The following is a 115,343-nucleotide window of genomic DNA, read 5'->3' as shown; positions in this document are numbered from 1 at the left end:
CGTTCTCAAACCCGATCCTGGTCTTGCCGCCTCGCCGGACCGCCTCAACCAGACAGTCCGTCTCCCGGTGCCCGAAGGCGCAGACCGCCCAGTCCAGCCCCTGCCTGCTGCCGCGTTCCGCGAGCTTGTCCAGAAACGGCACCAGATCTTCCGGTGCACTTTCCTGGCCGGCCGCGTAGCGCCCCAGAACGAACAGCAGCTGATGACTGTCCCCTGTCAGGGTGCCGGCTGCCACCAGATTGAAAAACCGGTCCAGATCGTCTGCGCTGTAGACGATGTGCTGGACCGCACATTCATGGCTAAAAGCCCATTCGTAAAAAGCCCTTGCCTGATCCTCGCCGCCATCGGGAACCATTTCCCGAACCGCGACGGAGACCAATGCCGGCTGGACGTTATATACCAGTTCGCGTTGCTGTTCCGGGGTGTATTTTCCAACAGCTTCTGTCGTGATTTGAACCTGCATTTGCGGCACCGCAACACGCATTTCCGACAAGAGCTCCCGATAAAGCCCTGCATCGAGCACATGGGCACCGGCTGTGTCACGCACATGGGCATGCAGTGCGCCGGCGCCGGCTTGGAAACAGGCCTTTGCCGCCGCGACCGTCTCACTGATGGTCATCGGCAGGGAAGGGTGGTCGGATTTGGTCCGGCGTGCGCCGTTGGGGGCCGCCATGATCAATGGCAGCGGCGGAGGAACGAAGTGGGCGGCCATGGTCAGAAGACCGCCTTGAAGGCTTGAGCGAGCTTGTCGGTGATCTCGCCGATGTGGCGGTCTTCCAGAATGAACGGCGGCGCCAGCAGAATGTGGTCGCCCTGCACCCCATCGATTGTCCCGCCCATCGGGTAACAGATGAGCCCTGCCTCGAAGGCCGCTTTCTTGAGGGCCTTGCTGATGCCCCTCTTGGGGTCGAACGGGACCTTGGACGCCCGGTCTTCCACCAGTTCGATGCCCCGGAAAAGCCCGCGCCCGCGAATGTCGCCGACGTGGGGATGCTGACCAAAGGCATCGGTGAGGGCAGCGTCAAGTTTTTCGCCCATCGGCATCACCCGGTCGGCGACGCCGCCGGTCAGCTTTTTGAACACGGCCAGCGCCGCGGCACAGGCGACAGGATGACCGATGTAGGTGTGGCCGTGCTGAAAAAAGCCCGAGCCGGTCTCGATGGCTTCATAAATGGCGGCGGTACACAACATGGCGCCAACTGGTTGATAGCCGGCGCCGAGGCCTTTCGCGATGCAGAGAATATCCGGGGCGACGCCATCCTGCTCGCAGGCGAATAGCGTTCCGGTGCGGCCCATGCCGCACATCACCTCATCCAGGATCAGAAGCACGCCGTAGCTGTCGCAGATCTCGCGGATCCGCTTGAAATAGCCCTCGACAGGCGGCAAGGCGCCCGCCGTCGCGCCGACAACCGGTTCGGCGACGAAGGCCATGACGTTTTCCGGCCCGAGCCGCAGGATCTCCGCTTCCAGTTCGTTGGCGACCCGTTGGCCGTAGTCGAAGGCGGTTTCCCCCTCGTGGCGGTTCCGGTACTCGTAGCAGGGGGCGATGTGGGTGGTGTCGATCATCAGCGGCGCGAAAGGTTCCCGCCGCCACTGGTTGCCGCCCGCCGCCAGCGCGCCCAGCGTATTGCCGTGATAACTCTGCCTGCGGGCGATCACCCTGTGCCGGGACACTTCGCCCTTTTCCAGAAAATACTGCCGCGCCAGCTTCAGCGCCGCTTCCATGGCTTCCGAACCGCCTGAGACGAAATAGACACGGTCCAGATTGCCGGGCGCCTTTTCGATCAGGAGATCCGCCAGCTCCTCGGCCGGTTCGCTGGTGAAGAAACCGGTGTGGGCAAAGGCGATCCTGTCGACCTGAGCCTTGATGGCGGCGGTCACATCCGGGTCACTGTGGCCGAGACAGGAGACCGCGGCTCCGCCGGACCCGTCGAAATAACTCTTTCCGGACCGGTCGAGAATGTAGCACCCGTCGCCGGTTACTGCGACGGGAAGATCGGCTTTGGTGTGGCGGGGGAAGACATGAGACATGGCAGATTTTCCGGCGAATGACGGCTGTGCCCGGACCAGGCTGGCGCATTTGTATCAGAAAATAACATCTTCTGAAACATTTGTTTCGCCGCAGCATTAACCATGTTTTTCATTAGAATTTTAATAAAATTCAATCAGCCTGCGCGCGGGGGACGAGATTGTAATTAAGTAACCAAAGGCTGCCCGTCATGCGTCAGCGCCTCATCGCCTGGATCGTATTCCTAGGATTGACCGCCACACTTGCCGGCTGCGGAACCGTCGCCGGCGTTACCGGCATGGGCTGGATGACGGCATCCCACAATTCAATCGACTATAACGACAGCTCGTGGTGCGTCCCGCGCAAATTGAAAAAGGTGCTGAACCGGGTCGCGGCCAGGTATGGCAAGGTGACCGTCAGCTCCACCAAGCGCTGGTGGCTTGAAAACTGGTGGAAGGGCGGCGCAAAGGATTCCTACCATCTCAACTGCCGCGCGGTCGATTTCTCCGTCCGCGGCAACCCGTCGTCGGTCATCGCCTTTTTGAAGGCGCAGCCGGAAGTGGGCGGATACAAGCACTATTCTTCCGGCCACTATCACATCGACACCGGTCCGCGCCGGACCTGGTAGGAACTGACCCTGATTAACACTGGCTCGGCAAAAACTGGCCCCGGCATGTGGCGGGGCCCGCTCACCCGCAAAGAAGGTGTGCGTTATTTCAGTTCGCCCAGCTCCAGGGCCATTTCCCAGGCAACAGGGTCGAAGCCAACGAAGTTCTTGGTTTCGCCCGCGACGATCGGTCGTTTGATCACCGACGGGTTCTCGATCATCACATCCAGTGCGCTTTTGGCGTCGACGACACTGTCCTGGGTCGCCTCGTCGAGACGCCGCCACGTGGTGCCGCGTTTGTTCAGGATCGTTTCCCAGCCGAATTCGCCGACGAAGCCGGCCAGCCTGTCGGCATCGACACCATCCTTCTTGTAGTCGTGGAACTCATAAGGCACTCCGGCCTCTTCCAGAAACTTCCTCGCCTTCTTGACGGTGTCGCAATTCTTGATGCCGTAGACCTTCATCGCCTCTTCCCGGTTACTGGTTACTGGTTGTTTGGCCCGGAATGTGCCGACTGGAGCCGGGGATGCAAGGCCGCAGTGGGAGAAAACCCGGAAATTTGAGAAAAACAACATCGCAAGGGCTTTCCGATCGGGAGTTTTCCACGTTGCAAACACCTTCACGGGCAGTTCACCGCATTTTCCTTTTGTCTTCTTGACCTCAGCTTCCGCCCGCGCTTGAAGTGGCACCTGAAAGGGCGGACCGGCAACAAACCGGTGCAGCAAGACCGGAGACAGAAAATTAATGCAGGAAGAGGCTCCCGGCACAGTCCGGCCCCAACCGCCCGAGACGGCCGCCAAATCTTCTGAAAGAGCCGGGCCGGCTCTGAAAACGGTCAAGAGATCCGGCGATGTCATGGTTGGACGAGGCAACTGGCGTCAGCGGCTCCGGCTGTGGAGCGGCCTGATCCTGTTCACCTTCTGCCTCAGCCATTTTTCAAACCACGCGCTCGGCATCATTTCCTTTGAGGCCATGGACCAGGCTTCGATCTGGCACTACTGGGTCTGGCGAAGCCCGCTCGGAGAGACTGTTCTGATCCTGGCCGCGCTGACCCACGTGCTGCTGGCCCTGTGGCGGACAAGCAAGCGCCGGACGCTGAAGATCTCCCGCTGGGAGTTTCTGCAGCTTGCCCTCGGTCTCTACATTCCGTGGCTTTTGATCCCGCATGTCACCACGACCATGGGCGTCGCCAAGGAGTTCGGCTTTCTGCCGGTCTACGAGCAGATGCTCACGCTGCTTTGGCCGAATGCGGCAGTCAACCAGTCGATTCTGCTGCTGGTGGTGTGGACGCATGCCATGATCGGCCTGCATTTTTTCCTGCGTCTTTATCCGGTGTATCAGCGGCTTAAACCGCTGGCGGCGGGTTTCGCATTCGCCATGCCGGTTCTGGCGATCTGGGGCTGGATCGAAGGGGCGCGCAGGCTCGCCCTCAGCCGGGAGGTCACCCTCCGGATCACCCCGGAGCAGCAGTTGTGGGCAAGCGACGTCGTCGTCCAGTTCCGTGCGGTGGTGTTCGGCTTCATTGCCGTCAGTCTCCTGGCAATTTTGATCCGGTATCTGCTTGGGCTGAAAGCGCGCAGCCTCACCGTTGTCTATCCGGGTGGACTGACGGTGAAGGCGCATCCGGGGGCAACCCTTCTGGAAATCAGTCGCATGAACGACGTACCGGTTGCATCGGTCTGCGGCGGTCGTGCCAGATGCTCCACCTGCCGCGTGAAGATGATTTCCGGCGGCGAAAGCCTGCCGAAACCCGGGCCTGCCGAATCCGCCGTGCTGACACGGATCGGTGCGGGCAAGAACATTCGCCTAGCCTGCCAGGTGCGGCCGGAAAACAATGTGGAAGTGCAGCCACTGGTGCCGGTAAAGGCGAGCGCCATTCTCAGTGAGCACCTGAAAGACGCCTATTATTGGGGTGTCGAGCAGGATGTGGTGGTCATGTTCGTGGATCTGCGCAACTTCACCGGCATTACCGAAAGCCAGCTCGCCTATGACGTCGTTTACCTGCTCAACAGCTATCTGGACCAGGCCTCCACCGCGATCGGCGACGAGGGCGGCTATGTCGACAAGTTCATCGGCGATGGCATCATGGCCATCTTCGGCATGGAAAGCAGCGTGGAAATCGGTGCCCGGCAGGCGCTTGCCGCCTGTCGCCGCATCGAAATGGTGATGAAGACGCTCGACAAGGAAAAAGGTCCGCAGTTCCGGGATCCGATTCGCCTCGGCATCGGCCTGCATCTCGGGTCGGCTATCCTTGGCCGGATCGGTGCTGCCGGCGCACAGGGCAAGCGCGACAGCCTGACCGCGCTTGGCGATGTGGTTAACACCGCCAGCCGACTGGAAACCGAAAACAAGAATCACGGCAGTTTCCTTGTCGTTTCCAAGGAAGTGGTTGATGCGGCAGGCGCACGAATTGACGATGCGGAAGAGGCCGAAATCAAGGTTCGCGGCAAGGAAATCCCCTTGCAAATCCTCGCGGTGAAAAGCTTAGATGGTCTTCACCTGGGCGATGCCGTTTCCGCCTGAAACAATTCCTCCGTTGAAACCCGACACTGGAGACCACGTGAGCCGGACCTATACGCCGCGGGAAATGCTGGAGAAACTGATCTCCTTCAACACCGTTTCGGATCAAAGCAACCTCGACCTCATCGCCTTCGTTGAAGATTATCTCGGCCAATGGGGCGTCGCGTGCGGGCGGGCACTGGACGAAACCGGCCAGAAGGCCGCCCTTTATGCCCGTATCGGCCCGGACGTGGATGGCGGGACAGTGCTGTCCGCCCACACCGATGTGGTTCCGGTCGCCGGCCAGAGCTGGTCGCGCGACCCGTTTTGCGCCTGGGTGGAAAACGGCCGCCTTTACGGGCGCGGCGCGGCGGACATGAAGGGCTTTGCGGCGACGGTGCTGGCCAAGGTGCCGAACTTCCTCAACGCGCCTCTCAGACGCCCGATCCACATTGCCCTCTCCTATGACGAGGAAACCGGCTGTGACGGGGTCAGGGTGCTTATCCCTGAAATGCTGGCCAATGGACCACGCCCTTCGCTCGTGATCGTGGGGGAACCGACCAGCATGAAGGTCGTCACCGGCCACAAGGGCATCACGGTGCTGAAAACGCGCATCGAGGGACACCCGGTCCATTCCAGCCAGCTGCACCGGGGTGTGTCTGCGATTTCGGTCGCCGCCAGGCTGATCGGATGGCTGGATGCCAGAACTGCGGAAAACCGGGCGAAGGCTGATCCGGACAGCCCCTTCGACCCGCCTTACACCACCTTGCATTGCGGCACCATTTCCGGTGGACAGGCGCATAACATCACCGCCCAGCACTGCGAATTCGTGACCGACATTCGACTGCTGCCCGGCGAACGCGCGCAAGACTGGGTCGCGGCCTACAGGGCCTTTATCGAAAATGAAGTCTTGCCTGGCATGCAGGCCATCTCGCCCGACTGCCGCGTCGAGGTGAGTGAACTGGCCTATGTGCCCGGGCTTTCCGAAGAACCGGACGGACTGGCGGAGACGACCGCAAGACGCCTGACAGGCGACAACAGCCGCAACGTCGTGGTCTATGCCACCGAGGGCGGGATCTTCCAGGACCACGGTCTTTCCACCGTGGTCTGCGGCCCCGGATCCATCGATCAGGCCCATCAGCCGGACGAATTTATTGCCCTGTCCGAACTCGACCGCTGCGCCGCCTTCCTGGACAAACTGATTGATAGAATGTCGCAATTTGACAGCTAAACAGGTTTGAACACAGAAGTTTACAGTGTCATAGTTGTTTTAGACAACGTTGGCGCGTGGTCCTGGCAGGGATGCGTCACGAAAAATGCCGAAACCGGAAAACGAGGGGATTATGAACAAGAGAACAGTTTTCATCGCCGCAGCGATGCTTGCGGCGGGAACGGGGTCTGCTGTTCAGGCAGAAACACTGAAATTTGCCTTTCAGGGTGCGCTGAACGCGCTTGACCCGTACAGTCTCAACGAGACTTTCACCCTGTCGTCGCTCGGCAACACCTATGAGGGCCTGACCCGCCGCGGCGCAGATCTGGCAATCGAGCCGGCCCTGGCCGAGAGCTGGGAAATCGTCGAACCGAATCGCTGGCGTTTCCACCTGCGCAAGGGCGTAAAGTTCCACAACGGCAACGACTTCACCGCCGAGGACGTTGCCTTTTCCGTTGATCGTGTCCGCTCTGAAGGCTCCGATCTGACCACGCGCGTTCCGGCCGATGCCAAGGTCGAGATTGTCGACGACTACACGGTCGATTTCGTTCTGACCGGTCCGAACCCGATCCTGCATTACGAGTGGGATACGTTCTACATCATGGACAAGGAGTGGACGACGGAGAACGACGCGGTGAAAGTCACCTCCGCCTCCGACACCTCCGCGAATTATGCCGCCTTGCACGCCAATGGAACCGGGCCATTCAAGATCGCCAGCCACGAAGCCGGCGTGAAGACCGTCTATGAAAAATTCGACGGCTGGTGGGATGAAGCCAAGCACAATCTCGATACGGTGGAATTCACACCGATCGGTTCGGATGCAACGCGCGTTGCCGCGCTTCTGTCCGGCGAGATGGACATGGTCTATCCGATCCCGGTGCAGGACATCAAACGCATCAACGACAATGCGGGAACCAAGGCGCTGACCGGTCCGGAATTGCGCACGATCTTCCTGGGCATGGACCAGATGCGCGACGAGCTGCTCTATTCCGACGTGAAGGGCAAGAACCCGCTGAAGGATGCCCGCGTGCGCAAGGCATTCTACCAGGCGATCGATATCGAAGGCATCAAGAAGAAGGTCATGCGGGACCTGTCTACTCCGTCTGCCCTCATGATCTCTCCGCTGCTCTTCTCCAAGTCGGACGAGTTCGAGCGTTACCCCTATGACCCGGAAGCCGCCAAGGCGCTGCTGGCCGAAGCCGGCTATGCGGACGGATTTTCCATCGGCATGGACTGCCCGAACGACCGCTATGTCAACGACGAGGCGATCTGCCAGGCCGTTGCATCCATGCTGGCCCGCATCGGCGTGAAGGTGGACCTCAACGCCCAGCCGAAGGCCAAATACTTCGCCAAGATCCTGGCGTCCGGCGGTTTCGACACATCGTTCTATCTGCTCGGCTGGACCCCCGGTTCTTTTGACAGCTGGAACGTTCTGGACAACCTGATGAACTGCCGCGATGAATCCGGCAAGGGTTCGCCGTTCAACAACGGCGGCTTCTGCGACGAGAAGATCGACCAGCTGAGCGACGAAATTCTGGTCGAGATCGATCCGGAAAAGCGTGACAACCTGATCGCCGAAGCGTTCCGCATCAGCCACGAAAACGCCTATTACATCCCGCTGCACCAGCAGAGCCTGGCTTGGGGTGTTTCCGACAAGCTGGACCTCGTCCAGCGCGCCGACAACCAGTTCCAGTTCCGTTTTGTGACCAAGAACTGATCCTGAGACACCGCAATTGACGCTCCCGGCAACCGCCGGGGGCGTATTTTCATGACGAAAGCATTCAAAGAGCCGAAATGATTGGATTTGCAACGCGCCGCATCGTGCAGGCGATGATTGTCATGCTGGTGGTCGCTCTCCTCGCGTTCACAATGTTCCGCTTTGTCGGCGATCCCATCAACCAGATGGTCGGCATTGAAACCTCGATCGAGGACCGGGAAGCCCTGCGTGAGCGCCTTGGCCTGAACGACCCGGTGCCCGTCCAGTTCTTCCGCTTCATCACCAAGGCCGCGCAGTTCGACTTCGGCACGTCCTATCAGTTCCGCCAGCCGGTGTCCGAGCTCTTCGCCAAGCGCATACCCGCGACCTTGGAACTCAGTTTCGCTTCGGCCGTGTTTGCACTGGTTGTCGGCATTCCCATGGGCATCTATGCCGGGCTCAACCGGGAATCGCCCATTTCCAAGATGTTCCTGTCGGTCTCGCTGATCGGCATTTCGCTGCCGACGTTCTTTATCGGCATCCTGCTGATCTTCCTGTTTTCCGTCACGCTGCAATGGCTACCCAGCTTTGGACGGGGTGAGACCGTGCAGATCGGCTCCTGGTGGACGACCGGCTTTCTGACGATTTCCGGATTGAAGGCGCTGATCCTGCCCTCGATCACCCTCGGTCTCTATCAGATGACGCTGATCATGCGCCTGATCCGCGCGGAGATGCTTGAGGTCATCCGGACCGACTACATCAAGTTTGCCCGGGCCCGCGGCCTGCCGGACCGGCTGGTGAACTTCCGGCACGCCCTGAAGAACACGCTGGTTCCGGTTATCACCATCACCGGGCTGCAGCTTGGTGCGATCATCGCCTTCGCGACCATCACGGAGACTGTCTTTCAGTGGCCAGGTATGGGGCTGATGTTCCTGCAGGCCGTGCAGAACGTCGATATTCCCATCATGTCCGCCTACCTGATGCTGACGGCGTTCCTGTTCGTGACGATCAATTTCATCGTCGACATCCTTTACTTCTTCATCGACCCGCGCCTGCGCGTCGGCCGGCCATAAGGGAGACCGACGTCATGCCTTTCATCACCAACGAAGACCCAAAATCCGCCGTCCCGGACAGCGCGGCACCGGTCAAAGAACCAGGGCGGATCGCCCGGCTCCTCGACAGCGATATCTTTCACTCGTTCCTGAAATCGAAGGTCACCGTTGTGGCAGCCACCGGGACGGCAATCCTGTTTCTGCTGGCATTCCTGGCCCCATGGATCGCACCGCATGACCCGTTCGACCTGGCGTCGATCTCGATCATGGATGCCCGCGTTCCTCCGTTCTGGATGGAATATGCCGACCCTCGGTTCCTGCTGGGGACGGACGATCAGGGCCGCGACATGCTGTCGGCCATCTTTTATGGCATGCGGATTTCGTTGATCGTCGGCTTCTGTTCCGTCATCGCCGCCGCCGTTATCGGCATTTCGCTGGGGCTGGTCGCAGGGTATATGGGCGGCCGCGTGGACGCCATCATCATGCGGATCGCGGACGTTCAGCTCACCTTCCCGGCTATCCTGATCGCCCTTCTGATCGATGGTGTCGCCCATGGTATCTTCGGCTCGATCGACCGGGAGATCTTCGCCTTTTACATCCTGATCGTATCCCTGGCGCTGTCCTTCTGGGTGCAATATGCCCGCACGGTGCGCGGCTCCACCATGGTGGAGAAGAACAAGGAATATGTGCAGGCCGCCCGCGTGATCGGGATTCCCTCGGTCATGATCATGGTGCGCCATATCCTGCCGAACGTCACCGGACCGGTGCTGGTGATCGCGACCATCAACCTGGCGCTCGCGATCGTCACGGAAGCAACGCTCTCGTTCCTGGGGGTCGGCATGCCGCCCACCCAACCGTCGCTCGGCACTCTGATCGCTATCGGCAACGATTTTCTCTACTCGGGCGAATGGTGGATCGCGATTTTCCCGGGTCTCGCGCTGGCGCTGCTGGTGCTGAACGTCAACCTTCTGGGCGACTGGCTGCGCGACGCCCTCAACCCGAAACTCAGGTGAGGCCGGTATGAGCGTTCTCGATATCAAGGATCTGAGGGTCGAGTTTCCGGGCCGAAAATCCGTCTTCGTCGCCGTTGATGACGTCACTTTGAGCGTCGATGCCGGCAAGGTGCTTGGTGTGGTCGGGGAATCGGGTGCCGGCAAGTCGACCGTCGGCAACGCGGTGATCGGCCTGTTGCAGGAGCCGGGGCATATTGCGGGTGGTGAAGTCTATCTTCACGGCAAGCGTATCGACCAGTTGCCCTACAAGGAAAAGCGCCGTCTGCGCGGCCGCAAGATCGGCATGATCTTTCAGGACCCGCTGACGTCTCTCGATCCGCTGCAAACGGTGGAAAGCCAGCTTCTGGAGACGATCCGCACCCATCTGCCGCTTTCCCGGTCGCAGGCCCGCCAGCGGGCGATCGAACTGATCGAAGCCGTCGGCATTCCCGATGCGCCGGAACGCATCAAGCAGTATCCGCATCAGTTCTCCGGCGGCATGCGCCAACGGGTGGTGATTGCGCTTGCGCTGTGCGCGGAACCGGAACTGGTGATCGCGGACGAGCCGACAACGGCGCTCGATGTATCGATCCAGGCGCAAATCCTGGACCTGATGAAGGAGCTGTGCCGGGAGCGGAACGTCGCGATGCTGGTGATCACGCACGACATGGGCGTGATTGCCGACATAACCGACCATGTGGCGGTGATGTATCACGGTGAACTGGTGGAGTATGGCGAGACGACCCAGGTGCTGGGTGCTCCGGAACATCCCTATACCCAGAGCCTGATTTCGGCCGTGCCGCGCCCGGACATCAAGGTCGAGCGGTTTCCGGTGGTCAACTACATCGAGAAGGCCGGAACCCCGCAAAAGCAGATCGACATCGCCACGCATTGGCTCGGCAAGGCACGCGACTACGAGAAAGTGTCCGGCCCGCTGGTCCAGATCAAGGATCTCGACATGCAGTTCGAGACCCGGGGTTCGATTTTGCCCTCCAGGCGCAAGTATTTCAAGGCCGTCAAGAAGGTCAGTTTCGATATCAATGAAGGCGAGACCTTTGGCCTTGTCGGTGAAAGCGGGTCCGGAAAATCGACCATCGCACGTCTGGTCACCGGCCTATATCAGCCGACCGGAGGATCGATCCGGTTCGGCAAGACCGAGCTGACGTCACTCAAGAACCGCAAGGACGTTCTGGCGATGCGCCGCCAGATGCAGATGATCTTTCAGGACCCCTATTCCTCGCTGAACGCCCGCATGCGCGTCAGCGACATCATCGGGGAGCCGATCAAGTTCCACCGTCTGGCCTCAAGCAATGCTGAGGTGCGCCAGATCGTCGATGACCTGCTGGACCACGTTGGCCTTGGCGCAGCTGCCGGCAAGAAATTTCCGCATGAGTTTTCCGGCGGTCAGCGCCAGCGCATCTCAATAGCACGGGCGCTCGCCACGCGGCCGCGCTTCCTTATCTGCGATGAGCCGACTTCGGCCCTCGACGTGTCGATCCAGGCGCAGATCCTGAACCTGCTGAAAGATCTTCAGCAGGAACTCGGCCTGACCATGCTATTCATCAGCCACGACCTGGCCGTGATCCGGCAGATGTGCAACCGCATCGGCGTCATGCGCAATGGCGAATTGTGCGAGGTGGCAGACTGCGACCAGCTTTTCGAAGCGCCGCAGCACCCCTATACGCGCGAACTTCTGAACCTGATGCCTTCGCTGGAGTTGCTGTCGAGGGCCAACCTCGCGACGGCCTGACGGGCCCGGCGGCGCTGCCGCCGGCCTCTTCAAGCCTTTGAAGATGAGTCTGTTTTCAGATTTGGCCGAGTCGCCGGCTTGACTCGCAGGCGCTCCCCGATTCTACGAGATTGGCAGAGCGATAACCACAATCCAATGCAGACCGGGCAGTTTTTGCCGCCTTGGCCCACGTGGCTACCGCCGCCCAAATAGAACCGTCCTGATTAACGCCAAATCCCGTTCGTTAATAAATATTAACCATGTTTTTCCGGGGCCCTCAAACGTAAAAGGGAGAGTCTTTCGACCCTCCCATTAATATACCACACCCCGAAATAATTTTTGCCCAAAGGACTATGAAATACGGGCCAACAATACTTACAGGCCGTTTAAAAAATTACTCCCTGATACTACCCGCAATTCAGTTTCGCTCAAGTTCCAGCCTGCACAAATGGTCGGCACCGCTGCCAGTGCACTGCGTCCGGGACAGGCACCAGGCCTGTTGTTTTGCCTAAACGGCATTGCCTGTCTGCTGCCGCTCCCGCATTTTCGAACTGTCCCCAGGGCGTGCCGAAAATGTCTCCAGTTGGCTCACGACCCGGTTCCAGCACAAGAATTCCAGATATGAGAGCCGACCGGCGATGCCGAAAACGTCATTTATTTCAATTCTTTGGTCCTTGTTTCTTGCACTCGCGGCAGTGTGCCTTGCGCTCGCTCTGGCGACGGCCGACGGTGAACTGACTGACACCGCTGCGTCATTTGAGGTATTCGGCTCCCGCAGCGCCTTAATTTTCAGCATGTTTTCTGCGATTTTTTCGCTTCTTGGCCTCTCGTTTTCGCTGAATACGTCGGTTGGCCGGCCCCTGTCGCTGGTCACGGCGCTGACCAGCACCGGGCTGCTTGCCGTTTCCACCGTCCTGCTTCTGTCCGGCCCAGCTTCCCCCGAAGCCAATGCCCCTGCGCTCGCCGCGGCCTTCCTGATGGTGCTGCGGGCGCTCGGTGTGGTTCTGCTGCCGCCAAGGGGTGATATCAGCGGCGTGCCGCAAGCGGGCTGCTCAGTCCTGCTGGCGTTTCTGGCGGCAGGTGCCTGGTGGTGGATCTTCGACAGAGCTCAGGCTCCGGTGGCGCTGGCTTCCGCCCTGCTGTTGTCCTGGCCTCAGCTCATCGACGGCATCAACGCCTTTGCCGACAAGGTCTTTCACAAGGCAGCGCTTGCGGCAGGTGCCCGCGATATCGCCCCTGGCACCTTCACCAAGGTCGCCCAAGCGCGCGATATCCTGATAGACAAAGCCGCCGTGATGTCCGGACCGAACCTGATGGTCACCAATGTCATGGCATTCAACAACGAACCCAAGACGCTTCTGGCGGTCGCCGCTTCGGCTGAAGCAGGATCCTCCCATCCGGTCGCCCTTGCATTGCGTGAACTTGCCAGCCAGTGGCAGGTTGCCCTCAAGATGCCGGACAGGTTCGAACCGACACCGGGGCTCGGCGTTGTCGCGCTGCTCGGCGGGCAGACGGTGGTAATCGGCACGACCGATCTTTTGAAGCGGCTCAAGATCGACAGTTTCACGGCAGATGCCATCGCCCGGTCGCTGGAAGCGGATGGCAAGACGGTGCTGCGTGTCGCCGTCGGAGGGCGCGTCGTTGGTGTGCTGGGGCTGGAAGGCACTTTGCGACAGGACGCGGGCGTCGCCGGCATGGCGCTGCGCAGGGAGGGCCTCGTGCCGTGGTTGTTCAGTGGTGACAACCCCAACACCCGAAGCGCGCTGGCCGGCATGCTTGGCCTGGAACTGACCGGCGATCCGAAACCGGGAGAAACAGCCCAGGAAGCGGCCTGCCGCTGCTTTCCGGATACGGCGCCTCTGGTGTTGACCCTGTCCCAGGATCGCATGGCGCTGGAGTTGCGTCAGGGTGCCGCGCCCGATACAGACGGCCCCATTAACAGCCCCGGTGACGGGATCATGCCCCTTGCGGTCAGCAACACGGATGACATCGGCGCCTTTCCCGCATTGAAGGCGCTGGCGATGCGCCGAAACCTTCTTGCCGTCCACGCCCGCCGGGTTCTGTCAGGCCTCTGGCTTTGCGCTGGCCTTTGCGGTGCGTCCGCCGTCTTGCCCCTGTCCGCTGCACCCATTGTATTCGGCGTCTGCCTGGCGGTGCTGTGGACGTTTGCCCGGTTTTCCGTTGCAGATACGCTGCGCCGGAACGCGTGACCAAGGCATTCTCGAAATGTGGAACCAAAATCGCGATTGAGCGCCTTTACAGCCTTCTGGAGCTGGTGTTTATCGGCTTTTGACACTTTGTGAGTGCATTGAGGGATGAGGCGACATGAGCGACACCAAAACACCGAAACTGCGGTCCACCGCCTGGTTCGACAATCCCGACAATCCGGGCATGACGGCACTCTATATCGAGCGTTATCTGAACTTCGGCCTCACACGCGAGGAACTGCAGTCCGGCAAACCGATCATCGGCATCGCCCAGACCGGCTCGGACCTTTCGCCCTGCAACCGCCACCATCTTGAGCTTGCCAAGCGCGTACGCGAAGGTATTCGCGACGCCGGCGGCATCGCCTTTGAATTTCCGGTGCACCCTATCCAGGAAACCGGCAAGCGACCGACCGCGACGCTCGACCGGAACCTGGCCTATCTCGGTCTCGTCGAACTGCTGTACGGCTATCCCATTGACGGCGTCGTGCTGACCATCGGCTGCGACAAGACCACCCCTGCCTGCCTGATGGCCGCGGCGACGGTGAACATTCCAGCCATTGCACTGTCCGTCGGGCCGATGCTCAACGGCTGGTACAAGGGCGAGCGTACGGGCTCCGGTACCATCGTCTGGAAGGCGCGCCAGATGCTTGCCGCGGGCGAGATCGACTACAAGGGCTTCATGGACCTTGTCGCCTCCTCCGCTCCCTCTGTCGGCTATTGCAACACCATGGGCACGGCGACGACCATGAATTCGCTGGCCGAGGCCCTTGGCATGCAGCTTCCGGGTGCCGCTGCCATTCCGGCGCCCTATCGGGAGCGCGGTGCAATTTCCTATGAGACCGGCAAGCGCATTGTCGACATGGTGCATGAGGACCTGAAACCCTCCGACATCATGACCCGCGAGGCCTTCGAGAATGCGATTGTCGTCAACTCGGCCATCGGCGGCTCGACAAACGCCCCGATCCACCTGAACGGCATCGCCCGCCATCTGGGTGTCGAGCTGGACAACGACGACTGGCAGGAAATCGGCCATGACGTTCCGCTGCTGGTCAACCTGCAGCCGGCCGGAGAATATCTCGGCGAAGATTATTTCCATGCCGGCGGTGTGCCCGCTGTCGTGGCGGAGCTGATGCGAAACGGCAAGCTGCCGCATCCGGGCGCGCTCACCGTCAACGGCAAGGGCATCGGCGCCAATTGCGACGGCGTCGTTACCGATCTGCCGGACGTCATCAAGCCGTTCAACACGCCGATGAAGGAAAAGGCGGGCTTCATCAACCTGAAGGGCAATCTGTTCGACAGCGCCATCATGAAGACCAGCGTGATCTCGGAAGAATTCCGCGACCGGTACCTGTCCAATCCGGACGATCCGGAAGCGTTCGAAGGCCGCGCCGTGGTTTTCGAAGGGCCGGAGGATTACCACGACAATATCGACAATCCGGACCTTCAGATCGACGAGCACTGCATGCTGTTCATCCGCGGCACCGGCCCGATCGGTTATCCCGGTGGTGCGGAAGTGGTCAACATGCAGCCGCCCACAGCCCTGATCAAACGGGGGATCACATCCCTGCCCTGCATCGGCGACGGCCGCCAGTCGGGGACTTCCGGCTCACCCTCCATCCTGAACGCTTCCCCGGAGGCTGCCGCCATGGGTGGGCTTGCTCTCCTGAAAACCGGCGACCAGGTGCGTATCGACCTGAGAAAGGGCACCGCTGACATTCTCATTTCCGATGAAGAGCTCGCACAGCGCCGTGCGGACCTGGAAGCGGCCGGCGGTTTCAAGGTCGCGGAAAGCCAGACCCCCTGGCAGGAAATCCAGCGCGCCATGATCGGACAGTTCGACAAAGGCATGGTGCTGGAGCCAGCGGTTAAATATCAGGACGTCGCACACACCAGGGGGCTGCCACGGGACAACCACTGACCGCCAGACCGCAAACGCGTCTCGCGCTTGCCGATACCAAGGCGAGGATGGAGAGAATTCGACGGACGAAAAACAAACACCAAGGTTTGCCATCGCTACCGTCAGGTTCTTCGACCCCTTCGCGCGGGATCGCATTTTGCTTGTGTTGATGGTCTTCGGCGCTTTGGTGGCATGACAAATGGCCGTTGCGCCATTTCTTTCTTGACGGTTACGTAAACGTCATGCTTCAAGGGGGCAAAGACAGGCTTGGGCCTACCTCATACGGGAGAAAACGACATGTCCTTGGAACAACTTACTGAAGGTGTCCGCGCGAAAGTTGCCGATGGCGGCATTGAAGAATCCGTCAAGTTCGATCTTGGTGAGACCGGCGTCATCTTCCTGCAGGGCTCGACTGTTTCCAACGAAGACGCCGAAGCAGACTGCACCATCAAGATGTCTGCAGAAGACCTCAGCGATCTTCTCTCGGGCGACCTGAACCCGACAGCGGCTTTCATGGGCGGCAAGATGCAGGTGGAAGGCGACATGAGTGTCGCCATGAAGCTCGGCAGCATCGTCTAGGCGACTTTTTGCAGAATAACCTCTCCAGCCGGCCCATCGGGGCCGGCTTTTTTGTTCAGCGATCATCACTCATCTCCCTAATCTCCACCACCTCATCCTGAGGAGCACGGCATGGCCGGGCGTCTCGAGCTTCCTCAGGATGAGGCTGATGGGGATGACAGGTTGCGGGAGACGCTGGGGGAGAGTGAGACCAGTGGAGTGCCGTAACAAAAAACGGCGGGCAATGCCCGCCGTTCGAGTGTCTGGATGGTTCGTATCGTTACCGGTTTGTGATGATTTCCGGTCCCATCAGGCTGTAGGGCAGCCAGGTGGACAGGGCCGGCACGTAGGTGACGAGGATGAGGAACATGAGCAGGATGAGCACGAACGGCGCTGCCGCCTTGACCACCTGCACCAGACTCATTCCCGTTATCCCTGATGTCACGAACAGATTGAGCCCGATTGGCGGTGTGATCATGCCGATTTCCATGTTCACGACCATGATGATGCCGAGGTGAACCGGATCGACCCCGAGTTCCATGCCGATCGGGAACACGACCGGTGCCACGATCAGGAGCAGGCCGGACGGTTCCATGAACTGGCCACCCAGCAGAAGCAGCAGGTTGACCGCGATCAGGAAGGTGAACCAGTTGAAGCCGGCTCCGACCATCCAGTCGGTGATCGCCTGCGGAATCCGCTCCGATGTCAGCACGTGGGCAAACAGCAGGGCGTTGACGATGATGAACATCAGCATGATGGTCGTCTTCGCCGCATCCACCATCACCTTCTTGGTGTCCTTGTGGAACATGGCCGGGAGGAACTTCCAGATGATCAGTCCGATGTTCCGGCCCCAGATCTTCGCACCCACACCGTAGATCGACGGCAGTTCGGCAGGGCTGACGCGGCCGCGCAGAAGCGGATAGCCGATCAGTGCAGCCAGCAGCACGATGGCACTGTCGATGCCGAAAAAGCCCTGTCTGTCCGTGACCATGCCGGCAATGCCCGACCAGGCGAACATTGCGGTAAAGCCGTAGGTGATGGTCTTGAACCCGGCCAGACCCAGCGGGCCGTCCTCTTCCTGCACCCAGCGAATGCCGCTGAGCGGGCCCATGTCGCGATAGACGAAGAGCGCAACGAGGCAGGCATAAACGGCAGCCACAGCCGCAGCTTCCGTCGGCGTGAAGATACCGCCGTAGATGCCGCCCAGAATGATGACCATCAGGAACAGGCCGACGGCCGCTTCCATCATGGCGTGCCAGATTTCCTTGAAGCCCGGCCACGGCTGGGCCGGCAGGTTCTTGACGCGCGCCATCACGTAGATGGCGATCATCAGCATCAGACCGGCGATCAGACCCGGCACGACACCGGCCAGGAACATGCGACCGACGGAAACGTTGGTTGCGGCCGCATAGACCACCATGACGATGGACGGCGGGATCAGGATGCCGAGCGTGCCGGCGTTGGCGATGACACCCGCGGCAAACTCTTTCGTGTAGCCTGCCTGACGCATGCCGGCGATGGCGATGGTTCCGATGGCAACCACGGTTGCGGGCGAGGAGCCTGACAGCGCAGCGAACAGCATGCAGGCGAAGACGCCGGCAATCGCCAGACCGCCCCGGATCGCCCCGACGGATGCAATGGAGAAGCGGATGATGCGCTTGGCAACGCCACCAGTCGACATGAAGGCCGAGGCCAGGATGAAGAAGGGAATCGCCAGGAGCGTGTAGTTCTGCGACGCCGTGAACAGCTGCAAAGCCACCGACGAGATGGAATCGTTGGAGAAGATGGCAATCGCCAGAACGCTGGACAGGCCAAGCGAAATGGAGATCGGAACGCCCAGGAACAAGAAGCCCAGGACGAGAATGAAGAGAATTGCTGCTTCCATTGCCCCGGCCTCAGTCCTTCAAGACGTCTTTGTTTTCAGCGACGAGGTCTTCCGCCTCATGCGCGGCGATCATCATTTCGCGCTCGCCGGTGATAATCTGCCAGGCCGCCTGAATGCAGCGGAACATGAACAGGAACAGGCCGATGGGCAGGATCAGATAGGCGATCCAGCGCTGAACGCGCTCTTTCGTGCCGAAGGTTTCGATGATGGCGTCGGGATAGCGCAGGTCATCCAGGCCGATACCGATCTTGTACATCTTCGACCAGTAGTCGATGGCGCCGCCCCGGGTATCCAGACCGAAGATATGCAGCCATTCCGACCAGAGCAGGGTAAGCGCATAGACAACGCCGCACAGCGCGCCGAATACGGCAACGGCTCGGAACACAGGCTTTGGAAACAGGCGAATGACCGCATCGACACCCAGATGCGAGCCGATTTTCACGCCATAGCTCATGCCAAACAGGATCAGCCAGGCGAACAGGATACGTGTGAATTCCAGGGCTCCGGTCCAGCCGGAATTAAAGCCGTATCGCGCCACCACCTGGGTGAAGGATACGATGGTCATTGCGGCCAGAAGAAAGGCGAGTACACCTTCCTCGAAGCGCGTGACCCAATTGTCGACGCGTTGCATGCGTTTCCCCCGAATTGGCCTCTTGGTTTTTAAGCGTGTCCGCCGGCATGGTTGCGCGGGCGGTCGTAGGACCTTGGCAGAAGGGCCGGACAATCCGGCCCTTCCAGGAGTCAGGTCAAGTCAGCCTTAGCTGGCATTGTTGGACGCGACGGCAGCGTCGATCAGGTCCTTGCCGATGTCGCCTTCAAACTTTTCCCAAACCGGCTTCATGGCTTCGACCCAGGCCTTGCGCTGTTCCGGGGTCAGTTCACGAATGGTGGAACCGGCATCCAGAATGTTCTGGCGGTTCTTGGCTTCCGCGGCTGCAACATTGCCGTTTGCGGTTGCGGTGACTTCTTCCACGATGGTCAGGAACTGGTCACGCACTTCCGGATCAAGGCTGTTCAGCCACTCGTCAGAGGTGACGAGCAGGTAGGCCAGAAGCTGGTGGTTGGTTTCGGTGATACCGTCCTGCACTTCGAAGAACTTCTGGGTGTAGATGTTGGACCAGGAGTTTTCCTGACCGTCCACAACACCGGTCTGCAGTGCGCCATAGACTTCCTTGAAGGCCAGTTTCTGGGCGTTGGCGCCCATGGCTTCGATCATGGCTACGGCCACGTCGGAGGTTTGCACGCGGAACTTCAGGCCCTTCGCGTCGTCCGGAAAAAGCAGCGGCTTGTTGGCGGAAAATTGCTTCAGGCCGGAGCTCCAGTAACCGAGGCCCTGAAAGCCGTAGTCGGTCATGGAGTTCAGAAGCTCCTTGCCATGTTCACCGGTGCCGAAGCGCTCGACCGCATCCAGGTCCTGGAACAGGAACGGCAGGTCGAACAGGCGGAATTTCAGCGTGTAGGCTTCGAACTTGGAAAGCGACGGGGCAGCAAGCTGAACGTCGCCGAGCAGCAGGGCTTCCATGACCTTGTCGTCGTCGAAGAGTTGAGAGTTCGCGAACACCTGCATACAGGCCTTGCCGTTCATCTCGTCGTTGACGCGTTCCGCCAGCAGCGTGGCGGCGTCGCCTTTCGGGTGGCCGGTTGCAGCAACCACGTGGCTGAACTTGATGACGATTTCACCGTCATCACAAGCATCGGCCGCATAGGCGTTTGCGGACAGGGCCAGGGACGCCGCGGTTGCTGCGGCGAGAGCGAATTTTTTCATCGGATGTCCTCCCAGACATTTCAATATGACGGCCATTCGGGCCGGACAGCGCAGTGGCTGGTCGGTTCCTTAATGGCAATCTCCGTGCCAACTGCCGCAGTGGCTTCAAAAAGCGCCGGTTTCTGCCGGTTATCAAATTTTCTGAAAATAAACTGACCCTGCGACACGCGCGAGTATGGGTCGAGTCAGACACATGGCACAGAAGCGGATGTGTCGAAACCGACACATTTTCCGCCTGCTACATCATATTTTGAGATGTTGAGCGCCGCAAATCAGTGCCAGATCGCGCCTGAGGAGCGGTCATGGCGCAGCTTTACCTTCAGCCGTGACAGCTTGTCCGGATTGCGCATGTTGTAGATGTGCTCCAGTTGGCCATCAGCGTCATAACCGAACATGACAGCCGTCACGATCTCTTCGCCGTGGAACAGAACGAGGCCGCGCGTGCCGTTCAGATCCAGAATCTCGATCTGACACGGCTTCCAAAGACGGCCCAGAATGAGAACGACGTAGCGGGCAACCTCGTCGGCGCCAACCAGAATGCGGCTCATGGCCGTTGCCTTGCCGCCGCCGTCGGACTGAAGCTGCACGGTTTCGGCAAGAAGACCCGTCAGGCGATCGGTTGAGCCCGTCTCAATCGCCGTCAGAAAGGCGGACAGGATCCGGTCCTGATGAGCGGCCGAGGGAACGAAACGGGAGGCAGGTTTCTGGACATGCCGGCTCGCCCGTGAAACGAGCTGACGGCAGGCCTGTTCCGTGACCCCCAGTGTTTTGGCAACTTCCTCATAGGGCTGCGCGAAGATCTCGCGCAGCAGGTAAGCGGCGCGCTCCCTGGGGCTCAGGCGTTCCAACAGCAGGAGGAATGCCGTCGTCAGGGATTGCGCCCGGTCAAGGTCGGTCTCCGGATCCGAGCCGGTGTCGAACTGCAGCGGTTCCGGAATCCACGGGCCCACATAGTCGACCCGTTTCCGGTGAGCGGCCTTGAGAGCATCCAGGCAACAATTGGTGCAGACCGTGGTGAGGAATGCCTCCGGATTCGCGATGTCCGCGCGGTCCGTGGTTTGCCATTTCAGGTATGTGTCCTGCACCGCATCCTCGGCATCCGCCATGGAGCCGAGCATGCGGTAAGCCAACCCCATCAGCTTCGGGCGGACCGTCTCGAAAACATCGATGCCTGGGGCGTCACTCATCTCAGTGGTTCGATACCTGTACCCGGTTCCACAGATTGATCATCGCGACAGCAGCGGTGATCGCACTGATTTCGGCATCTTCGAAATGACGGCGCAACTCGCCGCGCAGGGCCTCATAGTTCGTGTCGATGTCGAGGCTGGTCAAGGCTTCCGTCCAGGCGAGGGCCGCCTTTTCCGCCGGCGAATAGTCATCGACGTGCCGCCAGACCGTAAGCCGCTGCAGGCGCTCCTGGGTTTCGCCGGCATCAAGCGCTTCCTGTGTGTGCATCTTGACGCAAAAGGCGCATTGGTTGATCTGCGAGGCACGCAGGTCAATCAGATGCCGCAGTTTCGGCTCCAGCCCCGCCTTGCCGATTTCGCCGCTGGCGGCTACAAACCGCTTCACGATATCGGGGACATTTTCATAATGGTTGATGGCAGTCGAGGTCGTCATTGACGTGTCTTCCATTCAAGTTTCAGGGTGTGACACTGAGTTGACGACCGGGTGCAGCGATTTGTGACACAGGCGTGGAAATTTTTCCGCAGCCTTGCAGTTTTCTTCCCGATGCCATCCTTGACCGCAGGAAGCAGACATCCACGACGTTCGGGAAGAATTGTTCTTGCTAAAACTCATTCCGGTTCCCGGCTCCCCCATTCGCGGGGATGACATCAAGGGAACCGGAAACTCTCAGTCTGCAAATCTCAGCCGAGAGCCGTTTCTTCCTTGCCGAGACCGTATTTGCGCATCTTCTCGTAGAGCGCTTTTCTGGAAAGTCCGAGATTTTCGTAAGTCGGCTTGATGGCGCCGTCGTTGCGCTTGAGTTCGGCGACAATCAGCGCACGTTCATAGGCCGCGACCTGATCGAACAAGGTCGATCCGGCACCATTGCTGGGTGCCTTGACCAGTTCAACACCGAGCACGAACCTGTCGGCGACATTGCGCAATTCGCGGACATTGCCTGGCCAGTCCCGTGCCATCAGTTCGGCGAGATACTCCTCGTTGATGTCGGGGATCTCGCGCCGGTAGCGCGCCCGGGCTTCCACCGCCAGGTGACGGAACAAGAGGGGAATATCCTCCAGTCGGTCCCGCAGGGGCGGAATGACGACATTGACCACGTTGAGCCGGTAGAACAGGTCCAGCCGGAACCGGCCTTCCTTGCCGGCGGCCTCCAGGTCCTCCTTGGTGGCGGCTATGAAGCGCACATCCAGTTCGATCGCCTTGTTGGAGCCGAGACGCTCGATGGTCCGGGTCTCGATCACGCGCAAGAGCTTGACCTGCAGCTCCAGCGGCATCGATTCGATTTCATCCAGAAACACGGTACCGCCGTGGGCGTGTTCCAGCTTGCCGATGCGCTGTCCGCTGGCGCCGGTGAAGGCGCCTTTCTCGTGACCGAAGAGTTCAGATTCGATGATTTCGGCAGGAAGTGCGCCGCAATTGAGCGCAACGAAAGGCTTTTCCTTGCGGGGGCCTTCGTCGTGCAGAGCACGGGCCACCACCTCCTTGCCGGAGCCGGTTTCGCCCAGGATCAGCACATCGGCGTCGGTTGCCGCCAGGGCCGTGACGTTGCGGCGAAGCAGCTCCATGGCGGAGGTGCGGCCCACAAGGCGGCTTTCCAGGCCTGTCCGGTCCGCCAGTTCCTCGCGCAGCTTGCGGTTTTCCAGAACCAGCCGGCGCTTGTCGAGCGCGCGTTCAACGACAGAAGCGAGGCGTGAAACGGAGAAAGGCTTTTCCATGAAATCGTAGGCACCGGCGCGCATGGCCTCGACCGCCAGCGGCACGTCGCCATGACCGGTGATCAGCACCACAGGCAGGGCGGGATCGATCTCGAAGGCCCGCTTCATGACCTGGAACCCGTCCGTGCCGGGCATGCGGATGTCGGTGACGAGGACGCCGTAGAAACCACGGTTGATCCGTTCCAGGGCTTCTTCCGGCTCTCCGGTTGCAAACACTGCCTGGCCGGACAATTCCAGCCCCTGGCTCAGGGAGCCGCGCAGGTCCGCTTCATCGTCAATCAGTAGGACGGTTGCCTGATCCATTACCACCTATCTCATTTCATTCCGCTGCAAGAACATCCTCGTCGGCCACCGGCAGGCGCATGGTGAAAACCGCGCCGCCACCGTCGCGATTCGCTGCCTTCAGCGATCCGGAAAAGTCATGAACGATCTTGTAGGCAATCGACAAGCCCAGCCCCAGCCCGGCACCGACGTCCTTGGTGGTAAAGAAGGGGTCGAAAATCTGCGGCAAGACATCGGCATCGATGCCCGGGCCGTTGTCGCTGACAGTCAGCACTGCTTCTCCACCCTCCTGCCGCAGCTCCAGCCGCACCTCGGGGCCTATGAGCGACACCGCATTGCCGCTGACAGCGTCCAGCGCATTGGACAGGAGATTGATGACCACCTGTTCCAGACGGATGCGCCCGCCCTTGACGATGATATCCTCCGCCGGCAGAGCCAGCTCGAGGCGCACCTTGCTCTGCTTGATGTGCGGCTGAAGCAACAGCGTTGCCTCGTCGATCACCTGGCGCAGGGACACCGGCTTGATGTCTGTGCCGGATTTGCGCGTGAACCCCTTCAGCGTCTTGGCGATTTCCGCCATGCGGCTGACCATGCCTTCGATCCGCGAAAGATTGCCGAGGGCCTCGTCCGCCCGTCCCCGCTCGATCAGCATGCCAGCCACTTCCGCATCGGAGCGAATGGCCGCCAGAGGCTGGTTGTATTCGTGACTGAGCGCCGCCGACATCCGGCCGAGCGTTGCCAGCTTGGCCGCCTGCACGAGTTCGGCCTGGGCCAGACGTAAATCGGCTTCCGCCTGCTCGCGTTCGCGCACTTCCTGTTCCAGCAGAACGTTGGTATGGCGCAGATCGGATGTCCGCGATTGCACGCGGCGCTCCAGGCGCAGCGCACTTGCCCGATTACGCCGTTCCTGGCGCACGAATTCTTCCCGGCGGACAATCAGGATGGCGATCCCCCCGGCCGCGATCACACAGACCAGCAGCGCGACCAGCATCGCCCAGCCGGATTGCATGCGCGCCTCCTCGACTGTCACCAGGGTTCTGACCTTCCAGCCCAGAACAGCAAGGTTCTCAGTCAGTTGCAGATAATAATCTGAGGTCTGGGCTACCGGTAGCAGCACCTCTATGCGCTCCGCCATCGGCATGTCGGCAATATCACGGCCGACAGAGAGTTCATCCATGTGCTTGCCGCGCCATGCCGGAACATTGGTAACGACGATACGGCCGCTACCATCCAGCGCGACCAGCGGTTCCTTGCTGAGGGCCCAGGCCTGCTCGACATCTTCCAGAGAGACCCGAACCGCGAGCACGCCCACAACGGCGCCGTTCCTGCGCATGGGCGAAGCGAACACGTAGTTCGAGACCGCCCCGGGGGTGCCGGGAATAAGCTGCCGGCCAAGCTGGCCTTGCAGCGCCTGCTCGAAAGCCTGTCCGATCCGTTCAGCCCCGCCGAACGAACCGACCGGGACGCCATCCTGGCTTGAGATCACGACCTTGCCCTGCCGGTCCATCAGCCAGATTTCTTCCGCCCCCGACATGCCGGCGGCAATTGCGGCGATGCCGGGATCTTCCGGTGCGCCGGATTTCATCAGCAATTGTCCAATATCCGGACTTCGTGCCAACAGCGGCGACAGCAGACGGAACTTGTCGAGAAGTCTTTCCAGAACGGCCGTCTGAACCGCAAGATTCGCCCGTGCACCGGTTTCCACTTCTGCAAGCGAGATCCGCAAGCTGGCAAGCCCTGTCAGCCACATCATGGCGAGCGTCGACAGGATCGCCGCTGCTCCGATACCGATCTTCAGCCTGCGCCAGGTCCGGCGCTTGTTCTTGCGCAACATCGCGTCAGTATAAACAAGCCGCGCGCCGCGTGAAGCGGGGGCCTTATCCAGCGGAGGTCCCCCCAGTGGCGGCATCTGTCAGCGCCGGGGCACGCTGGCGCCGGTCGATGGCAACGCTCTTGATCAGAACCGTCACGTCCTTGCCTGTGTGAAGATCCAGATCGGCGACGGAAGCGCGGGTAATGCGGGCGCGCAGCACCTGACCGCTGGCGGAACACAGGATTTCCGCATAGGGACCTTTTTCGCTGGAGATACTGCGGATCGTCGCCGGGAAGGCGTTTCGGATAGACAAGCCTTCCGGCGGCACGACCGCCAGAGCGACGTCTCTGGCCCGGATGCGCAAGCGCACCGCATCGCCTGGCTCGGCGACCATATCCGGGATCTGAAGGATGGCTCCGCCGATATCGACATCGGTCAGCCCCCAGTCCGGGTCGCATCTGGTAACCGTGCCTTCCAGCAGCGCGCTGGCCTCGTGACGTCCGGTTGCCCGGCCAAGGTCTGTCCGGGCGAGCATGTCGGCCACGGGCCCGAAAGCCGGCGTGCGACCATCGGAGAGGATCACGAGCGTGTTCGACAGGCGCGCCACTTCCTCGATGGAATGGCTGACGTAGAGAATCGGGATCCCAGCCTCCACGCACAGGCGGTCCAGATAGGGCAGAATGTCGTTTCGCCGCGCCTGATCGAGATTGGCCAGCGGCTCGTCCATGATCAGCAGCCGCGGATCTGACAGAAGAGCCCGGCCGATGGCCACCCTCTGCTTCTCGCCGCCAGAAAGGGTTCCGGGTTTGCGCTCCAGAAGGTTGCCCAGCCCCAGCAGGTCGACCACCTCTGCCATGTCCCGGGTACCCGGTCTGCGGCCCGCCCAGCGCGCATAGGTCAGGTTCGAGGCGACGCTCAGATGCGGAAACAGCCGGGCATCCTGAAAGACGTGGCCGATCCTGCGCGCCTGAACCGAAAGGTTGATGCCCTTTTGTGCGTCGAACAGCGTCGTGCCGTTGACGGCAATATGACCGCTGAGCGGCTTGATCAGACCGGCGAGCATGTTGGTGAGTGTCGTCTTGCCGGCGCCCGACTGGCCAAAGAGCGATGTCACCCCGCCGCCGCTTTCGAAACGGGCTTCAAGATCCAGCTGACCGACGCGGCCTTTAATGTCGACATCAAGCATGACCGCCCCCCATACGTGCGCGCAATCGGCGCGCCAGTGCTTCAGAGGCGATCAGCGCTGCGAAGGCGACGAAGGCGGCGATCAATGTCAGGCGGAAAGCGGCCAGCTCCCCCCCAGGGGTCTGGGTGGCGGTATAAAGCGCCAGCGACAGGGTTCTCGTTTCTCCCGGGATGTTGGAAACGAAGGTGATGGTCGCTCCGAATTCGCCCATGGCCTTGGCAAAACCCAGGATCGCGCCGCCGAGAATGCCCGGCAAGGCAAGAGGCAGGGTGACCGTCAGAAAGGCCGTCAGGCGATGAGCACCAAGAGACTTCGCCGCCTCCTCCAGTTTTGGGTCCACGGCTTCGAAGGAAAGGCGGATTGGCCGAACCATCAAGGGAAAGGCCATGACACCGGCAGCGAGCGCCGCCCCGGTCCAGTTGAAGGCAAAGGTGACGCCGAAAACGCTGTCCAGAAATGAGCCGACCGGCCCCTTGCGGCCAAAGGTCAGCAGCAGCACGTAGCCCGTGACCACCGGTGGCAGGACCAATGGCAAATGCACCAGCGCGTTGACGGCGCCATGGCCGGTGAACCTGTAGCGGGCAAGCACGAAGGCCATCAGAACAGCAAGTGGCAGCGCAACAGCGAGGGCGGCAGAAGCGACCTTGAGGGTCAAGAGAAGGGCCTGCCATTCCGCTGGCTGAAGATTGAAAAAATCCACGGCTGCTCAGTCTGTTCGTTCCGGTACGCGGCCGATTATCCTCAGCCACCTGCCGTTATCGGTTAGAACACCGAAGGAACGCAAGAAATCCTTTGCCTCCAGGCGTGGATGCAAGGCCACGGACCTGGGTTCAATAGTCCGTGTATGCTGCCCGTTTCGCATCGTAGATGGCCCCGAGCCTTGCCTTCCGCCTCCACGGCCGGGCCTTCTTCAAGGCGATCTCGTAAGCCGGGTCTTCCTTGTCCAGAGTAGCGATAGCAAGCCCCGCTTCCTTATCGACGGCAGCTTCAGCGAGCGTGTTGCCTTCCGGTCCACAAACGAATGCTGGCCCCTTGTGCGCCTTCTGGGCAGGCGTTGCGGCCGCAATCCAGAGGCAATTGGTAAAGGCGGATGCCTGTAACGCCAGCCTGAATTGCGGCTTGATGCCGTAGGAGGCGAACAGAACCGCATCCACGTCCAGGCGCTCATAGTCTGAAAAAACTTCGGGAAAGGCGGCCTCGATACAGATGGCAAAGCCGAACCGGTATCCGTCGATATCGACCGTGAGCGGTTCACTGCCCGGTGTATACCAGTCGCCGACCTCACTGTTCGAAAGAAACCGCTTGTCATAACGGCCTATGACCTTTCCTTCGTCCGACACTACGTAGAGGCTGTTGTAAGGATGTTTCCTTTCGGACACGGGACGTGCTGAGCCGAAAACGGCATAGATGCCGAGTTCCCGGCACAGGGTGCCAATCCGATTGATTTCAACCTCAAGCAGCGACCAGTCGAAGCTGTGCCAGTCTTCTGGTGAAGTGATTTGCGCTTTTGAATAGCCCGACAGTGCCCCCTCACAGAACACTACCAGCCGAACGTTTTCCTCTGCAGCCATGCGAAGCATCCTGCGAATAGCGTCGCCGTTTTCGGAAATATCCGGCGTTACGATTGTCTGGGCGGCGGCAATTCTTATCGTCACGTTGGTCTCCCTGTTAGAGTCATGGAGACATGACCGCGATTACCGGTCAATCGGCTTGCCGACCTGTACTCTGAACATGGCGGTGGCGAGCAGCAATGCGATCGGCTAGGGTCACCTTCCCGCCTGTTTGCAGCCGATTCCAGGACCCTGCATGACAATCACGCTGAAAACCCAGATCCCTGATGTCGAGACCTATCTGCGCCTGCGGATCGAGTCCGGATTGAGCGGCTACGGCCGGGAAGCCGCGGAAATCGGCCTGAAGAACAGTCTTTTTTGCGTGATGCTTTATGACGGTGATGAAGCAATCGGCATGGGCCGCCTCATCGGTGATGGCGGCTGTTTTGTCCAGGTGACCGATATCGCGGTCTTGCCGGCCTATCAGGGGCAGGGCCTCGGCAAGCGCATCATGGCATCTCTGACCGACCATATCGAAAGCGCGTTTCCGCCGTCCACCTATGTCAGCCTGATAGCCGATGTTCCGGCAAATGCGCTTTATGCCCAGTTCGGCTTTGAGGAAACCGCACCGCGATCCCTCGGAATGGCGCGCCGTGCGGGGCGTAAAGGCACCGCCTGACAGAGTGTGGCCAATAATTTTTCTGCGCTCGCAAATCGGGTCGTTTCAGATTTTCCGGATGCCTAGGGTCTTCTCACAACAGTTGAGGAGACAACACCATGTTTCAGATCGAGCCGCTTCCTGCTTCCGAATTCACACACTTGAGCAGCCTGAGCGACGCAGAGCTTGCGCAGAAAGGCATTCAGGTGCACGTTTCGGACGGCGCATTTCCCTGCCGGGTGTCGCTTGCCGACGCCGCTGAAGGCACACGGGTTTATCTTCTGAATTTCGAACATCAGCCGGGTGATACACCCTACCGTTCCCGGCACGCGATCTTTGTTGCCGAGGGCGCGGAAGAATACCGTCCGGAGCCGGACACGGTTCCGGATGCCGTGGCAAATCGCCTGCTTTCCGTGCGTGCATTCAACCGCGCCCACGAGATCATTGACGCCGAAGTCGTCGAAGGCCGCGAGCTGAAAGGTGTCATCGCGTCCTTCTTCGACAATCCGGATGTGGACTACATTCACCTGCATTTTGCCCGCCGCGGCTGTTACGCGGCAAAGGTCACACGCACTGCGTGGACCTGATCAATAGAGCCTGAGCAAGCCTTCGGAGGTGGCTTCTTCCAGAAGCGCTTCCGGAGTTTGTTTCAGGTTGCCATGTCGGATCATCGCATCGCCGATGTCGCCGAGATCGTCAGCATTCCGCCAGCTTTCCGATTGCCAGATCTTCGACCGGATCATCGCCTTCGGGCAATGCATGAATGCCCGGGTGACTTGCACTGCCAGCGCCATTGCAGGCCGCTTGCCCTCCACCTGCATCCGCTCCAAGAGCCAGGCATCGCGAACGATGCGAGCCTCCCCGGAAACCCTCAAGGTCTCGCCCTTGCCGGGGATCAGAAAAATCAGCCCGACGCGCGGGTCCTTCAGAAGATTGTGGTAGCTGTCGAGGCGGCGGTTTCCCGGTCGGTCGGGGATGGCCAGCAGCGTGTCGCTCAAGACGGTGACAAAACCGGCCGGATCTCCCTTGGGGCTGACATCGATCACGCCCTGCGGATCGACTGTCGCGATCAGGCAGAAAGGGGATCGCGCGATGAACTGCCGGCAGAGGTCGTCCAGTGCCGTGATCTCCTTTACCTTCACCTTTTCGGGGGCGGTTCCGGCATGGGCCTCGAGCTGGTCGAGCGTTGTTATCAGGTCGTTGAAATCTGCAAGAGTCTCGGGATCTTCCGGCATGGCAACCTCCCTGGATCTGCCCGCTGGCGTGCTCACCATCAAACGGCGCCGCTTATGCAAAGGCAAGGCGCTTCATGGAATCACCCTTTTTCCGAACTGGCGCCCCGATTCCGGCTAAACTGGATCTTACCTGCGCACCATTGCACCCATCATAAAGGGATCGCATTGCCGACTTAAACTTTAACGGTAAACATTGCGAAAATACACCCAAAGGGAGATCCGGTCATGCCGACCGCAGCCAAACGCCGTGCCGCCTTCAAAGCTCTTCACGAAAAAGGACGGGCCTTCCTGATGCCGAATCCCTTCGACATCGGCACGGCCCGCATCCTGGATGGATTGCGGTTCGACGCGGTGGCCACGTCCAGCGCGGGCTACGCCTGGACGCAAGGCGTGAAGGACGCCGAAGGACTTGTCACGCGGGACGATGCGCTCAGTCATGCGGCCGATATCATTGCCGCCACCAGCATTCCGGTAAACGGGGACCTGGAAAACGGGTTTGGCGACAGTCCGGACGATGTGGTGGCAACGGTCAAGGGCGCGATCGAGGTTGGCCTGGCGGGTTGCTCCATCGAGGATTACTCCACCGATCCGAAGCACCCCTACTACGATCTGGAACTGGCGGTCGAACGGATCAAGGCGGCTGTGGACGTGAAGAACCGGCTAGCGCCGGATTTCGTCCTGACCGCGCGCAGCGAGGGGCCCGTGCAGACCCCGTATGAGCTTGAAGAAACCATCAAGCGGCTCAACGCTTTTGCGCAAGCGGGCGCTGATTGCGTCTATGCACCGGAGCTGAAGGACAAGGAACAGATCGCTTCGGTACTGGCCAGGGTCAGTGCGCCGATGAACATCCTGGCCGGCCGCAAGAACTTTCACCTGACCCGCAAGGAACTGGGCGACATGGGCGTTGCGCGCGTCTCCATCGGAGCGGGTCTGGCGCGTCTTGCCTATCGCGCCTTCATTGCTGCTGCCGAGGACATGAAGGACGGCGGGACGTTCGGCTGTTTCGACAGGACCGAAACCATGCCGGAGGAGATTCCCGATTTTGAATCCTTCATGAAGACGAGGCCCTGACACTGCATGAGCGTTCCAGGTATCGCTGAAGTTTTCGACATGGCTACCCCTGATGATGCGGATGCGATGGCGGAACTCGCCCGGTGGGCCTATGCGCATTACATCCCGGTCATCAACGCCGTGCCCGTTCCGATGACCGCCGATTACGCCGCCCACATCCGCGACGACGACGTTTGGGTGCTCCGCTCCGGCACCAGCCTTGCCGCGAGCCTTGTGTTGATCCGGCACCCCGGCCATCTCCTGATCGAAAGCATCGCCGTCGATCCGCAAGAGCAGGGCAAGGGCCGTGGCAGACAACTGCTCGACTGGACGCGGCACCGGGCAACGGACTTCGGGCTGAGCGAAATCCGGCTCTATACCAACGTTCTGATGACAAAGAACCGGGCCTGGTATCAACGGGCGGGGTTCACTGAAACCCATGAGGAACAGCGCGGCGACAAGCGGATCGTCCATATGCGGTTGCAGCTGTGACCGAGAAGCTCCGTTGGGGCTGTCGCACAGAAAGACAGTCATTCAGGGCCGGGTTCCACCCGGCCCTGAATTTCATGATCTTGCCTGCGCTGTGGGCGTCCCGGGCGGCTATTCCGGGCCCCAGGTTTTCTGCTTCTTCTGTTTCATGACACCGCGCACCATCTTGCCGAAAGCCCGGTCTTTCGACCTGCGCTCTGCCAGGCTGGCGGAGTTGAAGGCTTCTTCCGCCTTCAGCTTGCGCCATCTCGTCAACCTTCCGGCTTCCAGGCTGCCATCCTCGAGTGCCGATCGAACCGCACAGCCGGGCTCCGTTTCGTGCCGGCAGTCCGAAAAGCGGCACTGGGAGGCAAGGCCGGACACATCGAAAAACAGATCATCGATCCCCGCAGCCGCATCGGTAAGCTGAAGTTCCCGCATGCCCGGCGTATCCAGCACCAGACAACCACCCGGCACCGCGTGAAGCTGCCGGTGGGTCGTCGTGTGACGGCCCTTCGCGTCGTCTTCGCGAATCGCCTGCGTGGCGATGTCTTCCGAGCCGGAAAGCGCATTTGTCAGCGTCGACTTGCCGACGCCGGACGAGCCCAGGAAAGCGACTGTCTTGCCCGGTTTGCACCAGTCAGCCAGTTTCATGCCCGGCTCTTCTCCGCGCGCGTCCAGCGTCACGACCGGAACCGCGTTCGAAATCGCCTGAGCCTGGTCGACATAGCTTTCCGGATCGGTTGCCAGATCGGATTTGGTCAGAACGATCACCGGGGCAATGCCGGCTTCGAAAGCAAGCGCGATGTAGCGCTCGATACGGGCGATGTTGAAATCCTGATTGCAGGAGGACACGACAAACACCGTATCGATGTTGGCGGCGATGAGCTGGATCTGCCGATCCGTTCCAGGTGCGCGGCGCTTGAGCAGGCTAAGCCGTTCGAGCACCCGGCTTGATGCCGGATGGGTTCGCTCCAGCAGAAGCCAGTCGCCCACCGTGGCGTCCTTTACGGGCAGGATCGTCTCGTCGATGCCCTCGCCCACCACATGAAACGCGTTGCGATGAACCTCGACCACGCGAACGGGCGGTGTTGCCGTCAATTCGTCGGAGCTGATCTGTTGCGCAAAAAAGGGTTGCCAGCCGAGCGCCTGAAGTGGCGAAGGGTGCTTGTCCGGCCCTTCGGTTGTCGGGCGCGAGGGAAAGAAGGCGGAATAGTTCCGTACCATGAGATTGTCTCGTGAATTAAACACACGTCATCGGGCGCCCGTTGGGGCACCGGTTCATGTATTCAAGGCTCTCTGATCTTCAGAGAGCCTGCTCACGCAATCTCTGACATCCAATCTCCATGGGTCGCGCCTTGTCAGGCGCTCTTTCCAGATAAGCGCAAACACGGGTCGATACAAGCGGCCCGCCACAGCAAGCTGGCCTATTCGGGGCGTTCGCCGACGTAGGCGGCCCGTGGCCGGATCTGCTCCGGCGCGGCGTATTGCTCCAGCGCATGTGCGATCCAGCCTGTCATGCGCGCCGCACAGAAGATGATCTTTCCGGCGTCCTTGGGCAGGCCATAGGTTTTTTGCGTGGCGGCCAGGGCAAGGTCGATGTTCGGCGCTTCGCCGAACAGATCATGGGCAACCGTGATCAAACCCGGCAGCCGCTGGACGAAAGGATGCGCGGGCTCGCTGCGATAGAGGACGTCGAGCAGGCACGCGGCCCGTGGGTCAGGTCCCCGGTAGATTGTATGACCGAAGCCGGGCAGGGGCTCGCCCCGGCTCAACCGGTCAGAGAGCATGGTTTCGATGTCAGTGTCAGGGCCGACCTCCGATAGCCAGGCTGTCGTCCTGTCGGAGGCCGCCCCGTGACGCGGACCGGCAAAGGCCCCGAGGCCCGAAATCAGGGCTGCGTGCAGGGGTGCGCGGGTGGAAGCGGCGCAGCGGGTTGCAAAGGCGCTGGTGTTGAGTTCGTGGTCCGCGCACAGGATCAGCGCTGCCCGGATCACGTTCTTTGCCGAAGACGACACGCCATAGGCATTGGCGATCTGCGTGTGGATCGGGACGTCGACCGGATCTGCGTTGAGAAGCGCGGCGACCGCATAGCGCAGCAGGGCCGCGCCTTTGACCTGCAAAAGCTTGGGCGCCTGGGTGTAGGCGGCCTTGTCCTGCAGCGGCCAGGCGGCCAGCGCAACCATCAGCCTGTCCAGTGGTGCAAGACCTTTCGGCAGATCCGGCGGGGGCAGTGGTGCGCTTTCGGCAAACGGGTCTTCCTGCGAAGCCCACAGCAGTGTTGCCACGGTTTCCAGCGTCGAGGTTTGCGCGAGTTCGACCGCCGGGCGGCCGCGATAGACCGGCCCGGTTTCCGAAATCAGTGTCAATTCGGTTTCCAGCACCGGGTCGCCGGTCAGGGGGCGCGCGCCGGAATAATCATCTGCGGCCTTGCGGCCTTTCATGCGGCGCACGTCAGCCGCGTCGTAACGGCGCTGCTTGCCTGGACCGGCAACGGAGGCGATCAGCCCCCGACTGACATAGGCGTAGAGCGTGGCGGGCTGCACACCGAGTTCGGCAGCAGCTTCACGGGCGGAAAGGTAGATGGGTTTGGCCATGTATTGATTTTAATTATCAACATTGATCAACGCAATCGGTTCTTTCTATCTGAAAGTGAAAGAAAAGGAGATTGCCATGACAGAAGCGCCGAATCCCGCCCGGATGACACCGGACCCGATTGCCGGTCTGGAGGGCGTCGTAGCCGCCACCACAATGCTCAGCCATGTCGACGGCCAAAAGGGCGTCCTGATCCTCTATGGCCGCCATATCGAAGACCTGGCCGGAAAACTGAGCTTCGAGGACGCCGTCCGCCACCTGTGGCAGGAATTCGACCTGCCTCAGGCCTCTGACCTGCGCGCAGCCTTCGGGAAAGCCCGGCGAGCCGCCTTTGCCGTGATGCCGGTTCTGGAAGCCGCTCCATCCAACCTTGGCGTTTACGAGCGCATGCAGCTTGGTCTGGCCGCCTTGCCCCTGACAACCGACCTTCCCGACGCAATTGCCATCAGCGGTGCATTGCCCGTCTTCCTAGCGGCGTCTCGCCGGCTTGCTGAGGGCCTGAGCCCGATCGCACCGGACAGCACGCTGGAAACCGCAACGGACCTCTTGCGCATGCTGAGCGGAGAAATGCCCCCTGCCGCCCATGCCGCGGCGCTCAACCGCTATCTGGTGACCATCCTCGACCACGGCCTGAATGCCTCCACCTTCACGGCGCGTGTGATCGGCTCGACCCAGGCGAACCTGAAACAGGCCGTGCTGGGCGCAATGGGTGCCCTCAGCGGGCCGCTCCATGGCGGTGCGCCAGGACCGGTTCTGGACATGATCGACGCCATCGGCAGCCCGGAGTACGCCGCCGCCTGGATCGGCGAGGCACTGGCGCGCAAGGAGCGGCTGATGGGCTTTGGTCACCGGATCTACAGGACACGGGATCCGCGGGCGGATGTTCTGAAGGCTGGCCTGCGCCTGCTTGGGCCCGACAATCCGAAAGTGCGTCTGGCTGAAGAAATCGAGCAGGCGGCCCTTGCCGCCCTGAAAGCTGCCAAGCCGGACCGCCCGCTGGAAACCAATGTGGAGTTCTACACCGCGGTTCTGCTGGATGCGATCGGCATCGACCGCACCCTGTTCACGCCGCTGTTTGCCGTCGGCCGAACCCCGGGCTGGTGCGCCCATGTTCTGGAACAGCAGGAAACCGGCAAGTTGATCCGGCCGTCGTCGCATTATGTCGGGCCGATGCCTGCCTGATCGGCAGCGGCGGGGTGACTGTCACTTCGAAGCCGCGTGCCTGGAAGCCGGATCGGCCGTCTTCCGGGCACGCGCGTTCAGCCGGTACACCATCTCGCGCACCCACAGATGCAGCGGCGCACGGTGGTTGAGCGTCGTCCAGACGAGGCTGATCGTCACCGAGGTATGAACCGGGCAGGGAACCACACGAAGCCCTTCCGCAACGGACATGGACAGCCGTTCCGGCACGGTGGCGACGAGATTCGATCCCGCGACCAGACGCTCAAGTCCTGCCGGGCTCGGCACGCGCAGGGCGACTTTCAAGTCCTTGTTCATACGCTCAAGCTCGATGATGTAGCGCGACCGCCACTGACCACCGTAGGTGACAAGCACATGATCGAGATCCAGATAATCCTCCAGGCTCAGTGATGACCCGGCCTTCGGGTGTTCCGGATCGAGCAGGCAGACGTAGCGATCCTGATAGAGGTCGCGCCTGTAGAAATGCGGGTCCGAGCGCTCGAACGGACCGATCAGGAGGTCCGCCTCGTTGCGCAGCAGACGCTCATGGCCGATGCCCGACGCGTCGATGATTTCCAGATCCAGGTTCGGCGCTTCGCGTTTCAGAAAATGGACGATCTCCGGAATGATCAGCACGCGTTCATAGAAATTGCAGGCAATGGTGAAGGTCTGCGAGGCCGTTTGCGGATCAAAGTCCGGCGGAGCGGCCAGTTGCCGGAATTCCGCGGTTAGTCGCTTGGCCTGGAGAACGATGTCCTCGCAGCGCTGCGTCGGGTGCAGTCGGCGCGCCTGCCGCACGAACAGCGGATCCTGGAACACGTCCCGCAGCTTGTTGATGGTGTAGCTGACTGCCGACTGGTTGATGCCGAGCTCTTCCGCGGCCCTGGTAAACGAGCGAAGCTGATGCACCCAGACCAGTACCTGCAGGGCCCGAAAATCGACATCCAACGGATCGGCCGGCATCTGCAACTTCCCCCAGGGTTCGCAATCGCATTTCAAATCGAGGTAAAATCAAAAAATTCGATGACAACTATAAAGTCAATCGTATTGCTTGATTTTAAGCCGCCCGATTAACTTGGTGAATTGCCGGATTTGGGAGGAGATGGCAGATGGCGGTCGCACCTGTCGACGAAACGCTGACGCTTGCCGAACTGACACGCGATCCATATCCGATCTACAAGCGGATGCGGGCGGAAACGCCGATCGTGCAGGTTCCGGCGGCAAACCGTATTTTTCTCACCAAGGCCAAACACACCAAGATGGTGAAGGATGACCCCGAGCTCTACAGTTCGGACGATCCTGTCACGCCGATGCGGCGCGCCTTTCTTGCCCACACGCTGATGCGCAAGGACGGCGAGGAACACCGGCGCGAGCGCATGGCCATGCAGCCTGCCTTCTCGCCAAAGGTGATCAAGACCGACTGGGCCGATCTATACCGAAAGATTGCCGCCGAGTATCTCGACCGGCTGCCAAGAGGCGAAACGGTGGACCTTTTCACCGACCTGTGCGGACCGGTGGCAGCCCGCATCCTGGCCCATATTCTGGGCCTTGATGAAGTCAGCGACGCCGACATGCAACGCTGGTCGCAAGTGCTTATCGACGGTGCCGGCAACTTCGGCTTCGCGGACGAACCCTTCGCCCGGTCGGACGCGGCCAATGCCGAAATGGATGCGGTGTTCGACAGCCTGATCCCCCGGCACATGGCGGAACCCAACAATTCCGCCTTCTCCGTCATGCTGAACGCAAAGGATCCGATCCCCAAGAGCCAGATCTACGCCAACATCAAGATTGCCATCGGCGGCGGGATCAACGAGCCGCGCGACGCGCTGGCAACCATTATCTATGGGCTGCTGACCAACCCGGACCAGTTGGAAGAGGTCAAGCGACAGGAAGCCTGGGCCGATGCTTTCGAAGAGGGCGTCCGCTGGGTGGCACCCATCCAGGCGTCGTCCCGCCGTGCAACACGGGACCTGCAGATTGACGGTATCGACATTCCCGAAGGTGTCACGCTGATGACCATCCAGGCCTCCGCCAACCGTGACGAGGACCTTTACGAGGACGGCGAGGCCTTCAACGTGTTCCGCAAGAAGGCCCCACACCAGGCTTTCGGCAGCGGTCCGCATCATTGTGCCGGGGCGCATATCTCGCGCCGGACCGTTGGTGAAATCATGCTGCCGATGCTGTTCGAGCGCTTTCCGGGCATCGAGCTGGACCGGCCTGAAGACGTGGTCTGGAGCGGCTTCGGTTTCCGCGGTCCCTTGAACCTGCCCGTCAAACTGACCTGAGCGAACGAAACAAACCGAGCGGGACAGAACCCGCCGAAAGGGAGAACCGCATGGTGCAGATCACCTTCGTCCAGCCAGACGGCAGCCGGACGACCATCGATGCCAATGAAGGCGCCAGCGTGATGGAAGCGGCCGTCAGCAACGGGATCGACGGCATTTTTGCCGAATGCGGCGGCGCCATGATGTGCGCCACCTGCCACTGTTACGTGGATGACGAGTGGCGCGACAAGACAGGCGACCGCGCGGACGGTGAAGACATCATGCTGGAATGCGCGGCAGCCGAATTGCGCGAGACGTCGCGCCTGTCCTGCCAGATCAGGCTTGCCGGTGCCCTCGACGGGCTGGTGGTGCATCTGCCGGACGAGCAGGCCTGAGGGAACCATTTCGATCAAGGGAGGAAGTCATGTCTAAATACCGGACCATAAGGTCGATGGCCGCAGGCGCGGTCACCGTTGGTGCACTTGCCGTCACGGCGCTGTCGCTGACGGTCAGTGCCGGCCCTGCCGCGGCGGCGGAGGTCACACTGCGGCTGCACCAGATGCTGCCGGCGCAAGCCAGCGTGCCAAAGAACATCCTCGAACCGTGGATGGCCAAGATCGAGGAAGAATCGAACGGGCGGATTGAGTTTCAGCATTTCCCGGCCATGCAGCTTGGCGGCAAGCCGCCAGAACTGGTCGATCAGGCCATTGACGGCATTGCGGACATCGTCTGGACCTTGCCGGGGTACACGCCGGGCCGCTTTCCGAGAACGGAAGTCTTCGAGCTTCCCTTCGTCATGACCAATGCCGAAGCCGTGTCGCGCGCCTTCTGGCAACTGGCGGAAGAAACCATGCTGGACCAGGACTTCAAGGACATGAAGGTTTTGGGGCTCTGGGTGCATGGGCCCGGGCTGATCCATTCCAAGGATCCGATCGATTCCCTCGACGATCTGAACGGTGTGAAGTTGCGGGCACCGACGCGCGTGACCAACGAAATGTTCAGCTCACTCGGCGCGACACCTGTCGGCATGCCTGTTCCGGCGGTTCCCGAAGCGCTGTCCAAGGGCGTTATCGACGCCACCGTGGTGCCGTGGGAGGTCACCGGCGCGCTCAAGATCAACGAGCTTGTCAACAATCACACCGATTTCGGGGATGACTCGCTTTATACGGCAACCTTCGTGCTGGGCATGAACAAAGCTGCCTACGACGGGCTTCCCGACGACCTGAAGGCGATCATCGACAAGAACTCCGGTCTGGAACTCTCCGGCTTTGCCGGTGGTCAGATGCAGCGAGACGACGCCAAGCCCCGCGATGACGCCATCGAGAAAGGGGCGAACATCATCGTTCTTTCTCCGGAAGAAGTGGCCCGCTGGAAGGAAGCCTCGGCGCCGACGATTGAAAAATGGGTTGCCGAGATGGACGAAAAAGGCATGGACGGCACCGGTCTTTACAAGCGCGCCGTCGAGCTGATCGAAGAAAACACAGGAAAATAGCCGGTCCGGGAGGCGCGCGGCCTCCCCACAAGGCTGCGTGTTTTCTGGCTCGTACCATCAATGCATCCTCAAGGACTGCAAGGTATTTGCCGGTTATTCAGGGCGTCCCGTGACCAAAGATCCCGGGACGCCCTATTTGATTATCCACCGTGGTGCCGGTCAGCCCGCCATCTGCGCTTCACGAACGGCATATTCGATTTCCTCGACCAGGCCGTCTTCCAGGTCAAGCCGGGCTGCAAGCATCTGCAGATAAGCCTTTTCAGCCGGATGATCCGGATCGATGGCCAGACGCGAGGCGGCATAGATTTCAGCCGCGGTCTCCGGGCAGGTTGCACCGGCAACCACCTTGTCCAGATCGAGCGGTGAGCGCAGCTCGTCCATCAGAAAGGCTTTCGCCTCGCTGTCCAGTCCGGCCTCGTCGATCTTTTCGAATATCCGGTCCTGTTCGTCCCGGTCGATATGACCGTCAGCCTTTGCGGCGGAGATCATTGCCGTCAGGAGTGTCACAGCCGCCTGATTTTCGCCGCCCGGCTGCTCGCGCGGATCAAAAGCCGTGCCGCGCGGGGCCTCCAACGGGATCGGCTCATCGGCCGGATACTGCGGGCGCGGTGCGTTCTGCTGATTGGCCTTGTGACCCTGGTAGGCCTTGTAGGCAAGGCCGGCAACCAGGGCCAGACCGCCATAGGTCACAGCCTTCTTGCCCAGTTTGCGGCCGCTTTTGCTGCCGAGCATGAGGCCGGCCAGGCTGCCGAGCGCCAGTCCACCTCCCTGGGACGACAGAAAATCCTTGCCCTGGGAGAGAAGGTCACCCGACCCGCCTTTCCCGGCGGCACCGCGTTGTCCGGACTGGCCACCGCTCTGGGTGCCCAGAAACTGATCCAGCAAGGATTTTGCATCGAACATTTTCGGCTCCTTAAAATTGCCGCGTGGAGCGGCTTAAATCACATTCGCCTTATCAAATGGGATTTTCTGCAAGGGACGCAAGTTTGCGTTACACTCCGTCACACTTCTCCGATCCGCAACGCTTTTCATCCTGGCAACAGCGAGGAAAATCTTGAACTTCCTCACCTCAATCCGCAGTCTTTCCCTGCTATGCTGCTTCATCGCCGGGACGCTGGGGAGCGGCGCAGCGCACGCCCTGTCGCTGAATGACGAGGCCGATACCTACCGCAAGATCTGGCAGGACGATCTGCTGAAGGCTTATTCGCGCGCACTGGGCGATGCCGGCGAAAGCACGACCGGCAATCTTTATGCCTTCAACATCAAGGGCTGTTCGCGCGAGGACACTCCCGGAACGCTGCTTTATATCCACGCCGTCCAGGACCGTGGCCAGCCGCGCGGCAACGAGTTTCCGACCTATGTCTTCACATCCGGAACACGGCAGGACAAACCGGACCTGGCATTCAAGACCTATGCCGGTAAGCGCATTTACCTGTCCGACACGATCACCTGCGAGCCCGAACAATGCCTGTTATCCGGCAAGACCGGGTTTTCCGATGTCTGCCTGGCGGACCCTTACGGCAACCCGGCACCGGACCTCAAAGGCCTGCGCAAGGATTTCTGGACCGATCTCATGGGCTGGCTCGGGCTTTAGCCGGTCACTTCAGCGGCAGCAGATTGTCGTCTTTCAGCGTTTCCATGGCGATTGAAGAACGCACATGATGAACCGCCTCCTGGGGCAGCAGTTCGTCGTTGATGATGTGGCTGAGCGCCTTCAGGTCCGGCACCACGATCTTCAGCATGTAATCGACGTCGCCGGTCAGCGTGTGGGCCTCCTGCACTTCCGGCATGGCTGTCACCATGTTGCGGAACTTGCGGGCGTTTTCCCTGGAATGCGCGCCAAGGGTCACGCCGACATAGGCCGTCACCATCAACCCCAGGGCTTCCGGGTCCAGTGCCGCCCGGTAGCGGCGGATGATACCCGCTTCTTCCAGCTTCTGCCGGCGCCGTGAGACCTGGCTTGCAGACAGGCCGATTACCTCGCCCAGCTCGGCATTGGTCAGGGCGGCGTTGTTCTGCAAAGCGGCGAGCAGCTTCACATCAAAGCCATCCAGTGCATTTGTCATGCGCCTCTCCAAATTATCTCGCATGTTTCGTGCATCATCTTACGCGAAAACACCTGGTTTGCACACACACTGCGCAAGCTCCACGGCATTCTGAAGGCAATGACCCGTTCAGCCGAGGAGGACACTCATGGGACCGTTCCCGCACGACGCGCCACCTGCACAAATCACGTCTGACAACCCGGCCGGCACCGATGGCTTCGAATTTGTCGAATTCGCCCATCCGGAGCCGGAAAAGCTGGACGAATTGTTCCGCAAGATGGGCTACCTGCCGGTCGCAAAGCACAAGAGCAAAAACATCACGCTCTATCGCCAGGGCGATGTCACCTATGTGCTGAATGCCGAACCGGGCAGTTTCGGCATGACGTTCGTCGATACGCATGGCCCCTGCGCTCCGGCCATGGCCTGGCGCGTCGTTGACGCGCAAAAGGCGTTCGATCATGCGGTTGCCAAAGGCGCGACACCTTATGAAGGCGACGACAAGACCCTGGACGTTCCGGCAATCGTTGGCATCGGCGGCTCGCTGCTTTACTTCGTCGACACCTATGGCGACAAAGGCTCGGCCTATTCAGACGAGTTCAACTGGCTGGGCGAGGTCGATCCGAAGCCGCAGGGCGTCGGCTTCTATTATCTCGACCACCTGACCCACAACGTCTATCGCGGCAACATGGACAAGTGGTGGGATTTCTACCGCGACCTGTTCAACTTCAAGCAGATCCACTTCTTCGACATCGACGGCCGGATCACCGGCCTTGTCAGCCGCGCGATTACCAGTCCCTGCGGCAAGATCCGCATTCCACTGAACGAGTCCAAGGACGACACCAGCCAGATCGAAGAATATCTGAAGAAGTACAACGGCGAAGGCATCCAGCACATCGCGGTCGGCACCGACAATATCTACGAGAGCACGGATCTTCTGGCAGACAACGGTCTGAAGTTCATGCCCGGCCCGCCGGAGACCTATTACGAGATGTCCTACGACCGGGTGAACGGCCACGACGAGCCGATCGAACGGATGAAACGTCACGGTATCCTGATCGACGGGGAAGGTGTCATCGACGGCGGCATGACCAAGATCCTGCTGCAGATTTTCTCGAAGACCGTCATCGGTCCGATCTTTTTCGAATTCATCCAGCGCAAGGGTGACGAGGGCTTCGGTGAAGGCAACTTCCGAGCCCTGTTCGAGTCTATCGAGGAAGATCAGATCCGCCGCGGAGTCATCAAGACCGAAGCTGCAGAATAGCCTCCCTTTCAGGTTGCACTAGACTGGCCGCGGTCTTTCGGGAGCGCGGCCTTTTTCTTGCGCGATTGCCGCTAGGTCACTTGCTTGACCCCCCCCATTTGGGGGCCTTTCCGGGCTTGCCATTGCCGCGCAATTGAACCCGGTCGCCAGCTTATGGAACGATATCTCCTTGAACGGGCTCAAAAATTCGTCTCGTGGATTCTGCCGTTGGCTCGCGAAAAATATCGATCCTTCCAATATTTTTTCATAAAAAATTTTAAGGCCACCAGCCGGAATTAACTATTTTATTTCAAAGCGATAACGACACTCTAAAGTAGAAGCTCGAAAAAATATTCAAGCAAAATGCACTTTCATCAGGAACGATTCTATAGGGGACGGGTTCTACTTACAGAGGCTGCCGAGTAGGCCCTCTGTTGCATTGTCTAAGCACGAACTCTTTATACCTCCGCACCCCCATGCGGAGGTTTTTTTTGCCCGCTCGCAGGCAACAGGCGTGTGCTCCGCCCTTTGGTTTCCCGCTCGCGCCTGTCCGGCATCAGACTGCGTTCATGTTCGCCATGTCGGCTTTCGCACCGATTTGCTGCAGGAAGGCCTGCGGGTCGAATGCCGACTTGCGATATTCATCCGCTATCCGGGCCTTCGCCGCCAGAAAAACCTCTTCGCTCTGCCATTCGACAAAGGTGACGAATGTTGCCGTCCCTTCTCGGCAAGGCTGCTCAAGCACGAGGTTCTGGCGGCAGCCTTCGATGTTCTGCAACAGTCCACGAATGACATTGAGCCGTTCCAGCAAAACGTCTCGCGCCTCAAGCGGCACTTCAAAGCGATCAACGCGGTATATGGGCCGGGAGTCCGTGTCTGATGTCATGCTGTTTCTCCTTGAGATCTGAAAGGAGAAACAGCTCTACAACCTCAACTTAAATTGAGGTCAAGCGGATATTCAGGCACGGCTTGTGGCACGGGCTGTCAGCCCTTCACCTTCGCTTCCAGCACGTCCCAGACCATGCCTGCCACGTCAGGGCCGCCGAGATTGCGGATGGCGCGAATGCCCGTGGGGGCGGTGACGTTGATTTCCGTCAGGTTGCCGTCGATGACGTCGATCCCGACCAGGATCAGGCCCTTTTCCTTGAGCGACGGTCCGAGACGGGCGCAGATTTCGCGTTCGCGCTCGGTCAGCTCACTGTCGGTCGGCGCGCCGCCGCGCACCATGTTGGAACGCAGGTCGCCAGCGGCGGGAACACGGTTGACCGCACCGGCGAACTGGCCGTCGACCAGCAGGATGCGCTTGTCGCCGTGCTTCACATTGGGCAGGAACTGCTGGATGACCCAGGGCTCGCGGAAGGTCGCGGCAAAGAAATCATATAGAGAACCGTAGTTGAGATCGTCCTGGGTGATACGGAAGACGGCCGCGCCGCCATGGCCGAACAGCGGCTTCATGACGATGTCGCCGTATTCCTTCCGGAACAGATCGATCTCCGACTTGTCTTTTGTGATCAGGGTCGGCGGCATCAGGTCGGCAAATTCGGTCACGAACAGCTTTTCGGGTGCGTTGCGCACCGCTGCCGGGTCGTTGACCACCAATGTGTCCGGATGGATCTTTTCCAGAATGTGGGTCGCGGCAATGTACGAGAGGTCGAACGGCGGATCCTGGCGCATCAGCACCACGTCCATCTCGCGCATGTTGAAGCGGCTCTTTTCGCCCAACGTGAAGTGATCGCCCTTCACATCGCGCACTTCAATCGGCTCCAGCGCGCAGAACACCTCGTCGCCGCGCATCGCCAGGCGGTCGGGCGTGTAGTGATAGAGTTCATGTCCGCGAGACTGCGCTTCCAGCATCATTGCGAAGGCGCTGTCGCCGGCAATGTTGATGGACGAAACATGGTCCATCTGGACCGCAACTTTCAAAGCCATGAGGCAACTCCCGGCGGGCGGCGCTGCTCCAGCGCCTTTGGGATTTCAGAACGATTGGTCCAGATATGCGGTGCGAGGTCGGCTTTGTCCAGAGGGGGCGGGCAGAAGGGTTCGGAGATCGTTTCACCTTCATTCCCCAGGCAAATGTAAATGGCCAAGTTTCTCAATAAAACCCGGCGTCACCTCGGGCGAGCGACGGTAGACCCCGAGCGACACCGAATGTGACGGTACGAACAGTCGCCAACACAGCGCGCGTTGCCGGGTTCCGATACTCCAGCCATTACTCAACGCATTCCTGGGACCAACGCTCCAAACTATTCCCAGGCGTGAAACGCGTTCACGATGCGCTCCGGCAAGGCGCGGGGCCGGACGACGATGATATCGAAGCGCAGGGTGTAAAAGCCAGCCTTGGGGTGTTCCGCAACGAAGATCTTCGCGGCTCGGGTGATGCGTTTCTGGCTGGCGGGCGTAACGGCTTCCAGCGCGGCCTGCCGAGACTTGCGGGCTTTCACCTCGATGAAGGCGACCGTCTTGCGGCGTTTGGCGATGAGATCGATCTCGCCGGCCTTTGTCTTGTAGCGACGCTTGAGAATGCGCCAGCCGGTGAGGCGCAGGTACCAGGCGGCAAGAGTCTCGGCGGAAAGGCCCAAAGCGTGCGCCCGGCGGCGCCGGTCCGTTTCTGCAGGCAACTTTTCGGAACCGCCCGGGGCGCGTGCCATCAGGCTTCTTCCGCTTTCAGTTCGAGCGCGCGCTTGTAAACCTCGTTGCGGTCAAGCCCCGTCGCCTTGGAGATCTTTTTCGCAGCGGCACTGACTGGCATCTCGGTGAGGGCCTCGCTCAACAAGGCGTCCAGATCGTCCGCCTCGGCCTCGGGCCTGTCTTCCGGCGGGCCGACCAGAATGACGATCTCGCCCTTGACCTGCTGGCCGTCAAAGCGGGCACTCAGCTCTTCCAGCGTGCCACGCTCGAAGGTCTCGAAACGCTTGGTCAGCTCCCGCGCGACGACGGCTTCCCGGTCGGCTCCGAGCAGCTCGGCCATCAGCGCCAAGGTGGCGGCGGTGCGGTGGGGAGATTCAAAGAAAACCAGTGTTGCCGGCACCTTGGCCAGGTCTTGCAGCCGCCGGGACTTCGGCCCACCCTTTTGCGGCAGAAAGCCAGCAAAGAGCACCGTGTCGCTCGGCAGGCCTGCCGCCACAAGCCCGGCCAGAGGCGCCGAAGCGCCGGGGATCGGGATGACCTTATAGCCTTCTGCGACCACATTACGCACCAGCCGGTATCCCGGGTCGGAGACCAGCGGCGTTCCCGCGTCGGACACCAGCGCCACGGCACGGCCATCGGCCAGGGCTTCCAGGATCTTCGGCCGCTGCTTGTCGGCGTTGTGCTCGTGATAGGGAAGAAGAGGCGTTTTGAGTGAAAACCGCTGGGTGAGCGTTGCCGTGACCCGTGTATCCTCGCAAGCGATAACGCTTGCCGCTGCAAGGGTTTCCAGCGCCCGGACGGTGATGTCGCCGAGATTGCCGATGGGCGTCGAGACGATATAAAGTGCCGGCTCCAGATTGGGCGCGGTGAAGACATGTTCGGAGAGGCTGTAGCGGTTCCTGTCCGCAGCCGGCCCGGCTGTTTCCTTGACCATGTCGCCTTCCCTTTTGTCTGCCGCGAATTGCCGTTTCGGTCCCGCTTACGCCCTTGCGCTAGCCTTTCAGTACAACCGATGCAAGGCAAATCCACCGTTGATCGGGCTGATATGCCATTGAAAGGCCACTAAATCTTTACAGGCCTGTAGCGAATACGTAAGTCTTTCCCAAAGGGTGAACCAACAAATATGGCAAGTGCAAGACGGGGCGACATCGTGCAACAGCACAGACGTGTTTTCTTGAAAACGGCGCTGGCTGGAGCCAGCACGATGCTGCTGGGCGGCTGCATGGGGTCCACACTCGGCTCGCTTCCGGGTGATCAGATCCAGCCCACGCCCCAGCCGCAACCGACCGGCGAAATCATCGGCACGGGCGGGGTCCGCATCGGACTGCTGCTGCCGCTGGCAAGCTCAGGCGGCAATGCATCCATCGGCACGGTTTTCAAGAATTCCGCCTCACTGGCCCTGCAGAACTTCCCGAGCGCGGATGTGCAATTGCTGGTGAAGGATACCGGCGGCACGGCCGAAGGTGGACGCGCGGCAGCGCAGGCGGCCATTTCGGAAGGCGCGGAACTGATCCTGGGTCCCGTGTTCTCCCCCGCAGTCTCCGGCGCGGCCCAGGCCGCGCGAGCCACAGGCGTTCCCGTCATCGCGTTTTCGACAGACACATCTGTTGCGTCCCGGGGCGTTTATCTGCTCAGCTTCCTGCCTGAAAGCGACGTGAAACGGGTTGTCGGCTATGCCAACAGCCAGAAGAGACATTCCTACACGGCGCTGATCCCCGAAGGCTCCTACGGCGCCATCGTCGAGGCCGCGTTCCGCCAGGAAGTCGGCCGGGGCGGCGGCCGGATCGCGTCGATCCAGCGCTATTCCATGAACGGTTCGGACACGTCCGATCTCGTCGCCAAGACAGCCGCACTCAAATCCGTGCTGAACAATGCCGACGCCCTGTTCGTTCCGGCTGGTGGCGCCGTGCCTGCGGCGGTCGTGCAGACCCTGGTCAGCCAGGGCGCCAATATGGGCAATGTGAAACTGCTTGGCACCGGACAGTGGGATTCACCCCAGGTGAAGAACAACCCGGTGCTTGCCGGTGCCTGGTTTGCCGGACCGGAAGACAAAGGCTTTCTGGCGTTCGCCCAACGGTACCAGAGCACATACGGCGCCGTGCCGCCGCGCAACGCCAGCCTGGTGTATGACGGCGTCACCCTGGCTGCCGGCCTGATCCGCTCCGCCGGGCAGCAGCGGTTCCAGCAGAGCATCATCACCAATCGTGACGGCTTCATCGGCATTGACGGATTGTTCCGCTTCCAATCCAATGGCCTCAACCAGCGGGGCCTTGCCGTCTATCAGATTACCGGGCAGGGCACACAGGTGATTTCTCCGGCGCCGCGGGATTTCCGCACCGGATTCTGATCTTTTCCGCCGACACCCTAGGAGTGCTGAGTTAAGATGCTGAGCGGCAAACAGATCGTCCTGATCATCAGTGGCGGCATCGCCGCCTACAAGTCTCTCGACCTGATCCGGAGGCTGAAGGAACGCGGCGCACGGGTGATCCCGGTGATGACCAAGGGCGCGCAGGAATTCATCACGCCGTTGGCTGCCGGTGCCCTGGCGGCGGAACCCGTCTTCACCGATCTGTTCGACCGGCAGGCCGAACACGATGTCGGCCACATCCGCCTGGCCCGCGACCACGACCTGATCCTGATTGCCCCCGCCACTGCCGATCTGATGGCCAAGATGGCCCACGGCATCGCTGACGACCTGGCGACCGCCGTGCTTCTGGCAACCGACAAGCCCGTGCTGATTGCTCCTGCCATGAACCCGAAGATGTGGCAGCACGAGGCCACGAAGCGCAACCGGACAATTCTCAAGGCGCGCGGCATTGCCTTTTGCGGCCCGGCAGCCGGCGAGATGGCGGAAAAGGGCGAGGCCGGTACCGGCCGGATGAGCGAACCGCAGGAGATCGTTGCCGCCGCCGAGGCGGTGCTGCGGGATGAGGCGATCAAGGCGGGCAGCCTGCCGCTTGCCGGAAAGCATGTTCTGATCACTTCCGGCCCGACCCATGAGCCGATTGACCCCGTCCGCTATATCGCCAACCGGTCTTCCGGAAAGCAGGGCCACGCGCTGGCAAGGGCCGCCTATGAGGCCGGGGCGCGTGTGACGCTGGTGTCCGGCCCGGTGACCCTGCCGGACCCGGCCAATGTCACCGTCATCCACGTCGAATCAGCGTCCGCGATGCTGAAGGCGGTTGAAAGCAACCTGCCGGCGGATATCGCCATCATGGCAGCGGCCGTCGCCGACTGGCGTGTTGCCTGCGAGGGTGCCCAGAAGATCAAGAAGGACGGCAGTGGCAAGCCGCCCGCGCTGGAGCTGACGGAGAACCCGGACATTCTGGCAACCGTCGGCCATCACGCTGAGCTGAGACCGACGTTGCTGATCGGCTTTGCCGCCGAAACGCAGAACCTGATCGACAACGCCCGTGGCAAGCTGGAACGCAAGAAGGCGGACTGGATCATCGCGAACGACGTCAGCCCGCAGACCGGTATTATGGGCGGCGACGCCAACACCATCCGCGTCGTCAGCCGTGACGGCGTCGAAGACTGGCCGGAACTGGACAAGGGCGAGGTTGCCCGCCGGATCATCGCCCGCGCAGCCGAGACGCTCGGCTCGGACTGACCCGGTTCAGACAATTCAACAAAAGAGCCAGGGTGAAGGACCGGTGCTTTTGCCCGGCAGACTTTCTGCTTTGCTTCACCGAAAGCGTTCTGCAGGCCTTAGCCCCTGCCAGAACAGGGGCGGTCGATAGGCATTGTCAGGCCGCGAAGCGGAAGTAGCTCATGCTGAGGGAGCCATACTCGTAGCTTCTATGGAGAAGCTGGGCCTTTGCGTCCATTCCACCGGCACCAAAGGCAAAGAACAGTGGCAGAAGGTGCTCGTCCGTCGGGTGGTTGCGGCGAAAATTGGGAGCGCTCCCGATATCGTTGAAATATCCGATCGATCCGGACTCCAGTCCGGTATCCAACCATCGGTCGAAATCCACGGCCCAATCCGGCGTTACTGAGCCCTGCGGTCCGATTTCACGCAGGTTATGCGTGGTGCTGCCGGAGCCTGCCAGCAACACACCCTTGTCCTTGAGCGGCGCTAGTGCCTGGCCGAGGGCATAAACGGATGCAGGCGTGCTGCCATCGGGCAGCGACATGGCGATCACCGGAATGTCCGCATCCGGATAGGCGAGCGACAGCGGCACCCAGGCACCGTGATCCAGCCCCCAGTGGCTGTCGAGTTCCACATCGTATCCGGCAGCTTCCAGGAGGCGCGCGGCTTCGTCGACGTGATCCACATCGGCGTTTGCGGGATAGGAGATTTCATAGAGAGGACGCGGGAAGCCGCGGAAGTCATGATAGGTCCGCAGCGGCCCTGGGGCCGAGAGTTTCAGACCATCAGTTTCCCAATGCGCGGAGAGGATCAGGATTGCCTTCGGGCGCGGCTGGCTGGCGGCAAAACTTTTCAAAAACCGGCTGGCAGCCGTGTCTTCCAGTGCCAGGGTTGGCGCGCCATGGGCGAAGAAGACAGGCGAGATGCTGCTTGGCGTAGCCGTCATGGGAGCACTCCTCGGTAGGATTGGTTGTCCCTTGGAGGATAAGCCTTTCGGCCAGAAGGATTAGACCAGAAACAAAAGAAGGCTCGTTCAACTCATGTAAACAATCCGCTTTTCCGGATCCAACTGTTCAGGCATGCCGCTTCCGCGAAGGGAAGCGGCATGCCTGTTTCCGGTCCGGCTTTGAGGCAGGTTTCAAGCAAGCTTTGAGGTCACTTCTGAACCCGCCTGCTGGCCGGTTACCTGTAACCCAGGTTGATGAGCTGGACGCGGCGGTTGACGGCTGCATCCGGATTGGACGGATCGCGCAGCTGCTCCTCACCGAGACCGACGGCAAAAAGATATTCACCCGGAACGCGGAAGGTGGTCACCAGCGCCTCACGCACGGCCTGTGCCCGCTTCAGCGAGAGTTCCAGATTGTATTCACGCGCACCCTTGGCGTCCGTATGACCGACGATGAAGAAGGTCTGACCCTGCAGATAAGGGGTGTGCAGGGCGTCCGCGATCAGGCCCACGGTCTCATAGGATTCCGGACGAATGCGGGCGCTGTCGAAATCGAAGGTGATTTCCACGTTGAACTGGCGCAGGGAGGCCAGCTTGTCAGCAAGCGGCAGGGTGTTGGGCGCATTCGCGCCCGGATATTTCTGGATGTTCTCCAGCGCGGCCTGCTGCAGTTCATCGGCCGTCAGGTCAACCTTCTGCTGCGCCCCTTGCAGGGAGTTGATGATTTCATTGCGGCTCAGCTTGGTCTGGGCGGCAAGGCCAGAAGCGGACACCGCAAGAAAGGCAGCCGATAAACCGGCCAGAAGCAACTTGTTCATGAAAATATCTCCCGGTGCCGAGTTAGCGGTATCCGGCCAGGTCGATGGCCGTGTTGCATTTTTCGCTGACGGAGGGTTGGGCCTTGAGCAGGCAGCGCAGCAGGTGACCGGCGCCGGCCTTGACGCCCTTGCAATATTGCGCGGCGTCCCGCTGGCACAGTTTGGGCGCTTCCGCCTGAGCAGCCAGCCGAGCCTGAATCAGTGAAATCACGACCAGACGGTCCGAATTGCATTTTGCCGAAAGCTTGGACTGGTTCTTTTCAAGACACTGGGTGATGCCGTTGTTCGCGAGTGTCGCGGACTTGCAATAGGATTCGATGTCCTTGCCACAGCTTGCAGCCAGGATCTTGATGGCGTCGGCATAGCCGACCGTCTGGGCGAAGGCTGCCGGTGCCGCAACCAGCATCAGTCCGGTGGTAAATGCAAAAATCAATCGTCTCATGTTGCCACTCTCCCAATCGCTGGCAAGTTACGATGCGTTAGAGTGTTTCAGTTGCGGATTACGACTGCAAGTAGATATCTGATTTTTATGCGAAGTTCCGTGTCCGCTCGCCAGCCTTGACAGGGACCGGCGAATATCGTCACTCGCCAGCAACACTCACTGCCGGACACTTTCGATGCCTGTTACCCTGCAACTGAAGCGACTGGAGCATGGTCGCGATCTGCCACTGCCCACCTATCAGTCGGTCCTGGCCGCCGGGCTTGATCTTCTGGCCGCCGTCGACGGCCCGATAACCCTCGCACCCGGTGCCCGCGCCCTGGTGCCGACAGGTCTCGCCATGGCCCTGCCCGCTGGCTATGAAGCCCAGGTCCGCCCGCGTTCCGGCCTTGCCGCCAAGCACGGTGTCACCGTTCTGAACACGCCCGGCACAATCGATGCGGACTACCGGGGTGAGGTGAAGGTGATCCTGATCAACCTCGGCGAGGACCCTTTTAAGATTTCACGCGGAGACCGGATCGCCCAGATGGTGATTGCACCCGTGCTGCAAGCGGACCTCGTTGAAGTCGAGGTTCTCCCGGAAACCGAACGCGGCACCGGCGGCTTCGGTTCGACGGGCCGCTCATGATGATGAGCCTCGTCATATTCGATTGCGACGGCGTGCTTGTCGACACCGAACGCGTGACCAACGCCAATATGGCCGCGATCGTTACCGAACTTGGCGTTCCGATGACCGGGCCGGACTGCCAGCGCCGGTTCATGGGCCGGACACTGGAAGACGTCCAGTCAATGATCGAGGACTTGACCGGCAAGGTGCTGCCTGCTGACTGGCCAGACCAGGTGCGGCTGCGCGACCTTGAGAGCTTCAAGGCCGGTGTTCCGGCGATTGAAGGCGTTGCCGATGTGCTGGATGACCTTGACCGGCGCGGCGTTGCCTATTGCGTCGGCTCTTCCGGCAAATACCAGAAGATGCGCACGACGCTCGGCAGCTCCGGTCTGCTGCCCCGGCTGGAAGGCCGGCTCTTTTCCGCGCAGGACTGCGAGCGTGGCAAACCTGCGCCGGACGTGTTTCTGCTGGCGGCGCGCACCATGGGCCACGCACCGGAAGCCTGTACTGTGATCGAAGACAGCCTGCCCGGCGTTCTGGCGGCCCGGGCAGCCGGCATGCGCGTTTATGCCTTTGTCGAGGATCCGACCTGCGACCGCAAGGCGATGCAGGATGCGGGGGCTATCCTGTTCGAGGCGATGGCGGATCTGCCGGACATGCTCTTTTCCAAGAGCTGAAGCTTTTCTGGAAAAAGGTTCTACCGGCAGGTTCGCAAAGGCGCTTTCGGACCCTTATAACTTGTCGGAACCCGTACTATCTTATCGCAAGAATAGTGGAACGATGCCGGCGGAAGAAGATCCGGCCAACCTGGGAGACCTGCCATGACGATCAAGACCAGCGGTCGCGGAAAAATCTATTCCTCCATCACCGAGACCATCGGCGATACACCGATCGTCCGGCTGGACCGGCTGGCGAAGGCGCATGGGGTCAAGGGCAATCTCCTGGCGAAGCTGGAATTCTTCAACCCGATTTCCAGCGTCAAGGACCGGATCGGTGTTGCCATGATCGAGGCAATGGAAAAGGCTGGCCAGATCGTGCCGGGCAAGACAACGCTTGTTGAGCCGACCTCCGGCAACACCGGCATTGCGCTGGCGTTTGTCGCCGCCGCCAAGGGCTACCGGCTTATTCTGGTGATGCCGGAAACCATGTCCGTGGAACGCCGCAAGATGTTCAAGATCCTGGGTGCGGAACTGGAACTGACCGAAGGGCCGAAAGGCATGAAGGGCGCCATCGCCCGCGCCGAGGAACTGATCAGCGAAATCGACGGTGCGGTGATGCCGCAGCAGTTTGAAAACGCAGCCAACCCGGAAATTCACCGCAACACCACCGCCGAAGAAATCTGGAACGACACCGATGGCGCCGTGGACGTGTTCGTCTCCGGCATCGGCACCGGCGGCACCATCACCGGTGTTTCCCAGGTGCTCAAAGACCGCAAGCCTGGCATTCATGTGGTTGCCGTAGAACCGGCCGACAGCCCGATCCTGTCTGGTGGAGAGCCCGGCCCGCACAAGATCCAGGGCATCGGCGCGGGTTTCGTGCCGGGCGTGCTGGACACCTCCGTCTACGATGAAGTTCAGACGGTCGCCAACGAAGACGCCTTTGCCATGGCGCGCGAAGTGGCCAAGACGGAAGGCGTGCCGGTGGGCATTTCCTCCGGCGCCGCACTCACGGCCGCTATCCGCGTCGGTCAGCGCGAAGGCATGGAAGGCAAGAACATCGTGGTGATCATCCCGTCCTTTGCCGAGCGTTACCTCTCCACTGCGCTGTTCGAAGGCCTCTGAGCGCCCTATCCCGCATTTTCACCCCGCCGGCTGCAGCAAACCCGCCGGCGGGGTTTTTCATGCCTTGCGGTGATGCAGGACCCTGCCGATGGTGTTCATCAGAACCTGTGCGGCGAGAATGCTTGTGGAGCCCGTCGGGTCGTAGTCCGGCGCGACCTCCACCAGATCGATGCCGACGATGTCCCCCTGCCTTGCCAGACCATCGAGCAGCTCCAGCACTTCATAATAGAGAAATCCGCCGTGACTTGGCGTGCCCGTGCCCGGTGCGATGGACGGGTCGAAAGCGTCGATATCAAGTGTCAGGTAATAGCGTTTACCAGCCGGTATCCGCGCCAGAAGGGCCTCGGTGCCAAGCTTGCGGGCGTGGCGCACGGACAGAATGTCCGAGCCCATCCGGCGGGCGTCTTCATAGCCATCGCGCGAGGTGGAGGACACATTCCGGATGCCGATCTGGGTCAGGCCGGTGACATAAGGCTTTTCCGCCGCGCGGCGCATCGGGTTGCCATGGCCGTAGCGAACGCCATGACGTTCGTCGACGAAATCCAGATGCGCATCGATCTGAACAACGTGGATCGGGTCCTGGCCGTCAAAGGCGTTGATGCAGGGAATGTTGACCGAATGATCGCCGCCCAGCACCACAGGCAAGGCGCCAGCCTCCAGGATCTTGCGCACGCCATATTCGATACGCTTATGGCTTTCGATCGTATCCGTATGCACGATATCGGCATCGCCCAGATCGACAATGCGGGTCGTTTCCGCCGGCAGATAGGTGATGTCGTCCTCGAAATCATAAGCACCCGCATGGCCAAAGGAAAACAGCGTCGAAGCCTCCCGGATCGCGCGCGGGCCCATGCGTGCGCCCGACCGCCACTGGGTACCGAAATCGAACGGCGCGCCCAGAACAGCGACATCCGCATCGATGGCGTCCCAGTCCGGCTGATAGGGAGACTTACCGAAAGTGCAGATGCCGACAAAGGGCAGGTTCAACCGCCCGCTTTCATAACCGTGTGAGGACATTCAAAGGCTCCTGTTGGGGTCCGGCCGACTAGAGCATCATTGTGGGAGAGGGGAAAGAGCGGGTTGAGGCTAACAAATAAAACGACTGCCTCTCTTGTGGAGCCAAGACATCTGCGGAACGCCCTGGTGTCACCCCGTGCGAACGAAGTGAGACCCGGGGCCTGCTCATGCCCGGAGCGCGGAGTTCGAAGCACTCGCCTTGCCAAATCATCCCGGCGTCAGCACGCGGTTGCGCGCGTGGACCCCGGACCTGCGCTTCGCTAGTCCGGGGTGACACTGTGCGGATCTGGCTCTGAACCTGGCTGAACTGCCTAAACCTGCTTCTCCATGCGTGTCGCGGAGGAAAAGCCGAACAGGAGTTCAAGAAACCCTGTCTTTTCCTCTCCAACCGCCGTGAAGCCCGAGCGCTCGTAAAGAGCCTTTGCCCTGGGGTTGGTATCAATCACGTCCAGTCGCACGCGGGAGAGCGACCGCCTGCGCGCTTCTTCGGCGATGGCGTTCAGCAAGGTGCCGCCGATACCTCGGCCGCGGGCGCTTTCGGCAACAAAGATACCGTCCATCAGCAGGCAGTCCGGCTCGATCTTTCGTTCCAGAACCTCCACAAAGACACCGCGGAGCAGGCCGCCGCACTGGCCGTAGACAGCCGTCATGTCGTCAAGGTTGCCGGCGGCAAACGAACCGTCGGCAGTCTTGTAGCCGGCCAGACCCAGAAGCTGGCCTTCCCGGTCGAGGGCGCTGATGGCAAAGGCCGGATCGAGAATGCGCTCGATCAGCCGGAGCGCCTTTTCCTTCGGAGCCAGCACTTTGCCGAGCTTGCCGGAAAAGGCTTCCCAGAACAGGCGGGCAGCAGCCGGCCGCTGGTCCTCCGGGAACCCGGAAGAGATGAGAATGTCGGGCGGCATGGCAGGATCAGCGGATGAAGACTGCGGTCCCGGTGGCGCTGACCATCAGCATGGAGCCGTTCTGACCGACGGTTTCATAGTCGAGATCGACGCCGATCACAGCATTGGCGCCCATGCCCTGAGCCTGCTGGCACATTTCGTCGATGGCAATCTTGCGCGCCTTGCCGAGTTCTTCCTCGTAAGCGCCGGAGCGGCCACCGACAATGTCGCGAATGCCGGCAAAGAAGTCCTTGAAGATGTTCGCGCCGAGGATCGCCTCGCCCGTCACCAGACCCTTGTAGTCCAGATCCCTGCCCTGAATGGTGTTGGTAGTGGTGACCAGCATGCGGTGTCTCCCTTTTGAACCGATGTTCGAGACATGGGTTCGTCCTCGTGGATTTGCAAGAAACAGCGGGACTGGAAGCTTTTAGCCGGCAACAAGCCTTGCCATCACCCGCAGCAGCGCCTCGCCTTCTTCTTCCGTACCGACGGAAATGCGCAGCCAGTTGTCGATGCGGTCCTTGTTGAAGTGGCGGACCAGAATGCCTTCGTCCCTGAGCCCGGTCAGGAGCTCCCGCGCGGCGCGTGTTTCGTGCGACACGAACAGGAAGTTGGCCGCCGAAGGCAACACCTTGAAGCCGAGAGAACGTAGCCCGTCCGCCATCCTCTGCCGCTCCGCGATCACCAGGCGCCGAGTTTCCTCGAACCAGTCCGTGTCCTGCCAGGACGCTTCGGCACCGGCAAGCGCCAGACGGTCGAGCGGGTAGGAATTGAAGCTGTCCTTGATCCGCTGCAGGGCTTCGATCAGGTGCGGCTGGCCAAGAGCGAACCCGACGCGCAGCCCTGCAAGGCCGCGCGATTTGGAAAAGGTCTGGACCACCAGAAGATTGTCGAATTCGGAAACCAGACCAGCGGCACTCTCGGCGCCGAAATCGACATAGGCTTCGTCGACCAGCACGACTACATCCGGATTTTGTTCCAGAACGCTCCGCACCGTCGCAAGATCAAGGGCAATACCGGTCGGCGCGTTCGGATTGGCAAGCACGATGCCGCCGCAAGGCCCGCAGAGGCTGGCCGGATCGATCCGGAAATAGCCGTCGAGCGCAACAGTCCGGTGAGAAATGCCGAAAAGCGCGCAATAGGTCTTGTAGAAACTGTAGGTGATATCGGGGAACAGCAGCTCGTCCTTGCCGCTGAAAAAGCCATGGAAGGCATGAGCCAGGATTTCGTCCGAGCCATTCCCGGCAAAGACATGATCCGAGCTCAAGCCGAAGCTGGCGGCGATCGTTGCCCGCAAGGCAGCGGCGGTGGGATCCGGATAAAGCCTCAGGCTGTCTTCTGTTGCCGCACGGATGGCCCCGAGCGCAATCGGCGAGGGGCCGAAGGGGTGCTCGTTGGTGTTCAGCTTGATAAAGCTGCGGTCCTTCGGCTGCTCGCCCGGCGTATAGGGCACCAGTTTGCTGACGATGGGGCTCCAGAACCTGCTCATGGACCGTATCCTGACGGAAATTGCTGCGATTTTTCGCACAATAGGCGCCAGGCCTCTCCGGTCAAAGGGATTTTGGCATTGCTCCTGTCCGGTGTTGCCGATGTTCTGAGACGCACAAAGACCGGTCCACATGGGGCAGGAAAGTTTCAGGCTTTCGGTGGGGCAGGGAGGGCGCTGTTCCAGGGGCTCTCCGTGCAAAGGGAATGGTGGCCGCTTTCAAAGCAATTCTGTCACCAACATCACCATCCTCACCAATGTCATCCCGGCCAAGCGAAGCGCGAGCTGGGATCGGGGGGCCGGAACGTCTCGATATGAACGCCAACCTGTTGCAGCCACCCGTTGGCGGTTCCCCGGTCCCGGATCTTCGCTGCGCTACGTCCGGGATGACGATGGTGAGGGGGTGGTGAAGACGGAAAAAGCCGGGGAGACATTTTCCTCGGCTCTTCCATTTGGTCAGGTCCTGTCCGCGTTTCCGGTCAGGACAGGTGATGCACCTGCTGAAGGCCGTAGACCGGCGTCGGCAAGCCTTCCATCCGCGCTTTCAACTGAAGTGCCAGATACTGGGAATAGTGGCGGGACTGGTGCAGGTTGCCGCCGTGAAACCAGAGCGCTTCCTGCTGGGTCGGCTTCCACATGTTGCGCTGTTCGCCTTCCCAGGGGCCGGGGTCCTTGGTGGTGTCCGAGCCAAGCCCCCAGACCTTGCCGACCTTGTCGGCCATCTCCTGACCCATCAGATCGGCGACCCAGCCGTTCATCGACCCATAGCCGGTGGCATAGACGATCAGATCCGCTTCCAGCTTCGTGCCATCGTCCAGAATGACGCCGTCTTCAACGATTTCAGACACCTGACCGCGCTTCAGCTTGACCTCGCCGTCGATGATCAACTGGCTCGCACCGATATCAATGTAGTAGCCGGAGCCCCTGCGCAGATATTTCATGAAGAGGCCGCTTTCATCGTCGCCCCAGTCCAGCCAGAACCCGGCTTTCTCCAGCCCTTCATAGAAGTCCGCATCGCGCTTTTTCATCTCCGCGTAAGCGGGGATCTGGAACTCATGCATGATCCTGTAGGGCAGCGAGGCGAAGATGAGATCCGCCTTTTCCGTCGTCACGCCGGAGCGAACCGCCTCTTCGGAATAAAGCGCGCCGAGGCCGACGTCCATCAAGGTGTCGGAGCGCACGATATGGGTGGAGGACCGCTGCACCATGGTGACGTCGACGTCGTTTTCCCAAAGCGCCGCGCAGATGTCGTGTGCCGAATTGTTGGACCCGACCACAACCGCCTTCTTGCCGCGATACCTGTCCGGCCCCGGATGTTTGGACGAATGGTGCTGATCGCCCTTGAAGGTGTCCATGCCCGGGAAGTTCGGCACATTCGCCTTGCCCGACATGCCGGTTGCCATGACAAGCTGTTTCGGCTTCAGCACCACTTCTTCGCCGTCGCGATCCACGACGACGGTCCATTCCTTCTTCGCCTCATCATAGGTGGCCGATTTGGCGACGGTGTTGGTCCAGTAGTTCAGCTCCATCACCTTCGTGTACATCTCCAGCCAGTCGCCGATCTTGTCCTTGGGGCTGAAGATGGGCCAGTTTTCCGGAAACTTGATGTATGGCAGGTGGTCGTACCAGACGGGATCATGCAGGCAGAGGGACTTGTAGCGGTTGCGCCAGCTGTCGCCGGGCCGCGCGTTCTTTTCCACGATGATGGTCGGCACGCCGAGTTGCCGCAGGCGCGCGCCAAGCGCGATGCCGCCCTGTCCGCCACCGATGATCAGGCAATAGGGCTGGGTCTTGTAACCGAGTTCCGCAAGTTCGCGCTCGCGCTCCTCCTTCCAGCTGGTGCGGTGCTTGCTGGCACCGTGCTTGGCCCCCAGCGGCCGGTTGAACCCCTTCGGCTCCTCATGGCCTTTGAGCTCCGACATGGTGGTCAGCAGGGTCCAGATCTTGCCGCCCTTCAGCCGGATCAGGCCGAAGCAGCGAGCCCGTTCCGTATCGAACTGGATCCAGGCGGTGACGACATCACCCTCCTTCGTCGGGATCTCGCCTTCAGCGATCCGCCAGTTGCCAGGCCCGGTAGACGCCAGCTGTTTCTCCAGCATGTCGCGGACCTGATCCTTGCCCTCGACGGTCTTGATGTTCCAGGTAAAGGCTATCAGGTCGCGCCAGTAGCAGTCGTCCAGAAACATGTCTGTTGCCGCATCGATCTTGCCGTCTTCCAGCGCCTTGCCGAAGGTGTTGAGAAAAGTCTCGGTCTCGTGGACCAATGGTTTGTCGAGCATTCCAGTTCCTCCCTGTTTATGGAGGAAACAATGCAGAGCGACCCTGCGTTTTTCCATGGAACGCGCATCAATTGAGCACGCAACCGGGCAGAAACTTCGTTTCCTGTTGCGCACGCAACAGAACGCAACACGTGATCATGCGCGCAGCTTGGGCTGCGGCTCCAGACCGAGTGAGCGCATCCGCCGCAACACCGTCGACCGGTTGACGCCAAGCCTTCGGGCCGCCTGGGACATGTTCCAGCCACAGGCGTCCAGAAGCGCTTCCAGATCCTGTTTCGGGTCAGTTTCGACACGTCCGGACAGCGTCGCCGGCGGCAGATCGGGAAGATCGATCACATCGGTTTCGGCAAGCGCGGTCGCGACATCCAGCAAGGTGGCAAGTTCGCGGATGTTGCCCGGCCAGTGCCGGCTGCCAAGTTCGGCCCGTGCTGCGGGTGACAGGCGTAGGTCCCGCGGAGAGCGCCGCAGCAAGCGGTCGACCAGCCAGTCGAAATCCTGCCGGTGCCGCAGTGGCGGGATCCGCAGGACCGAACCGGCAACTCTGAAATAGAGTTCGGGCCGCAACGCGCGGATGCTTGTGGACCCCGCCGGGTCCTGACGCGTCGTTGCCACAACGCGAAGATCGGTGCGGTGTTCCAGCAGGGCGAGCAAGGCGGCTTGACCGGCCTTGTCGAGGTCTTCTATCCCGCGCAGAAACAACGTCCCGGCGGCGGCATCAAACAGCGCGCCGACCTTTTCCGGCTTCAAGGCCGAGCAGCACAGCGCGTGGAACGGACGGTCGGCAGGGCCGAGGACGTGAATGGCCCTTGCCAGATATTCCTTTCCCGTTCCGGTTTCACCTGACAGGAGGATCGGAACCTGTGTGGGTGCGAGCCGGGAAACTTTCGACACCACCTGCAACAGCGCCGCGTCCTGTCCGCAGATCCCACGCAACGGCGTGGGCAAAGCACCGGAGACAGGGGTGCGGGCCATGCGGGCTGCCTGCGGCGCAATGGCATGGCCATATAGCCCGCCGCCGTCGCGCCGGCGCAGAACCCGGTCTTCCGCAGGGCGGCCGCGCATCAGCGACGGCAGATCGTCAACATCGAGATCCAGATAACTGTCGATCCGGCTGCCGATCAGGTCGGCAGAGCCGGAAGGGGCGAGACACGCGAGCGCCCCGTGCGTCATGCCCGTTATCCGTCCGCTATCATCCAGGGCGATGGCGGCTTCCGGATCGACTTCCAGAAACTCCGGTGACGTTGAAAACCGCAGGACCCATTCCTTGCGCGTGGTCGCCATGAGGTTGGCCATCTCGACCCGGCGAGTGGAGGCCTTCACCAGGTTCATCGCCAGGTTCTGGCTCGATTTCGGGCTCGGTGACCGCAGCAGGGAAATATCCAGAACCGCCGCCAGCTTGCCGCAAGTGTCGTAGATCGGCGCAGCCGTGCAGGAGAGCGGCGTGTGCGACAGCCCGAAGTGGTCGCTCTGGTGGATCGTCACGGCCTCCCCCGTCACGATACAGGAGCCAACGCCGCAGGTTCCGGCCAGATCCTCCGACCAGTCGGAGCCGAGATAAAGCCCCGCCTGCCGAAGATCGTCCTCGAACCGCGGATCGCCGAAGAAATCGACACACACGCCTTTGGCATCGGCCAGCAGCAACACATAGTTCTGCCCGGCAACCTGCTTGAACAGGGTGCGCAGTCCGGAGCGGGCTGTCGCGATCAACCGTTCGGATTGTTCCTGATGTTCGCGCAACTGCTGTTCGGTGACGATATGAGCCGGTTCCGGCCGCGTCGGGTCCATGCCGTACGTCTGGACACAACGCCGCCAGCTTTCCGAAACCAGCCCATCCCTGCCGGTCTCGTACCCCTTCAATACGCGGTCTATTTCACTCACATGTTCAAGGTCGCGCATGCCATCCTCCCTTGACATAAGCGCTTCACGATAGCCTTTCGGGCCGGCTTTGCAAATTTTGCCGGTTCAACTTTGCCGCCGGATCCTTTCAAGAAAACAATCCCTGACGAGACGTCAGTCTGGCCAGGGCAACAGCGTGTCCTTGTCGATGGTGAAATTCGCCTTCGGTTTCATGGCGTTGGCGGCAACGTTGAGGTCAACGATATCCTGGAACGTCGATGTCGCCGCGATTTCCGCCATTCCGTAGTCGGTGAAGACACCGGGACCGAAGACGTTCTTGGCCAGAAGCGGATTGGTGAGCGCCTGGGAGAAGGCGTCGGACCCGACCATGGCCAGAAGCAGGGGTGGCAGGGGCCGCGTCCGCATCTGGTCTTCGGCCAGAAGCCCGATGGGCAGATCCACCCGGTCGATGCCGCGCACGCCGTTCCAGTCCGGATAAAGCGCTTCCAGTTCTCCCGCAAGACGGGTGTCGCCGCCCGTCAGTTCCAGGAAACTGTCATAGGGGCGCAGTTTCCAGGAGGCGCGGTAAGCGTTGAAGGGTGCGAGACGGAACCTGCGGGCAAACTCCAGCGTGCGCTCTTCCGCGCCCTGAAGGAAGAACGGCGTGTTGTGCAAGGTCAACTTGCCGGCCCGCTGGCGCGCCGCCGCATCAATGACCGTCTCGACGCCATGTTTTTCGATGATCGTGTTGTTGAAGCGGAATTCCTCGTTTTCCAGCTTCCTGCCGTGAAACAGAAACTGGTCCGGCACCATGGGGTGCCAGCGATAGAGCAGGTCAAACTCCAGCGCGATGCGGTTGGTGCGATACCAGAGGCGCTTGTCCGCATCGCCCGGCTCCACGAATATCCTGAACGGCGAATTGGCCAGGTGGTTGATATAGTCCTCGATGATGACCTTGAGCAGCTTGACGATGTTGATGTTGCGGGCAGTTTCGAACACCCTGTCCGGACCGAAATGCGGGTTCCTTTTGCCGATCTCGTGAGCAAGTCGATTGTGCTCGCGCAGGAAAATCGTGTTGAGCGCGCTGTAGAGGATGGTTGAATTGGCCCGTTCCAGACCGGCGGCATAGTGGCACTTCCAGCGCTCGGGCACGACGGCCCAATCACCTATGCCGGCCAGAAGGTACCGGAGTTTTTTTGCCGTTCCCCATTCGGGATCCGGTCCGAGAAAGGTCGTCGCCCACATGGGCATGAAGTGAATTCCGGCAAATTCGCTTTTTACTTCCAGGTCCGGGCCAACAAGCAGTGGTGGCAGCTCGCCGACCGGCGTCTGCCGAGATTTGAGAAAGGCGCCCTGCCGCAGGAAAAAGGTGGTCTGCTCGCCCAGGCCATAGATCTGGCAGAGATCGATTTCGTGATTGGAGGTGTTCATCCGCTTGTTCAGCGGATGGGTGCGCAGGAAGCTGTCGGTGAACCACTGGGCGAAAAAGCAGAACAACGCACTGGTGTCGCTTTCGACCATCGTGGTGCGCTTGTAAAGTTCCGCCACCTTCGGCACGTCCGGAAGGGCGTCGACGAACGCCTGATCGACCGGGGGCAGATGACGGCCGGTGTAGCGGCGATCGACCAGACCGGGCCAGCTTGCAAAGGTGCTGGTGGTCTTTTCCGGATCAATTGGTCCCGCAACACTTTCAACATGCGTTTCGGAATCGTAAGGCGTCCAGAGGGAAAGCGGCAGCGGACGGCCGGGAGGAGCGCTTGATATGCCGTTGATCACGAGCCGGTTGAGAGCCCGGCTGAGCGGACCGCAGCGTTTGACCAGGCGGACGAGCGCCGGAAAGGCCTCCGCCAGTTTCAGCGCCTGCGCGCCGATGAAACCGAGGATCCGCTTGTGCAGCGGCGGGTCCCGCAGGACGTCGCGTTCGGAGCGGGCTCCGAGCTGATCCAGAAACGGCACGAACACGAGGGCATAGACGATGTGCGGCCAGACGTGGTGATGCCAGACATCCTGCAGCACGAAGATGAAGATCACGGCCACGACCACATTGCCGCCGATGAAGATCCAGTAACCGATGCGCAGCCGCCGGTACATCAGCCAGTTGGCATAGGCACCGGCCCCGAGGGCGAGCCCCAGCACCATGTGTACGGGATCGAAATCGTAGCGGAAGAATTCCTCGAAGCCGCGATAGGCCATGATCGTCCCGACAAGCAGGCAGATGATGTCGAGAAACGTTCCCTTGAAGGATGCACTGAGCCTCATGACCGCCCCGGATATTGCTTGGATTTGAGATATTCGATCAGCGCTGATGTCTCGCCGTCCGGCAGACCGGTGCCATAGAGATGCCCGCCGTTGCCATTGCCGGTCAGCCGCGTGTCGAACAGGAAGCCGTCGTCGCAGGCAAAGCCAACGTTCACCGGATCGAAATCCGTGCAGCCGCGATAGAAGGTTTCCGGGCGGTCTTCGGGCGGTGACAGCAGCGCCCGCAGCGTCGGCACGGAGCCGTTGTGCAGATACGGCCCGCGCGCCCAGATGCCGTCCAGCGGCGTGTTGGCATAGCCGTCCGTAGCCCGGTAATGCGAAAACCGCCAAGTGTACCCCTTGCCGACATCGCCGAACCGGCTGACGAAGGCTTCGTCGAAGAGGTCGGCGCGCTCAGGATCTGTCTGAAGCTCTGAAAGCGGCGTGACCTGCCCGAAGCTCTCGCCTCCCGGGTCATGACATGTGCCGCAGCCTTCCCGCTGGTAAATATCGGCGCCTTCCGCCGCCATGTCCGCGTCGACTGGCAAGGGATACGCAGGCGGCGGCAGGTCGTGCAGCCATTCCGCCTGAGCATCGATCAGGCCGCGTTGCAGCAGCCATTCCTTTGCGCCGCCCGCAAGGGCTGCGGAATAGTTGCGCTCGATCAGCGAGTTGTTGTTGCCGTCCCAATGGAACCAGCCCCCCTCGCGGATGCCCTGGTTCCAGACGGCTGGAAAATCGACCGTTCCGACCGCATCATCCTTTTCCGGGCCATAACCCCAGCGTGCGCGCCAGCTATTGCCCGCATCCGTGCGCCCGGGCCCGTGCTGCGGCTTGACTTTCATCCAGTTGAAGGCCGTTGCCAAACCGTCGGACTGGTCCTTGATGCCGGGCACCAGAATGGTGCGCACAAGCAACCGGTCAATGGGCCCGAGCGGCCGCCCTGCCTGGGCTGCGCTTTCGATCACCGCGTCGGCGGTCAACTTGTCGCTGGCGGCGACATAGCCCAGGAAGAGGATGTAGGACTGGACATCGAGTTGTTCGGCAGGCGCGCCCAGCACCAACATGGTGTTGCCGCCCGCGGTGACTTCCGCGCTGTGGCAGGTCGCGCAATTGAAGCCGACCCTCGGCACACCGACCCGCCGGACGCTGAAACCGACCGGCAGTTTCTGTCCCGGCTCTTCGATGAATCCGAAGGTGCGCCAACCGCGCGGCAACTCGTCCTTGAAGATCGTCGGCAGTTCACGCCAGATCATATAGGGAAAACCGTCCCATTCGGCGCCGATGGAGCCGTATTTGAATTCTGCAACCGGATTGGCGAAAGCTTTCGGTGGGCCGGGTTTGATGGTCAGCCGTTTGCCTTCCAGAACCAGACAGGTTGCCAGAAGCAGTCCGGCGACAACAGCCAGCCAGAGCGGCATGCCGCTTTTTTCGGGCAAGACCGATGGTTGATGCGTCTTGTAGCTTTCCGGAATACCGGCGGTGACGGGCGGGACGACACCATTAACCTCGTGCCGCTTGCGCGCGGCGCTCTCGTAGGTTCGGCGCCTCGCAAGGTTGATGGCGCCCACGGGCTCATGCGCCGGCAGGCTGTTCCAGGGGGAAAAGGCGATGTTTTCAGGAAGCGGCGCGTGTTGGTCGACGTCCTGCTGCAGGATCTCCAGCGTTGCCAGCGTTTCGTGCCGCGCACCGGGCGCCTTTGACCAGGCAACTGAAGGATCCTCCAACGGCTGCGCGGCCGGATCCGTCTGCACATCGACACCGAATTCAAAGGTGACCGGGCAGCGGATCAGCGTTTCCCTGAGTGCGACCGCCAACTGATCAACATCGGGATCGGTGTCAGGCGGGTCCACAGGCACGGGCCGGGGCTTTGCCGTATATTTCACCAGCCGGTCCCCCAAGCGGTAGGGGGTGGTGCTGAAATATCGGCTTGAAAGCGGAGACTTCGGCCGTTGGGAAACAAAGTCGCGCATTCTGCTGGAGAGATTGAAACCGGTGAGCAGCAGCCGCGGCAGGTGCTTCAGCCGGGCAAGACCGTGCCCCAGCAGGAGGGTGTTGATGTCGTCGTAGTCGCCAAGGTCACCGGTGAAAAAGGTTTCATGGTCGACAAGAATGAAGTCCTGCACTTGGCCGTCCGGGTTTTCAGCCGACAGCCATTCCCTGTCGATACCCAGCACCTTGATGGCCATGCCGTGGGCGTCGCGCTTGCGGTCATCCAGTTTGCGGCCATTGGAAAACCGTACAAGGGCGTCGTAGGTGCCCGGCAGCGCAAACAGACCGTGACGCAGGTCTTCTGGCACTTCGCCAACGACGAAACGGGCATGGACACAGCCGTGATGCTTGGGATGCTGCGGACGGCGGGCCTGACCGGGAACCGTGGAAATGCACTCCACGTTGGCTCGCGCAATGCTGTCGATCAGCTCCGCGTCGCTACCGCTTTCCGTTCTGCCCGGCCGTGCCGGTTCTCTCTCGGCCATTCAGCGCGCCCTCTCGCGTTGGGGGATCGAACGCGATGACCAGCCGTTCAACAGCCAGGCGCGTTAGATTACCTAACGGAAGGCTAGCTCTTATTGACTGGGAAAGAAAGGTTGACGGCCCTTGCCCGTGACGATTGTGTGACGGCATCCTTTTGAAATACAACTTGTTTTAATAACCTGGTTGTATTGTTACATTTCAGCAATCTCGTTTAGCCTCCCCCCAGGCCCACGGTACCGGAGAGGCGGTCCGGCTCAACGGGATGAGCCGGACCGCAATCGGCAAGACGGATTACTCAGAGCTGAAGTCGACATCAACCCCGTAGATCCCCGCGATGTCCTGAAGCATGGCACGGGCTGCGAGAATGCCCTGCGACGTTGCCCACACTCCATCATCGACCTTGTGGGCTCTGCCTGACCTGACGACGACCAGGTTGGCCCACAAAGGGTCGTTCAGCGTTTCGCTCTCCAGGGCCGTTCCCTCACCATTGCCGGTGTCATACGTGAGATAGAACATGCGATCCGCTTCCATGTTCGGGATGCTTTCCTTGCCGACAGCCAGAGACAAACCGTCCTGCGCCTGAACCTCTGGCCGCTTGAAGCCGATGTCGTCCAGGACGACGCCGGAAAAGCTGTCGTGGCGATAGACGTAAAGCTGGCCGGGCACGAAACGGACCACGGAAACCGTGTCATCTGCGTTTTCACCGAGGGCCGAATGCAAGCGGGCCACATCGGCGTCATAGGCAGAAACAAGCGCTTCGCCTTCCGCCTCCACGCCGACTGAGCGGGCATAGAGCTTCATGTTGTCCTTGAAGTCCGTGGCGTTGACGACAAACACAGTCGGCGCGATGGCGGAGAGCTGCGGATAGATTTCCTCCTGCCGTTTCTTGCTGCCGAGGATCAGATCCGGTTCCAGCATGGCAACCCGCTCCAGGTTGACCGCAAGTTCCGTCCCCACAACCTCGACACCGGCCATCCGGTCGCCCAGATGCGGATACCAGGGATCGCCGTACCAGGATGAGACAGCGCCGACGGGGGTCTTGCCCAGCATGAGCAGCGCTTCGGTGCCTTCATTGGTGAGAACGACGATCCGCTTCGGATTGTCCGGCACCTCGGTGGTGCCCATGACATGGGTGATTTCGGCAGCGGACAGGGCGCCGGGCAGGACACCGGCAAACAGGGCGGCGCAGACACTGAGAAAGGAAAGAAAACGCAAGGGGGATCTCCGGCATAACAGGTTATCTGGCTTGCCGAACCCCGACTGGCTTGAGAGGTTTTTCCTGGAAAACGCGTTCTTTGTCAAATGAAGAAGATCAGTCGGGCAGAAGCCGTGCCGGTGCCAGTTGCTCCAGAGCAATGCCGGATGCAGAGAGATTGCCGGGCAGATCCCGGCCCTGGACCACAGCGGCCAGGGCCTGGCCCATGGCCGGGGACGTCAGAACCCCGCATCCGCCCTGACCAGCGCTGACGAAATAACCCGGATAACCAGGAACTCCGCCGCAGACCGGATTTCGGTCAGGTGCAAAGGTGCGCAGGCCCGCCCAGCTTGCAGACGGGCGCGGCACCGCCAGATCGGTATCAACCCCGATGTGGTGGATGGCCTCCGCGAGGCGCAGGTCGTCCGCATAAACCTCTCCCGGGGAAGCAGGATCGGCCTCTGCCGGAGACGCGGTAAAGCCGTGGGGTTGCGGGTGGACGTACCAGGTGTAATCGGCCGTCGTAACGTGTGGCCAGGCACCTGCTTCTGGCCGGTGGAGCGGAAATGTGAAGGCCGACCGGCGAAAGGCCTTGAGGCCAAGCGCCGAGACGCCGGCAAGATCCGCAACCCGGTCTGCCCAGGCCCCGGCCGCATTGACCAGAACAGGTGCGGACACCGTCAGATCTCCGGCTGTCACCTGCCATGTGTCGGAAATCCGCCGGATGGCAGTGACCTCCGCCTTGCAGACAAAGCGGGCACCGTTTGCAGACGCCGCCTTGCGGTAGGATTGCAGCAGCAGATCGACATCAATGTCCATCGCATCTGCTTCGAAAACACCTGAATAAACCTGCTCCGGCCTCAGTGCCGGAAACAGGGCCAACGCCTCTTGCCGGTCGACAAACCGGTAGTCTGCCCCCGCCTCCTGAAGCCGGGCCATCAGCCTGTCCAGAACCGGCCGGTGCTCTTCCCGCCCGACTGTCAGGCAGCCCCGGGGTGCGACAAGCGTCTGTTCGCAAAAGCCGGGTGGTGGTGCCTGGAAGAACGAGCGGCTCGCCGCCGCCATCGCCCGCATGGTGCCGGCGGAAATACCCGCCGTGAACTGACCTGCCGTGCGGGCTGAGGACTGCGTTGCCAGCGCAGGCTCACGCTCCAGAAGTGTCACTTGCGCGAATTCGGACAGAAAGCAGGCCGCACTCAGCCCGGCCACGCCGCCGCCAATGATGAGGACGTCTGGTGTCATAGTCTCAAGAAAGTCCTTAGGTGTTCGCCGTCAACGCCCTCACGCCGCCTTGCGGGACATGTCTTCGCCGCGATAGCTGAGCGCTTCGGCCAGATGAATGCGGCCGACCTGATCCGCACCGTCCAGATCGGCCAGTGTGCGGGCAAGTTTGAGGACGCGGTGGTATCCGCGTGCGCTCAGGGCGAGACGTTCGGCAACATCGCGCAGGAAGGCCAGGCCCTTGTCGTCCGGCCGCGTCATGGTTTCCACAATCGATGCAGGTGCCTGAGCGTTTGTGCGGCAGGCAAGGCCGAGTTCCAGGAAACGCTCTGCCTGGATCCTGCGCGCTTCGGCTACACGCGCCGCCACGACGGCAGACGGCTCGCTGGCCGCAGGGCCGATCAGGTCGGCCGCCGTAACGGCTGGAACCTCGATCCTGACATCGATCCGGTCAAGCAGCGGGCCGGACACACGGGCCTGATAGTCGGTGACACACCTCTCGCCCCGGCGGCACTGGTGGCCCGGCTCGCCCGCGTGGCCGCATCGGCAGGGGTTCATGGCCGCCACCAGCTGGATGCGGGCCGGATAGGTGACCCGGTGATTGGCGCGGGCGATCACCGCCTCGCCCGATTCCAACGGCTGTCGCAGGCTGTCGAGAACCTGCGGATTGAACTCCGGCAGTTCGTCCAGGAATAACACACCGTTATGGGCGAGCGAGACCTCGCCCGGCCGGGCCCGCATTCCGCCGCCAACCAGAGCCGCCATGGAGGCGGAATGATGGGGCGCGCGGAAGGGCCGGCGGTCCGTCAATTTGCCTTCGGCAAGTTCGCCCGCAAGCGAGGCGATCATCGAGACTTCCAGCAGCTCGCGCGGGGTGAGGGCCGGCAGGATCGACGGCAGGCGCTGCGCCAGCATCGATTTGCCGGAGCCGGGAGGCCCGGTCATCAGAAGGTTGTGGCCGCCAGCGGCCGCGATCTCCAACGCCCGCCGCGCGCTTTCCTGACCCTTGACCTCGGCAAGGTCCGGCAGTGCGCCGGCGTTGCCGCGCAGCCGGGCCACCGGGCGCGAGAGAACCTGTGTTCCCTTGAAGTGATTGGCGAGCTGGATCAGCGAGCGGGGCGCAAGAATATCCATGTCCGCATCGGCCCAGGCGGCCTCGCCGCCGCTGGCTTCCGGGCAGATCAGCCCCTTGCCGATGCCGTTGGCACCCATGGCGGCCGGCAGAACACCGGCAACAGGCGCAAGGGTCCCGTCGAGGCCGAGCTCGCCCAGGACGACATATTTTTCCAGAAATTCAGCGGGAATGGCGCCGATAGCGGCCATCACGCCCAGCGCGATCGGCAGGTCGTAATGCGAGCCTTCCTTGGGCAGGTCGGCAGGGGCAAGATTGACTGTGACGCGCTTGGCAGGAAGGGCCAGACCAGAGGCGGCAAGTGCCGCGCGAACACGTTCACGGCTTTCTGCAACGGCCTTGTCGGGCAGGCCGACAATAGTGAAGGCAACCATGCCCGGCCCGACATGCACCTGCACGTCCACCGGAACTGCCTCGATGCCCCGAAACGCGACCGTCGTGATCCGGCTGACCATTTTCACCTCTACTTACAGATGCAGGTCAACGAAGCATATGTCGTGAAAAGACGCAAGAACAAATATGGAACAGATGGGACAAGTCCGGTCAGGACATCAGCACGCGCAGCTTGCTTGCGCTGGGAACGGTAACGGTGCCATGGGTCAGGACGGCATTCAGATAGTCCGGCACCTCGAAGTCCTCACTCGGCTGCAGTCCGTTGGTTTCCAGCCAGTCGGACACAAGCTGAAGGAGCCGGTCAGGGTCTTTTTCGTATAGGGCGCGGCAAAGCTCCATATCGAGCTTGGCCCCGGCGGTGTTGGCGGCGGTAAGTATCATCGATCCAATCGCATTTTGTTCATCAATCATAGCGTGCCGCCACCATGCTTACAATTTTCAGGAAATGCCAGCACATAGCGGTTATGCGGGCAATGCCCATCATAACCCGCTGTTATGGTCTGGCGGGTTCGATCTCTTTTCCGGCCGCAAAACCCGCCAGTGCGCAGCACAGGAGCCCGGCTGCAAAGAACAGCGCAGAGTGGCCGGTTACCGGAATGAGAAAGCCGCTCAGCACCGGCCCCACTCCCTGGCCAAGGGAAATCAGGAAAAACGTGAATCCGAAGCCGATGGACGGTGCCTGCCGGAAGAGCCTCATGCTCCACATGCCGAAAAGAGCCGTCATCACGATGAAACCTACTCCAAAACAGGCCGCCGACAGATAGATCCCGAGCCTGGTTTCCACCAGAAGGGGCAGTGTGCCGACCGAGGTTCCGACCAGCAGCGCCAAACCGCGATAGGCGGTTCCCAGTCCCCAGCGGTTGACGACCCCGCCCGCGAAGCAGCCGGTGACACCGGAAATGCCCAGGACGATCCAGAACAGGATCGCATCGCGCGGATTGCCCGTCAGCATGGTCAGGAGTTCGACCGCGTAGGTCCAGTAGACGGCGGTGACGGTGCCGAAAAGAAAGGAGGCCACAAACAGTCTGCGCGCCGTCCGGTCCAGGAGGATCCAGGGAGAAACCCTTGTGCGGGTGTGTTCCATATAGGCGCTGCGCCTTGGCAGGGTAGCCGCGTTCCAGACTGTCACAGCAAGGGCAATGGCCGCGAAGACCAGCCAGGCCAGACGCCAGTCGCCTCCGGCAAAGAGGGCAAGCGGCCCCGCAAAGGCGACGCCAAAGCCGGTGCCGGAGTTGATCCAGGCATAGACACCGTTCTGCCGGCTGAGTTCGGTGTGACGGACGATGACATCGGAAAAAGGCGGGTACGAAAGACCAGGGCTGGCACCGGCCACGAACACGCCCAGCGCCAGCACGAACGGCGTCTGCGCCAGGGCGATGGTGGTCATGCCCGTTGTCGCGGCAAGCCCCCCGAGCAGGATCGGCAGGCGAGGTTCAAAGACCGTCGACAGCCAGGAGCCGAGGAAGGTCGCCGCGAGATATCCCAGATAGGACAGACCGGCGATCAGGCCGACGGTTTCCGGCGTCAATGCAAATTCCTGGCGGATTTCCGGCAGGAACAGGCCGAAACAGTAGCGGGCCAGCCCGTAGGTGACGGCGACGATGGCCAGACCCGCAGCCGTAAGACCGCGGGTCTGTGCCAAGGTCATCTCAAACCCGGCGGGAGAGCTGGAAGTGAAGTGTTTGGTCATCCGTGAAGCTCTCGCCGAAGATTTCGAAATGGCCACCCTCCTCCCGGTACGAGCGATACTGATCCCGCGTAAGTTTCAGGCAGAAGTTGGAAACATGCAAGTTTCTTCCATTGATTGCATGGGCGAATTCTTCGGCCAAAATGGCCACTTGCGCGCTTTGGCCATCGTCGAACACGACCGGCAGCAAAAAGAAGCGGTTCAATGTCGGCAGATTACGGTCGACGGCCCTCTCGAAAGCGATCCGCGAAAAGCGTTGCATCGCCGGATGAGCGTAAAAGCCGGAGATCTTGTCCGTCTGTTCGATCGTGTATAGCTGGCTTTCCGACAACAGCAGATCTCCTGGCCGGGTGATGTTCCGCAGCCAGCCGTTGACCACCAGCGGATCGTCATTGCCTTCCTGAAATCCGAGCATGGTCACCAGCGCTGGCGGGGCATCGCTGCCGATCATGTCTTCCAGGCGGCAGGCCTCGAAGGGGGCCGTGACAAATTCGAGCGGTGTTTGCGGCAGGACCGCCGCAAGGGCCGCGCGCATCGGCGCGGCGGACATCGGGTTGATGTCGACGGCTATATAACGATCTATGATAACGCCCAATTTCTGCAGGGTCTTGAGAATGAACCCGGTCTTGACCGGCTCCGGCCCGAGTTCGACATACACCAGCTGCTTACCTGCAAAGGCGCTGGCGATCCGCCGGCAGCTTTCCTCCAATGCGGTCCGGAACGATCTGCCATTCTCGTGCGTCCGGCCAAGCGTATCCGACGCGATCCCCGCCTCGTTAAGCTGACGCATGAGCTGAAACACTTCGTCCAGCGGTCCTGTCGCCGTCTGCGAACTGCCTTCGTTGGTGTATTTTACCCGGTTGTCCTGGGTCAGGATGGTGTCGAGACTGAATTCGGTATGGCAGGCAATTGCCCTGTGAACTCTTTGTTGCAGCGAAAGGGGGCCGGTCGAGTGGTGATCTGGCCCATGCTCCGGCTGGCCATAGGAAAGCGCTAAAGTCATGGCGGATACCTGTTTTGACAAAAGAGACTCTCGGATTACGGGATTTTTTACTACCTCCTAAATTTATAATTGAATCGCCCCATAATAGAACGTTATGCTTGCGTGGCGCTGGACCCGCGGAAAACCGTGTCGGTCGTCTTGCGTTAAAACGGAGGCAGAGACGTGACTATCGGCCGTTTTAATATCGAACTTCTGGAAGCCTTTGTTGCTGTCGCGGAAGCAGGCAACGTCACCCATGCTGGATCACGGCTGAACCGCACGCAACCCTGCGTCAGCACACAGCTTCGGCGCCTGGAGGAACGGGTCGGCAAGCCGCTGATCGAACGCAGCGCGCGCACCATGAATCTCACGCCAGCGGGCCGGATTCTCTATCAGCATGCCACCGAAATCCTGAGGTCGCACGAGGAAGCCAGGTTGCGCCTGTCCGCACCTGAGCTGACCGGCACGGTGCATGTCGGCCTGCCCGAATGGTATGCAACCGGACAGTTGCAATCGATCTTCTGCAATTTCGTTCGTATTCACCCAAACGTGAAGCTTGAGATGACGGTGGCCGACAGTGCCACGCTGCACGAAATGCTGTCCAACAACGAAATCAACCTGGCGATTGCTCTTGTCTCGCAGACCAAGCAGAAGCCAGTCGAGATATTTGAGGAACCGCTGCACTGGGCCGTCGGCGACAATTGTCCACTAACCGATCCCCTGCCGCTGATCATGTTCCCGGAACCCTGCCCTTTCCGCGAAATTTCCTTCGGTTCGCTCGCCCGTGCCGGCCGGCAGTGGTACGAGCGCATCACCACCACCAGTGTCGCAGCCGCCCAGGTGGCCGTGCTGTCGGGAGCGGGTCTTTGCTGCCTGCCATCGGGCGCCATTCTGGAAGGCTTCAAGATCCTGAAAGAGCAGGACGGGTTTCCGAAGCTTCCGGCAACGCAGCTCGCGATTTACACCCAGTCGACGACGCAGTCGCCCATCGTCGATTATCTGGAAGAACACCTCAACGACCTGTTGCAGAACGCCATCGCTCCGCGCTCGGCTCTGGCCGGCAAGATACAGCCGGATTTGCGGGTGGTCTGACGGGCTGAGCGTTCAGGCCGGTTCTGCAGGAGATCCATCAGTCTTCTGTGCGCTTCGCGCCGTCTTGTCATCGATGCGCCGGACCAACCGCTCGCTGAAGGCGGATACAGCCATGAAGCGGGTGGCGTCGACGGGGCCGGCGCCGAAGGCCCCATTGATTGTCTGGTCCCACACTTTGGACAGCCATTCCGCAGTCGGTCCTGTTCTCAGGGACAGCAGTGCGGCACTGCTGCTGGCCGCAGCCAGCAGCACCAATGCACCGGCCCTTTCCGGGCTTGCGAAGTGCGGCAAATTGTATGCAGGTTGTGATAGGTTCCGCCGGCCAAAACGGAGGCCTCTTCTTTCAAGCCCTTGAGATACCTTTATTTATCGTCGCCAATTACTTTTGCCCTTCGCCCGTTTCGCTGCAGCGGGGACATCTGGTTACAATTTACAGTCCACACAGCCCGCGGTTGCCTTTGACCTTACGAGCACTTCGGCCTACGCCTTTAAAGGCCGGGATAGGAGGGACCGGTAACCGTCACATCGGGTCTGAAAAAGGCAGTTGTACCATGTCTTTCAAACGTATCGTTTTCTGGGCGCATCTCGTCGTCGGGGTCGCCTTCGGTCTGATTATCCTCCTGATGTCGGCAACCGGCGTGCTGCTGACTTACGAACGCCAGATCATCTCCTTTGCTGAAAACCGCGCGGTCGAACGACCTGTCGACGGGCAGTTGATGACGGCCGACGAACTGGCAAGCGTGGCGCTGGCAAATGGCGCCCAAGCCGGCAATTCGCTGGTCCTGCCCAGGCAGGAAGGCGCGCCAGTGACGCTTTCGGTCAGCCGCCGCGAAAATTACCTCCTCAATCCCTACACCGGCGAGCGGATCGACAAGGCCGCTGAAGGCACGAAGTCCTTTTTCGGCACAGTGACCGCGCTCCACCGCTGGTTTTCCCTTTCCGGTGACAACCGGACTATCGGCCGCGCCGTGACAGGCGCCGCCAATCTCGGCTTCCTGTTCATCCTCGTTTCGGGATTTTATCTCTGGTGGCCGAAGAAATGGACCTGGCGGATTGTGAAACTGAACGTTCTTTTCCGCAAAAACCTGCCAACCTCAAAGGCGCGTGATTACAACTGGCACCATGTTTTCGGCATCTGGGCGCTGGTGCCGCTGTTTGCGGTGGTACTTTCCGGCGTTGTCATTTCCTATCCCTGGGCCAGCGACATGGTGGCCGCCGTCTTCGGACCCGTGTCCCCCGCGCAATCCGGACTGGCGGCAAGCGCAGCGCCGCAAGGGCAGAACCGGGCGCAGGGCGAGCCTGTCAGCCTGCAGGCAATTGCCGACGAGCTGAAACAGACAGAACCGGACTGGCGGACCCTTTCGATCAAATTGCCGAACGGACAGGCCGCGCGCGTGATGGTGACAGTGGATACCGGCAACGGCACCCAGCTTTCCCGCCAGACGACCTACACGGTCTCCAGGGTTTCGGGAGACGTGCTGGGCGTCAGCGGCGCCGAAGACCAACCCGCTGGCCGGCGCGCCCGGATGTTTCTGAGGTTCCTGCACACCGGCGAGGTCTACGGCCTTGTCGGCCAGACCCTCGCCGGGCTGGCCTCGCTGGCGTCGGTGTTTCTTTTCTACACGGGCTTCGCACTCGCCTACCGCCGGCTAATCCAGCCGTTGTTCCGGCGCCGGGCCCAGCAGGCCTGAGGTCTGCTGGCCAGTAGAGATTGAAACGCCTGGAGCAAACCGCGTTATTTCGGCATCGCTTTTCGCTGTCTGACATCAGAGCTTTCAACGCAAAAGCGATGCAGGATTTACCCGGTTAAACGCGACACGCGTTAGTGTGCCTCGTCCCAGTTGTCGGCAGCGCGGGCATCGACCTGTAGCGGCACGGAGAGTTTCAGTGCCGGATCGCAGGCGTTTTCCATGACGTCCTTGATCAACGGGATTGTGGTTTCCACCTGCGCATCCGGTACTTCGAAGATCAGTTCGTCGTGCACCTGAAGCAGCATCTGTGCATCCAGCTTTGAGCCTTCCAGCCGGTTTTCCATGCGCACCATCGCCCGGCGCAGGATATCTGCTGCGGACCCCTGGATCGGGGCGTTGATGGCGGCGCGCTCATAGAAGGCGCGCATGTTCGGGTTCTTGGTGTTCACTTCCGGATAATGGGCCTTGCGGCCAAAGATCGTGGTCACGTAGCCATTTGCATGAACCTGCTTCTTGGTCGCTTCCATGTAATCCTTGATGCCCGGGAACCGCTCGAAATAGGTCTTGATGTAGTCCCCCGCCTCACCCCGGGAAATGCCGAGCTGATTGGCAAGGCCGAACGCGGAAATACCGTAGATGATGCCGAAGTTGATCGCCTTGGCCCGGCGGCGGACCATCGGGTCCATGCCTTCGATTGGCGTGCCGAACATTTCACTTGCCGTCATGGCGTGAATGTCCAGCCCGTCATCGAACGCCTTCTTCAATTGCGGAATATCAGCCATATGCGCCAGGACACGCAGCTCGATCTGGCTGTAGTCGGCAGAGATCAGCTTGTGGCCCTTTTCGGCGATGAAGGCCTTGCGGATCTTCCTGCCTTCCTCGGTCCGGACCGGAATGTTCTGCAGGTTCGGTTCTGACGAGGACAGGCGCCCCGTGGTGGTGGCAGCCAGCGCGTAGGACGTGTGCACGCGGCCCGTTTCCGGATTGATGTAACCTGGCAGAGCGTCGGTATAGGTTGATTTCAGCTTGGAGAGCTGGCGCCAGGAGACGATCCGCGACGGCAGTTCGTGCCCTTCAGCCGCCAGATCTTCCAGAACCTGCGCCGAGGTCGACCAGGCGCCGGTCTTTGTCTTCTTGCCGCCGGGAAGGCCCATCTTGCCGAACAGGATATCGCCAAGCTGCTTGGGCGAACCGATATTGAAGTTTTCACCGGCCAGTTCGTAAATCTCGGATTCCTTGCCTGCCATCCCTTGCGCGAATTCGCCCGACAGGCGTGACAGCATCTGCCGGTCGACGGAAATGCCGCGCTTTTCCATGCGCGCCAGCACCGGGACCATAGGCCGTTCGAGCGTCTCATAAACGGTCGCCATGCGCTCGGATGCCAGGCGCGGCTTCAGGATCAGCCAGAGGCGCAGCGTGACATCGGCATCTTCCGCCGCATAGGCGGTTGCCTTGTCGATGGTCACCTTGTCGAAGGTGATCATCGACTTGCCGGAGCCGCAGATTTCCTTGAACGGGATCGGCTTGTGGTCGAGCCAGCGCTCGGACAATTCGTCCATGCCGTTGCCGCCCTTGCCGGCATCGACCGTGTAGGACAGCAGCATCGTGTCATCGAAAGGCGTGATGTCGATGCCGTAGCGGGTCATCACCAGCCAGTCGTACTTGAGGTTCTGCGCGATCTTGAGGACCGAACGGTCCTCCAGCATCGGCTTCAGCACGTCCAGCGCATCTTTCAGCGGGATCTGGCCTTCGACAAGGCCGCCGCCCCCCAGAAGATCGCCCTCGCCGTCGACATGGCCCAGCGGCACGTAACACGCCTTGCCGGGTTCGGTGGACAGCGACACGCCGACAAGCTCGGCCTGCATGGCGTCCAGTGACGTAGTTTCCGTGTCGAAGGAGACGTAGCCCTTTTCAAAGGCCGCGTCGCACCATTCCTTCAGCCGCTCGAGGCTGGTGACGGTTTCATAGGCGCTGCTGTCGACCGGGATAGCCCGGATCGATTGGGCACGGGCATCGGCAACCGTCTGGGGCACCAGCAGACCGGAAGTGTCCGGATCCGCGCCGTCCGGGCTTTTTTCGGCTTCCGCAGCGACGCTGTCTCCGCCGCCTGGACGCTCCATCATGCGGCCCTTGTGGTCCGGAACGTCCCAGCCGGGAACTTTCAGGTCTGCCGCGTCGACCGCGTCCATGTCGGCACCCGTCACATCGGCAACACGCCGGGTGAGGGTGGTGAAGCCCATGGCCTTGAGGAAACCGAGGGCCTTGGGGCCGTCGATACCGGTCACCGAGAGTTCGCCCACCGGTACTTCAACCGGCACATCCTGCTTCAGGGTCACAAGCTGCCTGGAAATCCGGGCCTGATCGGCGAATTCGATCAGGTTTTCCCGGCGCTTGTTCTGCTTGATCGTGTCGGCGTTGGCGAGCAGCGTTTCAAGATCGCCGAATTCGTTGATCAAAAGGGCCGCGGTCTTCAGGCCGATGCCCGGCACGCCCGGCACGTTGTCGACGCTGTCACCTGCCAGGGACTGCACCTCGATCACCTTGTCCGGACCGACGCCGAATTTCTCGAACACCTCGGCTTCGCCGAAGGTCTTGTTCTTCATGGTGTCGATCATGCCGACCTTCGGGCCGATCAGCTGCATCAGGTCCTTGTCGCCCGAAACAATGGTGACGCGTGCACCCTGTTCGGCAGCTTCGCGTGCGTAGGTCGCGATCAGATCGTCAGCCTCGAAGCCTTCCTGCTCAATGCAATGAACCGAAAAGGCCCGGGTTGCCTCGCGGATCAGGCCGAACTGCGGCACCAGGTCTTCCGGCGGATCGGGTCGGTGAGCCTTGTACTCCGGGTAGATCTCGTTCCGGAAGGTCTGTGCGGAATGGTCGAAGATCACCGCGAAATGGGTGGGCTCGTCACCTTCTTCCGGTGTCAGCCCTTCCTGCAGCAGCTTCCACAGCATATTGCAGAAGCCCGAAACCGCCCCGACCGGCAGTCCGTCCGGCTTGCGCGTCAGCGGCGGCAGCGCGTGATAGGCGCGAAAAATGAACGTGGACCCGTCGACCAGAATGAGATGGTCATCGGCGGTGAGGGCGGAGGGGGTGCTTTGCGTCGACATGGCGCGGATCATGCCCGCAGGCCGTTCTGGAGAAAAGTCCTAAAGTTAAAATTTCCAAGCTCGCCGATCACTCAGCTGCCTGTGCCTGACGTTTCCCGCTGAAAGTACCGCTGAGATAGGCCCATGTGGGCCTGCGAAACAGGAACCAGCCGACGTTCGTGCGGCGGATCAGCCAGAACAGGATCATCGGACTTACCGACGCCACAAGCGTCACGATCAACGACGTGGTGCCGAGGTCGAATATGCCCAGCTTCAGCAGAATCACCCGCGTCACCGCCATGGGGAAGAAGAAGGCAAGATAGATGACGATCGAGTTCTCGCCGAAATGCTGAAGAAACCCGAGCCGGCCCCATTTCACGATCAAGGCGCTGGTGAGGATGATGGCCCCCGCACCGACCGCGCCCAGAACAAGCGCGATGCCCGGCAGATGCGACCAGCCGGCATAAACCAGGGTGCCGTTCACAAGGCCCCAGACCAGCAGATAGCCGAGGCTGACGGAGATCCGCTCCCGTGCCCAGCCGGCCAGGGCGAAGATCTGCGGTGCAAAGACGAAGCCTGCATAGAAAAAGACAAAGCGGGCCGCAAATTCATCCACCAGAAGCCAGCCGGTGTGGATGGGAGCGATCTGCAGAAGCGCGCCGACAGCCAGAACCAGTTGCCAGGGCACGCCCTTGTCATGCGCCGCTTTCGACACGACGAAGAAGATCGGCAGCATGTAGATGAACCACAGGGTGCCGAAAGGCTCGATGAAGCTCAGGAAATAGAGCTCGACGGTTGCCCTGAGGCTGGTTTCTTCAACGAAGACAGGCGCTTTGACCAGAAACTGGATTGTCATCCACAAAACGTAGAAATAGGCGAAGTGGACGACCTTGCGGTCCAGATAGAGTTTCCAGTCACGGCCGATGACGTTGGACAGGAACAGACCGGAAATCAGAAAGAAATCCGGCATGCGGAAGGGCGCCGCAAAGGCAACGACGACGTGCATCCAGCCTGTCTGGCCGGCAGCGGCTTCGACACCGAGCACCGAATGCATCATCACAACGAAGATGATGCAGATGCCCTTTGCGGTATCCACCCAATCTACGCGCCTTGCGCTCATTCTTCGGCTGCGAGCTCCGCTTCAGTCTGGCTTAGGGCCGGCTCGGGGCCGGTTTCACGACAAATTTGAAGCCAGACTTGACCATGACTGGTAAATTTTACGCATACACCAAAAGTCACGTTTTAGTGACCGCTTCTGGCAATCAGGGCTTGGCGTTGTCCGACCCGTCCTGCCACGGGCTGAGCTTCGGCTGGCCGGAACTGCCGCCGGTGCCGCTGCTTTTCTCGCTCCAGTCGGCTTCATCCAGATCGACGACGCCATCATCCGGACGGCGCATGCCGCCGCCTCCCTCGACGATGACCACGTTCGAGCGGGCGATAATGAACCGCGCCAACGCTTCGCGGACCGGAGGAATGAACAGCAGCAAACCGATGGCATCGGTCACAAAGCCCGGAATCAGCAGAAGAATGCTGGCCAGAACAATCATCGCGCCCTGCATCACCTCGTTTCCGGGTGTGCGGCCTGCATCCAGTTCCTTCTGCATGCGCATCAGCAGTGACAGGCCCTGCTGGCGCAGCATCAATGTCCCGGCCAGAGCGGTGATCACCGTCAGCAGGATTGTCGGAAAAACACCGATCATGCCTCCCACCCAGATGAACATCGCAATTTCGATCAGGGGCAGAAGAAGGATTGCGGCAATGATATAAAGTCCCACGGGAGCTCCAACGTCTGATAAGCTATTCTGACCTAAGGTAGACATTCACTCGCGAAAATGCGAGCAGGCAGTCACGAAATGCCTATGAATGCAAAGATTCAGTCTTGCTCTTGGGTCTGGATGCTGGTTCAAGGACCCCCTAAATAGGACGCAGACAGACCTTGTGTACGAGGCTGCGCTCACCTGGCAGTTAGAGCGGGCGGCTCTAGGGCCTCAAGAAGGGTAACCGGAAGTTACGATGAACGAGATTTTTGACCCGTTGAACCTCCTCCTGATGGGACTTGCGGTTTTCATTCTGTTCAGACTGCGATCCGTGCTGGGCAAACGTACCGGCAACGAACGCCCGCCATTCGACCCCTATTCCAAACCGGATCAGCCGCGTGAACGCAAGAACGGCAACGATCAGGACAATGTCATCCCGTTGCCGAACCAGCCGATGCAGGAGGCCGAGACTGTCGAAGACGCCGGCCGTGGCGGTGATGTCGTGATCGACAAGGTTGCGCCGGCAGGCTCCGCTTTAAACAGTGCCTTGAAGCAAATCCTGTCCGTTGACCGCAGCTTTGAACCGGAACCTTTCCTGGAAGGTGCGCGCGCCGCCTACGAGATGATCGTGATGGCCTTTGCAGACGGCGACAAGAAGGCGTTGAAAAACCTTCTGTCGCGTGAGGTCTACGAAGGTTTTGTTGCGGCCATCGACGAGCGCGAGAAACGCGGCGAAACCATCGAATCGACCTTTGTCGGCATCGACAAGGCTGAAATCGTTGAAGCCGCGCTGAAGAACTCCACCGCCCAGGTGACCGTGAAAATCCACAGTCAGCTCATTTCCGCCACGCGGGACAAGAACGGCGAAGTGGTCGACGGCGACCCGGCCAAGGTCAGCGAAGTGATCGACATCTGGACGTTTGCCCGGGACACCACGTCCCGCGATCCGAACTGGAAGCTGGTCGCGACCGAATCCGCAGAGTAATCACGATGCAGGGCAAGCGGACCACGCGGCCCTGGCCGGGCTTCCGGCTTGTCTCACTGCTAAAGGGCGCGGTTCTGGCCGCGCCGCTTTTCTTTTCAGGAGCAGCCTCCGCCATGGTACCAGGCCAACAGATCCCGGACCGGTTCGAGGAAATCTCCTTTTCCAGTCTGCCGGGCTGGCAGGACGACGACCATGCCGCCGCCCTTGCCGGCTTTCTGCGCCTGTGCCGCAAACCGGATATCCTCACCCAAGACAAAGTGTTTCCTCCGATTGCCGCGTCGGACCTGCAAAAACTGTGTGGCGACGCCGAAAAGGCGACCGGAGCGGGCGGCAACGCGCCGCGGACATTTTTCGAAAGCCGGTTCACACCGCTCCGGATCACCCAGAGCGGTTTCGTCACCGGCTATTTCGAACCGGAGCTGGCCGCGTCCCGCGTCAGGACCGACGAATTCCGGTATCCCTTGTTGAAAAAACCGGACGGGCTAGAGGCGATCACGCCCGAAAACCGGCCGAAAAACTGGCCCGGCGCGCTCAGCCACGGACGGAGGGTCAACGGACACCTGACTGAAATGCCGGACCGGGGCGCCATCATGGACGGCAAGCTGGATACGGAAAATCTCGAACTCGTCTGGCTGGCCGATCCGATCGACGCCTATTTCGTGCATGTTCAGGGTTCGGCCCGACTTCGTCTTGCGGACGGCACCGCGATGCGGGTCGGGTATGCAGGCAAGACCGGCCATCCTTACACCGGCATTGCCCGGCTGCTGGTGACCCGGGGCGAAGGCACGCCGGAGGATTTCACGGCTGCCGGCCTGCGGGCCTGGCTGGAAGCCCATCCGGATGAACGCGATGAGCTGTTCCGGCAAAACCGGTCTTTCATCTTCTTCCGGGAGGTTGACGAGATCGGGCTGAGCGACGGACCGGTAGGCGCTGCCGGCCTTCCGCTTGTCGCGGGGCGCAGCCTTGCTGTCGATCCGCATTTCATTCCCTACGGGGCGATGGTGTTTGTGTCCTCCACGCTGGCAGATCATGACAGCGGCGATACGCCCTTCCGGAGGCTGATGGTTGCCGACGACACAGGCTCGGCGATCAAGGGCCCAGCGCGGGGTGACATTTTCATCGGCTCCGGGCAGGCAGCCGGGGCCATTGCCGGAGAAATCCGGCACCAGGCCGACTTCACGATCCTGGTGCCGACCTTCCGCCTTGACCCTGCCGGCGTGACGACGGACTGATCCATGGCGAGACGGGGCAAAAAAGGATCGCTGTCACCGGAAGACAGGGAATTGTGGGGCAAGGTTGCGAAAACGCTGACACCACTGCATCCTGACAGGGCAATGGAGCTCAAGGCCGACCTTGAGAAAATCACTGCCGAGGAACCGGCGGCCTCTGCGAAGCCTCCGAAAACCGCGACCGCGATCAAGGCCCCTACGGCCGCCAAGGCGCCGCCCGCACCGCTCCCGCTGCATCAGCTTGAGCACCGCTATCGCCGCAAACTGGTGCGCGGTGTCAAGGCCATCGATGCGCGGATCGACCTGCACGGCCTGACACAGCACCAGGCCCATGACCGGCTACGTGGTTTTCTTCATCAGGCGCAGGCGAGAAGCCACAAGGTGGTGCTGGTGATCACGGGCAAGGGCAGCGGCGATGCGCGCGCCTATATGGACGAGCGCGGCGTTTTGCGCAGAATGGTACCCCAGTGGCTGTCGATGCCCGACATGCGCGCCGTGGTGCTCGGCTACGAGGAGGCCCACGCGAACCATGGCGGCGCCGGCGCCCTGTATGTTCGCATTCGAAAAAGAAGGTAGGGCCGTGACCCCACTTGGCGCAAAAATCCGGGAACTGAGGACAAAACGGGATGTGTCGCTGAAGGAAATGGCGGCGGCCCTGTCGGTTTCCAGTGCCTATCTGTCCGCGCTGGAACACGGCAAACGCGGCAAGCCGACCTGGTTCCTCGTCCAGCGAATCATCACGTATTTCAACGTCATCTGGGATGAGGCGGAAGAGATCCAGCGCCTGGCCGAACTGTCCGATCCGCGCGTGACCATCGATACGGCTGGCATGGACCCGAAGGCCACCGAACTTGCCAACCAGCTTGCCCTGAAGATCGGAGGTCTTTCCGAAGAGTCTCTCGCCGCCCTCCTGCACCAACTCCGCGTCGCTGCTGCCAAGGACGGCGTCTAGGAACAACCGCTCTGGCGACATTTGTCATCCTGACCGAAGCGCAATGCATATCTTGGAACTTCGGGTTCACGGCAGACGTTGGTACCGATGAGATCTCTCCGGTCTTCGCCTGCGCTGGCAAAACACACGCATGGTGGCAAGGCCCGAGACGGGTCGGATCAGGATTTACGTGTCCTTCACAACCCCATCCCCTATATAAGCTGCAGCAAACCCGCGCCTGCTGAACTGAACACTGGACCAGTATGAAACTCTCCCAGGAAGACCTTGCCGGACTGATCGATGCTGATGACCTGAGAAATCGCCTGACCGCGCTGACCGCCGGCAACGATGGCGACGGTTCGGACATGAAGACCCGTTCGGCCGTGCTTTCCATGCTGAAGACTGTGGTGAAAGAGGCGCGCGGCAAGGCCCAGGAAATGCTGGATGAGGACGGCGGCGGGTTGCTGTGCGCCGGGCGGCTGTCCTATATCCAGGACGAGTTGATCCGCGTGATCTACGATTTCGCCCTGCACCACGTCTACCGGATCAAGAACCCGTCCGCCGCGGAGCGCATGTCCGTTGCCGCCGTCGGCGGTTATGGCCGGGGCACGCTGGCGCCGGGATCCGATATCGATCTTCTGTTCGTGCTGCCCTACAAGCAGACCCCCTGGGGCGAGCAGGTGGTCGAATATATCCTCTACATGTTGTGGGATCTGGGCTTCAAGGTGGGTCACGCGACCCGCAATATCGACGAGTGCATCCGCCTGTCCAAGTCGGACATGACCATCCGCACCGCCATTCTGGAAGCCCGCTTCATCTGGGGTGATGAAGCCCTGTTCGAGGAACTCGTCGAGCGTTTCGACAAGGAAGTGGTCGAAGGCACCAGCTCCGAGTTCATCGCCGCCAAGCTTCAGGAACGCGACGACCGCCACAAGCGCCAGGGTGCCTCGCGCTATCTGGTCGAACCGAACATCAAGGAAGGCAAGGGCGGCCTGCGCGATCTCAACACCCTGTTCTGGATCGCCAAGTACCATTACCGCGTCAAAAGACAATCTGAACTGGTCAAGAAGGGCGTTCTGACCCGTTCGGAATATACAAGGTTCAAGAAATCGGACGACTTCCTGTGGGCGGTTCGCTGCCACCTGCATTTCCTGACCGGCCGCCCGGAAGAGCGCCTGTCCTTTGACGTCCAGCGCGAGATCGCGATCCGGCTCGGCTACACCCAGCATCCGGGCATGAAGGATGTCGAGCGTTTCATGAAACACTACTTCCTGGTGGCCAAGGATGTGGGGGATCTGACCCGCATCATCTGCGCCGCGCTGGAGGAAGAACACGTCAAGGAACCGCGCGGCAAGGGCCTGACCGGCATGATGCGCCGCCTGCGCGCAGGCCGGGGTTCCAACACGGCAAAACCCGTGGAGGGGGCAAGCGGTTTCGTGGTTGAGAACAACCGCCTGAATGCGGTGTCCCCAACCGTGTTTGAAACCGACCCGACCAATCTCCTGCGGGTGTTCCAGGTCGCGGACAAGCACGACTACAACATGCATCCGCATCTGACCCGCCTGATCCGGCATTCGCTGAAGCTGGTTGATGGCAGCCTGCGCGCCGACCCGGAGGCGAACCGGCTGTTTCTGTCGATCCTGACCTCGCGCCATGCGCCGGAAAAGACGCTTCGCAAGATGAACGAAACCGGCGTGCTCGGCCGCTTCGTTCCCGAGTTCGGCAAGGTCGTGGCGATGATGCAGTTCAACATGTATCACCACTACACGGTCGACGAGCACCTGATCCGCTCCATCGGCGTTCTGGCCGATATCGAACGCGGCAATTCCGGCGACGACCATCCGCTGGCAACCGACCTGATCCTGACGCTGCAGAACCGCAAGGTGCTGTTTGTCGCCATGTTCCTGCATGACATTGCCAAGGGCAGACCGGAAGACCATTCCATCGCCGGTGCCCGGGTTGCCCGCAAGCTGTGCCCACGTTTCGGGCTGAACGATGCGGAAACCGAAACCGTTGCCTGGCTGATCGAACGTCACCTGGACATGAGCACCATTGCCCAATCGCGCGACCTGTCCGACCGCAAGACGATCACGGATTTCGCGAACACCGTGCAGTCGCTCGAACGGCTGAAATTGCTGCTGATCCTGACGGTGGCCGATATCCGCGCCGTTGGGCCCGGCGTCTTCAACGGCTGGAAGGGGCAGCTGCTGCGCACGCTCTACTATGCCACCGAACCGCATCTGTCCGGCGGCCACACGAAGATGTCGCATCGCCAGACCATCGACCAGGCCAAAGAAGAGCTCGCAAGCAACCTTGGGCATTGGTCCGCCAAGGACCGGAACGCCTACCTGAACCGGCATTATCCCGCCTATTGGCTGCGCACGGAACCGGAGCGGCTGGTCTCCCATGCCGAACTTCTGCACAAGGCCGACAGGGAAAAGAAGCAGCTGGCCTTTCAGGTCATTCCGCGCGCCTTTGAAGGCGTGACCGAACTGACAATCAAGGCGCCGGACCATCCGCGCCTGCTGTCGATCATTGCCGGGGCCTGTTACACCACCGGTGCCAATATCGTTGACGCGCAGATCGACACCACCACGGACGGCTATGCGCTGGACACGATCTTTATCGGCCGGGAGCTGCCCGATGATGAAGACGAAAAACGCCGGGGCGAGAGGATTGCCGCGCTGATCGAGACAACGCTGCGCGGTGAGGAGCGGCTTCCCGAGCCCGTGTCCAAGAAGACCGGCGTAAAGGGCCGCATGAAAGCCTTCAAGGTGGCCAGCGAGGTTCTGGTGAACAACGCCCTGTCGGACGATTACACGGTTCTGGAGATTTCCGGCCTTGACCGTCCAGGCCTGCTCTACGATCTGACACGGTCCATTGCGACGCTCAACCTGAACATCGGCTCGGCTCATATTTCGACCTTCGGCGAGAAGGTTGTCGACGTATTCTACGTAACCGATCTAACCGGACAGAAAATTGCCAATATCGGACGTCAGGAGATCATCCGTGAGCGCCTGGCAGATGCGGTTGAAGGCCATGTGGAACTCGACCCGGCGGCTCCCGTAGCCCGCAAGGTCCAGCGGCAGGCTTCATAAGTGCATCCCTCTGTCTCTGGAGCCCTTCCGGCATGAGTCTCGTCCGTAATTTCGCAACCGTCGGCAGCGCGACCCTGCTGAGCCGCCTGCTCGGCTTCGTTCGCGATGTGCTTCTGGCCGCCGTCGTCGGGGCCGGGCCGGTTGCCGATGCCTTCGTGGTGGCCTTCCGCCTGCCCAACCTGTTCCGGCGCCTGTTTGCGGAAGGGGCCTTCAACTCCGCCTTCATTCCGCTGTTCGGACGAACGGTCGAGGAGGAGGGCGATGCCGGGGCAAAACGCTTTGCCGGCGAAATCGGCGCCGCGCTGCTGTTCTGCCTGCTGGTGCTGACGGCCTTCGCGCAGATCTTCATGCCGCTGGTCGTCTGGGCGCTGGCACCGGGCTTTGTGGAAGACCCGTCCAAATACGATCTGACGGTGCTGATGTCGCGGATCGCGTTTCCCTATCTGATCTTCATGTCGATGCTTGCCTTCATCGGCGGCATTCTCAACACCTACCAGCGCTTTGCCGCCGCCGCCTTCGCGCCGGTGATGCTGAACGTGGTGATGAGCGCCGTTCTGGGCACCGTGCTTTATCTGGGCATCAAGGACGAGACTGCGCTCGGGGTCATTCTGGCTGTCGGCGTCACTGTCGGCGGTATCGTGCAGCTTGTTGTCGTTCTCATCGACCTGAAGCGCCTCGGCTTCAAGATCCCAGTCTTCCGTCCGCGCTACACCAAATCGGCCAAACGCCTGCTGATGCTCGGCATTCCGGGTGTCGTTGCTGGCGGCGTCACCCAGATCAACATTGCCGTCGGCCAGATCATCGCCTCGATGCAGGAAGGCGCCAACGCGCTGCTCTATTTCGCTGACCGTCTCTACCAGTTGCCGCTCGGGGTGATCGGCATCGCCATCGGCGTGGTGCTGCTGCCGAGCCTCACGCGGCAGCTGCGCGCCGGTCACATGGGCGCTTACCAGCACAGTCTCAACCGCGCGCTGGAGTTCTCGCTGGTGCTGACGCTGCCGGCAGCCGTCGCGCTGGCGGTCATTCCGCAGGAAATCGTCTCGGTTCTGTTTCAGCGGGTGCGCTTCGATGCCGCCGCCGTGGAAGGCACAGCCGCGGCCCTGACGGCGTTTTCCTTCGGTCTGCCAGCCTTCGTGCTCAACAAGGTGTTTTCGCCCGGCTATTTCGCCCGGGAAGACACCAAGACACCGATGATCTTCGCCGTTATCGGCATGGTCGTGAACGTCGGACTGTCGGTTGCGCTGTTTCCGATGCTGCAGCATGTGGGCATCGCGCTGGCCACCACGCTGGCGGGTTGGGTCAACACCGGACTTCTGATCATCGTTCTGTGGCGCCGCGGCCATTTCCAGCCGGATTTCAAGCTGCTTCGGCGCCTGTCGCTGGTGGTGCTGGCCAGCCTGCTGATGGGGATCGCGGTGCATTTTGCCGCCGTCTACATGGCGCCCTGGCTGTCGGCACCGTGGCTAGCCGTGCGCGCGGGCAGCCTCGTTCTGCTCGTGCTCGTCGGCATGGTAACGTTTGCCGTCTTCACCCAGGTCAGCGGCGGGTCCGACCTCATCGGCATGCTGAAAGCGTTGAGACGACGCAACACCTGAACGCGAAACGCCGGCGCACACCGTTTCCGGCTTGCATGGATCACGGACCGGGCTTAAACCCGGCCCGCCCAAACATTCATAGCGCCCTTCCAACCGGCCGCACCATCAAAGGGATCTGAAATGGCGGAGTTCCAGCCCCGTGTCTTTTCCGGCGTCCAGCCGACAGGCAATCTGCATCTTGGCAACTATCTGGGCGCCGTTTCGCGCTGGGTCCCGTTGCAGGACCAGATGCCGACGATCTTCTGCGTCGTCGACAGCCACGCCATCACCGCAGGGTTTCCGGATCCGCACGAGCTTGCCCAGGCAACCCGTGAAGTGACCGCTGCCTATATGGCCGCCGGTATCGATCCGAAGAAATCGATCATCTTCAACCAGAGTCAGGTTCGCGAACACACCGAACTTGCCTGGATCTTCAACTGCGTGGCGCGCATGGGCTGGCTCAACCGTATGACCCAGTTCAAGGAAAAGGCCGGCAAGAACAAGGAAAACGCTTCCGTTGGCCTGTTCGCCTATCCGAACCTGATGGCTGCCGACATTCTGGCCTACCGCGCGACCCATGTTCCGGTCGGCGATGACCAGAAGCAGCACCTGGAACTGACCCGCGATATCGCCGCCAAGTTCAACAACGACTTTGCCGAGCGGATCAAGGAACTGGATATCGGTATTCCGAACCCGACACCCTCGCCGGAACTGCCGGAATATCTCTATTTCCCGATGACCGAGCCGATGATCGCAGGCCCGGCCACCCGGATCATGTCGCTGCGCGACGGCACCAAGAAGATGTCGAAGTCCGATCCGTCGGACCTGTCGCGTATCAACCTGACGGACGACGCGGACTCGATCTCCAAGAAGATCAAGAAAGCCAAGACCGATCCGGACGCCCTGCCGAGCGAAACCGACGGCCTGGAAGGCCGCCCGGAAGCGGATAACCTTGTCGGCATCTATGCTGCCCTCAGCGGCGCAACCAAGGCCGATGTGCTGAAGGAATACGGCGGCCAGCAGTTCTCCACCTTCAAGCCGGCCCTGTCCGACCTGGCGGTGGCGAAACTCTCGCCGATGACCGACGAAATGCGCCGCCTGATGGACGACAAGGCCCAGATCGACGCCATTTTGAAGGAAGGCGCCGAAAAGGCCTCCGCCATCGCGGAACCGGTTCTGAAGGACGTTCGCAAGATCATCGGTTTCCTCGACGTCCGGTAAGACGTCGCGGCACCAACCAGATCCTGAAAACCCGGCAGGTTTCTGCCGGGTTTTTGTTTGGGTACGTACTGTGCGGACAGGATGCCTGGACGGTGAGCCCAGATCTGGCCTCAACTCCGCCGCGCCATGGCTCGACCATGGGGTCCATGCCGGTACGGTTCAACCCGGCAAAGCCTTGCCTTGGGGAAAAGGCTCGGCATGGATTGCAGGCTCAAGCGCTGCAATGACGGGCGAGCGGCGAGGTCGAGAACCCGCTGATCTGTCTTCGCGGCAGGCAGGAACTTGCCAGCCGAGTCAGGCAGCAGGCGTTCTCCCACCGCATCCACCCCGTGACCTTCCTCGTCAAACGCTATCCTTGCGCTCGACAACAAGCACCCGTGCCTCGCCGACCGGATGGGCCACATGGGCATCGCCGTCGTTAGCGAAGAACATCTGTCCCTCGGTCAGGCGCTGGACCTTTTCAGCTCCGGCGTCGCGGTAATGCATGTCGACCGTGCCGGAAAGAACGACGAAGACTTCCGGGCCGTCGTTGACGTGCCATTTGTAGGGCGTGTCGGTCCAGTGCAGACGCACCGTGATGCCGTCCAGTTCGCCGATCAGGCGCGACCCCCAGGCTTTTTCGGCCTTAAAGCTGCTTGTATCGAGATGGAAATCCATGGAACTCTCCCGCTGCAAAATCGCTCAAGGGTGCTATCGCGGACAGGCAGCCGTTTCTCCCGGCAATTTGACCGGTTCAATCGGTCATTTGCCGGTGGGCGGCGGGCGGCGGCCGCTTGCCACACAGGACAAAGACAGAAACCCCATGGATGCTATCGACCGGACCCTGCTGCACCTGTTGGAAGCCGACAGCCGGACACCTGTGAAAACGCTGGCCGCCCATGTTGGGCTCGCCCGATCGAGTGTTCAGGCCCGGGTCCGCAAGCTGGAAGAAAGCGGCATCATCCGCGCCTATACGATACGGATCAGCGATCCCGACCCGGCTGAAATCGAAGCCTATCTCTGGATACGGACCGGATCGGCAACCTGCGCTGCCATCGCGCCGGTGGTTTCAAAATTCGAGGAGGTTCGACAGTGCCGCTCGATTTCCGGCGACCGGGACATGGTGCTGCTGGCGCGGGCCCGGACATTGGAACACCTCGCCGGGCTTCGCAACCGCATTGCTGCCCTTGACGGAATTGCCAGTGTCGAGACCCATCCGGTGTTGAAGGACTGGATCTGAACGGGGCAGGAAACCGCCGATTTACTTTTTTATCGGCTGATGAAACGGTTTCTCAAAGTTTACATCGCACTCTCAAGACAACAGGATCTTGTAGAGAGTAGTTATCTTGGTCAGTCAAAACAGCGAACGCGCGGCCAAAGCCGCGCCAGAAGCCGATGACGCGCAGGAGAAATTCTTCGTCGAAGAGCAAAAGCTTTCTTCCGCGGACACCTTGACTACCGACGATTATCTAAACACCGTAAAAACCCGCCGCGACGATGACGCCAGCTCCGATATCGGGCCAGAAGTAGGACCAGGCCGCCGGGCGACCGATGCTCCCGTATCAGCGCCTGCCAAATCCCTGCAGCACCTTGCCCTGGCCGGCATGATCGTCGGCCTTGCTGCGGGTTTCGTCATGATTTCCGGCGAGGGCCTGAACCGGTTTCTGGGCCTTGGCCTGACCTTCTTTTCAGGCGGACTGGCCGTCTGGCGTCTGTTTGCAGACGACATGCAGCGATCTGTCCAGGCGCTTCAGGTGAAAGACGACAAGATCCGCCGTCTGATGGCCCGCTGCGAGGAACTGGAAGACCGTGCCTGGGAACTGGGCGAATCCGACGAACGTCATGCCAGCATCCTGGCAACGCTTGGCGACGTTGTTGTGCGGCGGGACCAGGACGGCATCATCACCTACGTCAACTCGGCTGCTGACGATGTGTTCGGGCTCGGGCACGCCTTGCAGCCGGGTGCGACCCTGCATCTGCCGCTGCTTGAGGAAGTGGGCTTTGAAAGCGCCGTGACGCAGGCGCTGGACAAGACGACACCGGGCATGGGGTTCCAGGATCTGCATATCGACACCGCGCAGGGCCCGCGCTGGTTCTCGCGCATCGACATTCCGGTGCGTGACACTGCAACGGATCGCCAGCTCGTGCAGACCGTTCTGCGCGATGTCACCGAGCGGCGCCTGATCGAAGAAGAACTGCTGGCCGCCCGCCATTCGGCGGAAAGCTCCAACGAAGCGAAATCGCGGTTCCTGGCGACCGTCAGCCACGAAATCCGTACCCCGCTCAACGGTGTGCTGGGCATGGCCGCGCTCCTGCGCGACACCCGCCTGACCAAGGAACAGAGTGCCTATATCGAGGCGCTGGAAACTTCGGGCGAAACGCTGCTGCTCCTGATCGATGAAGTGCTCGACTTCTCCAAGGTGGAGGCCGGCAAGCTCGACATCCAGGCAGCCCCTGTGCGGGTCGGCGCGCTGGTGGAAAGCGTCGTTGAACTGCTTGCGCCAAAGGCCCACGCCAAGTCGCTTGAAATCGGCTCGATGCTCGATCCCAACCTGCCGGAAGAGGTGACGCTGGACGCCACCCGCGTTCGCCAGATCCTCTACAATCTCATCGGCAACGGCATCAAGTTCACCGATGAGGGCGGTGTCGCGGTGGAGCTGACCGGACGTCCCAATCCGGACGGCGGCGGTTTTCTGGATATTGATGTGCGCGACAGCGGCATCGGCTTTGATGAACACGAAGCCGAACGGTTGTTCCAGGAATTCGAACAGGTCGACCATGGCCCGGCGCGCAAATTTGGCGGAACCGGCCTTGGTCTGGCCATCGCCCAGAGGCTTGCCGGCCTGATGGGAGGCGAAATCGCGGCACAGCCCGCCGGAGAAGGCGGCGCGCAGTTTCGCGTGTCCCTGCCGATCCCGGAATCCCTTGTCGCCGACACGGATCCGCGTCTGGCCAAGCTCGAAGGCCGCAGGATCGTATTCGTCAGCGCCAGCCAGATCGAATGCCCGCTGCTGGCCAGACGGCTGAAATATCATGCGGCCAATGTGAGCGTACATGCGCCGGGCAGTTCGGATCTCGACGCCGCACTGGCCGAAGCCGACCTCCTGGTTGTCGATAATGGTGCCCTGTCCGACAGCGGCGGCTGGCTGGCCTCCGCCCGCCTGACGGGCTGCAAGGCCCCGGCCGTCGTGATGATTGCCCCGCCGGAGCGCGAGCGCCTGGAGCATCTGCGGGAAGCCGGATATGCTGCCTACCTCATTCGCCCGGTGCGGATCGAGACCCTAGTGCAGATTTTTTCCGGCCTTCTGGAAGACGAAGGCATGGAACATGCCTGGGACGCAAGCGCGGAGCCCGTCAGCAACGGTTTCCTGCCGAATCGCTACCAGGTGCCTGCCCGGCCGCTGCGCCTGCTTGTGGCAGAAGACAACGACATCAACCGGCTGTTGAGCGAAGCCATGCTGCGCAAGCTCGGCCATGTGCCGGTGATGGTAATCGACGGTGAAAAGGCCGTCGAGGAAGCTGCCAGCGGCGCTTATGATGCGATCCTGATGGATCTGCACATGCCCGGTCTCGACGGCTTTCAGGCGATCCGGCAGATTCGCGAGGACGAACAAGCGGCCGGACGGACCAATGTGCCGGTGCTGATCGTGACCGCCGACGTGATGAAAGACGCACGGGACAAGGCCACCGAAGTGGGGGCTGCCGGTTATCTGACCAAGCCGCTTTCCGTTGAAGCGATTTCCGACGCTCTGGCCGAAGTCAGCCGAAGCTGAAGCCGTTTCCGGTGTGGCAAGCACAAGCTGCAAACGGAAACGTTGCCGCCGGCGTTCGTGAAAATTCACAAAGCTGCAAGAGTGGGCTAAGCTCGCCCCTGGAAAACACGGCGCAAAATACCGAGTGTCATCCAGCTGTCGGAATAGTATGTTCTACGGCAAGCTTGAAGCACACTGACCGGGATCGGACTTCCTGTTCCGGCAAAGGTAATTTGGCAGGTGAAACAGACAACAACCTGTGAAACCTGTAAGGTGCGCCAAAAGGGAATACACGAGGGTGGAATGTCCATAATGCGGCAAGGGCTTTTTTCTCCCAGGAAACTGGTCAGAAAATTTACACCGGCAATGCGTCCGGACGCCAACCTTCCCAACACACAGCGCATCGGGCCCGCCCTGCGAACACCGGTCAAAACCGGCGAAACGCTTGGCCGGATTGGCTCTCTGGAAGTGCGGATGGCCCGCAATTTCAAGGAAGTGAAGAAGGCGCAGCGCCTGCGCTATGAGGTTTTCTATGAGGAAATGTCGGCCATTGCCGACGCGCACACGCTGGCAACGCGCCGCGATGCAGACCCTTTCGATGCCTATTGCGATCACCTGCTCGTGGTCGACCATGATTCGCTCAAGCGCAACAAGCTGGGCCGGCTGAAGCCCGAGATCGTCGGCACCTACCGTATCCTGCGCCAGGAAATCGCCGATCAGCACACCGGCTTCTATACTGCCGCCGAATACGACATCCAGTCGCTGATCGACGCAAACCCCGGCAAGCGCTTCATGGAACTCGGCCGCTCTTGCGTGCTGAAGCCCTACCGCAACAAGAAAACCGTCGAGCTGCTGTGGCACGGCATCTGGGCCTATGTGCTGCGCCACAATATCGATGTCATGCTTGGCTGTGCCTCGATCGAAAGCACCAATCCGGATGCCATCGCCGGCCAGCTTGCCTTCCTGCATCACAACGCCCGCGCCCCGGAAGAATGGCGCGTGCGTGCTGTGGAAGACAGATACGTGGAAATGAACCGCATGCCGGCCGAGGAACTCAACGCCAAGGAAGCGCTGCGAGCCCTGCCGCCTCTGGTTAAGGGCTATCTGCGCCTTGGCGCGTTCATTGGCGATGGTGCCGTGATCGATCATCAGTTCGGCACCACGGATGTTCTGATCATCATGCCGGTGTCCGAACTCAATACGCGCTACGTCAATTATTATGGCGCCGACGCAAGCCGCTACTCCAGCTAAATCCGGCTGTAGCTGCCAAGCTTTCCCTTGTTATCCCGGCCGGGCAAAGCGCACGACGGGATCGGGAAGGTAAGATCCTTTCCACTGCGCTCTGACAGGGCTCCCGTCGGGCCTGGGTCTGATTGCGTCCCTTGAACAGGACGCCGCCTCTCCCTTGCAAAAACCCGTAGCCTTAACGCCCCCTTAAATCGCCGCAATTTAAGCTCATCTCCGGGGAAACCGGCGCTTGCCGGATAACGCCAACCCTGGTTGGTACGGAGTTAGGGGACGGAGGATCAATGGCGCCTCGGGCGAAACGCCAGCCGCGTGTTGAACCGACATTCGGAAATTCAGGCAGCAGCCTGCTCGACCTGCGCTTGAGCCCGCAGGACCGCCCGGCCGCGCCTTCTTCCAAGTCATCCGGCAAGGGCAAGACGCGCAAGGCACCGGCCAAGAAAAAAACCGCGTCCTCCACCCGCAAGACGGCCAAGAACGGCAACGGAAGGGGCGGTGGCCGCTCCGGTGCCAAGCGGCGCAAGGCCAAGCGGAAAAACAGGTTTCAGGCACCGACCGCACTCGGCCGTTTTCTCAAGCGTGGCTTCTACTGGAGCATGGTGCTCGGCATCTGGGGCACCATCGCCGTCGTTTGTCTGGTCGGCTATTACGCCGCATTTCTGCCGCCGACCTCCGAATGGCAGGTTCCAGCGCGCCCGCCCAACGTCAAGATCGTCGCCGCCAATGGCGAATTGCTGGCAAACCGTGGCGACACCGGCGGGGAAGCCGTTCGCCTGGAACAGTTGCCGCCCTATCTGCCCAATGCCGTGATCGCCATCGAAGACCGGCGCTTCCGTTCCCATTTTGGTGTCGACCCGGTCGGTCTCGCCCGTGCCGTCTATACCAACTTCACCTCCGGCCGCCTGCAACAAGGCGGCTCGACGCTGACCCAGCAGCTTGCCAAGAACCTGTTCCTGGAACAGGATCGCACGATCAAGCGCAAGATCCAGGAACTGGTGCTCGCCTTCTGGCTGGAGGCCGAATATTCCAAGGACGAGATCCTGGAAATGTACCTGAACCGGGTCTATCTCGGCTCCGGCGCCTATGGTGTGGATGCCGCGGCCCGGCGCTATTTCGGTAAGTCCGCCCGGCTTTTGACCATACCGGAAGCGGCCACAATCGCAGGCCTGCTCAAGGCGCCGTCGCGCTATTCCCCCGCCCGCAACCCGGATCTGGCCGAGGACCGGGCCCAGCTCGTGCTCGCCGCCATGCATGAGGAAGGCTACATCACCGGCGACGAGGCGAAGAACGCTTTGGCCGCGCCCGCCAAGGTGGTGCGCCGCTACACAACCGCCAGCGAGAATTATGCCGCAGACTGGGTGATGGATGTGCTGCCGCATTTCATCGGCTCGATCGAAACCGACATCGTTGTCGACACGACCATCGATCCGAAAATGCAGCGCGCCGCCGAGCAGGCGCTGCGCGGCGCATTGAAGGAAAACCGCGAGAAATACGGCGTTTCCCAGGGTGCGGTCGTGACACTGGACACGGCGGGTGCCGTGAAGGCGCTGGTCGGCGGGGCCGATTATTCCAAGAGCCAGTACAACCGCGCGGTCTATGCCAAACGACAGCCGGGCTCGTCCTTCAAGCCGTTCGTTTATCTGGCCGCACTGGAAAACGGCCTGTCGCCCCAGTCCATCCGCCAGGATCAGCCGGTCCGGTTCGGCAACTGGTCGCCGCAGAACTATTCCAAGGACTACTATGGCCCGGTGACGCTGACACGGGCGCTCAGCCTGTCGCTGAACACCGTGGCCGCACAGCTAACCTATGAGGTTGGCGCGGGCACTGTTGCCGACACCGCCAAGCGGCTGGGCGTCACTTCGGAAATGAAGAACAACCTGTCGATCGCGCTTGGAACTTCCGAAGTCACCCCGCTGGAAATCGCCGGCGCTTATGTGCCGTTTTCCAACGGCGGCTATGGCGTGCTGCCGCATGTGATCCGGCGGATCCAGACCGTGGACGGCAAGACGCTTTACTCGCGCTCCGGCGATGGCCGCGGCCGGGTGATCGACCGCCGGCTGGTCGGGGAAATGAACATGATGATGTCGGAAACCCTGTTGACCGGCACTGGCCGCAAGGCGCGGCTGGACAGCGGCCGCCCTGCTGGTGGCAAGACCGGCACCAGCCAGGATTTCCGCGACGCCTGGTTCATCGGCTACACGGGCAATCTGACCACCGCCGTCTGGCTGGGCAATGACGACAATTCGCCCACCCGCAAGGCAACCGGGGGCGGACTGCCTGCAACCGTCTGGAAAGAGGTGATGGACGCCGCCCATGAAGGCTTGCCCGTGGCGGACCTGCCCGGCGTGCCGGATGTGCCGGCAACCGTCTCCGCCCCGCGCAAACCGGGCCCGGTGGAAACCGTCGGCTCCGGCAGCGACCCGATCCCGCCAGCCCCAATTGGCGGCGGCCAAGGCAACGGCGAACGCCGTGGCCCGCTGAACCTCTTGCGCAATCTCTTTGGCGGCGGCTGATAGCAAAGACGATAGCTCATGGCCCGGACGGCCATGTTCAAAGCATTTCCCGGTGGTGTTCTGTCTCCCGCCAGGGTGTGTCGACTGAATGTGCAGCCCATCCTTCGAGACAGGCTTTCAGCCTTCCTCAGGATGAGGATGCATATGTTGATCTTCAGCTGCTTTCCGCAAACACCGCCCTCATCCTGAAGGCCTGACTGGTAAGGGACAAAGGACGCAGTCGTCTTGGTTCCTGACACGACCTTACGCTCTTCTCAGGTGTCATCCCCGCGAAAGCGGGGACCCAGGGCTCCGTAAGGTAAGAATGAAGTCTATGAAGCGAGCTCATGAGTTTACTGGATCCCCGCTTTGGCGGGGATGACAATGGGGTTGAAGCAGTCGGCCCTGTCAGCATTTCCGGGCCCCCTTTCGGGCCAGACACTCACAGGTGAAGTCCAATATATTCAGTCGCAGAGGTTTGCAGCACCCGTCAGCCTCATCCTGAGGAAGCGCGTGAGCGCTGGCTCGAAGGATGGGCCGCGTGCTCCAGACACCAGAAAATCTTGCGGCAAATGTCGGTAAGTTCCGCCTCAGCACTGATGGCTGTAGGTGAACACCAGCGTGTCGGTGGTGTAGCGGCCGGTCGGGCGGCACTTGTTGAAGACTTCCCGGGTTCCGGTGACCGTGACCTGAAGCTGGTCGCCGCGAACCGGGCCTTCGACGAAATATTCCAGTGGTGATCCCGGGCAATATTTGGAAAACACCCGGGCCGTGCCGGAATACCAGTTGCCGTTCTTGGCCCCGTTGAAAAGCAGCGTGCCGCGCTGGACGCCCGCATTGCGCAGACCGGGTTTCGGCACTTCGTATGACAGCCAGCGCTGATTGCCCTGCGCCTGCAGGCGCATGAGCGAACCGTTGTGGTTCCAGCAGCTATCGGCCATCGCCTGACCGGTGAAGGTCAGGCCCGGCAAGACAAAGCCAAGCAAGACGAGCGTGACCGCCCGGATCGGATATTTCCAGTTTATCATGTTGCCTCTCCCAGCTTCCCCAGGGAGATCGAAGCATATTCTGACGTGTTTGCAACTGGTTTTGCCGGACCCTGCCTTTCGGTCCGGATGGTTTGGCGGCATGAACTCGAAAGCAGGCCTTGGTCAGCCGTATCCGTGCAGGCGGACACCGTTCTGCTTCAGCCAGACGCGGGCGCGCGGCGTTTGCGGAGCAAGTTGTTCGCACAGGCGCCAGAAACGCGCCGAATGGTTCATTTCCTTCAGATGCGCCACTTCATGGGCGGCGACATAATCAAGGATCTCCGGCGGCGCCAGAATGAGCCGCCAGGAAAAGGACAGCCGTCCGTTGGAAGCGCAGGAACCCCAGCGGCTGGTGGTGTCGCGGATGCTGATGGCGGCGATCTTCTTGCCGATCGTGGCCGCGTGAACGGCGGTGCGGGCCGAAAGGTCCGCGCGGGCCTGTTCCTTGAGCCAGGTGGTGACCTTGCGTGGGATGTGATCGTCCGCGCCCGGCACGAACAGCGCCGGGAGTTCCATCTCGTCGTGGCCCAGGGTGATCAGCCCGCGCAGCTTTCCGGTTGGCACGATGACGTGGTCCTCGCCGCGCAAAGGCACGGTTTCACCCGGCAGAAAGGTGACATGGTCCGGCCTGTCCTGCAGCCGCTCGATCAGCCAGTCGATATGCTGGCGCGCGAACCGCTCGGCACGGGCAAGATCTCCGCCCTTGGGCACGGTCAGCACCGGGCCTGAGCGGTCTGCCGGCAGACGCAGAAGATACCGCTGCGCACGCGGATTGGCCTTGAGACGGATGCGCACGGCGCTGGCACCGGTCTGGATCTCGATATGGTCGGGCAGCGATTTCTTGCCGGCGCGCAGAAACATCAAGGGCGAAGGTCCAACGAATCAGTTGTCTCGATTTTAGCGAACTTGCGCGCGATTTTGCGGCAATTCTGACAGCGGCGACGTTTTGAATTTCCGGAAGCCGGCGGAACAGAAGCAAATCTGGCTGCCCCGAAACGGACAAAAGCGGCGCCTTTGCGGGCGCCGCTCTTGGTCTGGCCTTCGGGGACCGTCCGGGAGGAGGTGAGACGTTACAACGGTGCGGCTTCGCTGCCGTTGCTGCGGCCCCGATTGGCCATGAAGCGGTCGAATTCTTCCTGATCGCGCGCACGGCGCAATTCGCGGAGGAAATCGTCGAACTCGGCGCGCATGGTATCGAGCTTGGCACGCTCTTCTTCCAGGCGCTTCAGTTCACGCTCACGATAGTCGTCAAAGGCGACGTTGCCGGTGCGGGCATGGGAAGTCGTGTTCATCTGCTCGAAGGCTCCCTTCAGCGGGCTGCCCCGCCACTGATCTTTTGCATCGCGGAGCATGCCTTCAAAGCGGTCGCCCCACAGAATGTAGGCAAGCATGGCGAGGCCAAGCGGCCAGAATGCCACGAACCCCAGCACCATCAGGCCGATAGTTACCGGCGTCCAGGCAGGTTTGATCATGCAACTTTTAGCTGTTGTCATCGTCCTATCCATTTCAGACATCCACGTCATTCCAAGTGGGGATGATCGCATTCGCCTTCAAGGATTCGTGACCGGGATCACAGAAAACCGGCACCAAAAAACCCAGCCTGCGAGGATGCGGGCCGGGTTTAATTCATTGATTCATAAGTAAAAGGGGAAACGGATCAGTCGAACGGACCGTCGATCACATGTTGCGCCGAATAATTCGCCAGAAGCTTCTCGCGGTGCCATTCGGCCGCCATCGGGGCGTTGGCATATTCGTGGAAGCAGGGCGTGCCGAGCGTGAAATGCAGAAGTTTCGCATCCGGGTTGGGGCCGAATTCATCCGGCAGCCAGTTCCATTCCTTCGGCAGTTCGCCGATGAGGTCGTCGTCCAGCCAGGTGAACCGGTGCAGCTGGGCGCCGGTCGCATTCATCACGAAGTCGGGCGTCACCACCTTGTTGGCCGGGTGGCCGCAGTTCCACAGTACGACGCTGGACCAGTTCTTGCGCGGGTAGTTCTCGTTTTTCGAGCCGAGGTATTTGGTGGTCTGCCGGGTCTGATAGTCGTGATGGACACACATCACCGCCTTGCTCTCGTCGCGCATGGCGAACAGCTTGGCAATGTCGTCCCGAACGATCATGTCGCCGTCCATGAACAGCGCCCAGCCGTTGTAGTTCATGAGGCTCGGGATCAGAAAACGGGTGTAGATGAAGTGATTGGACCCGTCGGTGTGGGTCTCGTTGTAGGTCTTCAGGTTGTGCAGCGACAGCGGCGTGATCGCCAGCACGTCGCTTGAAAGCCGGGTCAGGCTGTTGGCGCAAACATGATAGGCAATCGCTTCACGCGGATCGAAACCAATAAAAATATTGAGCACTACAGAAACCTCCGGCCTCGCTGTCTGACCGGCACTTGTATTTGGCCGAAAGGCCAGAATCAATAGCAGCGGAGGGGCTGCCGCCAGAAACCGGACTTTTTGGGACAAGTTATCGCTGCACGGCGAAAGGCACCCGGGCGGGTGCCTTTACCGATACGACGTTCAGCTCACCGTTTCGGAAAGCTGGCGGGCCTGCTCGATCCAGTTGTCCCGGGCAATACGGCCACGGAAATCGAGCTTGGTGTCCAGGGCTTCGATCTGTTCTTCCGTCAGACCGGCAATCTGCCAGAAGTGGAAAATCCCGGCTTCGTTGAGCGCGGATTCCAGTTTGGGGCCGACACCGCTGATCGACTTCAGATCGTCCGCGGCACCGTCGGGCTGGGTCAGGAGGATGCTCTCCAGAGAATTGCCGGTGGTTTTGGCGGCCGATTTGGCCTTGGCAGGTGCGGGAGCGGCCTTTACAGCCGGTTCGGCTGTCGCTTTCGCCGCCGGTGCGGCAACAGCAGGGGCTTGGGCCGTGGCTGCGGGTTTGGCAGCCGGTGCCTTTGCGGCGGGCTTGCGCAGGTCCGTACGGTTGGAGCGGATGAAGTCCATCACCCGAGGCGCTATTTCCGACCGCCAGCGCGATCCGTTGAAGACACCGTAGTGACCGACGTTCGGCTGCTCGTAATGCGCTTTCATGTCCTCGTCCAGACTGGTGCAGAGCGCATGGGCCGCCTTGGTCTGGCCGCGGCCGGTGATGTCGTCCTTCTCGCCTTCGACAGTCAGAAGGGCGGTGCGGGTGATCTTGCCGCAATCGACCAGACGGCCGTTGTGCTCCATGGTGCCATTCGGCAGCGCGTGTTCGATGAAGACCGTCTCGACGGTCTGCAGATAGAATTCGGCGGTCAGGTCCATGACGGCGAGATATTCGTCATAGAAGTCGCGGTGTTTTTCCGCATTGTCGCCGTCACCTTCCACCAGATGCTGGAAGAAGTCCCGGTGCGCGGTCACGTGCCGGTCGAGGTTCATGCTCATGAAGCCGGAAAGCTGCAGAAAGCCGGGATACACATCCCGCATGAAGCCCGGATGCGGGAAGGGGACCTTCATGATGACGTTGTTCTTGAACCAGTCGATGCCCTTGGAAACCGCCAGATCGTTGACGGCGGTCGGAGCGACCCGGGTGTCGATGGGCCCGCCCATCAGTGTCATCGTGGAAGGTACATAAGGGTCTTCGCGGTCTTCCATGACCGCAACAGCCGCCAGCACAGGCACGGAGGGCTGACAGACGCCGAGAATATGCGTGTCCGGACCCAGGAAATGGAGCATCGAAATGATATAATCGATGTAATCGTCCAGATCGAACTTGCCTTCCTGTATTGGCACCATGCGGGCGTCGATCCAGTCGGTGATATAGACATCCGCATTGGGCATCAGCGCTTCCACGGTGCCGCGCAACAGCGTGGCATAGTGGCCGGACATCGGTGCGACGATCAGGATCTTGGGATCGTTGCGGTGCGAGGTCACGCCGCGTTCGAAGTGGATCAGGTCGCAGAACGGACGGCTCCAGACGCTGACTTCACGCACAGGAACGCGCACACCGCTGACGGTGGTTTCCTTCAGCCCGAATTCCGGCTTGCCATAGCGGCGCGTGGTGCGTTCAAGCACTTCGCAACCAGCGGCAATGGACCGGCCGTAACTGGTGTGCGTCAGCGGATTGAGCGGGTTCTGGAAGTAAAGCCGGGTCATGTCGGCCAAAGCTCTGAAAGGCGCCATCGCGGCGTGGTTCAGTTCGTAAAGGTGGTAAAACGGCAAAGACGTCTCTCCTTTGCTGAACCAACTGGTGCCGGCCCTATTAGCATTGTTCATGAACATTTTTCGGCCCGTGTGTTCTTACGCACTGTATTGCATTGCAGCAGGATAGCTATGCCTGTTGCAGCCCGCAATACTTCTAATTGGTATTTGAATACGCGCCTAAGTGCTGAGGATCGCGGCAAAAGACACTTTCGCACCAAATCACTGTGCAATGCAAAAGACGCAATAGAACATTTAAATCAATTTGGTAGCTTTATACAAACCACGTTCCAAAGCGGCTCAGGCAGCCAGATCTGCAACCACCGCATCGAGCACGAAAAAACCTTCACGAGTGGCCCGAATCCGGTTTTCCCCGATTTCTTCGACCATGCCATGCTCGATTAACGCGGCCAGACTGGCCGGATCGACGGAGCGGCTTGCGTAGCGCTCATAGCGTTTCAGGTCGATGCCCTCGGTCAGGCGCAGGCCCATGAGCAGAAACTCATCGCCCTGCTCCTCTTGGGAAAGGCCGGCGTTTTCGACCAACGCCTGGCCGTGGCTCTCGACGTTTTCCAGCCAGGTTTCCGGATGGCGCTCGGTTGAGGTCGCCAGACGGCTGACACCAACCGTGATGCGGCCGTGGGCACCGGGGCCGACGCCGACATAATCGCCATAGCGCCAATAGACCAGATTGTGCCGGCATTCGGCGCCCGGGCGGGCATGGTTGGAGACTTCATAGGCCGGCAGGCCGGCAGCGGCGGTCACATTCTGCGTGAGTTCATAGAATTCAGCGCCCAAATCCGGATCCGGCACCTTCAGCTTGCCTGCATGAAACAGCGTGTGGAAGGGCGTGCCTTCCTCGATCGTGAGCTGATAGAGCGACAGATGATCGGCGGCGAGCGCGATGGCCTCGTTCAGTTCCTGCTCCCAGCCGGCCAGTGTCTGGCCCGGGCGGGCGTAGATGAGGTCGAACGACAGGCGCGGGAACGTGGCACGTGCGGTTTCGATGGCGGTGCGGGCCGTGCGTGCATCATGCAGGCGGCCAAGCAGCCTCAGATCCGTATCGATGAGCGACTGCACGCCCAGCGAGACCCGGTTCACACCTGCGGCCCGGTAGCCGCGAAAGCGTTCAGCCTCGACAGACGAGGGATTGGCCTCCAGCGAAATCTCGACATTTTCATCCATCGACCAGCGATCGGAAACCGCTTTCAGGATGCGGTCGACCGTCGCCGGTTCCATGAGCGACGGCGTACCGCCGCCCAGAAACACGGATTGAACCTTTTTGCCCCTGGTCAGATCGGCAAAATGGGACAGTTCCCGCTCGAAGGCGGCCGCGAAGCGGGCCTGATCGACCGGCTGATGACGGACATGGGAATTGAAGTCGCAATAAGGGCATTTGGCCGCGCAGAACGGCCAATGAATATAAATACCGAAGCCGCCTTCGGCTGCCCCCACACCAGTCACGTCTTATTATCCTTCCAGGCAGCCGGCGGAAAAGAGCTGGAATGCCCGCGCCCTGTGTGACAGGGCGGATCCGTCCTTCGACCAGCCGTGCTTTTCTTCAGACGTCATTTCGCCGAAGGTGCGCTCATGGCCGTCCGGCTGGAAAATCGGATCGTAGCCGAAGCCCTGCGTTCCGCGTGGCGGCCAGACGATCTGTCCGTCGACTTCGCCGCGGAAATATTCCTCGCTGCCGTCCGGCCAGGCCAGGCAGAGCACGGCGACGAAGGAGCCGCGGCGCTGGTCGTCCGTCGTTGCGCCCAGCGACTGCAGCTTTTCCTCGATCGTGCGCATGGCCATCGCAAAGTCCTTGTCCGGCCCCGCCCAGCGCGCGGAATAGATGCCCGGATCGCCGTTCAGCGCCGCCACGCAGAACCCGCTGTCGTCGGCCAGCGCCGGCAGGCCCGAAGCCTTGGCCGCCGCATGGGCCTTGATGGCCGCGTTTTCCTCGAACGTGACGCCCGTCTCGTCCGGTTCCGGCAGGTCCAGCTCTCCGGCGGAGATCACGTCGAAGCCGTAAGGCTGAAGCAGTTCGTTGATCTCGCGGATCTTGCCCTTGTTGTGGCTTGCGACAACAAGTTTGCCCGGTTCCAGCTTGCGGTGGCTCATGGTTCGGCGCCCTTAGAGAATGGCCATTTTCTGCAGATCGACCAGCTTGCCGATGCCCAGCTTGGCAAGGCCCATAAGCTTGCCGAATTCCTCGTCCGAGAAAGGCGCACCTTCGGCCGTTCCCTGGATTTCGACGATACCGCCAGACCCGGTCAGAACGAAGTTGGCGTCGGTTTCGGCTGTGCTGTCCTCGGCGTAGTCGAGATCGAGCACCGGCGTGCCTTCGTAGATACCGCAGGAAATCGCGGCGATATGATCCTTCAGAACCTCGCCGGAGACCATGTCACGGGCTTTCATCCACTCGATGCAGTCGCGCAGGGCAATCCAGGCACCGGTGATGGAGGCTGTACGGGTGCCGCCGTCGGCCTGGATGACGTCGCAGTCCACCGTGATCTGGTTTTCGCCGAGCGCTTCCAGATTGACGACGGCGCGCAGTGACCGGCCGATGAGACGCTGGATTTCCTGGGTCCGGCCGGATTGCTTGCCGGCGCTGGCTTCGCGGCGCATGCGGTCGCCCGTGGCGCGTGGCAGCATGCCGTACTCGGCAGTCACCCAGCCACGGTTCTGGCCGCGCAACCACGGCGGAACCCGCTCTTCCAGGCTGGCGGTGCACAAGACGTGCGTGTCGCCGAACTTGACGAGGCAAGAACCCTCGGCATGTTTGGAGACCCCACGTTCCAGCGTGACCGCACGGAGTTCATCGGCTGCGCGTTTGGACGGACGCATGCATATCCCTTTCGACTTTCGCTCCGGAAAAACCGCCGTTTCTCCAGTGTATTCGTTGAGGCCTTGTAGACCCCAACTTCCTCCGCCGTAAAGGCCTTGCGTTGTGATACTTCACGCAAGCCCCCATTTGCGCCTATATCTTTCATGGAATCCCGGCCGGCCCCGGTGAGTGGTCACATTCGGAGAACAAGCCTTGAGCCTCAGCGACCTCGACAAGAGATCCCGTGAAATCTTCCGTTCGATCGTGGAAACCTATCTGGAGACCGGCGAGCCCGTCGGGTCCCGGAACGTTTCGCGCAAGCTCGGCATTTCGCTGTCGCCTGCCTCGGTCCGCAACGTGATGTCCGATCTGGAACATCTGGGCCTCCTGCATTCGCCCCACACCAGTGCGGGGCGGCTGCCGACCGAAATCGGCCTTCGTTTCTTCGTCGACGCCCTTCTGGAAGTGGGCGACCTGACCCAGGACGAACGCCGGGCAATCGATGCGCAGGTCCGGGCCTCGCAAAAGGCGAACTCCGCCGAGCAGGTGCTGACGGAAGCCAGCCAGATGCTGTCCGGCCTGTCGATGGGCGCAGGTGTGGTGTTGACGCACAAGTCGGATATGCGGCTGAAACACATCGAATTCGTGCGCATCGAGCCGCTGAAAGCCCTGGCGATCCTCGTCAGCGAAGACGGGTCCGTCGAAAACCGCGTTGTCGATCTGCCGGGCGACCTGCCGGCGTCCGCGCTGGTGGAGGCCAGCAACTATCTGAATGCCCAGATCAAGGGCAGGACGCTCTCGGAAATCAGATCCGAACTGGAAAGGGTACGCGACGCGGACCAGGCCGAACTCGATCTTCTGAGCCAGAAAGTCATCGATGCGGGACTTGCGGTCTGGGGCGGCGAAAGCGCCACCGATCCGGGCACCTTGATCGTGCGGGGCCGATCCAATCTCCTGACCGATCTGGACGCGGTTGAAGATCTGGAGCGCATCCGACTGCTGTTCGACGACCTGGAAAGCAAGAAGGACCTGATTCAGCTTCTCGGACTTGCCGAAAAGGGCGACGGCGTGCGCATCTTCATTGGCTCGGAGAACAACCTGTTCTCGCTGTCCGGCTCCTCCCTTGTGGTGTCGCCCTACAGGGACAGCAACCAGCGCATCGTCGGCGTTCTCGGAGTCATCGGGCCGACCCGGCTGAATTATGCAAGGGTGATCCCGATGGTTGACTACACCGCCCGGCTGGTGAGCCGTATCCTGGGATAAGCCTGCCGGATACCGGTTGTCCCAAACGGGTGCGGGCTTGACCAGCCGCCCGCTCCACCCCCATCTGTACCCGAGACCAGCCAGACAGGACCTGACATGCTTTCGCCCGCCGAACTGGAACGCTACGCCCGCCATATCGTGCTGCAGGAAATCGGCGGCGCCGGTCAGCAGAAGCTGAAGAATGCCCGCGTGCTGGTGATCGGTGCCGGGGGCCTCGGGGCACCGGTCCTGCAATATCTGGCCGCCGCGGGTGTCGGCACGCTCGGCATTGCCGACGACGACACGGTCTCGCTGTCCAATCTGCAGCGGCAGGTAATCCACGATACCGAGCAACTCGGCGAGCCGAAGGTCGCCAGTGCGGCTGAGGCGATCGCGCGGCTGAACCCCAATGTGAAGGTCGAGCCGCACCCCACCCGCCTTGCCGGCCACAATGCCATGCAGCTCGTTTCCCGATATGACCTCGTGGTGGACGGATCGGACAATTTCGACACCCGCTACCTGGTGTCCGATGCCTGCTTCTTTGCGCAAAAGCCGCTGGTCACGGCCGCCGTTGGCCAGTTCGACGGCTCTCTGACCACCTTGAAGCCCTATGAAACCGGCCCGGACGGCACCGACAACCCGACCTATCGGTGCCTCTTCCCGCAAAAGCCGCGTGACGGCCTGCTGCCGACCTGTGCCCAGGCAGGTATCCTGGGTGCGCTGACGGGCATCATCGGCGCCATGCAGGCGATGGAAGTGTTGAAGGAACTGACGGGAACCGGCGAGGGGCTGGTTGGCCGGATGATCCTTTTCGACGCCAGAACCGTGCGCATGGAAACCATCCGCTACAAGCGCTCCCCGAAAAACCCGCTCAACGGCGACACTCCGAAAAGCTGGGGGGAGATGCTGGAGGAGGCGTGAGGGACCCCTGCAGATGTCCCCACGCAAATGTGGGGGCTGAGTCACTGGGGCTCCGGAAATCTCTTAGTCGCAATGGATTTACAGCCGACACCCAAAACAAAACCCGCGCCGGTTTCCCGGCACGGGTTCTGTAAAACTGTGGTCTGACTGACCTTAGTTCGGCTTCTGCTCGCTCGCCTGCTGGGCGGCGGCCTGCTGGGCCATATTCTGGCGGTAGAGCTGGGCGAAGTCGATCGGGTCGAGCATCAGCGGCGGGAAGCCGCCGTTGCGGGTCGCTTCGGAGAGGATGTTGCGTGCGAACGGGAAAATCATGCGCGGGCACTCGATCATCACGAACGGATGCATGTGCTCTTTCGGCACGCCGGTGATCTTGAAGAGGCCTGCGTAGACCAGTTCGACGTTGAACATCACCATGTCCGGGCGCTCGGCCTTGGCGTTCAGGGTCAGGACGACTTCAAACTGATCGTCGCTGATCTGCTGGGCACCGACGTTGACGTTGATGTCGAGCTTCGGCTGATCGCCCTGCGCCAGGGAGCGCGGCGCATTCGGGTTTTCAAAAGACAGGTCCTTGATGTACTGGCCAAGGATGTGCATGCCCGGCGCTGCTGCGCTCTCCGCCTGCGGCTGCGCGCCGCCGTCATTGGTGTCGGTCATCATCTCATTCCGTTGCGCGGTGCTGATCTGAAATGAAGAGCTATTAAATCCCTCCGGCTGGCCGCCGGCCCGCGTGATCCGGACAACCGTGTTAGCGGGTGGCTACCACTTACGCCTTGTCGGCACAAGAGCCCCGGCCTTGCCAGCCGCCGGAATCCGCTTCAAAAGGGGTGTGTTCCCGTTCTCCAAGAAGCCCAGATGCCCGAACAACCGACGTCCAATATTACCCTGCCGCACCGGCGCCTGAAACTCGACACGCTGGTCCGCCTGCGCTGGCTGGCCGTTGGCGGCCAATCGGCGGCACTTCTGGTGGTGCATGTCGGTCTTGGTTATCCCATGCCGGCCGGGCCTGCCTTCGCCATGGTGGCCCTCTCGGCCTGGCTCAACATCTTCCTGAAGGTCCGCTGGCCCTCGGCCATGCGCCTGTCGGAACGCGCCGCGGCCCTGCAACTTGCCTATGACATCCTGCAGATGAGCGGGCTTCTGTTCCTGACCGGCGGCCTCGGCAATCCCTTTGCGTTTCTCCTTATGGCGCCGGTGATGGTGTCCGCGACAGGCTTGTCGGCGCGCTACACCATCCTGCTTGGCATTCTGGCCACTGCCTGCGCCAGCCTGGTTGCGATCTTCCATCTGCCTTTGCCCTGGCCGGTGGGCGCCGATTTCTCGCTTCCCATCGTCTATTCGGTCGGTATCTGGATTGCGCTTGTCTCAACGCTCGGCTTCATGGCGATCTATGCTTTCCGCGTGGCCGAAGAAGCCCGCCAGATGGCAGACGCGCTCGCGGCAACCGAGCTTGTGCTTGCCCGCGAACAGCACCTCAACGCGCTGGACGGCCTGGCGACCGCTGCCGCGCATGAACTCGGCACACCACTTGCCACCATCTATCTGGTGGCCAAGGAACTGTCGGACGAATTCGAGGCCGGCGACCCCAGAGGCGAAGACGTGGCCCTGATCCGCTCTCAGGCAGAGCGCTGCCGGTCGATCCTGCGACAGCTCACCAGCCTTTCGAGCGAAGAAGACCGGACCTACCAGCGCATGCCGGTGTCGCAATTGCTGGAAGATGTGGTCGATCCGCACCGGGGCACGGGCGTTGCGATCCACTCCACCGGAACCGGAACCGGCGCCGAACCGGTGGGCACGCGCAACGCGGCGATCCGCTACGGGTTGGGCAATCTTCTGGAAAATGCCGTCGACTTCGCCAAGACCCGCGTCGATGTGTCCGCCACCTGGGATGAAACGACGCTTTCGATCTCGATCCGGGACGACGGACCGGGATTTTCGGTCGAAATTCTGGGCAAGATCGGCGACCCCTACGTTTCCGTGCGCGGCGGAAAGTCGCCGCAACGCGGCACGGGCGGCGGACTTGGCCTGGGTATTTTCATTGCCAAAACCCTGCTGGAACGCACGGGTGCGAAGCTGCATCTTGAAAACTCTGCCCCGCCCCAGACAGGGGCTCACATCCGGGTAAGCTGGCCGCGCCAGGTGTTTGAACAGGACGGCAGAGTGGACGAAACGGCTTTTACACCCCATAACGGCAATAAAGCGCAAACAATGCAAGCTGTGCCCGTGACTTCATCCGCGGTGCAGGAGAAGACGGAAGAATAAGACCGGTAGAGCCAATGACGGACCAGACACCTGCCTTGAACACTTCGGAGGACATGACCCTCCTGATCGTTGACGACGACAAGCCGTTTCAGCAGCGCCTTGCGCGCGCCATGGAAAAACGCGGATTTACAACGGAAACCGCCGACAGTGTTCAGGACGCAACGGGCAAGATCGCCCAGAACGCACCGGCATTCGCCATTGTCGACATGCGGCTTGAGGACGGCAACGGCCTTGACGTGATCGAGCAGCTTCGCCAGCGTCGCCCGGATGCCCGCGCCATCGTGCTGACCGGATACGGCAACATTGCAACCGCCGTCACGGCGGTCAAACTGGGTGCTATCGACTATCTGGCCAAACCGGCCGATCCGGACGATATCGTCGCCGCTCTGGCTCGCAAGCCGGAAGACAAGGCCCAGCCGCCGGAAAATCCGATGTCGGCAGACCGCGTCCGCTGGGAACATATCCAGAGGGTTTATGAGCTGTGCGACCGCAATGTCTCGGAAACCGCCCGCCGGCTGAACATGCACCGACGCACCCTGCAACGGATCCTGGCAAAGCGCGCGCCACGCTGAGAAAGGCAGGGTTTTCCGCCATTGCGGGCTTGCCCTTAGACCGCCACTTTGCCTAAGTATTCCCAAACGGTGATAACCTGCGCTCCCACGGAGATCGCTTATGCGGCTTGATGCTGCCAATGCCCTAGTTGCCCCTGCGCTGAAATCCGGCCTTCTTGCCGCCTGCAGCGTGGTTTTCATGATGTCCGTCTTGCCTGCACAGGCTCAATCGGTTCCCGAAACCATGCGCATCAACGTGGAACCGCCGCAGCCCGGCATCCGCTCGATCACCGTGAACAAGAAGTATCGGCCGATTATCAGCCGTGACGACCAGGGCGTTGTCATCGACACGATGGGCAGCGACAACAAGTTGCCGCCCTGTGACGTCAAACTCGAGGTCACTCTGGAAAACAGCCGCGTCCTGCATCGCGACGCCAGCTTCTGCTCCGGCGGCACGCTGGTGGTTGACGTCTCGAACGATGGCAAGCCGGGCGCGGTGGCCCGCGTCGTCGGCACGACTTCCGGCACAGCAGCCGGACCCGTTTCCAATGCTTCGGAGGCAACTCAATCTTCCCAGCAGGACCGGCCTGCGTCCGGACCGCAGACGGCCTCCAACACGGCCGGATCGCCAAGCCCGTCCGTTGAGGATATCGATCCGCCTGCCGAGGAGAGCGGCCTGCCGCCGCTCGACCAGGTCGACACACCCATTTCCGCGCCAGGCACGGAAACCGCTTCTCTGCCCGACGACATCAACGCGGGAACCGGGGACGGTTATCCCGGTGCGGCGAATTCCGAACCGGTTCTGGTGAGCCCGAACGAGGCGCGCGAGTGGCTGGCGGAACCCGGCACGCAGCCCGGAACGCCTACGTTGCTTCAGCATGCCGTTCCGCAGACCGACGATCGGGACTTCCGGGCCGATTGCACCACGCAGTCCGGGTTTGCCAAGATCACGTTCCAGCAGGCCCCGGCTGGTCTTCTGGAAGGCATGCCGCAAGCCGTGCGGATTACGGCAGGTGAATTCGACAGTGTTTACAATGCTTTCGGCTCGTCCAGCGCCAATGAAGCCGGCACGTCGCTGCCGGAAGTCAACATCGAAATGACCGATCCGCTTTGGGAGGCCATGATCAAGCAGTCTGCCCTGTCGATTGCGGTCGAAGGCCTGCCTGCACACGACGTTTCCCTGAGAGGCAGCGCCAATCCGGTGCGCCTCTTCGTTGCCACCTGTTCCCAGCCCCAGCAGATCGTATCCGACGACGCTTACGGCAGCGGCGCCGAGGAAGCGAACTCGGATCTTTCCTGCGCCGAGGCTGGCCGCGTGCGGTCCGTCGAGGCCATCCGGCCCGGCCAGATCGTATTCCGCAATGCCAGCCGTCAGCCCATCGAGGTCAACTGGGTGGATTATCGCGGCGGCGAGCGGCCCTATGCGCGACTTGAGCCCGGACAGATCCTGGAACAGCAGACTTATGTGTCCCACGCCTGGACCGTGCGCGGCGCGAGTGGAGAATGCCGGGGCATTTACGTGACAAAAACCCCGTACCGGGAAGTCGTGATCAACGGGCCGGCCAATTTTGGAGCACCTGGAAACGATGGCTTCGGCAACAACGGGTTCGACAACAACGGCTTGAACAGCGGTGGCACTTGGGGTGCTCCCAGCAATGGCGGCTTCGACGGTCAGCCCGGTGGCGATTTCCCGGCCGGCCCCGTGCCTCCCGGGTCCATCGAAGGCTCGAACCAGCCGACATTCCAGCAACAGCAAACGGCGCAGGCCAACGTGGCCGACTATCTGTGCACCGCCGGCATTGACCTGAATGTCGTGTTCTCGCCGGACATGCAGTCCGCAACCGTTGCCGAAATGGGGTATGGCGCAGTCACCCTGCAACGCCAGGGCAGCACCAACACATTCTACTACGAATCCCAGGGCCACGTGCTGAAGGGGCAGCTTCAGAACGCAACCTGGACTCGCCCCGGATTGAGGGATGTCTTCTGCGCCCGCAGATAATTATCGGATGATATTGTAAAAAATTACAGGTTATATCCTTGGTAGAAATCCGGACTGCCCGACAGTTTCAGGATAATAATCTGTTTTTGCGGTAGAAAATCCTCATCACTTTAAGCATTTGGTGAATGATTAAGAGGAAACCTTGTCGAACAGAGTTCGATAGGAATCACTTAACCATGTCCTTCGCCCGTTGGCCCATTACCTGGAAAATCAGCCTCCCGATCGCGACCATTCTGCTGTTCACAGCCGCGATCTGTGTGGTCAGTCTCAACAGTCTTTATTCGGCGATGTTCGCGGAACGCCTCAAGAAGATTGAAGAAATCACCGAAGGCGCGGTTTCGATCGCCGCCTATTACCATGGCCTGGAAGCAAGCGGGAAAATGACCCGGGAAGAGGCACAGGCCTCCGCCCGGGAAGCCATTGGCGCCATCCGCTTCGAAGGCGACAACTATGTCTTTGCATATGACTATCAGGGCATGAACCTGGTGCATCCGAATGCAAAGCTCGTCGGCACCAACATGATCGACTTCTCCGACAAGACGGGTGTGAAGATCGTTGCCGAACTGATCAAGGATGCCAAGGCCGGCGGTGGTTCGCTGCTCTATTACTGGCCGCGCGCGGCCGGCGAAGAACCGATTGAAAAATATAGCTGGGGTTCCGGTTTCGAGCCGTGGGGCTGGATGATCGGTACCGGGGTTTACGTTGACGATCTCGCAGCTGCCTACTGGAGCGCTGCCACTTCGATCATCGCTCTGGCGCTTGTTGGTGCCCTGATTGCGACCGGCATTGCCTTTGTCGCCGTCCGCAACACGGTTCGCCCGCTGCGCGCGCTGACCGACAACATGAGCCTGCTGGCCGATGGCAACACCAGTATCACCATTGACGGCACAGACCGCGGCGACGAAATCGGCCAGATGGCGAGCGCCATGGAGGTTTTCGTCCGCAACGAAGCTGCCCGGCGCGACCTTGAAGAACAGCAGAATTCCAGCCAGGAAGATGCCGCCCGCAAGGGAGCCGAAATCCAGCAGCTCAGCGGCGATTTCGACCGCCAGATCATGGAGATGCTCAACATCATCGACAGCTCCGTGCAGAACCTGCAGGCCGCTTCCGCCGACATGACGGGCGTCGCCGCGCAGACCACGGAACAGAGCGGCCGTGTTTCGAACGCGTCCTCGCAGGCAGCCCACAACGTGGAAACCGTTGCCGCGGCAGCGGAGGAACTGTCGGCATCGGTCAATGAAATCCGCCGTCAGGTGCAGTCTTCCAGCGAGATCGCGGCACGCGCCGCAGGAGAGGCCCAGGCCACCAACCAGCGTATGCATGGCCTTTCCGAAAGCGCCAGCCGCATTGGTGAGGTCGTGACCCTGATCCAGGCGATTGCCGAGCAGACCAACCTTCTGGCGCTGAACGCCACCATCGAGGCAGCACGTGCCGGGGAAGCCGGCAAGGGCTTCGCGGTCGTTGCGGCGGAAGTGAAGGAACTGGCGACCCAGACCTCCAAGGCGACCGAAGAAATTTCCAGCCAGATCACGGCGATCCAGGACGAGACCGGCCATGCGGCCAGCGCCATCTCCTCGGTGACCGAGATCATCAACAACATGAACGAGATCGCGTCGTCCATCGCGTCCTCCGTGGAGGAACAGGGTGTCGCGACGCAGGAAATCGCCAGCAATGCGACCGAAGCTTCGCGCAGCACGGTTGAGGTGACGACAAACATCGAGACCGTTGCAGCGGCCGCCGAAAACACCCGCGATACCGCGGAAAAGGTCGACAGCTCCGCGCAGCAACTGAAAGAGAACGCCTCGATGCTGCGCCATCAGGTCGCCACCTTCCTGCAGGAAGTGCGCAAGCGCTCCGTCGCCTGAGGCTTGTACATCAAACGTAAAAAGCCCGCAGTCTTTCATAGGCTGCGGGCTTTTGCGTTTCTGCTATCCGGTGGGCAGGTCAGGCAGGCGATGTCACTAAAAGCCCTTCGGCGAGAAGCTTGAAAGCCTCGATGACCTTCTTCAGATCCGCTTGAGGGTCCTTGCTTGCTGCAATCCAGAGTGCTGCATTGAAGGCCGCCCCGTTCAGCAACCGGGCCGCGGCTTCCGCATCGACGGGTTTTACCAGGCCTTCGGCGATCAGCCACTCGAGCGCCTGTTTTGTGGCCTGCAGGCAGATGTTCTGGCTCGGCCACTGCGACGGATCGCCAAGCACGGCAGGGCCGTCGAGCAGCACGATGCGCTGAACCTCCGGTTTCAGGGCCATTTCGATATAGGCAATCCCTTCGGCCATGAGCGACTCCCACTCGCTCCCGCCGAGCCGGCCTGCAGCTTCCCTGGCCTCGGCTGCAATTTCTCCGTCGATCTGATTGACGACTGCCTGAAGCAGGCCCTTCTTGTCTCCGAAATTGTGATAAAGCGCGCCGCGCGTCAGCCCGACCGACGCGGTCAGTTCGTCCATCGACGCTGCGGCATAGCCTTGTTCGGCAAAGGCTTTTCGGGCTGCTGCGATCAGCTTTGCCCGCGTCTGTTCCATCATTTCGGCTCGTTTACCGGACGCCATTCCAACCTCGTCTTTTCGCATACATGTTGTATGCCAATTGACATACGAGTCGTATGCGAGTTATTCACATACGTAGCGTATCTTAAACGGTGCGCTTCGTTAAGCCCGGTTTCGCACCGAAGCCTCAACACCACAAAGGACTGACCATGACCAAGCGCCAACCCGTTTTCCCGGAAGGCCGTCACGCGCTTTATGAGGCGCATAAATACTCTGCAGCGCTTCGCTCCGGCGACCTTCTTTTTGTATCCGGTCAGGTTGGCAGCCGTGCGGACGGAACGCCAGAACCGGACTACGAAAGCCAGGTACGCCTTGCCCTTGATAACCTGCAAGCCGTGCTGAAGGCAGCAGGATGCGGACTGGATGATATCGTCGACGTCACGACCTTTCACACCGATCCGGAAAATCAGTTCGAAACCTTGATGAAGGTGAAGGACGAGGTTTTCGACAAGGCACCCTATCCGAACTGGACGGCTGTCGGCGTCAACTGGCTGGCCGGTTTCGATTTTGAAATCAAGGTCATCGCACGGGTCCCCGATAGCGTCTGAGGCCCTTGCGGCTGGCTGCCTCGCGGTTCTATCAAGCCTTGTGGCAGGTCCGGACGGAACAATAGCCTTCTGCGGTTGCACGTAGCGAAGTGGCACACCACGTGCGGAAGACCCAAGGAGACGGTCGCCTGACCGTCTCCTGCGTCTGTCCACCGATGCATGTACCAAGGAGACGAGATCATGAGCGACACTCCGACCTGGCAGCTTTCCGAGGAAATCGGCACATCGGCCGGTGTCGTCAAGGCGGGGCGGGCCGGGGAAGGACCAGCGCTTGTGCTTGCCCATGGCTGGCCGTGGTCGTCCTGGTCCTGGCACAGGTTCATTCCAGAACTCTCCAAGAATTTCCGCGTTCACTGGTACGACATGCCGGGATACGGCCAGTCGGAAAAATCGCCCGACCAACGCACATCCCTCGACATTCAGGGCAAGGTCTTTGCCGAAGTGCTCGATCACTGGCAACTCGAACGGCCCTCGGTCGTGGCCCATGACTTTGGCGGGGCAACCACGTTGCGGGCGCATCTTCTGCACGGCTGCGATTTCGAGAAATACGTCTTGATGAACGTCGTCGCGCTTAGCCCCTGGGGATCGGAGTTCTTCGATCATGTCGGCCGCCATGTGGAAGCCTTTGCCGGGCTGCCGCCGCATATTCACCGCGCAGTCGTCGACGCCTATATCGGCGGTGCGCTTGTGACCGAAATCGGCCCCGAGGCGCGTGAGGCACTGGCAGCCCCCTGGCTGAGCGAAGATGGCCATGGCAGTTTCTATCGCCAGTTCGCCCAGGCGGACGAAGCCTATACCGACGAGATCGAACCGCTATATGGAGATATCCGTTGCCCGGTGAAGATCCTGTGGGGTGAAGACGATCCGTGGATTCCCATCGACCGGGGCCGGGCGCTGCATTCCGCCATTCCGCAGTCGACCTTCGAAACGCTGCCGAACGCGGGCCATCTGCCTCAACTCGAGGTACCGGATCTCGTTCTGGAGAAGTTGGCTGACTTCTTCTGAGGCGAGGCCGCCTGCCGCAACTCAGATCTTGCGCAGGGCGACCTTGGCGATCTTGTGGCTGGAATCCTTGGTCAGGATCAGGTCGGCGCGCGGCCGAGTGGGCAGGATGTTTTCGCGCAGGTTGACCAGGTTGATGTCGTTCCAGATCCGGTTGGCGGTGGTGATCGCTTCCTGATCCGTGATCCGCGAGTATTTATGGAAATAGGATCCCGGATCGCGGAAGGCCGTCTCGCGCAGGCGCATGAAACGGTCGACGTACCAGTTCAGCAGCAGGGTTTCATCGGCGTCGATATAGACCGAGAAATCGAAGAAATCCGAGACGAACGGCACTGCGCGCCCGTCCTTGGGCAGTTCACGCGTCTGAAGCACGTTGAGGCCTTCGACAATCAGAATATCGGGCCGGTCGACCGTGACTGTGTGACCTGGCATGACATCGTAATAGAAATGCGAATAGACCGGCGCACGGACGAACCGCTTGCCG

At 61.0% G+C, this 115,343-nt stretch carries 102 protein-coding genes (2 of these 102 cut by a window edge); 46 read left to right on the top strand and 56 right to left on the bottom strand.

What is annotated here, in order from left to right:
- Positions 1–712: the 5' portion of a 3-keto-5-aminohexanoate cleavage protein gene (locus V1T76_RS14805; RefSeq protein WP_330561420.1), read on the bottom strand. The gene continues 98 nt to the left of window position 1, outside the view; the window shows 712 of its 810 coding nt (coding positions 1–712); the start codon lies at positions 710–712; the stop codon falls past the left edge of the window.
- A gap of 2 nt (positions 713–714) precedes the next feature.
- Entirely contained in the window at positions 715–2,031 is a 1,317-nt protein-coding gene (locus tag V1T76_RS14800; protein WP_330561419.1) for an aspartate aminotransferase family protein, read from the bottom strand.
- Positions 2,032–2,219: 188 nt separating this feature from the next.
- Here V1T76_RS14800 and V1T76_RS14795 point away from each other — a divergent pair, with 188 nt between their 5' ends.
- Complete coding sequence (locus V1T76_RS14795; protein ID WP_330561418.1) at positions 2,220–2,636, top strand: YcbK family protein; 417 nt, start codon at positions 2,220–2,222, stop codon at positions 2,634–2,636.
- Positions 2,637–2,719: 83 nt separating this feature from the next.
- Here the strand turns inward: V1T76_RS14795 and V1T76_RS14790 are convergent, their stop codons facing one another.
- Positions 2,720–3,079, bottom strand: coding sequence for an ArsC family reductase (locus V1T76_RS14790; protein ID WP_006937020.1), 360 nt, complete (start codon positions 3,077–3,079; stop codon positions 2,720–2,722).
- Between the two features lie 391 nt (positions 3,080–3,470).
- On the opposite strand from V1T76_RS14790, the gene V1T76_RS14785 reads away from it, so the two are divergent.
- From V1T76_RS14785 to V1T76_RS14745, 9 genes are all read left to right on the top strand, one after another.
- Positions 3,471–5,138, top strand: coding sequence for an adenylate/guanylate cyclase domain-containing protein (locus tag V1T76_RS14785; protein WP_330561417.1), 1,668 nt, complete (start codon positions 3,471–3,473; stop codon positions 5,136–5,138).
- A 37-nt stretch (positions 5,139–5,175) separates the two neighbouring features.
- Entirely contained in the window at positions 5,176–6,345 is a 1,170-nt protein-coding gene (argE, locus tag V1T76_RS14780) for an acetylornithine deacetylase (RefSeq protein ID WP_330561416.1), read from the top strand.
- A gap of 112 nt (positions 6,346–6,457) precedes the next feature.
- Positions 6,458–8,041: an ABC transporter substrate-binding protein gene (locus V1T76_RS14775; RefSeq protein WP_330561415.1), complete on the top strand. Its 1,584-nt coding sequence runs from the start codon at positions 6,458–6,460 to the stop codon at positions 8,039–8,041.
- 77 nt (positions 8,042–8,118) lie between these two features.
- Entirely contained in the window at positions 8,119–9,093 is a 975-nt protein-coding gene (locus V1T76_RS14770) for an ABC transporter permease (protein ID WP_330561414.1), read from the top strand.
- Positions 9,094–9,107: 14 nt separating this feature from the next.
- Positions 9,108–10,085: an ABC transporter permease gene (locus tag V1T76_RS14765; protein WP_330561413.1), complete on the top strand. Its 978-nt coding sequence runs from the start codon at positions 9,108–9,110 to the stop codon at positions 10,083–10,085.
- A gap of 7 nt (positions 10,086–10,092) precedes the next feature.
- Positions 10,093–11,814 carry an ABC transporter ATP-binding protein gene (locus tag V1T76_RS14760; protein WP_330561412.1) on the top strand — a complete coding sequence of 574 codons (1,722 nt, stop codon included), beginning with the start codon at positions 10,093–10,095 and terminating at the stop codon, positions 11,812–11,814.
- Between the two features lie 773 nt (positions 11,815–12,587).
- Positions 12,588–14,003 carry an HAD family hydrolase gene (locus V1T76_RS14755; RefSeq protein ID WP_330561411.1) on the top strand — a complete coding sequence of 472 codons (1,416 nt, stop codon included), beginning with the start codon at positions 12,588–12,590 and terminating at the stop codon, positions 14,001–14,003.
- Positions 14,004–14,118: 115 nt separating this feature from the next.
- Positions 14,119–15,918 (top strand): IlvD/Edd family dehydratase, encoded by a 1,800-nt coding sequence (locus tag V1T76_RS14750; RefSeq protein WP_330561410.1) that lies wholly within the window; start codon positions 14,119–14,121, stop codon positions 15,916–15,918.
- 276 nt (positions 15,919–16,194) lie between these two features.
- Positions 16,195–16,476 carry an SCP2 sterol-binding domain-containing protein gene (locus V1T76_RS14745; RefSeq protein WP_330561409.1) on the top strand — a complete coding sequence of 94 codons (282 nt, stop codon included), beginning with the start codon at positions 16,195–16,197 and terminating at the stop codon, positions 16,474–16,476.
- 259 nt (positions 16,477–16,735) lie between these two features.
- Here the strand turns inward: V1T76_RS14745 and V1T76_RS14740 are convergent, their stop codons facing one another.
- From V1T76_RS14740 to V1T76_RS14695, 10 genes are all read right to left on the bottom strand, one after another.
- Positions 16,736–18,340 (bottom strand): TRAP transporter large permease, encoded by a 1,605-nt coding sequence (locus tag V1T76_RS14740; RefSeq protein ID WP_330561408.1) that lies wholly within the window; start codon positions 18,338–18,340, stop codon positions 16,736–16,738.
- Positions 18,341–18,350: 10 nt separating this feature from the next.
- Positions 18,351–18,971 (bottom strand): TRAP transporter small permease, encoded by a 621-nt coding sequence (locus V1T76_RS14735; protein WP_023002309.1) that lies wholly within the window; start codon positions 18,969–18,971, stop codon positions 18,351–18,353.
- 126 nt (positions 18,972–19,097) lie between these two features.
- Entirely contained in the window at positions 19,098–20,105 is a 1,008-nt protein-coding gene (locus V1T76_RS14730; protein WP_330561407.1) for a DctP family TRAP transporter solute-binding subunit, read from the bottom strand.
- Positions 20,106–20,377: 272 nt separating this feature from the next.
- Positions 20,378–21,292 (bottom strand): RNA polymerase sigma factor SigJ, encoded by a 915-nt coding sequence (gene sigJ, locus V1T76_RS14725; RefSeq protein ID WP_330561406.1) that lies wholly within the window; start codon positions 21,290–21,292, stop codon positions 20,378–20,380.
- A 1-nt stretch (position 21,293) separates the two neighbouring features.
- Positions 21,294–21,725 (bottom strand): carboxymuconolactone decarboxylase family protein, encoded by a 432-nt coding sequence (locus V1T76_RS14720; RefSeq protein ID WP_330561405.1) that lies wholly within the window; start codon positions 21,723–21,725, stop codon positions 21,294–21,296.
- A 248-nt stretch (positions 21,726–21,973) separates the two neighbouring features.
- Complete coding sequence (locus V1T76_RS14715) at positions 21,974–23,308, bottom strand: sigma-54-dependent transcriptional regulator (protein WP_330561404.1); 1,335 nt, start codon at positions 23,306–23,308, stop codon at positions 21,974–21,976.
- Between the two features lie 16 nt (positions 23,309–23,324).
- Positions 23,325–25,196 (bottom strand): sensor histidine kinase, encoded by a 1,872-nt coding sequence (locus tag V1T76_RS14710; RefSeq protein WP_330561403.1) that lies wholly within the window; start codon positions 25,194–25,196, stop codon positions 23,325–23,327.
- The gene (modC, locus tag V1T76_RS14705) at positions 25,165–26,286 is read right to left on the bottom strand and encodes a molybdenum ABC transporter ATP-binding protein (protein WP_330561402.1); all 1,122 of its coding nucleotides are present in this window, start codon (positions 26,284–26,286) and stop codon (positions 25,165–25,167) included. The genes V1T76_RS14710 and modC overlap by 32 nt, the downstream gene beginning before the upstream one ends.
- Positions 26,279–26,986 carry a molybdate ABC transporter permease subunit gene (gene modB / locus V1T76_RS14700; protein WP_330561401.1) on the bottom strand — a complete coding sequence of 236 codons (708 nt, stop codon included), beginning with the start codon at positions 26,984–26,986 and terminating at the stop codon, positions 26,279–26,281. Before modB ends, modC begins: the two co-directional genes overlap by 8 nt.
- A gap of 130 nt (positions 26,987–27,116) precedes the next feature.
- A complete protein-coding gene (locus tag V1T76_RS14695; RefSeq protein WP_330561400.1) occupies positions 27,117–27,941 on the bottom strand; it encodes a carbon-nitrogen hydrolase family protein in 825 nt (274 codons plus the stop codon).
- 151 nt (positions 27,942–28,092) lie between these two features.
- Here V1T76_RS14695 and V1T76_RS14690 point away from each other — a divergent pair, with 151 nt between their 5' ends.
- Positions 28,093–28,515, top strand: coding sequence for a GNAT family N-acetyltransferase (locus V1T76_RS14690; protein WP_330561399.1), 423 nt, complete (start codon positions 28,093–28,095; stop codon positions 28,513–28,515).
- Between the two features lie 98 nt (positions 28,516–28,613).
- Positions 28,614–29,081, top strand: coding sequence for a DUF1203 domain-containing protein (locus V1T76_RS14685; RefSeq protein WP_330561398.1), 468 nt, complete (start codon positions 28,614–28,616; stop codon positions 29,079–29,081).
- Here V1T76_RS14685 and V1T76_RS14680 read toward each other — a convergent pair whose 3' ends face one another.
- Positions 29,082–29,729: a pyridoxamine 5'-phosphate oxidase family protein gene (locus V1T76_RS14680; RefSeq protein ID WP_330561397.1), complete on the bottom strand. Its 648-nt coding sequence runs from the start codon at positions 29,727–29,729 to the stop codon at positions 29,082–29,084.
- A 225-nt stretch (positions 29,730–29,954) separates the two neighbouring features.
- Between V1T76_RS14680 and V1T76_RS14675 the strand changes: the two genes are divergently transcribed.
- Complete coding sequence (locus tag V1T76_RS14675) at positions 29,955–30,800, top strand: isocitrate lyase/PEP mutase family protein (RefSeq protein ID WP_330561396.1); 846 nt, start codon at positions 29,955–29,957, stop codon at positions 30,798–30,800.
- Between the two features lie 6 nt (positions 30,801–30,806).
- Positions 30,807–31,271 (top strand): GNAT family N-acetyltransferase, encoded by a 465-nt coding sequence (locus V1T76_RS14670; protein WP_330561395.1) that lies wholly within the window; start codon positions 30,807–30,809, stop codon positions 31,269–31,271.
- A gap of 108 nt (positions 31,272–31,379) precedes the next feature.
- Here V1T76_RS14670 and rsgA read toward each other — a convergent pair whose 3' ends face one another.
- On the bottom strand, positions 31,380–32,474 hold the full coding sequence (rsgA, locus tag V1T76_RS14665; protein WP_330561394.1) for a ribosome small subunit-dependent GTPase A: 1,095 nt from the start codon (positions 32,472–32,474) through the stop codon (positions 31,380–31,382).
- 200 nt (positions 32,475–32,674) lie between these two features.
- A complete protein-coding gene (locus V1T76_RS14660) occupies positions 32,675–33,844 on the bottom strand; it encodes a citrate/2-methylcitrate synthase (protein WP_330561393.1) in 1,170 nt (389 codons plus the stop codon).
- A 76-nt stretch (positions 33,845–33,920) separates the two neighbouring features.
- Between V1T76_RS14660 and V1T76_RS14655 the strand changes: the two genes are divergently transcribed.
- Entirely contained in the window at positions 33,921–35,024 is a 1,104-nt protein-coding gene (locus tag V1T76_RS14655; RefSeq protein WP_330561392.1) for a citrate synthase/methylcitrate synthase, read from the top strand.
- Between the two features lie 21 nt (positions 35,025–35,045).
- Here the strand turns inward: V1T76_RS14655 and V1T76_RS14650 are convergent, their stop codons facing one another.
- Positions 35,046–35,984 carry a LysR family transcriptional regulator gene (locus V1T76_RS14650; RefSeq protein WP_330561391.1) on the bottom strand — a complete coding sequence of 313 codons (939 nt, stop codon included), beginning with the start codon at positions 35,982–35,984 and terminating at the stop codon, positions 35,046–35,048.
- A 146-nt stretch (positions 35,985–36,130) separates the two neighbouring features.
- On the opposite strand from V1T76_RS14650, the gene V1T76_RS14645 reads away from it, so the two are divergent.
- Genes V1T76_RS14645 through V1T76_RS14635 form a run of 3 tightly spaced genes read left to right on the top strand, consistent with a single transcriptional unit; the run spans position 36,131 to position 38,777 of the window.
- Positions 36,131–37,306 carry a cytochrome P450 gene (locus V1T76_RS14645; protein ID WP_330561390.1) on the top strand — a complete coding sequence of 392 codons (1,176 nt, stop codon included), beginning with the start codon at positions 36,131–36,133 and terminating at the stop codon, positions 37,304–37,306.
- A gap of 50 nt (positions 37,307–37,356) precedes the next feature.
- On the top strand, positions 37,357–37,680 hold the full coding sequence (locus V1T76_RS14640) for a 2Fe-2S iron-sulfur cluster-binding protein (RefSeq protein ID WP_330561389.1): 324 nt from the start codon (positions 37,357–37,359) through the stop codon (positions 37,678–37,680).
- Between the two features lie 29 nt (positions 37,681–37,709).
- The gene (locus V1T76_RS14635) at positions 37,710–38,777 is read left to right on the top strand and encodes a TRAP transporter substrate-binding protein (RefSeq protein ID WP_330561388.1); all 1,068 of its coding nucleotides are present in this window, start codon (positions 37,710–37,712) and stop codon (positions 38,775–38,777) included.
- 159 nt (positions 38,778–38,936) lie between these two features.
- Here the strand turns inward: V1T76_RS14635 and V1T76_RS14630 are convergent, their stop codons facing one another.
- Entirely contained in the window at positions 38,937–39,680 is a 744-nt protein-coding gene (locus tag V1T76_RS14630) for a tellurite resistance TerB family protein (protein WP_330561387.1), read from the bottom strand.
- Between the two features lie 151 nt (positions 39,681–39,831).
- Between V1T76_RS14630 and V1T76_RS14625 the strand changes: the two genes are divergently transcribed.
- Complete coding sequence (locus V1T76_RS14625) at positions 39,832–40,371, top strand: hypothetical protein (protein ID WP_330561386.1); 540 nt, start codon at positions 39,832–39,834, stop codon at positions 40,369–40,371.
- Between the two features lie 4 nt (positions 40,372–40,375).
- Here the strand turns inward: V1T76_RS14625 and V1T76_RS14620 are convergent, their stop codons facing one another.
- A complete protein-coding gene (locus tag V1T76_RS14620) occupies positions 40,376–40,843 on the bottom strand; it encodes an Lrp/AsnC family transcriptional regulator (protein WP_006936973.1) in 468 nt (155 codons plus the stop codon).
- A gap of 127 nt (positions 40,844–40,970) precedes the next feature.
- Between V1T76_RS14620 and hppD the strand changes: the two genes are divergently transcribed.
- Positions 40,971–42,083, top strand: coding sequence for a 4-hydroxyphenylpyruvate dioxygenase (gene hppD / locus V1T76_RS14615; protein WP_330561385.1), 1,113 nt, complete (start codon positions 40,971–40,973; stop codon positions 42,081–42,083).
- Positions 42,084–42,618: 535 nt separating this feature from the next.
- Here hppD and V1T76_RS14610 read toward each other — a convergent pair.
- The 4 genes from V1T76_RS14610 to rsmI form a co-directional block, all read right to left on the bottom strand.
- Positions 42,619–42,948, bottom strand: a complete 330-nt coding sequence (locus tag V1T76_RS14610; protein ID WP_330561383.1) for an antibiotic biosynthesis monooxygenase family protein — start codon at positions 42,946–42,948, stop codon at positions 42,619–42,621.
- 98 nt (positions 42,949–43,046) lie between these two features.
- Positions 43,047–43,991 carry a glutathione synthase gene (gene gshB, locus V1T76_RS14605; RefSeq protein ID WP_023002334.1) on the bottom strand — a complete coding sequence of 315 codons (945 nt, stop codon included), beginning with the start codon at positions 43,989–43,991 and terminating at the stop codon, positions 43,047–43,049.
- A gap of 314 nt (positions 43,992–44,305) precedes the next feature.
- Positions 44,306–44,710 (bottom strand): YraN family protein, encoded by a 405-nt coding sequence (locus tag V1T76_RS14600; protein ID WP_330561380.1) that lies wholly within the window; start codon positions 44,708–44,710, stop codon positions 44,306–44,308.
- On the bottom strand, positions 44,710–45,624 hold the full coding sequence (gene rsmI / locus V1T76_RS14595; protein ID WP_330561378.1) for a 16S rRNA (cytidine(1402)-2'-O)-methyltransferase: 915 nt from the start codon (positions 45,622–45,624) through the stop codon (positions 44,710–44,712). Before rsmI ends, V1T76_RS14600 begins: the two co-directional genes overlap by 1 nt.
- A 189-nt stretch (positions 45,625–45,813) precedes the next feature.
- Here rsmI and V1T76_RS14590 point away from each other — a divergent pair, with 189 nt between their 5' ends.
- Both V1T76_RS14590 and coaBC read left to right on the top strand, forming a co-directional pair.
- The gene (locus tag V1T76_RS14590; protein WP_330561377.1) at positions 45,814–47,037 is read left to right on the top strand and encodes a penicillin-binding protein activator; all 1,224 of its coding nucleotides are present in this window, start codon (positions 45,814–45,816) and stop codon (positions 47,035–47,037) included.
- Between the two features lie 36 nt (positions 47,038–47,073).
- Positions 47,074–48,300 (top strand): bifunctional phosphopantothenoylcysteine decarboxylase/phosphopantothenate--cysteine ligase CoaBC, encoded by a 1,227-nt coding sequence (gene coaBC, locus V1T76_RS14585; RefSeq protein WP_330561376.1) that lies wholly within the window; start codon positions 47,074–47,076, stop codon positions 48,298–48,300.
- 136 nt (positions 48,301–48,436) lie between these two features.
- Here the strand turns inward: coaBC and V1T76_RS14580 are convergent, their stop codons facing one another.
- The 3 genes from V1T76_RS14580 to V1T76_RS14570 all read right to left on the bottom strand — a co-directional run bounded on the left by V1T76_RS14580 (position 48,437) and on the right by V1T76_RS14570 (position 50,485).
- Positions 48,437–49,225 carry a DODA-type extradiol aromatic ring-opening family dioxygenase gene (locus tag V1T76_RS14580; protein ID WP_330561375.1) on the bottom strand — a complete coding sequence of 263 codons (789 nt, stop codon included), beginning with the start codon at positions 49,223–49,225 and terminating at the stop codon, positions 48,437–48,439.
- Positions 49,226–49,461: 236 nt separating this feature from the next.
- Complete coding sequence (locus V1T76_RS14575) at positions 49,462–50,043, bottom strand: OmpA family protein (RefSeq protein ID WP_330561374.1); 582 nt, start codon at positions 50,041–50,043, stop codon at positions 49,462–49,464.
- Positions 50,044–50,065: 22 nt separating this feature from the next.
- Positions 50,066–50,485, bottom strand: coding sequence for a hypothetical protein (locus V1T76_RS14570; RefSeq protein ID WP_330561373.1), 420 nt, complete (start codon positions 50,483–50,485; stop codon positions 50,066–50,068).
- Between the two features lie 175 nt (positions 50,486–50,660).
- Between V1T76_RS14570 and dut the strand changes: the two genes are divergently transcribed.
- From dut to cysK, 3 genes are all read left to right on the top strand, one after another.
- Complete coding sequence (gene dut / locus V1T76_RS14565; protein ID WP_330561371.1) at positions 50,661–51,110, top strand: dUTP diphosphatase; 450 nt, start codon at positions 50,661–50,663, stop codon at positions 51,108–51,110.
- Positions 51,107–51,766: an HAD family hydrolase gene (locus V1T76_RS14560; RefSeq protein WP_330561370.1), complete on the top strand. Its 660-nt coding sequence runs from the start codon at positions 51,107–51,109 to the stop codon at positions 51,764–51,766. Before dut ends, V1T76_RS14560 begins: the two co-directional genes overlap by 4 nt.
- Positions 51,767–51,910: 144 nt before the next feature.
- On the top strand, positions 51,911–52,870 hold the full coding sequence (gene cysK / locus V1T76_RS14555) for a cysteine synthase A (protein WP_330561368.1): 960 nt from the start codon (positions 51,911–51,913) through the stop codon (positions 52,868–52,870).
- A 57-nt stretch (positions 52,871–52,927) separates the two neighbouring features.
- Here cysK and speB read toward each other — a convergent pair whose 3' ends face one another.
- From speB to V1T76_RS14485, 14 genes are all read right to left on the bottom strand, one after another.
- Positions 52,928–53,887 carry an agmatinase gene (gene speB / locus V1T76_RS14550; protein WP_330561366.1) on the bottom strand — a complete coding sequence of 320 codons (960 nt, stop codon included), beginning with the start codon at positions 53,885–53,887 and terminating at the stop codon, positions 52,928–52,930.
- Positions 53,888–54,198: 311 nt separating this feature from the next.
- A complete protein-coding gene (locus tag V1T76_RS14545) occupies positions 54,199–54,789 on the bottom strand; it encodes a GNAT family N-acetyltransferase (RefSeq protein WP_330561364.1) in 591 nt (196 codons plus the stop codon).
- A 7-nt stretch (positions 54,790–54,796) separates the two neighbouring features.
- Positions 54,797–55,114, bottom strand: coding sequence for a heavy metal-binding domain-containing protein (locus tag V1T76_RS14540; protein ID WP_006936948.1), 318 nt, complete (start codon positions 55,112–55,114; stop codon positions 54,797–54,799).
- An 81-nt stretch (positions 55,115–55,195) separates the two neighbouring features.
- Positions 55,196–56,257, bottom strand: coding sequence for a histidinol-phosphate transaminase (hisC, locus tag V1T76_RS14535; RefSeq protein WP_330561363.1), 1,062 nt, complete (start codon positions 56,255–56,257; stop codon positions 55,196–55,198).
- Between the two features lie 476 nt (positions 56,258–56,733).
- Entirely contained in the window at positions 56,734–58,533 is a 1,800-nt protein-coding gene (locus tag V1T76_RS14530) for an NAD(P)/FAD-dependent oxidoreductase (protein WP_330561362.1), read from the bottom strand.
- A gap of 135 nt (positions 58,534–58,668) precedes the next feature.
- Positions 58,669–60,429 carry a sigma-54-dependent Fis family transcriptional regulator gene (locus V1T76_RS14525; protein WP_330561360.1) on the bottom strand — a complete coding sequence of 587 codons (1,761 nt, stop codon included), beginning with the start codon at positions 60,427–60,429 and terminating at the stop codon, positions 58,669–58,671.
- Between the two features lie 114 nt (positions 60,430–60,543).
- Positions 60,544–62,628: a peroxidase family protein gene (locus tag V1T76_RS14520; RefSeq protein ID WP_330561359.1), complete on the bottom strand. Its 2,085-nt coding sequence runs from the start codon at positions 62,626–62,628 to the stop codon at positions 60,544–60,546.
- Positions 62,625–65,084 (bottom strand): hypothetical protein, encoded by a 2,460-nt coding sequence (locus V1T76_RS14515; RefSeq protein ID WP_330561358.1) that lies wholly within the window; start codon positions 65,082–65,084, stop codon positions 62,625–62,627. Before V1T76_RS14515 ends, V1T76_RS14520 begins: the two co-directional genes overlap by 4 nt.
- A 289-nt stretch (positions 65,085–65,373) precedes the next feature.
- Positions 65,374–66,297: an ABC transporter substrate-binding protein gene (locus V1T76_RS14510; RefSeq protein ID WP_330561356.1), complete on the bottom strand. Its 924-nt coding sequence runs from the start codon at positions 66,295–66,297 to the stop codon at positions 65,374–65,376.
- 97 nt (positions 66,298–66,394) lie between these two features.
- Entirely contained in the window at positions 66,395–67,519 is a 1,125-nt protein-coding gene (locus tag V1T76_RS14505) for an NAD(P)/FAD-dependent oxidoreductase (RefSeq protein ID WP_330561354.1), read from the bottom strand.
- Between the two features lie 39 nt (positions 67,520–67,558).
- The gene (locus V1T76_RS14500) at positions 67,559–69,085 is read right to left on the bottom strand and encodes a YifB family Mg chelatase-like AAA ATPase (RefSeq protein ID WP_330561353.1); all 1,527 of its coding nucleotides are present in this window, start codon (positions 69,083–69,085) and stop codon (positions 67,559–67,561) included.
- A gap of 88 nt (positions 69,086–69,173) precedes the next feature.
- The gene (locus V1T76_RS14495) at positions 69,174–69,434 is read right to left on the bottom strand and encodes a hypothetical protein (RefSeq protein ID WP_330561352.1); all 261 of its coding nucleotides are present in this window, start codon (positions 69,432–69,434) and stop codon (positions 69,174–69,176) included.
- 82 nt (positions 69,435–69,516) lie between these two features.
- Complete coding sequence (locus tag V1T76_RS14490) at positions 69,517–70,713, bottom strand: YbfB/YjiJ family MFS transporter (protein ID WP_330561351.1); 1,197 nt, start codon at positions 70,711–70,713, stop codon at positions 69,517–69,519.
- Positions 70,673–71,713: an L-histidine N(alpha)-methyltransferase gene (locus V1T76_RS14485; protein ID WP_330561350.1), complete on the bottom strand. Its 1,041-nt coding sequence runs from the start codon at positions 71,711–71,713 to the stop codon at positions 70,673–70,675. Before V1T76_RS14485 ends, V1T76_RS14490 begins: the two co-directional genes overlap by 41 nt.
- A 162-nt stretch (positions 71,714–71,875) precedes the next feature.
- Between V1T76_RS14485 and V1T76_RS14480 the strand changes: the two genes are divergently transcribed.
- Positions 71,876–72,784, top strand: coding sequence for a LysR family transcriptional regulator (locus V1T76_RS14480; RefSeq protein WP_006936936.1), 909 nt, complete (start codon positions 71,876–71,878; stop codon positions 72,782–72,784).
- 12 nt (positions 72,785–72,796) lie between these two features.
- Here the strand turns inward: V1T76_RS14480 and V1T76_RS14475 are convergent, their stop codons facing one another.
- Entirely contained in the window at positions 72,797–73,075 is a 279-nt protein-coding gene (locus V1T76_RS14475) for a hypothetical protein (RefSeq protein WP_330561349.1), read from the bottom strand.
- A gap of 260 nt (positions 73,076–73,335) precedes the next feature.
- Here V1T76_RS14475 and V1T76_RS14470 point away from each other — a divergent pair, with 260 nt between their 5' ends.
- Positions 73,336–74,475, top strand: a complete 1,140-nt coding sequence (locus V1T76_RS14470) for a PepSY-associated TM helix domain-containing protein (protein WP_330561348.1) — start codon at positions 73,336–73,338, stop codon at positions 74,473–74,475.
- A gap of 131 nt (positions 74,476–74,606) precedes the next feature.
- On the opposite strand, the gene polA is transcribed toward V1T76_RS14470, so the two are convergent.
- The 3 genes from polA to V1T76_RS14455 form a co-directional block, all read right to left on the bottom strand.
- Entirely contained in the window at positions 74,607–77,597 is a 2,991-nt protein-coding gene (gene polA, locus V1T76_RS14465; RefSeq protein ID WP_330561347.1) for a DNA polymerase I, read from the bottom strand.
- 55 nt (positions 77,598–77,652) lie between these two features.
- Positions 77,653–78,684, bottom strand: coding sequence for an acyltransferase family protein (locus V1T76_RS14460; RefSeq protein ID WP_330561345.1), 1,032 nt, complete (start codon positions 78,682–78,684; stop codon positions 77,653–77,655).
- A 142-nt stretch (positions 78,685–78,826) separates the two neighbouring features.
- Entirely contained in the window at positions 78,827–79,339 is a 513-nt protein-coding gene (locus V1T76_RS14455; RefSeq protein WP_330561344.1) for an FxsA family protein, read from the bottom strand.
- Positions 79,340–79,577: 238 nt separating this feature from the next.
- Between V1T76_RS14455 and V1T76_RS14450 the strand changes: the two genes are divergently transcribed.
- From V1T76_RS14450 to trpS, 7 genes are all read left to right on the top strand, one after another.
- Positions 79,578–80,306 (top strand): Tim44/TimA family putative adaptor protein, encoded by a 729-nt coding sequence (locus V1T76_RS14450; protein ID WP_330561343.1) that lies wholly within the window; start codon positions 79,578–79,580, stop codon positions 80,304–80,306.
- A 113-nt stretch (positions 80,307–80,419) separates the two neighbouring features.
- A complete protein-coding gene (mltA, locus tag V1T76_RS14445) occupies positions 80,420–81,538 on the top strand; it encodes a murein transglycosylase A (protein WP_330561341.1) in 1,119 nt (372 codons plus the stop codon).
- A 3-nt stretch (positions 81,539–81,541) separates the two neighbouring features.
- Positions 81,542–82,111 carry a Smr/MutS family protein gene (locus V1T76_RS14440; RefSeq protein ID WP_330561340.1) on the top strand — a complete coding sequence of 190 codons (570 nt, stop codon included), beginning with the start codon at positions 81,542–81,544 and terminating at the stop codon, positions 82,109–82,111.
- Between the two features lie 4 nt (positions 82,112–82,115).
- Positions 82,116–82,487, top strand: a complete 372-nt coding sequence (locus tag V1T76_RS14435; protein ID WP_006936926.1) for a helix-turn-helix domain-containing protein — start codon at positions 82,116–82,118, stop codon at positions 82,485–82,487.
- A gap of 242 nt (positions 82,488–82,729) precedes the next feature.
- Complete coding sequence (locus V1T76_RS14430; protein ID WP_330561339.1) at positions 82,730–85,564, top strand: [protein-PII] uridylyltransferase; 2,835 nt, start codon at positions 82,730–82,732, stop codon at positions 85,562–85,564.
- Between the two features lie 32 nt (positions 85,565–85,596).
- The gene (murJ, locus tag V1T76_RS14425) at positions 85,597–87,159 is read left to right on the top strand and encodes a murein biosynthesis integral membrane protein MurJ (RefSeq protein ID WP_330561338.1); all 1,563 of its coding nucleotides are present in this window, start codon (positions 85,597–85,599) and stop codon (positions 87,157–87,159) included.
- Positions 87,160–87,279: 120 nt separating this feature from the next.
- Positions 87,280–88,359, top strand: a complete 1,080-nt coding sequence (trpS, locus tag V1T76_RS14420; protein WP_330561337.1) for a tryptophan--tRNA ligase — start codon at positions 87,280–87,282, stop codon at positions 88,357–88,359.
- Positions 88,360–88,701: 342 nt separating this feature from the next.
- On the opposite strand, the gene V1T76_RS14415 is transcribed toward trpS, so the two are convergent.
- Positions 88,702–89,016 carry a cupin gene (locus V1T76_RS14415; protein WP_330561336.1) on the bottom strand — a complete coding sequence of 105 codons (315 nt, stop codon included), beginning with the start codon at positions 89,014–89,016 and terminating at the stop codon, positions 88,702–88,704.
- 145 nt (positions 89,017–89,161) lie between these two features.
- On the opposite strand from V1T76_RS14415, the gene V1T76_RS14410 reads away from it, so the two are divergent.
- The 4 genes from V1T76_RS14410 (at position 89,162) to V1T76_RS14395 (ending at position 95,848) form a co-directional block, all read left to right on the top strand.
- Positions 89,162–89,578, top strand: a complete 417-nt coding sequence (locus V1T76_RS14410; protein WP_330561335.1) for an Lrp/AsnC family transcriptional regulator — start codon at positions 89,162–89,164, stop codon at positions 89,576–89,578.
- Positions 89,579–89,684: 106 nt separating this feature from the next.
- Complete coding sequence (locus V1T76_RS14405; RefSeq protein WP_330561334.1) at positions 89,685–92,111, top strand: hybrid sensor histidine kinase/response regulator; 2,427 nt, start codon at positions 89,685–89,687, stop codon at positions 92,109–92,111.
- Positions 92,112–92,402: 291 nt separating this feature from the next.
- Complete coding sequence (locus V1T76_RS14400; protein ID WP_330561457.1) at positions 92,403–93,341, top strand: GNAT family N-acetyltransferase; 939 nt, start codon at positions 92,403–92,405, stop codon at positions 93,339–93,341.
- 278 nt (positions 93,342–93,619) lie between these two features.
- Positions 93,620–95,848 (top strand): transglycosylase domain-containing protein, encoded by a 2,229-nt coding sequence (locus V1T76_RS14395; RefSeq protein ID WP_330561332.1) that lies wholly within the window; start codon positions 93,620–93,622, stop codon positions 95,846–95,848.
- Positions 95,849–96,417: 569 nt separating this feature from the next.
- Here V1T76_RS14395 and V1T76_RS14390 read toward each other — a convergent pair.
- The 8 genes from V1T76_RS14390 to rph form a co-directional block, all read right to left on the bottom strand.
- Positions 96,418–96,855 (bottom strand): hypothetical protein, encoded by a 438-nt coding sequence (locus V1T76_RS14390; RefSeq protein WP_330561331.1) that lies wholly within the window; start codon positions 96,853–96,855, stop codon positions 96,418–96,420.
- A 123-nt stretch (positions 96,856–96,978) separates the two neighbouring features.
- Positions 96,979–97,716 carry a M48 family metallopeptidase gene (locus V1T76_RS14385; protein WP_330561456.1) on the bottom strand — a complete coding sequence of 246 codons (738 nt, stop codon included), beginning with the start codon at positions 97,714–97,716 and terminating at the stop codon, positions 96,979–96,981.
- A gap of 209 nt (positions 97,717–97,925) precedes the next feature.
- Complete coding sequence (locus V1T76_RS14380; protein WP_330561330.1) at positions 97,926–98,348, bottom strand: DUF2852 domain-containing protein; 423 nt, start codon at positions 98,346–98,348, stop codon at positions 97,926–97,928.
- A 164-nt stretch (positions 98,349–98,512) separates the two neighbouring features.
- On the bottom strand, positions 98,513–99,205 hold the full coding sequence (locus V1T76_RS14375) for a glycosyltransferase (protein WP_006940230.1): 693 nt from the start codon (positions 99,203–99,205) through the stop codon (positions 98,513–98,515).
- 162 nt (positions 99,206–99,367) lie between these two features.
- Positions 99,368–100,999, bottom strand: a complete 1,632-nt coding sequence (phaZ, locus tag V1T76_RS14370) for a polyhydroxyalkanoate depolymerase (RefSeq protein ID WP_330561329.1) — start codon at positions 100,997–100,999, stop codon at positions 99,368–99,370.
- Positions 101,000–101,278: 279 nt separating this feature from the next.
- On the bottom strand, positions 101,279–102,433 hold the full coding sequence (gene hemW, locus V1T76_RS14365; protein ID WP_330561455.1) for a radical SAM family heme chaperone HemW: 1,155 nt from the start codon (positions 102,431–102,433) through the stop codon (positions 101,279–101,281).
- 15 nt (positions 102,434–102,448) lie between these two features.
- The gene (gene rdgB, locus V1T76_RS14360) at positions 102,449–103,087 is read right to left on the bottom strand and encodes an RdgB/HAM1 family non-canonical purine NTP pyrophosphatase (RefSeq protein WP_330561328.1); all 639 of its coding nucleotides are present in this window, start codon (positions 103,085–103,087) and stop codon (positions 102,449–102,451) included.
- A gap of 12 nt (positions 103,088–103,099) precedes the next feature.
- Positions 103,100–103,813 carry a ribonuclease PH gene (gene rph, locus V1T76_RS14355; RefSeq protein ID WP_330561327.1) on the bottom strand — a complete coding sequence of 238 codons (714 nt, stop codon included), beginning with the start codon at positions 103,811–103,813 and terminating at the stop codon, positions 103,100–103,102.
- A gap of 169 nt (positions 103,814–103,982) precedes the next feature.
- Here rph and hrcA point away from each other — a divergent pair, with 169 nt between their 5' ends.
- Positions 103,983–105,056, top strand: coding sequence for a heat-inducible transcriptional repressor HrcA (gene hrcA, locus V1T76_RS14350; RefSeq protein WP_442970119.1), 1,074 nt, complete (start codon positions 103,983–103,985; stop codon positions 105,054–105,056).
- A 96-nt stretch (positions 105,057–105,152) separates the two neighbouring features.
- Positions 105,153–105,956 (top strand): HesA/MoeB/ThiF family protein, encoded by an 804-nt coding sequence (locus V1T76_RS14345; RefSeq protein ID WP_330561325.1) that lies wholly within the window; start codon positions 105,153–105,155, stop codon positions 105,954–105,956.
- A gap of 153 nt (positions 105,957–106,109) precedes the next feature.
- On the opposite strand, the gene secB is transcribed toward V1T76_RS14345, so the two are convergent.
- Entirely contained in the window at positions 106,110–106,610 is a 501-nt protein-coding gene (gene secB / locus V1T76_RS14340) for a protein-export chaperone SecB (RefSeq protein ID WP_330561454.1), read from the bottom strand.
- A 198-nt stretch (positions 106,611–106,808) separates the two neighbouring features.
- Here secB and V1T76_RS14335 point away from each other — a divergent pair, with 198 nt between their 5' ends.
- The 4 genes from V1T76_RS14335 to V1T76_RS14320 all read left to right on the top strand — a co-directional run bounded on the left by V1T76_RS14335 (position 106,809) and on the right by V1T76_RS14320 (position 112,630).
- A complete protein-coding gene (locus tag V1T76_RS14335; RefSeq protein WP_330561324.1) occupies positions 106,809–108,215 on the top strand; it encodes an ActS/PrrB/RegB family redox-sensitive histidine kinase in 1,407 nt (468 codons plus the stop codon).
- Positions 108,216–108,229: 14 nt separating this feature from the next.
- Entirely contained in the window at positions 108,230–108,787 is a 558-nt protein-coding gene (locus tag V1T76_RS14330; RefSeq protein WP_006940216.1) for an ActR/PrrA/RegA family redox response regulator transcription factor, read from the top strand.
- Between the two features lie 100 nt (positions 108,788–108,887).
- Positions 108,888–110,765, top strand: a complete 1,878-nt coding sequence (locus V1T76_RS14325) for a VHL beta domain-containing protein (protein ID WP_330561323.1) — start codon at positions 108,888–108,890, stop codon at positions 110,763–110,765.
- 176 nt (positions 110,766–110,941) lie between these two features.
- Entirely contained in the window at positions 110,942–112,630 is a 1,689-nt protein-coding gene (locus tag V1T76_RS14320; protein ID WP_330561322.1) for a methyl-accepting chemotaxis protein, read from the top strand.
- Positions 112,631–112,709: 79 nt separating this feature from the next.
- Here the strand turns inward: V1T76_RS14320 and V1T76_RS14315 are convergent, their stop codons facing one another.
- Positions 112,710–113,312, bottom strand: a complete 603-nt coding sequence (locus V1T76_RS14315) for a TetR/AcrR family transcriptional regulator (protein WP_330561320.1) — start codon at positions 113,310–113,312, stop codon at positions 112,710–112,712.
- 146 nt (positions 113,313–113,458) lie between these two features.
- On the opposite strand from V1T76_RS14315, the gene V1T76_RS14310 reads away from it, so the two are divergent.
- Both V1T76_RS14310 and V1T76_RS14305 read left to right on the top strand, forming a co-directional pair.
- Positions 113,459–113,857: a RidA family protein gene (locus tag V1T76_RS14310; RefSeq protein WP_330561319.1), complete on the top strand. Its 399-nt coding sequence runs from the start codon at positions 113,459–113,461 to the stop codon at positions 113,855–113,857.
- 180 nt (positions 113,858–114,037) lie between these two features.
- On the top strand, positions 114,038–114,862 hold the full coding sequence (locus tag V1T76_RS14305) for an alpha/beta fold hydrolase (protein WP_330561318.1): 825 nt from the start codon (positions 114,038–114,040) through the stop codon (positions 114,860–114,862).
- Between the two features lie 21 nt (positions 114,863–114,883).
- Here the strand turns inward: V1T76_RS14305 and coaA are convergent, their stop codons facing one another.
- Positions 114,884–115,343 carry the 3' end of a type I pantothenate kinase gene (coaA, locus tag V1T76_RS14300; protein ID WP_006940210.1) on the bottom strand. 506 nt of this gene lie beyond the right edge of the window, so 460 of the gene's 966 nt are visible here — the last part of the coding sequence; the start codon falls outside the window, past its right edge; it ends in the stop codon at positions 114,884–114,886.

It is taken from the genome of Roseibium sp. FZY0029 (genome assembly GCF_036350355.1).
GTDB lineage: Bacteria > Pseudomonadota > Alphaproteobacteria > Rhizobiales > Stappiaceae > Roseibium.
Note: the sequence above shows the minus strand (reverse complement) of the source record. Positions and strands in the feature narration are given on the sequence as shown.

What these genes read in the sequence shown, in the direction of transcription:
- V1T76_RS14800 (WP_330561419.1), bottom strand. Translation starts at nt 2,031, where the DNA reads ATGTCTCATGTCTTCCCCCGCCACACCAAAGCCGATCTTCCCGTCGCA.
- V1T76_RS14795 (WP_330561418.1), top strand. Translation starts at nt 2,220, where the DNA reads ATGCGTCAGCGCCTCATCGCCTGGATCGTATTCCTAGGATTGACCGCC.
- V1T76_RS14790 (WP_006937020.1), bottom strand. Translation starts at nt 3,079, where the DNA reads ATGAAGGTCTACGGCATCAAGAATTGCGACACCGTCAAGAAGGCGAGG.
- V1T76_RS14785 (WP_330561417.1), top strand. Translation starts at nt 3,471, where the DNA reads ATGGTTGGACGAGGCAACTGGCGTCAGCGGCTCCGGCTGTGGAGCGGC.
- V1T76_RS14775 (WP_330561415.1), top strand. Translation starts at nt 6,458, where the DNA reads ATGAACAAGAGAACAGTTTTCATCGCCGCAGCGATGCTTGCGGCGGGA.
- V1T76_RS14770 (WP_330561414.1), top strand. Translation starts at nt 8,119, where the DNA reads ATGATTGGATTTGCAACGCGCCGCATCGTGCAGGCGATGATTGTCATG.
- V1T76_RS14765 (WP_330561413.1), top strand. Translation starts at nt 9,108, where the DNA reads ATGCCTTTCATCACCAACGAAGACCCAAAATCCGCCGTCCCGGACAGC.
- V1T76_RS14760 (WP_330561412.1), top strand. Translation starts at nt 10,093, where the DNA reads ATGAGCGTTCTCGATATCAAGGATCTGAGGGTCGAGTTTCCGGGCCGA.
- V1T76_RS14755 (WP_330561411.1), top strand. Translation starts at nt 12,588, where the DNA reads ATGTTTTCTGCGATTTTTTCGCTTCTTGGCCTCTCGTTTTCGCTGAAT.
- V1T76_RS14750 (WP_330561410.1), top strand. Translation starts at nt 14,119, where the DNA reads ATGAGCGACACCAAAACACCGAAACTGCGGTCCACCGCCTGGTTCGAC.
- V1T76_RS14745 (WP_330561409.1), top strand. Translation starts at nt 16,195, where the DNA reads ATGTCCTTGGAACAACTTACTGAAGGTGTCCGCGCGAAAGTTGCCGAT.
- V1T76_RS14740 (WP_330561408.1), bottom strand. Translation starts at nt 18,340, where the DNA reads ATGGAAGCAGCAATTCTCTTCATTCTCGTCCTGGGCTTCTTGTTCCTG.
- V1T76_RS14735 (WP_023002309.1), bottom strand. Translation starts at nt 18,971, where the DNA reads ATGCAACGCGTCGACAATTGGGTCACGCGCTTCGAGGAAGGTGTACTC.
- V1T76_RS14730 (WP_330561407.1), bottom strand. Translation starts at nt 20,105, where the DNA reads ATGAAAAAATTCGCTCTCGCCGCAGCAACCGCGGCGTCCCTGGCCCTG.
- sigJ (WP_330561406.1), bottom strand. Translation starts at nt 21,292, where the DNA reads ATGAGTGACGCCCCAGGCATCGATGTTTTCGAGACGGTCCGCCCGAAG.
- V1T76_RS14720 (WP_330561405.1), bottom strand. Translation starts at nt 21,725, where the DNA reads ATGACGACCTCGACTGCCATCAACCATTATGAAAATGTCCCCGATATC.
- V1T76_RS14715 (WP_330561404.1), bottom strand. Translation starts at nt 23,308, where the DNA reads ATGGATCAGGCAACCGTCCTACTGATTGACGATGAAGCGGACCTGCGC.
- V1T76_RS14710 (WP_330561403.1), bottom strand. Translation starts at nt 25,196, where the DNA reads ATGCCGCCACTGGGGGGACCTCCGCTGGATAAGGCCCCCGCTTCACGC.
- modC (WP_330561402.1), bottom strand. Translation starts at nt 26,286, where the DNA reads ATGCTTGATGTCGACATTAAAGGCCGCGTCGGTCAGCTGGATCTTGAA.
- V1T76_RS14690 (WP_330561399.1), top strand. Translation starts at nt 28,093, where the DNA reads ATGACAATCACGCTGAAAACCCAGATCCCTGATGTCGAGACCTATCTG.
- V1T76_RS14685 (WP_330561398.1), top strand. Translation starts at nt 28,614, where the DNA reads ATGTTTCAGATCGAGCCGCTTCCTGCTTCCGAATTCACACACTTGAGC.
- V1T76_RS14680 (WP_330561397.1), bottom strand. Translation starts at nt 29,729, where the DNA reads ATGCCGGAAGATCCCGAGACTCTTGCAGATTTCAACGACCTGATAACA.
- V1T76_RS14675 (WP_330561396.1), top strand. Translation starts at nt 29,955, where the DNA reads ATGCCGACCGCAGCCAAACGCCGTGCCGCCTTCAAAGCTCTTCACGAA.
- V1T76_RS14670 (WP_330561395.1), top strand. Translation starts at nt 30,807, where the DNA reads ATGAGCGTTCCAGGTATCGCTGAAGTTTTCGACATGGCTACCCCTGAT.
- rsgA (WP_330561394.1), bottom strand. Translation starts at nt 32,474, where the DNA reads ATGGTACGGAACTATTCCGCCTTCTTTCCCTCGCGCCCGACAACCGAA.
- V1T76_RS14660 (WP_330561393.1), bottom strand. Translation starts at nt 33,844, where the DNA reads ATGGCCAAACCCATCTACCTTTCCGCCCGTGAAGCTGCTGCCGAACTC.
- V1T76_RS14655 (WP_330561392.1), top strand. Translation starts at nt 33,921, where the DNA reads ATGACAGAAGCGCCGAATCCCGCCCGGATGACACCGGACCCGATTGCC.
- V1T76_RS14650 (WP_330561391.1), bottom strand. Translation starts at nt 35,984, where the DNA reads ATGCCGGCCGATCCGTTGGATGTCGATTTTCGGGCCCTGCAGGTACTG.
- V1T76_RS14645 (WP_330561390.1), top strand. Translation starts at nt 36,131, where the DNA reads ATGGCGGTCGCACCTGTCGACGAAACGCTGACGCTTGCCGAACTGACA.
- V1T76_RS14640 (WP_330561389.1), top strand. Translation starts at nt 37,357, where the DNA reads ATGGTGCAGATCACCTTCGTCCAGCCAGACGGCAGCCGGACGACCATC.
- V1T76_RS14635 (WP_330561388.1), top strand. Translation starts at nt 37,710, where the DNA reads ATGTCTAAATACCGGACCATAAGGTCGATGGCCGCAGGCGCGGTCACC.
- V1T76_RS14630 (WP_330561387.1), bottom strand. Translation starts at nt 39,680, where the DNA reads ATGTTCGATGCAAAATCCTTGCTGGATCAGTTTCTGGGCACCCAGAGC.
- V1T76_RS14620 (WP_006936973.1), bottom strand. Translation starts at nt 40,843, where the DNA reads ATGACAAATGCACTGGATGGCTTTGATGTGAAGCTGCTCGCCGCTTTG.
- hppD (WP_330561385.1), top strand. Translation starts at nt 40,971, where the DNA reads ATGGGACCGTTCCCGCACGACGCGCCACCTGCACAAATCACGTCTGAC.
- V1T76_RS14610 (WP_330561383.1), bottom strand. Translation starts at nt 42,948, where the DNA reads ATGACATCAGACACGGACTCCCGGCCCATATACCGCGTTGATCGCTTT.
- gshB (WP_023002334.1), bottom strand. Translation starts at nt 43,991, where the DNA reads ATGGCTTTGAAAGTTGCGGTCCAGATGGACCATGTTTCGTCCATCAAC.
- V1T76_RS14600 (WP_330561380.1), bottom strand. Translation starts at nt 44,710, where the DNA reads ATGGCACGCGCCCCGGGCGGTTCCGAAAAGTTGCCTGCAGAAACGGAC.
- rsmI (WP_330561378.1), bottom strand. Translation starts at nt 45,624, where the DNA reads ATGGTCAAGGAAACAGCCGGGCCGGCTGCGGACAGGAACCGCTACAGC.
- V1T76_RS14590 (WP_330561377.1), top strand. Translation starts at nt 45,814, where the DNA reads ATGGCAAGTGCAAGACGGGGCGACATCGTGCAACAGCACAGACGTGTT.
- coaBC (WP_330561376.1), top strand. Translation starts at nt 47,074, where the DNA reads ATGCTGAGCGGCAAACAGATCGTCCTGATCATCAGTGGCGGCATCGCC.
- V1T76_RS14580 (WP_330561375.1), bottom strand. Translation starts at nt 49,225, where the DNA reads ATGACGGCTACGCCAAGCAGCATCTCGCCTGTCTTCTTCGCCCATGGC.
- V1T76_RS14575 (WP_330561374.1), bottom strand. Translation starts at nt 50,043, where the DNA reads ATGAACAAGTTGCTTCTGGCCGGTTTATCGGCTGCCTTTCTTGCGGTG.
- V1T76_RS14570 (WP_330561373.1), bottom strand. Translation starts at nt 50,485, where the DNA reads ATGAGACGATTGATTTTTGCATTTACCACCGGACTGATGCTGGTTGCG.
- dut (WP_330561371.1), top strand. Translation starts at nt 50,661, where the DNA reads ATGCCTGTTACCCTGCAACTGAAGCGACTGGAGCATGGTCGCGATCTG.
- V1T76_RS14560 (WP_330561370.1), top strand. Translation starts at nt 51,107, where the DNA reads ATGATGATGAGCCTCGTCATATTCGATTGCGACGGCGTGCTTGTCGAC.
- cysK (WP_330561368.1), top strand. Translation starts at nt 51,911, where the DNA reads ATGACGATCAAGACCAGCGGTCGCGGAAAAATCTATTCCTCCATCACC.
- speB (WP_330561366.1), bottom strand. Translation starts at nt 53,887, where the DNA reads ATGTCCTCACACGGTTATGAAAGCGGGCGGTTGAACCTGCCCTTTGTC.
- V1T76_RS14545 (WP_330561364.1), bottom strand. Translation starts at nt 54,789, where the DNA reads ATGCCGCCCGACATTCTCATCTCTTCCGGGTTCCCGGAGGACCAGCGG.
- V1T76_RS14540 (WP_006936948.1), bottom strand. Translation starts at nt 55,114, where the DNA reads ATGCTGGTCACCACTACCAACACCATTCAGGGCAGGGATCTGGACTAC.
- hisC (WP_330561363.1), bottom strand. Translation starts at nt 56,257, where the DNA reads ATGAGCAGGTTCTGGAGCCCCATCGTCAGCAAACTGGTGCCCTATACG.
- V1T76_RS14530 (WP_330561362.1), bottom strand. Translation starts at nt 58,533, where the DNA reads ATGCTCGACAAACCATTGGTCCACGAGACCGAGACTTTTCTCAACACC.
- V1T76_RS14525 (WP_330561360.1), bottom strand. Translation starts at nt 60,429, where the DNA reads ATGCGCGACCTTGAACATGTGAGTGAAATAGACCGCGTATTGAAGGGG.
- V1T76_RS14520 (WP_330561359.1), bottom strand. Translation starts at nt 62,628, where the DNA reads ATGAGGCTCAGTGCATCCTTCAAGGGAACGTTTCTCGACATCATCTGC.
- V1T76_RS14515 (WP_330561358.1), bottom strand. Translation starts at nt 65,084, where the DNA reads ATGGCCGAGAGAGAACCGGCACGGCCGGGCAGAACGGAAAGCGGTAGC.
- V1T76_RS14505 (WP_330561354.1), bottom strand. Translation starts at nt 67,519, where the DNA reads ATGACACCAGACGTCCTCATCATTGGCGGCGGCGTGGCCGGGCTGAGT.
- V1T76_RS14500 (WP_330561353.1), bottom strand. Translation starts at nt 69,085, where the DNA reads ATGGTCAGCCGGATCACGACGGTCGCGTTTCGGGGCATCGAGGCAGTT.
- V1T76_RS14495 (WP_330561352.1), bottom strand. Translation starts at nt 69,434, where the DNA reads ATGATTGATGAACAAAATGCGATTGGATCGATGATACTTACCGCCGCC.
- V1T76_RS14490 (WP_330561351.1), bottom strand. Translation starts at nt 70,713, where the DNA reads ATGACCAAACACTTCACTTCCAGCTCTCCCGCCGGGTTTGAGATGACC.
- V1T76_RS14485 (WP_330561350.1), bottom strand. Translation starts at nt 71,713, where the DNA reads ATGACTTTAGCGCTTTCCTATGGCCAGCCGGAGCATGGGCCAGATCAC.
- V1T76_RS14470 (WP_330561348.1), top strand. Translation starts at nt 73,336, where the DNA reads ATGTCTTTCAAACGTATCGTTTTCTGGGCGCATCTCGTCGTCGGGGTC.
- polA (WP_330561347.1), bottom strand. Translation starts at nt 77,597, where the DNA reads ATGATCCGCGCCATGTCGACGCAAAGCACCCCCTCCGCCCTCACCGCC.
- V1T76_RS14460 (WP_330561345.1), bottom strand. Translation starts at nt 78,684, where the DNA reads ATGAGCGCAAGGCGCGTAGATTGGGTGGATACCGCAAAGGGCATCTGC.
- V1T76_RS14450 (WP_330561343.1), top strand. Translation starts at nt 79,578, where the DNA reads ATGAACGAGATTTTTGACCCGTTGAACCTCCTCCTGATGGGACTTGCG.
- mltA (WP_330561341.1), top strand. Translation starts at nt 80,420, where the DNA reads ATGGTACCAGGCCAACAGATCCCGGACCGGTTCGAGGAAATCTCCTTT.
- V1T76_RS14440 (WP_330561340.1), top strand. Translation starts at nt 81,542, where the DNA reads ATGGCGAGACGGGGCAAAAAAGGATCGCTGTCACCGGAAGACAGGGAA.
- V1T76_RS14430 (WP_330561339.1), top strand. Translation starts at nt 82,730, where the DNA reads ATGAAACTCTCCCAGGAAGACCTTGCCGGACTGATCGATGCTGATGAC.
- murJ (WP_330561338.1), top strand. Translation starts at nt 85,597, where the DNA reads ATGAGTCTCGTCCGTAATTTCGCAACCGTCGGCAGCGCGACCCTGCTG.
- trpS (WP_330561337.1), top strand. Translation starts at nt 87,280, where the DNA reads ATGGCGGAGTTCCAGCCCCGTGTCTTTTCCGGCGTCCAGCCGACAGGC.
- V1T76_RS14415 (WP_330561336.1), bottom strand. Translation starts at nt 89,016, where the DNA reads ATGGATTTCCATCTCGATACAAGCAGCTTTAAGGCCGAAAAAGCCTGG.
- V1T76_RS14410 (WP_330561335.1), top strand. Translation starts at nt 89,162, where the DNA reads ATGGATGCTATCGACCGGACCCTGCTGCACCTGTTGGAAGCCGACAGC.
- V1T76_RS14400 (WP_330561457.1), top strand. Translation starts at nt 92,403, where the DNA reads ATGCGGCAAGGGCTTTTTTCTCCCAGGAAACTGGTCAGAAAATTTACA.
- V1T76_RS14395 (WP_330561332.1), top strand. Translation starts at nt 93,620, where the DNA reads ATGGCGCCTCGGGCGAAACGCCAGCCGCGTGTTGAACCGACATTCGGA.
- V1T76_RS14390 (WP_330561331.1), bottom strand. Translation starts at nt 96,855, where the DNA reads ATGATAAACTGGAAATATCCGATCCGGGCGGTCACGCTCGTCTTGCTT.
- V1T76_RS14385 (WP_330561456.1), bottom strand. Translation starts at nt 97,716, where the DNA reads ATGTTTCTGCGCGCCGGCAAGAAATCGCTGCCCGACCATATCGAGATC.
- V1T76_RS14380 (WP_330561330.1), bottom strand. Translation starts at nt 98,348, where the DNA reads ATGACAACAGCTAAAAGTTGCATGATCAAACCTGCCTGGACGCCGGTA.
- rdgB (WP_330561328.1), bottom strand. Translation starts at nt 103,087, where the DNA reads ATGAGCCACCGCAAGCTGGAACCGGGCAAACTTGTTGTCGCAAGCCAC.
- rph (WP_330561327.1), bottom strand. Translation starts at nt 103,813, where the DNA reads ATGCGTCCGTCCAAACGCGCAGCCGATGAACTCCGTGCGGTCACGCTG.
- V1T76_RS14345 (WP_330561325.1), top strand. Translation starts at nt 105,153, where the DNA reads ATGCTTTCGCCCGCCGAACTGGAACGCTACGCCCGCCATATCGTGCTG.
- secB (WP_330561454.1), bottom strand. Translation starts at nt 106,610, where the DNA reads ATGACCGACACCAATGACGGCGGCGCGCAGCCGCAGGCGGAGAGCGCA.
- V1T76_RS14335 (WP_330561324.1), top strand. Translation starts at nt 106,809, where the DNA reads ATGCCCGAACAACCGACGTCCAATATTACCCTGCCGCACCGGCGCCTG.
- V1T76_RS14330 (WP_006940216.1), top strand. Translation starts at nt 108,230, where the DNA reads ATGACGGACCAGACACCTGCCTTGAACACTTCGGAGGACATGACCCTC.
- V1T76_RS14325 (WP_330561323.1), top strand. Translation starts at nt 108,888, where the DNA reads ATGCGGCTTGATGCTGCCAATGCCCTAGTTGCCCCTGCGCTGAAATCC.
- V1T76_RS14320 (WP_330561322.1), top strand. Translation starts at nt 110,942, where the DNA reads ATGTCCTTCGCCCGTTGGCCCATTACCTGGAAAATCAGCCTCCCGATC.
- V1T76_RS14315 (WP_330561320.1), bottom strand. Translation starts at nt 113,312, where the DNA reads ATGGCGTCCGGTAAACGAGCCGAAATGATGGAACAGACGCGGGCAAAG.
- V1T76_RS14310 (WP_330561319.1), top strand. Translation starts at nt 113,459, where the DNA reads ATGACCAAGCGCCAACCCGTTTTCCCGGAAGGCCGTCACGCGCTTTAT.
- V1T76_RS14305 (WP_330561318.1), top strand. Translation starts at nt 114,038, where the DNA reads ATGAGCGACACTCCGACCTGGCAGCTTTCCGAGGAAATCGGCACATCG.